The sequence below is a fragment of the Microbacterium sp. UCD-TDU genome, from assembly GCF_000340625.1.
GTDB lineage: Bacteria > Actinomycetota > Actinomycetes > Actinomycetales > Microbacteriaceae > Microbacterium > Microbacterium maritypicum.
In genome coordinates, this window is the sequence record NZ_KB454447.1 from 287,961 (window position 1) to 401,621 (window position 113,661).

Here is a 113,661-nt window from a genome sequence, read left to right on the forward strand (position 1 = left end):
GCAGGCTCGACGGGGATCAGGTGTGTCGGGGCGGATGACACCGTTTGGGACCTGTGAGGAGAGTGTTGGATGTCGGATGTGCTGATCGACCGCCCGGAGCTTGACGGTCTGGGGGTGTACGAATTCGGCTGGCACGATGAGGATGCTGCGGGTGCCATCGCGAAACGCGGTATCTCCGAAGACGTCGTCCGCGGGATCTCGGGCCTCAAGAACGAACCCGAATGGATGCTGAAGACCCGCCTCAAGGGGTACCAGCTCTTCGGGCGCAAGCCGATGCCGACCTGGGGCGCAGACCTCAGCGAGATCGACTTCGACAACATCAAGTACTTCGTCCGCTCCACCGAGAAGCAGGCGCAGACGTGGGAAGACCTTCCCGCCGAGATCCGTGAGACCTACGAGCGCCTCGGCATCCCCGAGGCCGAGCGTCAGCGCCTCGTGGCCGGCGTCGCGGCGCAGTACGAGTCCGAGGTCGTCTACCACCAGATCCGTGAGGACCTGGAGCAGCAGGGTGTCATCTTCATGGACACCGACACCGCGCTGCGCGAGCACCCCGAGTTCTTCGAGGAGTACTTGGGCACCGTGATCCCCGCCGGCGACAACAAGTTCGCCGCGCTGAACACGGCCGTGTGGTCCGGCGGCTCGTTCGTCTACGTTCCCAAGGGCGTGCACGTCGAGATCCCGCTGCAGGCGTACTTCCGCATCAACACCGAGAACATGGGTCAGTTCGAGCGCACGCTGATCATCGCCGACGAGGACAGCTACGTCCACTACATCGAGGGCTGCACGGCTCCGATCTACAAGTCGGACTCCCTGCACTCGGCCGTCGTCGAGATCATCGTGAAGAAGAACGCCCGCGTTCGCTACACGACGATCCAGAACTGGTCGAACAACGTCTACAACCTGGTCACCAAGCGCGCCGTGGCGTACGAGGGCGCGACCATGGAGTGGGTGGACGGCAACATCGGCTCCAAGGTGACGATGAAGTACCCGTCGATCTACCTGATGGGCGAGCACGCCAAGGGCGAGACGCTGTCGGTCGCCTTCGCGGGTCCCGGTCAGCACCAGGACGCCGGCGCGAAGATGATCCACATGGCCCCGTACACGCAGTCGTCGATCGTCTCGAAGTCGATCGCCCGCGGTGGGGGACGTGCCGGTTACCGCGGCGAGGTGCGAGTGGATGCTGCGGCACACCACTCCGCGAACACCGTGCGCTGCGACGCCCTGCTGGTGGACACCAAGTCCCGCTCCGACACCTACCCGGCGATCGACATCCGTGTCGACGACGTGCAGCTCGGCCACGAGGCCACGGTCTCGAAGGTGAGCGAGGAGCAGCTGTTCTACCTGCAGTCCCGCGGCATGCCCGAGGACGAGGCGATGGCGATGATCGTGCGCGGCTTCATCGAGCCGATCGCACGTGAGCTGCCCATGGAGTACGCGATGGAACTGAACAAGCTCATCGAGATGGGCATGGAAGGATCGGTCGGCTAGTGACGGCCTCGACGACAGCGCCTGCCGAGGCGCAGCACACCAACGCGCCCGAAGGCGCGCACATCGACCCGGCGGCCCAGGTCGCCGCCGCGGGCTTCGTCCCGGTGCAGACCCGCTCGGAGCGGCCGCACTCCTTCGAGCCCGCCGACTTCGGTGCCCCGACCGGGCGCGAGGTCAACTGGAAGCACACCCCGGTCGCGCAGCTCACCTCGCTGTTCGAGGTCGCGTCGCCGAACGACGGTGTCAGCTACACGTACGGCGCGGGGGAGCAGTACATCGCTGCACCCCTCGCCATCGGTGCGGCTCCCCGTGGCGAGGTCTTCCTCGCGGAGGACGTGACGGCCGCCGTCGCCTGGCAGGGGAGCACCGAGGCACTCCACGTGCGCATCCCGCGCGAGGAAGAGGTCGCCGAGCCTGTCTTCATCTCCATCGCGGGTCTCGGAGCGCAGCGCCGTGCCGACGCGCACATCGTGATCGAGGCACTGGAGCACAGCTCTGCGACGGTCGTGCTCCAGCACACCGGGTCCGCGCAGTACGCGCAGAACGTGGAGATCATCGTCCGCGACGGCGCGAAGCTCACGGTCATCAGCCTGCAGCAGTGGGCGGACGACGCGGTTCACACGGCCGCGCACCAGGCTCGGGTCGGCGCCGATGCGACGCTCAAGCACTTCGTCGTGAGCTTCGGCGGCGGCATCGTGCGCGTCAACCCTAACGTCGAGCTGGCCGGCGCCGGTTCCGAGGGCTACCTCTACGGCCTCTCCTATGCAGACGCCGGGCAGCACCTCGAGAGCCAGGTCTACCTGCACCACAAGGGCCCGCACACCAGGGGCGACGTCCTCTACAAGGGGGCGTTGCAGGGTCAGGGCGCGCACAGCGTCTGGATCGGCGACGTCCTGATCGGTGCCGACGCGACGGGTACCGACTCGTACGAGGCGAACCGCAACCTCGTCCTCACCGAAGGCGCACGCGCCGACTCGATCCCGAACCTCGAGATCGAGACGGGCGACATCCTCGGTGCCGGTCACGCGAGCGCCACCGGTCGTTTCGACGACGAGCAGCTGTTCTACCTGCAGGCGCGCGGTATCACCGAGGAAGAGGCGCGACGCCTCGTCGTGCTCGGATTCCTCACCGACATCGTGCAGCGCCTGGGCATCCCCGCCCTCGAGGCCGAACTGCTCGCAGCCATCGAGACGGAGCTCGCCGAGGTGAGTGCATGACCGCCGAACGCGTCTGCGGCGTCGCCGACCTGGAACAGGACATGCCTCTGCGCGTGGACCCGGGTGGTGTGCCCATCACGGTGATCAAGGACGGCGAGGGTGTCATCCACGCCATCGGCGACACCTGCACCCACGGCGACATCTCGCTGTCCGAGGGCTTCGTCGAGGGCGACACGGTGGAGTGCTGGGCACACGGCTCCGCCTTCTCGTTGCTCACCGGCAAGCCCCAGAATCTCCCCGCTTATGAGCCCGTCCCGGTCTATGTCGTCCAGATCGACGGCGATGACGTGCTCATCGATCCGACTGTGATTAAGGAAGTCTGAAGAATGTCTGTTCTCGAGATCCGCGACCTGCACGTGACGGTCGAGACCGAGGCGGGGACCACCCCGATCCTCAACGGAATCAACCTCACCATGAACACCGGTGAGACCCACGCCATCATGGGCCCCAACGGCTCCGGCAAGTCGACCCTGGCCTACACGATCGCCGGTCACCCGAAGTACACGGTGACGTCGGGATCCATCACGTTCGACGGCCAGGACGTCCTGGAGATGAGCGTCGACGAGCGCGCCCGCGCCGGCCTGTTCCTCGCGATGCAGTACCCGGTCGAGATCCCCGGCGTCACGGTGACGAACTTCCTCCGCACGGCCAAGACGGCGCTCGACGGCGAAGCGCCGGCGATCCGCGGCTGGACCAAGGACGTCAAGGCGGCCATGTCGAACCTGCGCATGGACCCGAAGTTCGCGCAGCGCAACGTCAACGAGGGCTTCTCCGGTGGCGAGAAGAAGCGCCACGAGATCCTGCAGCTCGAGGTGCTGAAGCCCAAGTTCGCGATCCTCGACGAGACCGACTCCGGCCTCGACGTCGACGCGCTCAAGATCGTCTCCGAGGGTGTCAACCGTGCGAAGGAGTCCACCGGACTCGGCGTGCTGCTCATCACGCACTACACCCGCATCCTCCGCTACATCCGCCCCGACTTCGTCCACGTGGTCGTCGCGGGCAAGATCGTCGAAGAGGGCGGCCCCGAGCTGGCAGACCGGCTGGAGAACGAGGGATACGACCGTTTCCTCGACCCTGCAGCTCCGATCGAGGCGTAGGCTGATCGCATGACAGCGACCCTCACGGACGAGAAGTACGACGCGGTCACCGAGGCCCTCAAAGACGTGATGGATCCCGAGCTCGGGATCAACGTCGTCGACCTCGGACTCATCTACGATCTCGCTTGGGATGACGAGAACGACGCTCTCGTCATCCATATGACGCTGACCAGTGCCGGATGCCCGCTCACCGACGTCCTCGAGGACCAGACTGCGCAGGCCCTGGACAACGTCGTCGATCGCTTCCGGATCAACTGGGTGTGGATGCCGCCGTGGGGTCCGGAGAAGATCTCCGACGACGGGCGCGACATGATGCGCGCCCTCGGCTTCGCGATCTGACCCGCGCAGGAGCATTGCCGGAAGGCGTTGTCGGCGCGCGTCGGATCGGATGACACCGCGACGGCGCGTGTCGGAACCTCGGGAGAGAGAATGCTTCAGGTCAACGCCCTGCCTCTGGCGGAGCTGCGCGAGCGTAGCAGCGAGAAGTGGCGGGAGTACCCCGCAGACGTCCTGCCGTTGTTCGTCGCGGAGACCGACTTCCCGTTGGCTCCGGCGATCTCGACGGCGTTGCAGCGTGCCGTCGAGATCGGCGACACGGGATACATCGCGTCGCGGACCCCGCTCGCCGAGTCGTTCGCGTCCTTCGCGTCCCGGCGCTACGGGTGGGAGCCTGATCCCGCCCGGATGCGCAGCACGGCGGACGTGAGCATGGGGATCGTCGAGATCCTCCGTCGCGTGACCCAGCCGGGAGAGCGCATCGTCGTCACGCCGCCGGTGTACCCGCCGTTCTACGATCTGGTGGCCGAGGCCGGTGCGGAGGTGGAGCGCGTGCCGCTTCGCGATACCGGAACCGGGTGGGAGCTCGATCTCGACGGCATCCGCGCGGCGTTCGACGACGGCGCGACCGCGATCCTGCTCTGCAACCCGCACAACCCCACCGGCACCGTGCATGACCGCGACAGTCTCTCCGCTCTCGCGGAGCTTGCCGGCGAGTTCGGCGTCGCGGTGGTCTCGGACGAGATCCATGCCCCGCTCGCTCAGCCGGGCACGGGGTTCACCCCGTTCCTCGCCGTGAACGAGGCCGCGCAGCGGGTGGGCTACGCCGTGGTGAGCGCGAGCAAGGCGTTCAACCTCGCCGGGCTCAAGTGCGCTCTCATGGTCACGGCCGACGACGAGACGAGTGCCGTCGTGCGCGGGCTTCCGGTCGAGGTGGAGTGGCGTACCGGGCAGTTCGGTCTGCTCGCCGCTGTCGCCGCCTTCTCGGAGGAGAGCGATGCCTGGCTCGATGGACTGCTGCGCACTCTCGACGAGAACCGGGTGCTGCTCGAAGACCTTCTCGCTGCGCGCCTCCCCGGCGCGCGCTATCGCCTGCCCGATGCCGGCTACCTCGCGTGGATCGATCTCTCCGCGCTGGGCTGGGGAGGCAATCCCGCGCGGCGTATCCTGAAGGACGCCAAGGTCGCCCTGCACTTCGGGCCGGCCTTCGGTGCGGAGGGCGCGGGGCACGTGCGGCTGAACTTCGGCACCAGCCCGGAGATCCTCACCGAAGCCATCGAGCGCATCGCGGCGCTCGTCGGTCGATGACCGTCCCGGCGGACACCGCGACGATCTGGGACCGCCAACGCATCTGGGTGACCCTCGGCGCGGTCGCGCTGATCTTCCTCGCGGCGATCGAAGCCCTCGCGGTCACCACCGTGATGCCGATCGTGAGCGCAGCGCTGGACGGTGAGGCTCTCTTCGCCGTCGCCTTCGCCGGCACTCTGGCGACGAGTGTGATCGGCATGGTCGCGACCGGAGCATGGTCGGATGCCCGCGGACCGCGCGGTGCCCTGTACGTCGCCGTGACCCTCTTCATCATCGGCCTGCTGATCTCCGGCTTCGCCGTCACGATGCATCAGTTCCTGATCGGACGACTCGTCCAGGGCCTCGGGACCGGAGGGCAGACGGTCGCACTGTACGTCGTGGTCGCCCGGCTGTACCCGCCTCACCTGCACGGTCGGATCTTCGCCGCCTTCGCCGCGGCATGGGTCGTGCCGTCGATGGTCGGTCCTTTCCTCGCCGGCGCGGTCGCCGAGTATCTCGACTGGCGCTGGGCGTTCCTCGGCGTGGCGGTGCTGACGGCGGCGGCCTTCCTGATGATCGCCGTCCGTCTTCGCGGTGTGGACCTCGGCCGCGGCACCCCACAGGACAGCCGGACGCTGGTCGTCCGGCTGGTGCTGGCGGTGGTGGTCGCCATCCTGGCCGTCGTGGTCGGCTTCTCGGCGGATCTGCAGCCCTCGATGAGATGGCCGGTGGCGCTCGGCGCCGTGGTGGCGATCGGATTCGCCGTGATGCCGCTGTTGCCGCGGCGCACACTCCGCGCCGGAGCGGGGCTCCCCAGCGTGGTGCTGATGCGGGGAATCGTGGCCGGGGCCTTCTTCGCGGCTGAGGCGTACATCCCGTATCTGCTGATGAAGAAGTTCGACTTCACCGCGACATGGGCGGGCATCGCCCTGATGCTCGCGGCGCTGGCCTGGGCAGGCGCCTCGGCTCTGCAGGGGCGATTCGGGGAGCGGTTGGGGAATCACCGCATCACGACGATCAGCCTGAGCTCGCTGCTCATCGCCATGCTGTGCGTGCTCACGGCCGCGGTGTTCGATGTCTCGGCCGCCGTCGTCGTGGTGGGCTGGGCCTTCGCCGGGGGCGGGATGGGGCTGCTCTATCCGCGTCTCACGGTGCTGACGCTGGCCTACTCGGACGACACCGACCAGGGCTTCAACTCCTCGGCGCTGTCGATCTCGGATGCGTCCGGATCGGCCGTCGCCATCGCCCTCGCCGGGCTCGGCGTCGCGACCCTCGGCGGCGGGGCGGGGGCGTTCAGCGCGGTGTTCGCGTTCTGCATCGTCCTCGTCGTGCTGGCTCTGGTGCCCGGTCTCAGGCTCGGGCACGCGGCAGAGTCGGCGGCGCGCTGATCACCCCGGCGAGGGCGGTGACCCCGAGGTCGAAGACGCGATCGAGGCCGGCGGTGACATCGACGTCGTCGGTCTCCGGCAGGGCGCCGTGGCTGTCGGCGTGCATGCGCTGCTGCACGAGCGTGGCATGGCCGAGCACGAAGTGCAGGATCGCGGCGCTCCGATCCTCCACATCGGCGGCACCCTGCGCGCGCAGCGCATCGGCCAGCGCGGTCTGCGCCTGCGAGGAGCCGAGCTGGAGCGCGTAGGTGCTGAGGACCAGCTCCGCGCCGTCGCGGTAGGTGAAGAGCGCGTCACGGATGCCCCGCGCCGTCGCCACGACGTCGGTCGGCTCGCTCGGGATCGTCGCGGTGATCCGATCGGCCAGCTCCGCGAGCAGTTCCTGCTTGTTCGCGAAGTGCCAGTAGAGCGCGCTCGGCTGCACGTCGAGGCCTGCCGCGATACGCCGCATCGAGAGGTCTGCCAGCCCCACCTCGTCGAGCAGAGCGAGGGCACTCCTGGCGACGCTGTCGCGGTCATGACGTGCAGGATTGGGCTCAGGGCTCATGCTCCGATTATAGTGAACGACGTTCAGGTGAACAGTGTTCAGGTGAGACGCGTGGAGAGGCCAAAGGTGACGACATCCCCTCAGATCGGCATCGCGCCGATCCGCCTCGACCGGGTGTCGGTGCAGATCGACGGTCGTCGGGTGCTGCACGACGTCAGCGCCGACCTCACAGCTGCGACCATCGCCGTGATCGGGGCGAACGGGTCCGGCAAGTCGACCTTCGCGAGAGTGCTGAACGGCCTCATCGCGCCCCACAGCGGTTCGGTGTCGGTACACGGGCTCGACACGGTGCGCGAGCGTGCCGCGGTGCGCAGACTCGTGGGCTTCGTGTTCACCAACCCGGATGCGCAGATCCTCATGCCCACCCCTGCCGAAGACCTCGCGTTGTCGGTGCGCGGCCTCCCGAGGGAAGAGGTCGCCGAGCGCGTCAGGCAGACCCTCCGGGCGCACGGACTGGAGGCACATGCGGAAGTGCCCGCGTCGAGCCTGTCCGGTGGGCAGAAGCAGATGCTCGCGCTGGCCTCGGTGCTTATCGCGGCACCGAGGATCATCGTGGCGGACGAGCCGACGACGCTCCTCGATCTGCGCAACGCCCGCCGCATCGGCGACCTCCTGCTCTCCCAGCAGGCTCAGCTCGTGGTGGTCACGCACGACCTCGACCTCGCGGCCCGCTGCGACACCGCGCTGCTCTTCGAGGACGGACGGATCGTCGCCTCGGGTCCGCCACCTGCGGTGATCGCGGCATATCGTCAGGCCTGCGCGTGATCGCGCTGTACCGCCCGGGAACGGGGATCTTTCATCGACTCCCCGCTGGTGTCAAGCTCGCTGCTCTCGCGGTCGGGGCTCTCCTTCTCTCGCTGTATCCGCACGACCCGATCAGCATCGCCGTCTCGCTCCTGATCGTCGTCGGGCTCTACGGCGTGAGCGGGATGCCGCTCCGCGTGCTCCTGGTCGAGACATGGCGACTGCGGTGGATCGTCCTCGTCCTCGCCGTCGCCCTGGTGATCTTCGTGTCGCCGGTGGCCGCGTGGATCAGCACAGGAAGGGTCCTGTCGGTGCTGCTCCTGGCCGGCCTGCTCACGCTCACCACCCGGATGGCAGACCTTCTCGAGGTGTTGCATCGGCTCCTGCGGCCGCTGCGCAGGCTCGGGGCGGACCCGGAGGCGATGGCGCTGACGATATCGCTGACCCTCGCCACCATCCCGGTGATGGCCGGGTTCGCCGCACGCGTGCGGGAGGCCGAGCAGGCGCGTGATGTGCGCCTGGGCGTCCGCGCCGTGGTGCCTCTGCTCGTGCTCGCGCTCACGCATGCGGACGAGGTCGGAGACGCACTGGCGGCGAGGGGCATGGGCTGACTCAGGCCGGCACGAGCCGGGCGGCGGGGGATGCCGACTGAGACGCGCCCGGTGCGGAGGAAAGCGACGACAGCCGCAGGGAGACCGCGATCAGTGCGATCGCAATCAGCGCGGTCGCGACTGAGGTGCCGAGGGCCAGCAGCAGCACGATGCCGACGAGGCCGCTCAGGGTTCCCACGACGAGACGACGTCTCGAAGACGTCGCCGGGGGTGCGGGCTGCGATTCGAATCGCGTGAACGCGACGGCTACGAGGGCCGTCAGAGCGACCGCCGTCGCGAGCCAGAGCGGGCGCCCGGCCCACCAGCCCGCGCTGTCCAGCGCCGGCAGCGTCATCCCGGTCATGAGGGCGAACACGGCGGTGAAGCCGGCCATCAGCAGCAGCACCGGCATGTGCCACAGGTAGATCGTCATCGTGCGCACCGTGACGAACCCGGTGAACGCGGCGACCCGCGGGCGACGGCTGAACCGCTCGAGACGCTCACGGTGCAGCGACAGCAGGCTGGTGTGGGCGACGCCGACCAGCAGGAGCGCAGCCGTGGGCGGGTTGATGTTGGCGATCAGGTCGGGGGAGTAGATCCCGAAGGCGAACGTCACCACCAGCGTCAGGAGGGCGGCGCCGCCTGCAGCGGCACGGATACCTCTGCTGAGGCGGTCGATGCTGCCGTCGGCGAGGAAGAAGCCGAGCTGCTGGAGGGTCATCCACACGAAGGCGAGGTTCAGGAAGCCCAGGCCTTCGAGTCCGGAGGCCGCCCGCAGCACGTCGACAGCGATCGCGGCGACAGCCAGGGCGCCGATGGTCCGCAGGGGCGCGCGCTCGTGAGAGGCGGCGAGGAGGGGGAGCAACGCCTGGCAGAGGAGGAAGACACCCAGGAACCAGAGCGGCTGCCCGTAGCGGAAGCCGGCCGTCGCGATCAGGTCGGCAGGGACGCCCGAGACGGTGAGCAGGGCGAGCGCGAGTCCGATGACGGCGATCGTGAAGATCGCCGGACGCAGCAGGCGGTGCACGCGGCCGGCGACGAAGCCGATGGCCGTTCCTCCGCGCTGACGCATCCGCTGATAGGCCAGGAGTCCGGAGAAGCCTCCGATCACGAAGAACAGCGGCATCACCTGCAGGAACCAGCTGAGCGGTGCGATCCAAGCCGTTCCGTCGCTGGCGTTGTCGAAGACCGGGCCGGACTCGCCGACGGTGACGCCGACCATGATCGCGTGCAGGAGGACGACACCGAGGACGCAGAGGGCCCGGAGGAAGTCGATCCCGGTGTCACGGGATGCGCGCGGGGGAGCCGTGGTGCTGACGGCGCGCGGTGCCTGGACGATGGTCATGAGTCCTCCTCGGAAGCGGTGTTCCAGGAGACTATGGACGCGGTGCCGGCGGAGGCATCACCCTTGGGTGCTGTTGCGACCCCCTACGACGGGGTGAGTCAGGATGAGGGCTCGACGAGTCCGGTGTCGTAGGCGAGGATCACGGCGTGCACGCGATCGCGCAGGTTCAGCTTCGCGAGCACCTTGCCGACGTGCGTCTTTACGGTCTGCTCCGCGATGAAGAGCTCGGCGGCGATCTCGGTGTTGGAGCGCCCTCGACCGATGAGCACGAGCACCTCGCGCTCCCGATCGGTGAGGTCGGCCAGGGCCGTCGCCGAACGCGGTGCCCGGGGGCGACGACCGGCGAACTGCTCGATCATGCGACGGGTCACACTGGGGGCGAGCAGTGCGTCTCCACCCGCGACGACCCGCACCGCGTGCACGAGTTCCTCCGGCAGTGCGTCCTTCAGCAGAAAACCGCTGGCACCGGCCTCGAGGGCGTCGTACACGTAGTCATCGATGTCGAAAGTCGTCAGCATGAGGATCCGGGGCACGTGCGCCGCGGGGTAGGCGGGGCCGAGGATGCGCCGAGTCGCCTCGATCCCATCCAGCTCGGGCATGCGCACGTCCATGAGAATCACATCGGGATCGAGACGCGCCGCCAGGGTCACCGCCTCTGCACCGTTGGCGGCCTGCCCCGTGACGCGGATGCCGTCGTGGGCATCGAGGAGCGCAGCGAAGCCGGCTCGTACCATGGCCTGATCGTCGGCGATGAGCACGCTGATCGTCACGGGTTCTCCTTCTCGAGGGGGGTGGTCAGCGCCGGGCTCCCCAGCGACGGGGCCGCTGTCGTGTCGGCGGCGATGCCGGCGTCGAGAGGGAGCACGGCGTCGACATCCCACCCGCCGTCCGGTGCCGGTCCCGCGGAGAGGCTTCCACCGAGGATCTCCGCGCGCTCCCGCATTCCGCGGAGGCCGTAGCCGCCGCCATGACCGTCCGGGCTGCGCGGTGGTGCGGGGTTGTGCACCAGTATGCGGAGACTGCGGGCCTCTGCGCGCACACGCACGGAGATCCGCGCACCGGGGGCGTGACGGACGGCGTTGCTCAACGCCTCCTGGACGATGCGGAACGCGGCGATCTGCACGGCGGGGGCGGCCGAGGCGGCGGTCTCGCCGCCCTCCAGCACGAGTCCGACCTCGACGCCGGCGCGGCGGATGCTGTCGACCAGGGCAGGGATGTCGTCGACACCCTGCTGGGGCGCGAGCTCGGCGCTCTGGTCCTCGGTGCGGAGCACACCGAGCATGCGGCGCATCTCGGTGAGCGAGCCCCGGGCGGTCGCCGCGATGTCGTCGAACTCGGCGATCGCCGCATCGTCGAGCTCGGGGATCCGGTACTTCGCAGTCGAGGCCTGCACTTGGATCACGGACATGCTGTGCGCCACGACGTCGTGCAGCTCTCTGGCGATCTTCGTGCGCTCCTCTACCAGAGCACGTCTGGCCTCCTCGAGCGCGCTGTGCTCCTTCTCGCGTGTCAGCTCGGCGGCCACTCTGGCGCGCCCGGCGATGAGCGCCGCGATGAGGAACATGGCGGAGGCGACGGCCGTCGTCACGATGAGGTCGGCCGTCGCGCTGGCGGATGACTCCGGCAGCGCCACCATGTCGGGACGAAGCAGCGGCGCGAGAAGAGAAGCGATCGCCCCGAGGATCAGTGCGAAGGCGCCGAGCCGTGCGCCGTGCAGGAAGGTGAGGACACCGACGAACAGGACGAAGGTCAGCAGCGCGGGGACGGACCAGGGCCACGGGGAGCGGATCGCCAGTTCCGGCACGACCGTGAGCGGAAGGGCGAGTGCCCCGGCGGTGAAGAGCCCGATGGCCCAGCGGGGGTGCGAGATCGACAGCAGGGGAGAGACGCACAGGGCCGCGCCGAGGATGAACGACAGGGGCAGCGGAGTGCCGTACAGCACGCTCTGCAGCGACACCAGCACCGAGAACAGCGCCACGACCGCCGCACACAGCGCAACGTAGGCGGAGGTGCGGCGGCTGATCCGTGGTCGGCGAGGTGAGCGCTCGCGGCGGCGTGCCATGACAGTCATCCTGCCAGCTGCGGGGTCGGCACACGGCGCCGACGGGCTGCGGCGATCCTGTCGATCAGGAAGCCGACGACCAGCGCGATGGCGATGCCGAGCCCTGCGCTGAGCAGCGGTTGATCCTTGATCCAGGCGCCTGCGAGCAGACCGATGGCCAGGCTGAACACACTCCAGCTGACTCCGGCGATCAGGCTGAGCGGGAGGAAGCGCCGCCAGGGGAAATCGAGGGCCCCGGCCGTCATGTTGACGGCGACTCGTCCGACGGGGATGTACCGGGCGCCGAGGATTAGGGTGGCGCTGCGGCGATCGAGTGCGCGTTGGGCATGTGCGAACGCCGCAGCGACCCGTGGCCGTCGCATCCACGCGAAGCGGGTGGTGCCCAGCCCGCGGCCGATGAGGAAGGCGGTGTTGTCGCCGATGGCCGCGCCGATCGCGGCGACGGCGCCGAGCAGCAGCAGATTCCCCTCGCCGGTGGAGGCGGTGACGGCCGCCGCGGCCACGAGCACGGTCTCGCTGGGGATCGGGGGGAAGAAGCCGTCGATGATGGTGACGGCGAACAGCACCAGATACAGCCAGGGCGACGCGATCGCCTGCATGATGAGCTCGTTGAGGATATCCACTCCCGCACGTTATGCGGCAGGCGATGGCGCAGGCATCCCTCTGCGGTATCGGCACGCTCACTCTCCGGGCTGATCTTGCTGACCGCGACTCCCGGCGACGACGCTTATACTGGGAGGCTGGCCGATCGGCCGAACAACCTCCCCGAAAGAACGGACGTCCGCTGTGCTTGCCGTGCACGACCTCGAGATCCGCGTTGGCGCGCGCCTGCTGATGGAGAACGTCTCGTTCCGCGTCGCCGACGGAGACAAGATCGGACTCGTCGGCCGCAACGGGGCCGGAAAGACCACGCTCACCAAGGTGCTCGCGGGCGATGTGCTGCCCTCCGGCGGAAGCGTGACCCGCTCCGGTGAGCTCGGCTACCTGCCGCAGGACCCCCGTTCGGGCAACCCCGAAGACCTCGCGCGCACCCGCATCCTCGATGCTCGCGGGCTCGGTCAGCTCAACCTCGGCATGTCCGAGGCCGCGCTCGCGATGGGCTCCGACGATCCCGCGGTGGCCGACAAGGCGATGAAGCGCTATGCCCGCCTCACCGAGCAGTTCGAGGCACAGGGAGGCTATGCGGCTGAGGCCGAGGCGGCCTCCATCGCCAACAACCTGTCGCTTCCCGACCGCATCCTCGACCAGCCGCTGTCGACGCTCTCCGGTGGTCAGCGTCGCCGCATCGAGCTCGCCCGCATCCTGTTCTCCGACGCCGAGACGATGATCCTCGACGAGCCGACGAACCACCTCGACGCCGACAGCGTCGTGTGGCTGCGGGAGTTCCTCAAGGGGTACAAGGGTGGACTGATCGTGATCAGCCACGATGTCGAGCTGGTCGGCGAGACGGTGAACCGCGTGTTCTACCTCGACGCCAACCGCCAGATCATCGACACCTACAACATGAACTGGAAGAACTACCTGCGCCAGCGGGTGGCCGATGAGGAGCGCCGCAAGAAAGAGCGTGCGAACGCCGAGAAGAAGGCGACGACCCTGCAGCTGCAGGCCGCACGCTTCGGGGCGAAGGCCTCCAAGGCCGCTGCTGCGCATCAGATGATCGCGCGGGCCGAGAAGCTGCTCGCGGGGCTCGACGAGGTGCGCCAGGAAGACCGGGTCGCGAAGCTGCGCTTCCCGAAGCCGGCGCCCTGCGGCAAGACGCCCATGATGGCGTCAGGCCTGTCGAAGTCGTACGGGTCGCTCGAGATCTTCACCGACGTCGACCTGGCCATCGATCGCGGTTCCAAGGTGGTCGTGCTCGGTCTCAACGGTGCGGGCAAGACCACGCTGTTGCGCATGCTCGCCGGCGTCGACCAGCCCGACACGGGGCAGCTGGAGCCGGGGCACGGTCTCAAGGTCGGCTACTACGCGCAGGAGCACGAGAACCTCGATGTGAACCGCTCGGTGCTGGAGAACATGGTCTCGGCCGCGCCGCACATCACCGAGACCGAGGCCCGCAAGGTGCTGGGGTCGTTCCTGTTCACAGGCGACGATGTGCTCAAGCCCGCCGGAGTGCTCTCCGGCGGAGAGAAGACGCGTCTGTCGCTCGCGACGCTCGTCGTCTCGTCCGCGAACCTGCTGCTGCTCGACGAGCCGACCAACAACCTCGACCCCGCCTCCCGCGAGGAGATCCTCGGTGCGCTCGCGCACTACGAGGGCGCCGTCGTGCTCGTCTCGCATGATCCGGGTGCCGTGCAGTCGCTCAACCCCGAGCGCGTCCTGATCCTGCCCGACGGTGTCGAGGACATCTGGAGCCAGGAGTACCAGGACCTCATCGAGCTCGCCTGATCCCTCCGCGTGCTCGCGTGGGTCCGTAGGGGCTCCGTGAGGCGGCGGCGACCGGCTGCACCGATCAGCGCACGTCGAGCAGTTCGTCCTCGACGTCGGCGTCGTGGTCCTTGCGACGCGACTTCCTGACCGGGGCCGGTGTGCCCTCGACCTCTTCGCGGTGCTTCACGATCTCCGTGCGGATGATGTATCCGATGAAGATGAAGCCCATCAGGGCGAAGAGGATCCACTGGATCGCGTACGACAGATGGGGACCGGGGTCGTCGGTGGGAGAGTCGAATCCGCCCAGTGCGCCGTCTCCTGCCGGCTCCTCGCTGATCACTCGTCCGTAGGCGCTCGTGATCACATCGCCGTCGACGAGCGTCGCGATCGACGGCAGGTTGATGGTCGGCACCTGTCCTTCCGGTGCCCCGCGACCCGAGGCCGGAAGCTGCTCGCCGGGGCGAAGTCGCACCGTGACCTCGGCTTCCCCCGAGGGAGGGGCCGGCACCGAATCCGGGGCATCCCCGTCGCCGGGCGGCACCCAGCCGCGATCGACGATGAAGATGCGTCCGTCGGTGTCACGGAATGGCACCAGCACCTCGAAAGCACTGGTCCCACCGTGCGGGCGGTTCCTGACAAGCAGCTGCTGTTCCGCCAGGTATTCGCCTTTCAGGATCACCGGGCGCCACTCGTCGGCCGGATCGAGCGCGCCGTCGTCTCCGATGAGATCGGCCAGGGGGACGGGGTCGGCGTCGTAGTTCTGCTCGACGAGCTCGATCTGCGCGGCGCGGGATTCGTTCCGCTCGAACTGCCAGTGCGACAGGAACACGCACGCGACCCCGAATCCGATCGCGATGAGCACGTAGATGACCCACCGGGTCAGGCGTCGGCTCATGCCGGGACTCCGTCTCGAACGGTCACCGGGAAATCACGGGCTGCGAGGTAGTCGCGGAGGTACTCGACGTGCTCATCGCAGGCCAACCAGATCTTCTCCCGGTCGACGGCATGGATCCGAGGATTACGCCACACGACCTGTCTGGTCGCCGCGCTCCGGCACCCGGCGCGCGAGCATTCGAGCTGTGTCATCGGTCCTTCGGGCCTTCATGGATCGTGAACACCGGCGGGGTCGTCGCCTCGGGCTCGATCGGAACCGGTCCCGGCGCTTCCAGCTCCTGCAAGGGCGACTCCGCCGTGGCTTCGGTGCTGTCGCTGCCCGCGTTCGCGAACACCACGGCGATGTACGGAAGCACGGCCGCCGAGATCCCGAAGACCCAGGTGTACCACCCGTAGGGCTGGACGAGCACCATGAGAGCGAAGCACACGATGCGGATGCTCATCGTCAGGACATATCGGCGCACGCGATGGTCAGCCTCGTCCTGCGGAGACTGCGGCAGGGAGGTGACGGCCGGGACTTGACGCGCGTTCTTCACGATGCCTCAAGCCTACGCCGCTGCCGACCCGTCGGCGTGCCCCTTCTGCGGCAGATCAGCGGGAGAGGATGAAGGGCAGGCTGAACGCTCCGACGAACAGGAAGCTGATGATGATGCCGATGAGGGTGAATGCGGCGATCGCGATCATCGCGTAACCGAGGATCAGTCCGGCGATGGCCATGCCTCGACCGCCGATGCCGGGATCACGCCGGGTCTGCCCGAGCGCCATGTGACCGGTGATCACGGCCGCGATCGATGCCAGCACCGGGATGATGGCCCAGACGAGCACGACTCCGGCGATGCCGCAGATCAGCGAGGTGATCGCGAGTCCACTCGTGGGGCGCGGGGCCGGGACCGCGGGGTAGACCGGTGCGCCGTAGGGCGCATATGCAGGCGGGGTCGTCGGGGTGTACGACGGCGGGACGGGCTGGTTCTGCGCCGGCTGCGGGGCGGGCTGCACCGGATACGCGGGAAGGGTCGGTACGACGGGGAAGGCGGCCGGAGCGGGCGGCCGAGGCGGAGTGCGCGGTGGCTCGCCGGCAGGAGGGGGAGTGCGGTTGTCGCTCACGGTGAAGCCTTTCGTCTCGATCAGAGTTCCAGCACCGTCCGCGCCTGTCAAACGCCGGGAGGCGGTCGGGCGGGGCATCGTCGGTAGGATCGATGACGGCCCGGGAACTCGGGCCACCGGCCCAGAGCAGGAGTGTCCCCATGAGCGCTGAGCGCGTCGTCCTCGTCACCGGCGGAAACCGCGGTATCGGCCGCGCGATCGCGGAGCGCTTCGTGCGGGACGGGTACCGCGTCGCAGTCACCGCCCGCAGCGGCGAAGGGCCGGAGGGAACGCTCACCGTCCGCGCGGACGTCACGGATGCCGCTGCCCTCGACGCCGCGTTCACCGAGGTGGAGCAGCAGCTCGGTCCGGTCGAGATCGTCGTCGCCAACGCCGGCATCACGAAGGACACCCTCCTCATGCGCATGAGCGAGGACGACTTCGACAGCGTGGTCGCCACGAACCTGGGAGGAACGTTCCGCGTCGTCAAGCGTGCCTCGAAGGGCATGCTTCGCGCGCGGTTCGGCCGCATCATCCTGATCTCGAGTGTCGTGGGGCTCTACGGTTCCGCCGGGCAGGCGAACTACTCCGCATCGAAGAGCGCCCTGGTCGGCTTCGCCCGCTCGATCACGCGTGAGCTCGGGGCCCGCGGGATCACGGCCAACGTCGTCGCTCCGGGCTTCATCGAGACCGACATGACCGCGGAACTGCCCGAGGAGACCCAGAAGCAGTACAAAGCGAGCATCCCGGCGGCACGATTCGCGACCCCCGATGAGGTCGCGGGCGTGGTGACCTGGCTCGCGGGTGACGACGCCGGTTACATCTCGGGCGCGGTCATCCCCGTCGACGGCGGACTCGGGATGGGGCACTGATCCCGAGGTCGAATCTCAGCGTGCGATCGCCGCGTTGAGGAGTTCCGCGAGCCTCTCGGGAACCGAGAACTGCGGCCAGTGACCGGAGCCGATGCGCACGACCTCGGCGTCGTCGATCGCACGGTACTCGGCGGCGTAGGCGCCCCACTGGTCGATCATCCCCTCGAACGCGGCCTGATCCAGGCCACCCATCAGCAGCGTCACCGGCACTCGGTACCGCGCAGGGTTCACCAGCGCGATGGCGTCGGTGGGCACTCTGGCGGGAACACTGCGGGTGAGCGGCGCCGTACGCGCTCGCGTCGACTCATCGAGATCGCTGACGTCCTCTTCGGGGAAGAAGTCCCAGCCGGGGAAGGGCACCACACCGTCGACGACCTCGAACTCGCTGATCGCGCTCCCGGCCGGCGGCGGCACGGTGTCCACGAAGATGACACGGCTCACGCGGTCGGGGCGCGCATCGGCCACGCCCCACGCGACGTTCCCGCCGCCGCTGTGACCGACCACCACGACGTCTCCTGATAGAGCGTCCACGGCGGACACCGCTGCCGCGATCCAGTGCGCGATGCCGATCTCGGCAGAGGTCGACGCCGGGTCATCGAGTCCGGGCAGGGTGAGCGGATGCGCGCGATGCCCTGCCTCTTCGAGCGCGGGGAGCACCTCTTCCCAACTGGATGCGTCGAGCCAGAGGCCGGGGATGAGGAGGATGTCCTTGGACCGACGCTAGCGGTGGCGCCGGGCTTTCTCCAGGCTTCGGTCTACGGCAGCAGTGCGATGACCTCGGCGAGATCCTGCGGGCCGATCACGAGGCTGGCGGCCGCGCGCACGGCGGGCTTGGCGTTGAAGGCGATGCCGAGGCCTGCCACCGCCATCATCTGCAGGTCGTTCGCGCCGTCGCCGATCGCGATGGTCGCCCGGGGGTCGACGCCGAGCTCTGCGGCCCATTCCTGGAGCGAGGATGCCTTCGCGGCGCCGTCGACGATGTCGCCGTCGACCCGGCCGGAGAGCACGCCGTCTGCGACGTCGAGGCGGTTCGCTCGCCAGCGATCGACGCCGAGCTCGGGGGCGACGCTGTCGAGGATCTCGTGGAAGCCTCCCGAGACGACGCCGACGACACCTCCGCGGTCGTGGACGGCCGCGGTGAGTTCACGCACCCCGGGGGTGGGCTCGATCCGCGCGCGGACACGCTCGAACGCCGAGACGGGAACGCCCTCCAGCGCCGCGACCCGGGAGCGCAGGCTCGTCGCGAAATCGACCTCGCCGCGCATCGCCGCCTCCGTGGCGGCCTGCACTTCGGCGCGCCGGCCGGCTTCGTCGGCCAGCAACTCGATCACCTCATTGCGGATGAGGGTGGAATCGGCATCGAGGACGACGAGGAAACGCGCGGCAGTCACCCGTCGAGCCTAGCGATCACCGGACGGTCGGCGTGCTCCGTGACGCACTCAGCGTTCGATGAAGACGCCCTTGCCGACGACCGTGATGCCGGATTCGGTGACGGTGAAACCACGGGCCAGGTCGCGTTCGCGGTCGACGCCGACCGTGGCACCATCGGCCAGCACCACGTTCTTGTCGAGGATCGCCCGATGGATGCGCGCCCCCTGCCCGACGTGCACGTGGTCGAAGACGACCGAGTCGGTGATGGTCGATCCGCCCCCTGCCAGGGTCCACGGACCCACGACGCTGCGTTCCAGGTGTGTACCGGACAGCACGGATCCGAGCGAGACGATCGAGTCGATCGCGTTGCCGATGCGACCGACCGAGTCGCGGACGAACTTCGCCGGCGGGGAGTTGACCGCCTGCGAGTGGATCGGCCACTCCATGTTGTAGAGGTTGAAGATGGGCAGGGTGGAGATCAGATCGCGGTGCGCGTCGTAGAACGAGTCGATCGTCCCCACGTCTCGCCAGTACGAGCGGTCGCGCGGCGAGGAGCCGGGCACCTCGTTCTGCTTCATGTCGTAGTAGCCGGCCTCGCCGCGCTCGACGAAATAGGGGACGATGTCGCCACCCATGTCGTGCCCTGACACGGGGGACTCCCCGTCTGCCTCGACGGCGGCGATCAGCGCGTCGGCGTCGAAGATGTAGTTGCCCATCGAGGCGAGCACCTCGTGGGGGGAGTCCTCGAGACCTGCGATGTCGGTCGGCTTCTCCAGGAACTGCTTGATCCGTCCCGATTCCGCGTCGGCGTCGATCACACCGAACTGCGACGCGAGCGCGAGCGGCTGACGGATGCCGGCGACGGTCGCCTTCGCGCCGGACTCGATGTGGGCTTCGAGCATCTGACGGAAGTCCATGCGGTAGACGTGGTCGGCGCCGATCACCACGACGATGTCGGGCTTCTCGTCGTTGATGAGGTTCATGCTCTGCAGGATCGCGTCGGCAGAGCCGGAGAACCACCGCTTGCCCAGGCGCTGCTGCGCGGGCACGGACGTGACGTACGAGTCGAGCAGAGCCGACATCCGCCACGTCTGCGAGATGTGCCGGTCGAGGCTGTGGGACTTGTACTGCGTCAGCACCACGATCTGGCGCAGTCCTGAATTGATGAGGTTCGAGATGGCGAAGTCGATGAGCCTGTACTGTCCGCCGAACGGCACTGCGGGTTTCGCTCTGTCGGCCGTGAGGGGCATGAGGCGCTTGCCCTCGCCGCCGGCGAGGATGATCCCGAAGACCTTCTTTGGAGCGGACATGGCTCCACCATAGATGCCTTCGTCGTCGCTGTACTAGCGTTCAGACATGCGAGTTGAAATGATCACGAAGGAGTACCCGCCGGAGGTCTACGGCGGTGCCGGCGTGCACGTCGCCGAGCTCGTCGCGGCCCTCAGGGAGCACGTGGACGTGCAGGTGCGCGCGTTCGGCGCTCCCCGAGACGAGGCAGGTACCTTCGCGTACCGCACGCCCGTGGAGCTCGCGGGGGCGAATGCCGCGCTGCAGACGCTCGGCACCGATCTGGAGATCGTCTCGGCCATCGCCGACGCCGACCTGGTGCACAGCCACACCTGGTACGCGAACTTCGCCGGTCACCTCGCCTCCCAGCTGCACGGCATCCCGCATGTCCTCACAGCGCACAGCCTCGAGCCTCTGCGGCCGTGGAAGGCGGAGCAGCTCGGGGGCGGTTACGCCGTCTCGAGCGGGATCGAGCGACTGGCCTATGAGAACGCCGCAGCCGTGATCGCCGTGAGCGCAGGGATGCGCGCCGACATCCTGCGCAGCTACCCGCAGGTCGACCCGGCGAAGGTCCGGGTGATCCACAACGGAATCGACGTCGAACGCTGGCGCCCTGTGCAGGACGAGCCGTTCCTGCGCTCGATCGGGATGGATCCGGCCCGTCCTTCAGTGGTCTTCGTGGGACGCATCACGAGGCAGAAGGGGCTGCCCTATCTGCTGCAGGCTGCACGGCTGCTCCCTCCGGAGGTGCAGCTGGTGCTCTGCGCCGGCGCCCCGGACACGCCGGAGATCATGGCCGAGGTGCAGGAGGGGGTGCGCCTGCTCCAGCAGAATCGCGACGGCGTGATCTGGATCGAGCGGATGCTGCCGCGGGACGAGCTGTCCGCCATCTTGACGGCAGCGACCACATTCGTCTGCCCGTCGATCTACGAGCCGCTGGGCATCGTGAACCTCGAGGCCATGGCGTGTGGTGCTGCCGTGGTGGGAACGGCGACCGGCGGGATCCCCGAGGTCGTCGCCGACGGCGTCACCGGGCGTCTCGTCCCGATCGAGCAGGTGCAGGACGGCACGGGCACACCCGTCGATCCGCAGCGTTACGTCGCGGATCTCGCCGCCGTGCTCACCGAGGTGGCGATGGATCCGGAGAGGGCACGCGCCTACGGCGAGGCCGGACGCGAGCGGGCGCGCAACGAGTTCAGCTGGGCGGCGATCGCCGAGACGACGCGCGCGCTGTACGCGGAGCTGACCGCCTGAGCCGATAGGCTGGGGACATGCCGAGCGCTCTGGAATTCACTGACGTCGTCGTGCGCCGTGAGGGGCGCAACATCATCGATCACGTGACCTGGCAGGTAGACGATGATCAGCGATGGGTGATCCTCGGCCCGAACGGCGCGGGCAAGACGACGCTCCTGCAGCTGGCCGACACGCTCATGCACCCGACCGCCGGAACGGTGACGGTGCTGGGGGAGACCCTCGGCCGCACCGACGTGTTCGAGGTGCGTCCGCGGATCGGATTCGCCTCCTCGGCGATGGCCAAGCGGGTCCCTCGTGACGAGACGGTCCTCAACACCGTGCTCACTGCCGCCTACTCGGTGCTCGGCCGATGGAACGAGAGCTACGAGGACATCGATGAGCGTCGCGCGCTCCGTGTCCTCGCCGACTGGCGCCTCGACCACCTGGCCGACCGCACCTTCGGCACGCTCAGCGACGGCGAGCAGAAGCGCGTCCAGATCGCGCGTGCCGTGATGACCGACCCGGAGCTCCTGCTGCTCGACGAGCCCACGGCATCGCTCGATCTCGGCTCCAGGGAAGAGCTCCTCGCGCTCCTCAGCGGCTACGCCTCCTCTCCGACGACCCCGGCCATGCTCATGGTCACGCACCACGTGGAGGAGATCCCCGTAGGGTTCACCCACGTCATGCTGATCCGCGACGGTGCCGTCGTGGCCGCAGGACCGATCGCCGAGACGCTCACGGCTGAGGCGCTCACCGACACCTTCGGCATGCCGATCGTGCTCACCAGCGAAGACGGACGCTACGCGGCCCGCGCGGCATCCTGATGCGCGTCTGATAGAATCGACCCTTGGTGCTCTCTGCACCGCAGACTTCCCTCGTCCCTGGCACAATCCAGGGCAGCAACTAAGGAATCCCATGAAGACTGACATTCACCCCGAGTACAAGGCTGTCGTGTTCCGCGACCTCGGATCGGGCGAGACGTTCCTCACCCGTTCGACCGTGTCGAGCGACAAGACGATGGAGCTGGACGGCGTGGAGTACCCCGTCATCGACGTCGAGATCTCCTCGGCTTCGCACCCGTTCTACACGGGCAAGCAGCGCATCATGGACTCGGCCGGCCGCGTCGAGAAGTTCAACCAGCGCTTCAAGGGCTTCGGCGGCTCGTCCAAGTAACGACCGTCAAGAAGAAGGCCCCATGCTCCTCAGAGCGTGGGGCCTTCTTCGTTCTCGGATGTGGGCGTCGCATCCGACCGTGCTCCGAGGCGTCAGAGGTCGAGCCGGATCCGGCCGTCGTCGATCGTGTCGGGGGGATCGCCGGGCGCCGGTGCCGGAGCCGTCCTCTGTGTCTGACGGTCGCGTTCCATCCCCGCTTCATGCGCGGTCGGTGACCAGACGGCGTCGAACGCGCCGCCGAGGCCACCTCCACTGCTCTCGTACTTCTTCTCGATGGGTACCTTCGAGAAGCCGAAGGCGATCATGACGATCACGGCGGAGACCAGGAGCAGCAGCACTCCGACCGTGACGATCACCCCCACACCCTGTTCCATGCGCTCCAGACTAGGCGTCGGGTGGGACGAGGGGCATCCTCCTCGAGGAGGAGACGCTCAGCGCACGCGGCGGCCGTGGGCGAGGTCGATCAGGTGGGACAGCACCGGTCCGCTGCGCAGGCCGTTGTGCTCGTGCTCGCTCGTCTGCCAGAGCTGCACGCCCGGGATCAGCTTCGCGGTCTCGAGAGAGAACTCGTAGGGCACGTAGACGTCGTTGATGTAGACGGCGGCCGCACCGGTCGCACCCGATGCCGAGATGGCTGCGGCGTCGTAGATGCTCGGCCACTCGAACTCGGCGAGGTGGAGGGCGACATCGCGCCACGGCTGGAACGCGGGCACCGTCTCGGTCCACTCGCGGCGGATGTGCTCGCCGGTGAACAGCGTCGGGTCGTCGCGGAAGTCTGTCGGCTCCGTGCGCTCGGCCGACCACCGGGTGGCATGGCCATCGGCGTAGCTCGATTCGTGGAACGCGAAGTACAGCGGGTTGCGGCCGTCGTAGGGCATCGCGTGCATCAGGTCGTACCGGAAGGCGTTGGAGGACGGATCGCGCTCCAGGATCGACCACAGGGTCTGCCAGCCGTCGTTGGTGCCCAGCGCCGACCCCACCGACCGCAGGCGCGAGCGGGAGACCACCTCGCCGTCGGGAAGGATGATGTCACCGGCATCCGCCAGATCGACGAGTCGCCTCATGGCGTCGCGGTGCTCCGGGAATCGGCGATAGTAGCGCTCGGACGCATCGCGCATCTTGTCGTAGCAGAGCGCGTAGACATCGTCGGGGTGGCGCCCGACGGCGCTGAGGCCACCGGTGATGAAGACGTCTTCGAGCGAGGCGGCATCGGTGGAGAGATACGCCAGGGTGGTGAAGCCGCCGAAGGACTGCCCGAGTACGCTCCAGGTTGTGGCGCCCAGGTGCTCCCGCATCGCCTCGCAGTCGCGCACGATCGCGTCGGCGCGGAGGTGCGTGAGGTGCTCGGCCACGGCCTCAGCGCCGCGCACGAGGTCGTGATCCCCGATCGGGGTGGAGAGCCCGGTGCCGCGCTGGTCGAGAAGGACCAGGCGGTAGTGGGCGAGTGCTTCATCGAGCCAGGCCGGCGACGTCGACGAGTGGAACGGGCGCGGTGCCTCGTGCCCCGGCCCGCCCTGCAGGAAGACGAGGTAGGGGAGGGACTCTCCACCTTCGCGGGCGACGACGCGCGCGAAGATGTCGATCGTGCGGTGGTCGGTGGGATCGCCCCACACGAGGGGCACGGTGAGCGTGTGCTCTTCGACGGTGAGATCCTGCAGCGTGCGGACGACGGTGCTCATGTTCACATCACATTTCCGATATAGGAGTACTTGACGAAGACCTCCGAGGCGATGCCCGACTCCTCGAGCACACCCTGCACAGCGGTCATCATGTAGTTGGAATCCCAGCCCATGTAGAGGAAATGGCCCTCGTCGAGCTCGTCCCACTGGCCCTTCCAGGCCATGTCCTGGTAGATCGGGCCCCCGTGTGCGGCGCAGTACGCGAGCGCGGCGGTCCTCGTGTCCGTCCAGGCGCGACGGAAGACCCGGTTGAACAGGTACTTCACGTCGGGCACCTCCCAGCGCTCACCGCGGTACTCGACATAGTCGAACTCCCGCTCCCAGCCCGTCGGCCATCCGCGACGGCGGACGGCATCGAGGATCGGCGTCAGGCCGTCGTCGTCGATCTCCGGGAGTGCGGGACGCGCCCAGATGCGGATCAGGTCGGCGGTGAGCGCGATCGTGCGCCGAGTGATCGCCGCCGTGTTCCACGCGTCGACGGCGGCGAGGTCACGCGTGGCGGGCACGGAACTGCGGGCGTAGGCCTCCGTGCGCTTGACGGGGAACGAGGCGCCGAACACCCGCTCGGTGAGGGACTGTTCGAGCAGGGTCAGGTTTCCGAGGGTCGGGGCGAGGGCGCGGTGGCTGTTCTGCTCATCCTCGGAGTACTCGATCCAGGGCCGTTCGCCATCGCCGGACCACGTATCACCCGGCACGGCAGGCACGATGTGCTCGACATCGAAGGGTTCGAGGTCGTCGACCCCCTCCAGCCTGCCGAGGACGTAGGCAGGGTGGGGGAGTTCGCTGTACTTCAGGACGGCGCTCACGCGTTCGTCGGACGGGGTGATGCGCGCGAACGCACGTGCGAGTGCGTCCCGGCCGTCGCGCCGCGCGCGGCAGAGCCTCGCGACGAGTCGCTCGGTCGGGAGATTCACCAGTGCGCGTCGAAGGTAGAGGGTCTGCAGCCACTCCAATGTCTCGATGAGCTCGGAGCGGTCGATGATGCCCCGTGCGTGATCGCTGTAGACGCTCATCACGAGTGGATACGAGGAGCGGCCGAACGTGTTGACGTGGCGCAGCTGCTGCGCGATCTCGGGGTCCTGCTCCCGCGACGGATCGAGCAGGATGCCGTAGATCTCGGCGTGGTGCCGCCACTCGGACGCATCCGCCTGGAGATGGGAGAGATCGACGCGGGGGAACGACTGCCGGAATGCGCTGTACACGCCGTGCTCGCCGTTCGCCGCGACCTCACGTCCGGTGACGAGCACGAGGTAGTGCCTCCAGAAGGCGCCGATCGCCTCGCCGGTGTGCCGCTCGATGGGCACCCAGAAGCGGGATTCGACATCGACCTGCTCAGCGTGGCTCAGCCCCATGAGGATGTAGTTGTGGATGAGCTCGTGGTCGCGCAACGGCTCACCCGTCGAGTTCAGGCTCTCGAAGATCTGCTGGGCGTTCGCCTGCGCGCCGAGGGTGATCGACACGTGCTCGAGCTTCTGTAGCCCGCGCCAGATGAGCGGAACCTCGTCCGTGTGGATCTGGCTGCGGAAGAAGGCGTAGTTGTCGTCGAAGCGCGATTCGCGGTCGGTATCGTCGCGTCGGTCGAGCACCACGGATTCGTACAGGTCCGCCCAGGCGTCGTGCGGGCGCAGCTTCGTGCGGCCGGGGGCATCGGAGCGCACCAGCACGCGTTCGAGCGCCGCGGCCAGAGCCTGGTCGGTGTCGCGGACCGCGTGATGCAGGGCCGCCACCAGGAGCATGAGGGTGGTGATGCGTTGCTGCCCATCGATGAGGATCAGGTCCGACTCAGCCGAGGCGCCGTCTTCAGCCGACAGGATCGAACCGATGAAATGACGGTGGGCGTCGTCTTCACGGGCGACCGCGCGGATGTCGGACAGGAGACGTTCGCACCCGCCGATGTCCCACCGATACTGCCGCTGATACACGGGGACGACGATGGTGGTGGTGCCCGCTGCGAGCCACTCGATCGTGTTGACTGCTGTCGCCTCGACGTTGGTCGCGGTGCTCATGCTGGTGTCTCGTCCTCCCGTAGCGACGGGTGCCGAGGACTCGCCGGGCGCCCCGATCAGTCTATTCGTTTATGCACGGCGGACCTCCGAAGGGCTCGCGGGTGACGCTGTTAGGCTTGCCTTATCAGGGCCTGTTAAAACGTGCTGGCCCCCGATGAAAGGAACATGACTCGATCATGGGTTACATCAAGTCCGCTGCCCTCGAGGAAAAGGGATTCGTCGTCCTCGACAGCTACAACCAGGAGCTCGACCCCAAGGAATGGCTCGACATCGAGTACAACGACTGGAAGTCGTCGGGCGACACCCGCTTCGCCCCGCTCGCCAGTGCGTTCGGCGACATCGAGTGCAACGGGTTCTGGAACCACAAGCCGCCGCGCACCGACAAGGACGGCGTCTGGATCGAATCGCAGACCGAGAAGGCCCCGAACCTGACGCGTCGCGCGCAGGAGCCGGGCGCCAACGTCGGCCGTTGCCGCGTGATCGAGCTGCAGCCGACCCCGTACGGAGACTGCCTCTACAACCTCCACCAGGACGACAACAACCGTCTGAACCCGGACGGCACCGGCTGGGTGGTCCGCGGCTTCTTCAACCTCACCGATGACAAGGACAGCTACTTCGTCCTGCGCGAGAACCGCACCGACCCGAGCATCGAGTACCGCATCGCGCTCCCCGCCGGCGCTCAGCTCATCGTCGACACCCAGCGCCTGTGGCACGCCGCCACGCACAACGGCACCGAGCCGCGCTACTGCCTCATCACGTCGTGGACCTCGGGCCCCGAGCTCGACGCCTACATCGAGAAGTACCACGGCACCGACGACGTGCCCAACTACGAAGTCGACCAGGAGACGCTCGAGTTCGGCTACGCCGAGCAGGCGCGCAAGGACGCCGCGCGCGCGGCGTACTACGCCGCCAAGGGCCAGCAGGTCAAGCAGGCCATGAGCGAGGCCTGACCTCACCGACTCGACCGTTCGCGGTCCGAAGGCCCCGGTCGTCATGACCGGGGCCTTCGTCGTCGAATGACATGCTTGTGGTTTCCGCAGATCTCGGCGAGAATGGGCCCACAACCGCATATTCTCGCCACTTCGTGGTTCAGGTCGTTGGGGAAGACGCACCTGATGAAACGGAGAGATCATGGCGACGGCTTACGCACGCGGAGTGGTGTTCATCCACTCTGCGCCTCGCGCGCTCTGCCCGCACCTCGAATGGGCGGTGGGTCGCGCTATCGGGCGTGCGGTGAACTTCGACTGGACCGAGCAGCCCGTCCTCGACGGCGCCCGACGTGCGGAGTTCTACTGGGACGGTCCCGTCGGCACCGGTGCCGCTCTCGCGACGTCGATCCGCGGGTGGGAGCACCTCCGCTTCGAGGTGACCGAAGACCCCACGCCCCGCAGCGACGGTGGCCGTTGGCTGCACACTCCCGACCTGGGCATCCACTACGCCCAGACCGATGCCGCCGGCAACATCGTGATCGGTGAAGACCGCATCCGCTACGCGATGGAGATCGCTGCGGGCAGCGCGGTCGAGCTGCAGCGCGAACTCGACATCGCCCTCGGTTCCGCGTGGGACGAGGAACTCGAACCCTTCCGCCATGCCAGCGACGACGCCAGAGTCGTCTGGCTCCACAAGGTCGGCTAGCCCGACCCCGCAGACCGGAACGCGGGAGGCGTGAGTATCGGATGCCGGTGAGTCATCCCGGACGCTGAGAAGACGTTTCCCCGCTCCGCACGACGAGGACCCCGCCCCGGCGACGAGGCGGGGTCCTCGTCGTCGGTCAGATCACCGCGGCGTGCTGCAGCTCTGCGTGCGGGGACGCGCCGGCGCCGCGCACGTCCTCCCAGGCCAGCGAAAGGCGACGCATGGCTTCAGCCGTGCGCTCGGGCGGCAGGGTGATGGGGATGCGAAGGCGACGTTCGAGCACGCCGCCCGTCGTGAAGCGCGGTCCGGGAGGCAGGATCAGCTGCCGCTCGCGGGCGGCAAGGGAGAGCGAGGTGGACAGCGGGGTGCCGATGTCGAGCCAGGCGGACAGCCCTCCCGGCGTCGGTGGCATCCGGAATCCGGGGATGCCGGCCACACCGGCCTCCACGGCTGCGCGACCGTCGTGCAGACGCTGACCGACGTGCGAGGTGAGCGCAGGCATGTCGGCGAGAAGCTCGACGGCGATGCACTGCTCGAGCAGGGCGGTGCCCAGTTCGAAGGAGGGACGAACGGCGAGCAGCCGAGCGATGACCGTGCGCTCCGCACGGATCCACCCGATGCGCATCCCGCCCCACGCGATCTTCGACATCGATCCGACGGTGATCACGTTGGGTCCGCTCGCGGCCATCGGAGCCGGTGACCAGCCGCGATCGATATCGAGCTCGGTGGTCGTCTCATCGACGATGAGCTGAGTGCCCACGTTGCGCGCCGTCGTGACGATGCGTGGCCGCTCCTCGTCGGGCAGCGTGGCGCCGGTCGGGTTGTGGAAATCGGGGATGAGGTAGGCGACATGGGGGCGGGAGCCGAGCAGGGTCTCGTTCAGGTGGCGTGTATCCCATCCGTCGACGTCGACGGGGGTCGGCAGCAGACGGTATCCGTGCCGGTGCAGTGCCTCGAGCGCGTGCGGGAACGTGGGCTGCTCGACCAGAGCCCTCTCGCCGCGCCGTCCGATCGCCGCGAGGATCAGGTTCACCGCGTTGAGCGCCCCGGAGGTGATGATGATCTCGTCGGCCGAGGTCGGTGCTCCGCGATCGCGGAACCGCTGCGCCACGGCCTCTCGGAGCTCGGGAAGGCCACGGAGGGAGTATCCGCTGGTGCCGCGCAAGGCCGCAAGACGGGGGAGGGATCGGACCGTCGCGTCATACAGCCCCGGTGTGGAGTCCATCGAGGCGATGGACAGATCGATGGCGTCGTCGTCGGCCTCCGCGCCGGGCGCGGCGTGTCCGTTCGGCAGGGTGACGCGCGTGCTGCCTCCGTGCAGACGGGAGACGTACCCGTCGGCCTCGAGAAGCCCGTAGGCGCGGGTGATCGTGGAGCGCGAACGGCGAAGCTCCACCGCGAGGGCGCGCTCGCTCGGCAGACGTTCGCCGACCGTGAGCCGGCCGTCGAGGATCAGCGCTCTGATCCGGTCGGCGAGCGTCGTCGCCGCGGAGCCCGCCACGTTGTGCGCCCCGAGCTGTTCGACGAGTCGTGATCCCATGCGTCCAGCATGCCGCAAAGTGGCCTGATGAGTGCGGGCCACTTTGCGCTGAGTGGATTCGCCGATGGACGTGATCCAGGGGCCAGAGTGGAAGCATGCTCCTGCGCTCCGTCGTGCTCCCCGTGACCGCCACCAGTCGGCGTGACCTCCTCGAACGGCTCGTACAGCTGCTCGTGGGTCTCTTCCTCTACGGCGTGGCGCTCGGCTTCATGGTGCGCGGCGGCATCGGCGTCGCGCCGTGGGACGTGCTGGCGCTCGGTCTCGCCGAGCAGACCGGTCTCCGATACGGCGTCATGACCGTCGTCGTCTCCATCGTCGTGCTGCTGCTGTGGATCCCGCTGCGTCAGCGGGTGGGGCTCGGCACCGTCTTGAACGCGCTCCTCGTCGGGCCCAGCGCCGACCTCGCCCTCGCTCTGATCCCGCAGCCCGCTTCGGTGTGGATCGGCGCCCCCATGTTCGTCTTCGGACTCCTGCTGCTGTCCTTCGCGACCGGTCTGTACATCGCCGCCGACTTCGGTCCCGGACCCCGCGATGGATTGATGACGGGCCTCGTTCGACGCACCGGCTGGGCGGTGTGGCTGGTGCGGACACTGATCGAAGGCGGCGTGCTGCTGATCGGCTTCCTGCTCGGAGGACCCGTCGGTGTGGGTACCGTGCTCTTCGCGTTCGGTGTCGGGCCGCTGATCGGCTGGTTCCTCCCGCGTATCACGCGGATGCGCGAGTCCCGATCGCAGAAGCTCGGGAGCCTCCGCTCCGCCTGATGGATCACCGCGCACCTGCATGACCTGCGCACACGTGCATGACCGAGTGCCGGTGGATGCTCATGCATCCGTGTGATCCTCATGCAGATGACAAGAGCGGCCCTCGGAATCCCGAGGGCCGCTCTTCGTAATGGCGTGTCAGTCGGCGCTGGCGACCACGAGCACGGCGTTGTGACCGCCGAAGCCGAACGAGTTGCTGATCGCGAACTGCGGACCCTCGCCCAGCGGGGTGGCGTCGCCCGAAAGACGGAACGGGACAGCGGGATCGGGCTCGGTCATGTTGATCGTGGGCGGTGCGACACGGTCGCGCAGGGCGAGGAGCGCGAAGATCGCCTCGAGCGCGCCGGTGCCTCCGAGCAGGTGCCCGGTCGATGCCTTCGTCGCCGAGACGGGGATCTCGTCGATCCGGTCTCCGAAGACCTTCTTGAGCGCGACGTACTCGTTGGGGTCGCCGACGGGGGTCGACGTCGCGTGCGCGTTGATGTGGGTGACCTGGTCGGCGGTGATGCCGGCCTCTTCGAGCGCCTGCGTCACCGCACGTGCGGCACCGTTGCCCTCGGGGTCGTTGCCGGTGATGTGGTACGCATCGGCGGTGACGCCTCCGCCGAGCACATAGCCGTAGATCTTGGCGCCGCGAGCCTTCGCGTGCTCCTCTGTCTCGAGGATCAGGGCTGCGGCCCCCTCGCCCATGACGAATCCGTCACGGTCGATCGCGCCCGGTCGGGACGCGTGGGCCGGATCGTCGTTCCGACGCGAGAGCGCCTGCGCGGAGGCGAACGATGCCATCGTGATCGGGTGGATCGCGGACTCCGTGCCACCGGCGATCACGACGTCGGCGAGACCGTCCTGAAGGTGGTGGAAGGCGTGGATGATCGACTCGGTGCTGGAGGCGCACGCACTCACCACGGTCTGCGCGTAGGCGCGGGCGTGGAACTGCAGCGACAGGTTCCCTGCAGCGGCGTTCGGCATGAGCATCGGGACGGTGAGCGGCATCACCCGTCGCGGGCCCTTCTCGCGGAGGGTGTCCCAGGCGTCCAGGAGCGTCCAGAGCCCACCGATGCCGGTGGCGAAGTCGACACCGAGTCGCTCGGGGGCGACCTCGGGGGAACCGGCGTCCGCCCACGCCTCGCGCGCCGCGATCAACGCGAACTGCGACGAGGGGTCGAGACGCTTGGCCTCGTGGCGGGGGAGCACCTCTTCCGGGCGGACGATCGCCTCGGCGGCGAAGGTGACGGGCAGCTCGTACTGCTGTACCCAGTCGTGTTCGAGCGTGCGGGTGCCGGACATACCGGCCAGCAGGTTCGTCCAGTTCTCCGGGGCCGTTCCGCCGATGGCGGAGGTGGCGCCGATGCCGGTGACGACGATGCGCTTGGTCATGGGGTGTGGTTCCTTGTCGAAACGAAGTCGAACGGGTGGGAGGGCAGGTCGGAGGATGCCACTCCCCGCGAGGTGCGGGGGTGGCATCCTGCCGGGATTACTCCTGGCCCGCGACGATGAAGCTGACGGCGTCGCCGACGGTCTTCAGGTTCTTGACCTCGTCGTCGGGGATGGTGACGCCGAACTTCTCCTCGGCGTTGACGACGATCGTCATCATCGAGATGGAGTCGATGTCGAGGTCGTCCGTGAACGACTTCTCGAGGGCGACCTCGGAAGCGTTGATGCCGGTCTCGTCGGTGATGAGCTCTGCGAGGCCAGCGAGGACCTCATCGTTGGTGAAAGCCATGTGGTCTTCCTCTTTCTTACGGGTTGTTTTCGGAACCGTGGAACAGTCTAGGGAAAGTCAGCGCATTCTCAGGGAAGGACGACGACCTGTGCGGCGAACACGAGGCCGGCGCCGAAGCCGATCTGCAGTGCGAGACCGCCCGACAGCTCGGGGTGCTCGGCCATCAAACGGTGGCTGGCCAGCGGGATCGACGCCGCCGAGGTGTTGCCCGTGGTCTCGATGTCGCGGGCGATCACCGTGGTCTCCGGCAGCTTGAGCTGCTTGGCGAACTCGTCGATGATGCGCATGTTGGCCTGGTGGGGGATGAACGCGGCGATGTCGGTCGGCTCGACGCCCGCCTTGTCCAGCGCCTCACGGGCGACCTTGGCCATCTCCCAGACGGCCCAGCGGAAGACCGTCGGACCCTCCTGACGAAGGGTCGGCCACGGCACCACGCCGTCGCGGAAGTCGGTGAGGGTGCCGTTCATTCCCACGGCGTCGGCCTTCGAGCCATCCGAGCCCCACACCGCCGGTGCGATGCCGGGCGTCTCGCTCGGACCGATCAGGGCTGCGCCTGCGCCGTCGCCGAGCAGGAACGAGATGCTGCGATCGGTCGGGTCGACGACGTCGGACAGCTTCTCCGTGCCGATGACCAGTGCGTAACGGGCGGCGCCGGCCTTGATCAGCGCATCGGCCTGGGCGATCGCGTAGGCGTAACCTGCGCAGGCCGCATTGATGTCGTAGGCGGCAGCGGGGTTCGCCCCGACACGGTCGGCGACGATCGCCGAGACCGAGGGGGTCTGCTTGGGGTTGCTGATGGTCGCGACGATCACCAGGTCGACCTGGTCCGCTGCGACACCCGACTTCTCGATGGCCTCGGCGGCCGCCGCGGTCGCGAGGTCGATCGCATCGGTGCCCTTGTCGGCGCGAGCGCGGGTGACGATGCCGGTGCGCTGACGGATCCACTCGTCGCTGGAGTCGATGGGGCCGATCAGGTCCTCGTTCGGCACGGCATTCTCGCCACGGGCGGCGCCGTAGGAGTAGATGCGCGTGTACGCGGGACCGGTGAGCTGGGCGAGCGTGACGCTCATGCGGCTTCTCCGTTCAGCAGCGCGACGGCTGCATCAAGGTCTTCAGGGGTCTTCACGGCGACGGTCGGCACACCGCGGAGGCCGCGCTTGGCGAGTCCGACCAGGGCGCCGGCCGGAGCGAGTTCGATGACACCGGTGACGCCCGCGTCGGCGAAGGACTGCATGCAGAGGTCCCAACGCACCGGGGAGGACACCTGATCGACGAGGAAGCTCAGCGCCTCGGCTCCGTCGGTGACCGCGGAGCCGTCGCGGTTGGTCCACAGCGTGATGTCGGGGTTGGTGGGGGCGACGTCGGAGACCGCGTCGCGGAGCGCGGCGACGGCCGATGCCATGTACCCCGTGTGGAACGCGCCGGCGACCTGCAGCGGGATCACGCGGGTGCCCTTGAGGGGCTCCTCGGCGAGTGCCGCGAGAGCGGGGAGGGCACCTGCGACCACGATCTGTCCGCCGCCGTTGTAGTTGGCGGGGGAGAGGTCGAGCTCGGCGAGGCGTGCGAGAAGGGCTTCCTCGTCGCCGCCGAGGACGGCACTCATGCCGGTCTGCTCCTTCGCTGCCGCATCGGCCATCGCGCGGCCGCGGATGCCCACCAGCCGCATGCCGGTGTCGGCATCGATCACACCGCTGCCGACGAGCGCGGCGATCTCACCGACCGAGTGCCCGGCGATGCCGTCGGCACGTCGACCGGCGCGCTGCGTGAGGGCATCCCCGGCGATCAGCGACGCGGCCACGATCAGCGGCTGAGCGATGCGGGTGTCCCGGATCGTGTCGGCGTCCGATACCGTGCCATGTTCGCGAAGATCGACCTCCGCGGCGTCCGAGTAGGCGTCGAGGCGTTCTGCCACTCCGTCGAGCTCGAGCCAAGGAGCGAGGAATCCGGGGGTCTGCGAGCCCTGACCTGGGCATACGACGACAATCACCCACCCAGTCTGCCAACGTTTGCGGCAGAGCGGTGGATGATCCATCACAAGATTCCGAAAAACCCTTGTGTGTGGCGTACAGAGAAGGGTTCAGCGCTGGGCGCGTCGGAGCGGGGCACGCCGACGGACCTGATCCGCAGCACCGATCGAGCCGAGGATCAGAGCGGTCTGCAGGATGAGCGCTTCGCGGGGGCCGGTGGCATCCCAGCCGATGACTTCGCTCACGCGCTTGAGGCGGTAGCGCACGGTGTTGGGGTGCACGAACAGCTCGCGCGCCGTCGCCTCCAGAGAGCGCCCGTTGTCGAGGTAGCTCCAGAGGGTGGTGACCAAGTCGGTGGAGTGCGCCTGCAAGGGGCGGAAGATGCGCTCGATCAGCGTCTGCTTCGCCAACGGGTCTCCGGCGAGTGCGCGCTCTGGCAGCAGATCGTCGGCCTCGACCGGACGGGGTGCGCCGCGCCACGCGCGGGCGACCGCGAATCCTGCGAGGGCGGCACGGGCGCTCTGGCTCGCGTCCACGAGCGCCGCGACCTCGGGTCCGAGCACGACGTATCCGGGTCCGAACGACGGCTCCAGGCGGGAGGCGATCTCCTGGAAGCCGAGTTCTTCCTCTTCCAGCTCTTGACCCTCGACCCTGGCGCGGCCGAGCACCAGGACGAGGCGGGAGCCCTGCACACCGATGAGCACGTCGACGGCGAGCTTCCTGGCGGTGCGGCGGACCAGGTCGACGTCGAACTGCGGAGGTGTCGTCCCGACGAGGACGGCGACCTCCCCATGACCGTGCCACCCGAGTGCGGCGATCCGGCTCGGGAGCTCCTCATCGGCCTCGCCGGTGAGGATCGAGTCGACGACGAGTGCTTCCAGGCGCGCGTCCCACAGGCCGCGGGCCTCGGCGGCCCGCGCGTACACGTCGGCCGCCGCGAAGGCGACGTCGCGGGAGTAGAGCAGAATCGCCTCGCGCAGATCGTTCCCCCGCCCGGCGACCCGCTCCTCGGTGACCTCGACGGTCACGCGGATGAGCTGGAGGGTCTGCTGGAGGCTCACGCTTCGCAGCAGCTCGCGAGGAGCCGCCGCGAAGATGTCCGCCGCGATCCACGGGGTGGAGGTGGGGTCCTCGTACCACTGGATGAACGACGTGATACCCGCCTGGGCCACCAGCCCGACCGCAGAGCGGCGGGCCGGTGGCATGTCGGCGTACCACGGGAGGGTGTCCTCCAGGCGCTTGATCGTCACCGAGGCGATGTCACCGGAGATCCGGCGCAGCCAAGTGAGCGTCGCGGCCTTGTCCATGCCGGAAGGAGGAGAACCTGTCACCGAGGGCTCAGCTTTCGCCGCCCGCGTTGCCGCTGGTGCCGGCGTTCACATCGTGCAGGCTGTACTTCTGGATGGCCTGCGCGGCGAGCGAGCGGTCGACGACTCCGTCTTCGGCGAGCGACTGCAGGGTGCGCACGACGATCGACGGGCCGTCGATCTTGAAGAAGCGACGGGCAGCGGCACGGGTGTCCGAGAAGCCGAAGCCGTCGGCGCCGAGCGTGGCGAAGCGGTTCGGCACCCACGGGCGGATCTGGTCCTGCACGGCGTGCATGAAGTCGCTGACGGCGACCACGGGGCCTTCGGCGCCCTGCAGCTTCTGGGTGAGGTACGCGGTGTGAGGCTCTTCCTCCGGGTGCAGGAAGTTGTGCTCGTCGGCGGCGAGGCCGTCGCGGCGCAGTTCGGTCCACGAGGTGACCGACCAGACGTCGGCGATCACACCCCAGTCGTTCTTCAGCAGCTGCTGTGCCTCGAGGGCCCAGGGGAGTCCGACCCCCGAGGCGAAGAGCTGGGCACGGGGGCCTTCGCCCTCGCCGACCGAGACGCGGTGGATGCCGCGCACGATGCCGTCGACGTCCACGTTCTCCGGCTCCGCCGGCATCACCATCGGCTCGTTGTAGAGCGTGATGTAGTACATGACGTTCGGGTCTTCGTGGTTGCCGCCGTACATGCGCTCGAGACCGGAGCGCATGATGTGCGCGATCTCGTAGCCGTACGCCGGGTCGTACGAGACCGTCGCCGGGTTGGTGGCGGCGAGCAGGTGCGAGTGGCCGTCGGCGTGCTGCAGACCCTCACCCGTGAGGGTGGTGCGCCCTGCCGTCGCGCCCATGATGAACCCGCGGGCCATCTGGTCGCCCGCTGCCCACTGGGCGTCGCCCGTGCGCTGGAATCCGAACATCGAGTAGAAGAGGTAGATCGGGATCAGCGGCTCGCCGTGCGTGGCGTACGACGTGCCCGCCGCGGTGAACGCCGCGAGGGCGCCTGCCTCGTTGATGCCGACGTGGACGATCTGCCCCTGCGGGCTCTCCTTGTAGGCGAGGAGCAGCTCGCGGTCGACCGAGGTGTAATGCTGGCCGTTCGGGTTGTAGATCTTCGCCGAAGGGAAGTAGGCGTCCATTCCGAACGTACGTGCCTCATCCGGGATGATCGGGACGATGCGGTGACCGAAGTCCTTGGAACGCAGCAGGTCCTTCAGCAGACGGACGAACGCCATGGTCGTGGCGATCTCCTGCGTGCCAGAGCCCTTCTTGGGCAGGGCGTAGGCGGTGTCGTCCGGCAGCGAGAGCCCGACATGGGTCGAGCGGCGCTCCGGCAGGAAGCCGCCGAGCGCGTTTCGACGCTCGAGCATGTACTGGATCGTCTCGTCCTGGGGGCCCGGGTTGTAGTACGGGGGCAGGTACGGGTTCTCCTCGAGCTGCGAATCCGTGATCGGGATGTGCATCGCGTCGCGGAACGTCTTGAGGTTGTCCAGCGTCATCTTCTTCATCTGGTGGGTCGCGTTGCGGCCCTCGAAGTGCGGACCGAGGCCGTAGCCCTTGACGGTCTTCGCGAGGATGACGGTGGGCTTGCCCTTGTGCTCGGTCGCTGCCTTGAACGCGGCGTAGACCTTGCGGTAGTCGTGGCCACCGCGCTTGAGGTTCCAGATGTCGTCGTCGGAGTAGTCCTTGACGAGGGCTGCGGCGCGCTCGTCGCGGCCGAAGAAGTGCTCACGGACGTATGCGCCGGACTCGGCCTTGTACGTCTGGTAGTCGCCGTCGGGGGTGACGTTCATCAGGTTGAGCAGCGCGCCCTCGGTGTCGCGGGCGAGCAGGTCGTCCCATTCGCGACCCCAGACGACCTTGATGACGTTCCAGCCCGCACCGCGGAAGAACGACTCGAGCTCCTGGATGATCTTGCCGTTGCCTCGCACGGGCCCGTCGAGACGCTGCAGGTTGCAGTTCACGACGAATGTCAGGTTGTCGAGGCCCTCGTTGGCGGCGACCTGCAGCTGTCCGCGGCTCTCGACCTCGTCCATCTCGCCGTCGCCCAGGAAGGCCCAGACACGCGACTGGGACGTGTCCTTGATGCCGCGGTTCTCGAGGTACTTGTTCGACATCGCCTGGTAGATCGCGTTGATCGGGCCGAGACCCATCGACACGGTCGGGAACTGCCAGTACTCCGGCATCAGGCGCGGGTGCGGGTAGGACGGGATGCCGTAAGGGGCGTGCGACTTCTCCTGGCGGAATCCGTCGAGCTGGTCCTCGGTCAGGCGTCCTTCGAGGTACGACCGGGCATAGGTGCCGGGGGAGGCGTGACCCTGGATGAAGATCTGGTCTGCACCGCCGGGGTTGTCCGCACCCTTGAAGAAGTGGTTGAAGCCCACCTCGTACAGAGCCGCCGAGGAGGCGTAGGTCGAGATGTGGCCGCCGACGCCGATGCCGGGTCGCTGCGCGCGGTGCACCGTGATCGCCGCGTTCCAGCGGATCCAGGCGCGGTAGCGGCGCTCGACCTCCTCGTCACCGGGGAACTCGGGCTCGTTCTCCGAGGCGATGGTGTTGATGTAGTCCGTCGTCGGGACCATCGGCACGCCCAGGTGCAGCTCCTTCGAGCGCTTGAGCAGGCTGAGCATGATCTCGCGGCCGCGGCCGTGGCCCTTGGCATCCACCAGCTCATCGAGGGACTGCTGCCACTCGCCGGTCTCCTCCGGATCGCTGTCGAGGGGGCCCTGGGAGTACGGATCCTGGTCGTGCACGGTCACGGGGGAACCTTTCGTCAAGCTGGCAGGTCATGCCAAGGAAACGGGAAGCGACACGGGCAGCCTTGTCAGCTGTGCACAACGCGCGCCGGATTCAGCCTATCCCTCTTCTACGACACGGGTGCGCACCGGCCTGCCGATAGACTGACCACACCAGGGCCTTTAGCTCAGCTGGTAGAGCGCCACGTTTACACCGTGGATGTCGTCGGTTCGATCCCGGCAGGGCCCACCTAGAGAACTATAGGATCGCGCGCTTCCATTCGACGTCCGAGTATTCTCGGCGGCCCCCCTGCGGCCCCCGTGCCGCAGGACGCTATCGCTTCTGGCTCACCTCGTAACACGCGACGACCACCAGCGCCGACCTCAGCCTCTCGGTTCCGAAGCCAACGCCGGTACATCGACAGGTCGCACCATCCTGGCTTGAACCCACGAGACAAGGTCGTCGGGCCGTTGGTCGGGTCAAGAAGTTACGGCGGATGCGCTATCGATCCGATTCGTGGCGTGCGCCCGGGCTTGCATAATAATACCCCTGGGGGGTATGTTGATGAACATGAACGGGTACACCGACGGCAAGGCGGATCTGCGTAAGCGGCTGAGTCGCGTCGAGGGTCAGGTGCGGGGTATCGCACGGATGGTCGATGAGGACAAGTACTGCATCGACATCCTCACGCAGGTTTCTGCGGCGACGAGAGCGCTCGAAACGGTGGCGCTGTCTCTGCTGGGTGACCATCTGAGTCATTGCGTTGCCGAGGCCAGCGCTGAGGGTGGCGAGATTGCAGCAGAGAAGGTTCGCGAGGCTAACGAGGCCATTGCCCGCCTGGTCCGTTCATAGCTGCCACGTCTGTCGATTTGAAGGAGCACACGATGACTGATCGCATTGAACTCGGGCTGAAGGACACGAACGCTGGGTGCGCTTGCTGCGCTGTCCCAACGAACGCCGAGGAATTCGCGCCCGCGACGTCCTCGTCGTCCGATGAGGTTTTGGTCGAGGGGATGACGTGCTCGCATTGCGTGTCGAGCGTCAGTGAGAAACTGACGGCGGTGGAGGGTATCGAGTCCGTGGACGTCGCCTTGAACGCCGGAGGCGCTTCCCGTGTCACCATTCACAGCGCAGCTCCTGTCGACCCCGCCGCTGTGATGGCCGCGGTCGAAGAGGCCGGGTATACCCTCGCGACCAGCCAGGTCTGAGTCGCTACACGTCTGCACCCGGCTCGACCGGGCGCATCCGAGCAAGGAGTTCTGATGAGCCAGCATGACGAACACAGCCATCACGCCGCGCATGAGAATCACGGCGCGGCGCCGACGACGCAGCATCAGCACGCGGCGATGAGCCACGAACACGGTGCTTCTCCAGAACATGGCGGTCATGGTGGGCATGGCGGCCACGGTGATCATGTGGGGCAGTTCCGCCGGTTGTTCTGGATCATGCTGATCCTCGCGGTCCCGGTCGTCGTGTTCTCGATGATGTTCTCGATGCTGCTCGGATATGCACTGCCGGACGCCGCCTGGGTCGGGTGGATCTCCCCGGTTCTCGGAACGGTCATGTACGTGTGGGGTGGGGCGCCGTTCCTCACCGGCGCGGTGAGCGAACTCCGTGCCCGCAAGCCTGGGATGATGCTGCTGATCGCCCTGGCGATCACGGTCGCGTTCCTCGCGTCATGGGGTGCGAGCCTGGGCCTGCTGCACCACGAGCTGGACTTCTGGTGGGAGCTGGCGCTGCTGATCGTGATCATGCTGCTCGGTCACTGGATCGAGATGCGCTCCCTCGCGCAGACGACCTCGGCACTGGATTCCCTTGCCGCTTTGCTGCCCGACGAGGCAGAGAAGGTGGAGGGCGATACGACCGTTACTGTCGCGCCTGCTGATCTGCTGGTGGGGGATGTCGTGGTGGTGCGCCCGGGCGGGCGGGTCCCCGCGGACGGGCGAATCGTGCAGGGCTCCGCCAGCATGGACGAGTCGATGATCACCGGAGAATCCCGACCCGTGCGCCGCAGCGACGGCGACCAGGTCATCGCCGGCACGGTCGCAACCGACTCCGGTGTGCGGGTGGAGATCACCGCCATCGGCGAGGACACCGCTCTCGCGGGCATCCAGAAACTCGTCACCGAAGCGCAGACCTCGTCCTCTCGGGCGCAACGGCTCGCGGACAAAGCTGCCGGATGGTTGTTCTGGTTCGCGCTCGCCGCTGCCGCAGTCACCGCGATCGTCTGGACTATCGTCGGCCAACCCGACGCGGCGGTGATCCGCACGATCACCGTGCTCGTGATCGCGTGCCCGCACGCTCTCGGCCTGGCGATCCCGCTCGTTGTGTCGATCGCGACCGAAAGGGCGGCTCGTGGGGGCGTGCTGATCAAGGATCGTCTCGCGCTGGAGAGCATGCGCACCGTCGATACCGTCCTGTTCGACAAGACCGGCACGCTCACCAAGGGCACCCCCGCCGTGACCGCGATCGACCCTGTCTCCGGGATCGCGGCCGATCAGTTGCTGGCGTGGGCTGCGGCCGCAGAAGCCGATTCCGAGCATCCGCTCGCCAAGGCGATCGTGAACGCGGCGAAGGAGAAGACGCTCCCTGTTCCTTCCTCGTCTGACTTCGAGTCGTCCCCGGCTGTCGGGGTCCGTGCGCGTGTCGACGGACACGTCGTGCAGGTCGGCGGGCCGTACATGCTCGAGCAGGAAAACGCCGACGAGCTGCCGGTTGCCGACGAGTGGCGCGATGAGGGTGCGATCATTCTCCACGTACTCATCGACGGTCAGGTCGCGGGCGCACTGCGCCTCGCGGATGAGATCCGCTCGGAGTCGCGTCACGCGGTCGACGCTCTCCATGAGCGCGGTGTGCAAGTCGTCATGATCACCGGCGACGCTGACGCGGTCGCCGCCTCTGTGGCGGGTGAGCTGGGTATCGATCGGTACTTTGCAGGGGTGCGACCGGAGGACAAGGCCTCGAAGGTGAAGGAGCTGCAAGGCGAGGGCCGCAAGGTTGCGATGGTCGGAGACGGTGTGAATGACGCCCCCGCGCTTGCGCAGGCAGATGTCGGAATCGCTATCGGTGCGGGGACGGACGTCGCGATCGCCTCGGCCGGGGTCATCCTCGCCAGCGACGATCCCCGGTCGGTCCTGTCGGTGATCGAGTTGTCGCGGGCCAGCTACCGGAAGATGAAGCAGAATCTCTGGTGGGCCGCCGGCTACAACCTGCTCTCTGTCCCCCTCGCGGCCGGCGTGCTCGCCCCCATCGGTTTCGTGCTCCCGATGTCCGTGGGAGCCGTGCTGATGTCTCTGTCGACCATCGTCGTCGCGCTCAACGCGCAGCTGCTGCGCCGGCTGGACCTGCGTCCGGACGCCGTGACGGGTAAGTAGCAAGAAAAGTCAGGGCGTCGGACATAGGCTGGGTGGAACGGGAGGTGGGTATGTCGCTGATCAACGTCGCACAACGGGTGCGCGGACCGCGCACGCTCACCCATACCGTCTTGGCCGTTCTCGCGGTCGCCGTGGGGGTCATCGCCGGTCTGCTGGCGATGCACTCCTTCAACTCGCACGCGACAACTGCCGGCCACCACGACACCGTCGCTGTCAGCACGCAGGCCGATGTATCTGCCCATCACCACGACACGTCCGAAGCCGCCGCCGTGCCGGACTCACCGACAGCGGATGCGGGATGCGCGATGTGTGGGGGCGGGGACCCGATGACGTGGATGGCGTGCGTCCTCGCGCTCCTGGTCGGCACGATCCTGCTTGGGCGGATCGGGCTCGGCTGGCGGCACGCGACACTGATCGCAATACTTACGGCCGCGACCATACGCTGGCCCGCCCGTGCCCACGCCCTTCCGCCACCGCCTTCTCTCACGGTTCTCTGCATCAGTCGCACGTGATGGCGCGCTAGCCCGCTCTGCGGGCACGCACCCCTGGCACCGGCAATAGCCGGGCCTCATCACCGACCCTTGGAGAACACTCATGAAGATTCGACCCGCGGCCATCGCCGCACTCACCCTCACTGCCCTGCTCGCCCTCACGGGCTGCGTCGTCACGACCGGCTCCGATAACGGCATGGACGGCATGGACCACGGCAGCGGCTCCTCCGCATCCGCCGACGCGAACACCGACGACGTCATGTTCGCCCGCATGATGAAGGAGCACCACGAGCAGGCCATCGAGATGTCCGATCTCCTGCTCAGCAAGGACGGTGTCGATGAGCGCGTCGTCGCCCTCGCGGAAGAGATCAAGGCCGCTCAGGAGCCCGAGATCCAGAAGATGGATCAGTGGCTCGAAGACTGGGACGCGGACATGGGCAACATGGGTGGCATGGACCATGGCGACGGCATGATGTCCGAAGAAGACATGCAGGCCCTCGAAGATGCCACCGGTCCCGATGCAGGGCGTCTGTTCCTCGAGCAGATGATCCAGCACCACGAGGGCGCTGTCGACATGGCACAAGAAGAAGTCGACAACGGTCAAAACAGCGACGCCGTCGCACTGGCGGAGACGATCATCGACACGCAAAACGAAGAGATCGCCACCATGAAGGAGATCCTCGCAACTCTCTGATCCATGAGGTGGGGTGCGGCACTCCCGCACCCCACCTCGTGATCTGTTGCGCACACCATCATGCGAACCCTCAAGAACTCCACCCTGCCCACTTCCCGCATGCGACGTCGCGTGACGCTCACGATCGCGACCACGATCGCGGCCAGCATCGTGCTAGTCGGCTGCACAGCGCCAGCCGAGCCCACTACCGGACACGACCACGCCACCACCATCGAACACGTCCACGCGATCGTGCCTGACCCCTCAGGAGACGGCTACCTCATCGGCGCCCATGACGGGATCTACACGGCCACAATTGACGGCGAAATCGGCGACCGCGTCCAGAACACCGACTTCGACGCGATGGGCCTCACCGCCATCGGGGATACCCTCATCGCGTCTGGACACCCCGGGCAGGCTACGGCCCCCGAACTCGGTTCCCCCAACCTCGGAATCATTCGAAGCGACGACAGCGCCCGATCCTGGTCGCCGGTCTCGCTCACCGGCGAGAAGGACTTCCACGTCCTCGCCGCCGGGCCGGACGAGAGCCTCTATGGAATCGCGTCAGACTCCATCGAACTGCTCCGCAGCGACGACATTGGACAGACATGGTCGCCCGCCGGTGAAATCCTCGCTGTCAGCCTTGTCGTTGATGCCGCAGGTCAGTTGATCGCGGCAACTCCAGACGGCCTGAAAGTCAGCACGGATGCCGGTTCCTCGTTCTCTCCCGTGAGCAACGCGCCGTTGCTCTATCTACTTGCAGCATCGCCCGATGGTCAGCGCCTCGTCGGTGCCGGTAGCGGCGGAGAGATCTGGGCCAGGTCCGCTTCAGACGGTGAGTGGAGGACAGTAGGCACTTCGCACGGCTCCGCTCAGGCGATCACCATCACGAACGATGGTTACATGTTGGTCTTCGACCAAAGCGGGCTCACTGCGCTGCCCGGATAATCAAGGTCGACGCGCGGCTCTGGACCAGCTGCCGTGCGGCGGTCGTCAATCCCACGCCGAACGGCAGAGCGACTCCCAATAACGATGGCCGGGTGAGAGTGCTCTCAGAGCGTCGAATACGAGTAGATCACCCTCTCAAAACTATCTCGCATAACTTCTTGCTTTGAGAGTCGAGTATTGAGAGAATGGACCCATGGCAATCATCGGGTACACGCGAGTCAGCACCAAAGATCAGGACACCGCCTTGCAGGATGCGGCGATGGCCGAGGCGCAGGTGGATCGGCTCTACACTGACCACGGTGTGAGCGGCACGCTGGCATCGCGTCCGGAACTCGACAAGGCTCTCGACCGTCTCGACCGCGGCGACACCTTCGTCGTGTGGAAGCTTGACAGGCTCGGACGTAACACCAAGAACGTACTGGAGGTCATCGAGGATCTGATCGACCGTGGCGTGACGTTCAAGAGCCTCACCGAGCAGATCGACCTCAGCGCCGGTCCGATGGGTAAGGCGATGCTGACAATCCTCGCTGCCTTCGCGGAGCTGGAGCGCGCCACCATGATCGAGCGCACCCGCTCGGGACTCGACGCAGCGAAGGCGCAAGGCCGCGTGGGGGGTCGTCCCTCGAAGGTGGACGCGAAGAAACTCGCCACGATCAAGAAGCTCTTGGCCTCAGGGGAACACAGCCGCGCGGAGATAGCGACCATGACGGGGATCTCGCAGGCGACCCTCTACCGCGTTATCGCGGCGTTGTAGTAGATCGCGCCGGAATCGAGATGGCCTCTCCTGGTTCGCGCCCTAGTGTCGTGAGCAGTGTGTACGGGTCACGCTCTTCAACGTTGCTCGGGTGGAGCTTGATGCCGTACCGCTTCACGTTTCCGTCCCGGCTCCGGTAGAGCGCAGGCGCCAGGTTTCGCAGGTAAGCCGGCTCCACCAGACCCCAGGAGTCGGGCTCCACCGCTTTCGCAGTGGCCGAAGCAGCGATGTCTGCAAGGTTCAGCAGCGGCTCGTCAGCCTGCGGGAGCATGATTCCCGCGGGCTCCGTAAGGTGATCCCATTTGATCGAAGTCCGACTGTGACGGAGCGCCTGTTCGTAAGATGCCAACCCCTCCGGAGGGGCACTTCCGAGTGTGGCTGCGACGTAGGTGAGCTGAGTGTGTCTGCGTTCAGCGATCCAGGAGAGACGTTCCAGAAGGAATCGGAACGTGTAATTGTACTGAGCAGGCACATCCTCGATCAGCGCGTCCCCGGAAGGGAGGTGACGCTTGCAGACGACAACCGAGACAATCGTGATCCAGTCTCGTGTGCCGAGGGCGTGGGTCATGTACCGACGGGCGCCGTGGCTAGCGATGTCCTTGAAATGCAGCCCCGTGCGCGCTCGCTGACTTCCCGTGTTTTCGCACAGGTGCGTGTGCAGCGCCTCGGCTTTCGCACGGTCGGTCTCGTCGAAGACGACGGCGCTAAGCACGAAATGATCCTCGGCGCGCTCAGCGTGGACTGTTTTCCCGGACTCATCCACCATCGCAATCAGCACACCCTGAGTCTGCCGTCGCCTACATCTACGGTCCTGGATCTTTCGGCGTGTCGCGTCATAGGTGGTGGCGGGTGAGCCGTCAAGGAGAGATGGAGCGGTGTATGCGCTGAGCAATCGTCCCGAAACGATCTCCCCCACGCGCTCCCGTCCAATCGATCGGGCAGTTCTTCACACCCGGTAACCTGCGTGGGTGGATACCGAACGTGCAATCGAAGTACTGGAGTGGTGGGTTGGCAAGGCTCGCTCGGCTTCGCGCCAGGCGGGCGGCGTTGACCCACGTTCAGAAGCGTTCCTCGAGTTGCAGGCTCGGGAGGACCTAACTCGAAGAGTTCTGGCTGGTGTGCAGGGGGTGCAAGAGCTTCCCGAGATACTCACGATTTCGATGATGAATGATCTCTACTGGGAGGATTCTGGAATCAGGCAGGCTGAGTATGCGCTCGGCAAGCTTCGCACCGATGACGAAGCGAGGTCGATCCTCGGCAGCCAAGCGCCGTTTATGAAGGCGGATGCGCTTCACCCGGTCATCTGGGACGCTGCAGCCAAGCGCTGGGACGCGGGGCACTACTCGGATGCTGTGCAGCGCGCTGCAACCTTCTTCAACGCGAACGTTCAGGATGTGACTGGAAGACGCGATGTCTCAGACTCGGAGCTGATGCGAGAAGTCTTCTCGCTGAGCCCACCCGGCAAGAGCAAGCCTCGACTCTGGTGGCCGGGGTACGACCAGGATCTCGACGTGAAGACGATGCGTGTCGGGATTCTGAGCATGGCCCAGGGGGTTTTCTCCGCGATCCGCAACCCCGCGACCCACTCGACGCAGGACTTGGAACGTCAGGAAGCGCTGGAGCAACTGGCAACGCTGAGCATCCTTGCTCGATGGATCGATCGCTGCGAATTAGTCACCATCGAGGGGGCCGCGCAGTTGCCGTCCGCATCTCTTTAAAGCAGAAACTCTGGCGTGGTGTCATCGCGGATAAGGAATATCCTCTCGACGGGCTCACGGTCTACGGAGCGTATCGTTCCGACTTCTTGTTCAGAGCGGATCTACCAACGCAGGCGCGCCGCTGGGAACGACGGTGAACTGGCGTGACGTCACCGTGTTGCGGCGCTCCGTGTATAAATCTGCGTTGAGGTAGTTCGCCTGCGCACTTTACTGACGGAATCCTTGCGCACTTTACTGACGGAACCCTTGCGTTACTGGACAAGGGCGGTGAACGGCTTGGGTGCGCCGAGGTCGATGTGCGGGCGAGTGCCGCCGCGATTCCGACCCGCAGCGACATATGGGTAGCAGGGGACAAGACCGCTCCCACTGTGGGTGAGAGCGGTCTTGACTTAAATCGTGGTCGGATCTCCCAGGAGATCGTCCATCTCAGCATCCGAGATGCCCGCGAACGGGCTGCGAGGAAGACCCCCACGACCATCAGCGACCGTCACTGAGTGAGGGTCATGAGGGTCGGTCGTCTCCGATCGACCACCATCACCATCACCCCGCTCTGAAAGGGGTGATGGTGTGGTGGTCGGTACGGGCTCTTCGGCGGGGTAGTTCTCCCACAGCTCACGCTCCGCGTCAGCCTCCGGTGTCGGTGCCTTGTTCGAAGCGAGCGTGTAGCATTTCCCGCCGTTGCGGCCCTTCGTCTCGATCACAACCCCATCGGCGACCATCGCGAAGAGAGCGGTCTGTGCCCAGGATCCGTTCGGACCTACTTTCAGTAGCCGCCAAAGCTCGGCCTTAGACTCGACGGAACCGCCGTTGTCGAGGAGGGCTTCCCAGATGGCAAGCCGGTGGGACTCGACTTCGGCGGCGCTCTCGGCAAGATGCTCCGAAGCGTCCGGTGCTCGGAGCTCCCACGTCGCAACCGTGCCGCTGCTGTCGAGGTGGAACTCTGCGGCAAGGGCGCCGCGCTTCAGTCCGAGCCCTCCGCTGTTGCCCTTCGCGAGCTTTAGTCGAAGATGACCCTGCCCTCCCTCTACGAGACCACCGGACTTCGGCGCTTCGAGCAGGTACACGAGTCCCTTGTACCCGGCGCGTTTCGCCTGGGAACCAATGGGGTAAAGCGGATTCGCCGCATCCTTGGTGATGTGGTCGATGACGAGTACGCACGCACCGGAGCGGGCGAAGGGGCGTATGAGCGAGTGCCACCGCGTCACATCGTCAGAGTTGTTCGAGTCGCCCCCGGTCAGGGTGGAGATCGACTCGTTCACTGTATCGATGACGACGAGTGTGTATCGTTCACCTTCCAGCGCCGCGAGGTCAGCAGACGTCGGGGAGCCCTCGGGCTGCACGTAGTCGAGGCCGTGACGGATGGTCTCGATTGAAACGCCGTAGAGCCGGAGCCGGGAAACGATCACGCTCGGGCTCTCTTCATGGTCGACGTAAAGTACACGTCCACCGTCGATGAGCGTCTCGGCGACCGCTGCGAGGCCCACCATCGTCTTGCCATCGCCGTCCGTGCCGTGGATCTCGTTGACCTTCCCTGCGTAGAACAGGGCGCGCCCATCGGTGCGTCGGAAGATGCTCGGCATCGGCGGTGTGTACTCGGGATCGAGAACATCTGTGAGGTCGGCGGGCGCCCAGCTAGAACGTCCGGTCTGAGCAGCTTCTAGCGCCTTCTGAGCGCGCTCCTCCGCGTAACCGGATGGATCGCCCATCCAGGCGCGTTCGTACGCCGTATGCGAATCCTGATGGGCCACTTGCGGCGTGTGATTCCGATACCAGTTCGAACTGGCTGCCCCGACCTCGGCCTCCATCTCTGCCCACTCGTTCTCGTAATGCGCTGACTGCGTTGCGAGTGCGCTCGCCCATGCGCGATCCATACTCGCTTGACGCTCTTCCGGAGCGGTGGTTGCATCTGCTCGCATGACGTAGGCGTTGACGATCTGCGCTCGCAGCGTCTCAATGCCCTGGGCCTCGGGGAAGCGCACCGCGACCCGTGCGAGGGACATGAGCGCGCTGTTCGCCTCGGGGTAGTGAGACGTGTCTGGATGCCGCTCCGCAACTTCGATCACGCGCGATGATAGCTCGCCTCCCTCGAAGGTCGCGGGGCCTTCGTATGGCCGCGTAGCGCCTCGGAGCGGCGTCGTAGACGTCAGATGCGCGACCCATGCAACGGGGAGTTCGGCGACCATGTCAGCGAGGTCCTCGGCGGTCGGGAATCGCTCGAGTGGGGAGTCGTCAGGGGCATACCACTCCTCCATCGCACCGGTCTTCCGGTTTACGGTCGGGCAGACGAATGCGAACCGGTGACGAGAGTCGATGACTTCACCTCCGGTGTACTCCCCGACGAATCGAGAGCCGTCCGGAACGCGATACAGACTCTTTCGGCGTGACGCTCCAGCGCCGCGAGACGTGCCGTAGAGAGTAGCCGGGCGGGTTCCGAGTTCTGCTTCAAGGGCCGAAACCTGCTCCACGTCGTCGTCGTCGAGAATCACGAGCCCGTCTGGAAGCGTGATCGCCGTCTGGGCGTATGACCAGCGATAGTTCGCCACCCACTGCTCCGCCTTCATACGGCTCCACTTCAGGAACCCGGTCGGGGGCGTATCTTGCACGGGAACGGGGCAGAGCCCCGCGTCGGCATAGCGCCGCCACACTTCACCGAAGGGGAGACGGGGGCGGGGGTAGTTCAGTTCCTCGGGGAGGATGTCGCGCAGGTTCACCTCAACCACAGTCCGCACCTCCGCCAACAGGCTCGAAGTGCGCGGGGTCGTGCTCGATGAGGTCTAGCAGTCCGAGACATGCGTCAAGGTTCGCTTCGATCCGTTCGACGGCTTCGCAGATCGAAGCCCACTCGGATCGAAGATGGGTTGCTACCGGATGGGCCCCCGGTGCTGGGCTTGGTAGTCGTGGTGACGACATTGCGTTCTCAGGTTCCGACCTCAGATGCAGAAGCCCCCGTCAGGTTTGAGAACGCGCAAGCGAACCTGACGGGGGTGGAATCTGAAGTCTTTGGTGTGGGTGATATCCGCCTGCGTTTCGTTCTCGTGCCCAGGATATCAGAAATGCACGGAGCGTAGAATACGGGTTCTATAATGCTAAGTCAAGTCTTTTCTTCTCTACCTGAAATGGCCGGTCGAAGACGGGAGTCTTTTGCGCTGTGAAGTGGCGGTCCTTCGCGCCTCGGGAGTTCTGGAGCGGTGACCGATGCTCCTCGGAAAGACCATCGCAGTGCGATGAAAGTTGGCGCCGTACGGGGCAAAATTAAATACCATCTGAACAGGTGTTTAGTTGCATTCCACATTCGTATTTGCCAACGCTGGACAAGAGGAACGAGGTGTGTCAGTCTTGCCGACGAACAGAGAGAGACAGGTGATCGGTGAACTGATTGGAACGATTGATGACAAGCGCGGAAGTAGCCCGTGTGCTGAGTGTGTCTGAAGCAACTTTGAGCAGGTGGAGGTCGTCCGAAGGTGGCCCGCCGTTCGTCAACCTCCTGGGGGTGTTCCGCTACCAGATCGACGAACTCGCGGAATGGGTCGAGGGGAATCGGTCATGACTATTTCGAAAACGCCCTCCGGACGGTGGCGCGTCAGGGTGAAGTCGGGTCGTGCGAAGGTCGCAGATCGTACGTTTGATCTGAAGCGGGATGCCGAAGCATGGCAGGCGTCCCAGAAGCGAGCACTCGATCTCGGGGAGTATGTGGACCCGCGTGCAGGAAAAGAACTGCTGGGGGTCGCTCTGGACCGTTGGCACGCGGGGCGTGAGGGTGCAATCGCGTCCAGCACGTTCACCAACGAGGGTTATGCCCTGAAACATGCCCAGACGCTACGTAGCCGCCCGCTGAGCGCCGTGACCACCAACGACCTCAACTCGCTGTATACGACGATGCTGCGGACGCTGGGACGGGACACGGTGGTGCGCTTCCGGCAGACGCTCTCCGCCTTCTTTGGCTGGGCGGTGGACCACAAGCTGATCGCCAAGAATCCGGCGACCGCCTCCAAGGTCCCCTCCGGCACGGCTCAGCGCGAGCGGCGCGAGATCTTTCCGTTCACGCTGGCAGAGTTGCGCGCGGTCCACTCCCGACTCCTGAACACCACTTCGAAGGCCAGTGCGGACATCGCGCTGGTGCTGGGTCTAACGGGGCTGCGGTGGGGTGAGCTGGTGTCGCTCCGTGTGCGGGACGTTCAACAGCTCCCGTATCCGGCGCTGCGTATCTCTCGGTCGAAGCCTGACGGCGAGCCAGTGCGCAACATCACGAAGGGCGGGAAGCCGCGTACGGTGCCGCTAACGGACGATGCCGCCGCGATCATCCTTCCGCTGCTAGCCGCGCGGAAGCCGGAGGATCTGGTGTTCCCCTCCGCTACCGGCTCATTCCGCTCGGGCAACAACTGGAAGCGGGACGCGCACTGGACTCAGCACGGCATGGGGCGGCGCGTCCAGGACCTCCGGCACACGGCGGCAACGCTCTGGCTCCAGAGCGGCGTGGACCTGAAGACGGTCCAGGCCTGGCTGGGTCACAGCACCGCGAAGCTCACTGCTGACACGTACAGCCACTACATGGGTAGCGACGCCGACACGGCAGCAATCGCGCGGATGAATGCGGTCCTGAGCGCGGCCCCCAGGCGGCCCCCCAGGACGACAAAGCGGCAATCCGGGTAGGCTCCTGCAACGTATGTAACGTGAGAAATCAGGAGTGCCCTGCGTTCGGTGACCTTTACACCGTGGATGTCGTCGGTTCGATCCCGGCAGGGCCCACACCACACCCCCCTCTCGCCGCGGGCGACACTCGCTCGCGGAGCGCCCGCGCGATCACTGTGCGTGCTCAGGCGTCGCGAGAGAGCCACCCCTGGTAGACGTGAAGGTCGGGAGCAGACGCCGTCGCCTCTCGCCAGCGGGCGAGCCAGCGCTGGCGAACCGCGGTGGGCGGCCACGTCGTCTGGCGGAGTTCGAGGGGGATGAGGGGGTCATCCCGCAATGCCGCATCCAGTGATTCCGCGAGTATGAGCTGGCGCGCGACCGGTTCCTGGTCGCTGATGTCGACGCTGAGGGCCGCCTCCAGTGCTTCATACGCTATGACGGTGTCGCGGGCAGGCCAGAGTGTTTCGGCGATGTCTTCGTTTCTGTCGGTCCCCCGCACGGTCAGCGCGGTGACGCTCGCGGTGACCAGGTACGGGTCGAGCTCCGGGGCGAGGGCGGCGTCGATGGCGTGGGGGGTGAGGTAGAGACCCGTGGAGATCGACACGGCGCCCAGCGCGTGCATCTCCCGACGAAATGTGTCGCGAACCGCGCGCTCGCTCTCGGGGGCGCTGAGTGCGAGGAGATGCCAGTAGCCGTCCCACGGTGCCTGGTCGGCATCCTGGGCGAACGCGAGGCGGAGTCCGATCCGCTCGCGTTCGAGGCGTGCTCTTCCGGCTTCGGTGAGTTCGATGGTGCCGTTGCGTCCGCGGCCGTGCTGGGTGATGTCCCCGGTCGAGATGAGGCGTCGCAGTGCCAGGCGCACGGGCTGGTCGCCGACCTGCAGTCGATTCGCCGTGTCGTAGATGATGCCCAGGTTCGCAGCGCCATCGAAAGGGAGGAGCGCCTCGATGATGGTCCGGGGCGAGATCTGCGTGTTCAACGGGACACCTCCTTCTCCATCACGGTATATCGGTCGAACCCGTACACGTAGCCGAGCAGCCCGAGGGACCCGCCGTCGACCGTCGTGAATCCACGACGGCGATAGAGCGCCTCGGCGCGCGGGTTGCTGTCGACCACAGACAGCCGCACCGCGCGGAGTCCACGTTCGCGCGCATGCTGTTCGGCCGCGCCGAGGAGTGCCGTACCGATCCCGCCTCCGCGATGCGCCCGGTCGACGCAGATGCCGTCGAGTACCAGCCGGTCGCCTGCCTCGCTCCGAGCGAGCACGCTCGTCGCGAGAGCGGCACGCACGGCCTGATGAAGGGGAAGTGCCGACTTGAGAGCCACCCAGGAGAGACGCGTAGCCCCGATGCCCTGGTCCATGAACCCGCACACTCCGACCACGACGTCCTGCACGCGAGCGACGAACATCCGTTCTGCGCGCAGGGAAGCCCGAACGATTCGAAGACCTGTCTCCTCGTCGGCGAAGGCGGGCTGAAGCTTGCGGTGGAAAGCCTCCCAGTAGAGCGAACCGACACGGATGCGTTCCGAATCGTCGAATCCGATGGCAATATCTCTAGCACCCATAGGCTGAAACTATCACATATGCTACGAACGTGAACAGAATGAAAGTTAGTCGCGGCATCCGTAAGTGGGTCGGCTCCGCCGCGGTGCTGGCACTGGTTGCAGTGGGCGTGATCGTCGTGGGCAACGACTACAGGTTCGAGCAGACGGCGGTTCGCATCCCTACCGCCAACGGTGAACTCGATGGGGTTCTCACGATGCCGCCCGGTGTCGACGCCCGTGGCGTCGTGATCATGGTTCATGGGGATGCTGCCGTCGACGCGACGCAGGGCGGACTGTACTCGCCGTGGTTCGAGGGCGCGGCGGATGCCGGGTTCGCGACGCTGTCATGGAACAAGCCAGGTGTGGGTGGCTCCACGGGGGATTGGCTGGCTCAGACCATGGACGATCGCGCTGATGAGGTGTCCGCGGTTGTCGATTGGGCTCTCGCGCAGCCCGGGCTCCCGACCGACCGCATCGTCTTGTGGGGCGCCAGTCAGGCAGGGTGGGTGCTTCCGAAGGTGGTCGCCCAGCGGGAGGACATCGATGCCGTCGTCGCGGTGGGCACGGCGATCAACTGGCTCTCGCAAGGTCGATACAACCTGCTGGCGGAGCTTGATCACGACGGAGCAACCGATTCAGAGCGGTCGCACGCCCTTGTCGAAAGCGACGAGATACGCGGAATCCTGGAGAGCCGCGCGGGCTACGAGGACTACCTCGCCGTCACGACCGAGGAGTCGCCGATGACCAGGGCACGCTGGTTGTTCGTCGCGCAGAACTTCGACGCCGACGCCACCCTCGATCTACGTGACGCAGCGGACGCGAACATCCCCGTCCTCCTGATGGCCGGCGAACGCGATCGCAACGTCGACATGCGTGAGACAGAGACCGTCTACAAGCGGGTTTTCGGTGAGAACCTCACGGTCGAGCACTTCGACGCCGTTCACTCCCTTGCGCGGCCCGCCGTCGACGACAATGAGTTCATCGGTGCTTCGGTCGGCATCTTCTGGCCCCGAGCGCTTCTCGCCGCCGGCGTCGTCGATGCGTATGCCACGTTCTTGCGCCGCGTGGATTGTCGGTACTTCCGAGGCGACACGTGCAGGTCCCACCGCGCACGGGATCCGAGGCGCGTACGCTGGGGCGAAGTACTACTCGACGACGGAGAAGAGGACGCCTTCCGATGGCAAGACGCATCGTCATCAGCGGGGCATCGGGCCTCATCGGCTCCGCCCTCGCCTCAGCCCTGCGCGCCGACGGCATCGAGGTCACCTCCCTCGTCCGCCGCCCGCCGCGGTCGGAGGACGAGGCGCAGTGGGAGCCGGGGGAGAGCGCGCTCGATCCCGAGGTGCTGGCGGGAGCCGATGCGGTCGTCGCACTCGGCGGTGCCAGCGTCGGGCGACTCCCCTGGACGCGTGGCTACCGTCAGGAGCTCATCGACTCGCGCCTGGGAGCGACGCGCACGCTGACCACCGCGCTTCGTGCGCTGCGCTCCGACGCTCCGGCCCTCGTTTCGGCATCGGCCGTCGGCTACTACGGCTCTGCGCCCGGCGAGGTCCTCACCGAGGACTCCGCTGCGGGGCAGACCTTCTTGGCCGATCTGACCGTGCGTTGGGAGGCCGAGGCGCGTCAAGCCGAAGACCACACCCGGGTCGCGCTGCTGCGCACGGCTCCGGTCATCCATCGGCGCGGAGTTCTCAAGCCGCTCATCCAGCTGACCCGCTTCGGCGTCTCCGGGCCGCTCGGGCGCGGGACGCAGATCTGGCCCTGGATCTCGCTCGACGACGAGGTGCGGGCGATCCGCCACATCCTGGACAAGAAGATCGCGGGGCCGGTCAACCTCACGGGACCGACACCGGCGTCTGCGAACGACATCGGCCGAGCCCTGGCCGCTCGGATGCACAGGCCGTTCTGGGTGCCGGCGCCGGCGTGGGCGCTGCGATTCGCTCTCGGCGACGCGGCCGATTCGCTGCTGCTGCCCGATGCCGACGTGCGGCCGCTGGTGCTGGAGCGCTCGGGTTTCCGGTTCACGCATACGACCGCGACGGAGGCGGTCGCCGCCGCTCTGTGACCTTCTCCGCTGTGGAACATATTGATCCGGCGATATCGCTCGCTGATCGGGGTTCCCCACTGCGAGACTGAGCGCATGGAGATCATCGAGAACTCGAAGCTCACGGTCGTCGGCGCAGGAAGCGTCGGGTCGAGTGTCGCCTATGCGGCACTGATCCGGGGTTCCGCCCGTCATGTCGCGCTGTACGACATCGCCACCGAGAAGGTCGAGGCAGAGGTGCTCGACCTCGCCCACGGCACGCAGTTCACGGGCTCGAGCGACATCATCGGCGGCAGTGACATCTCGGTCGCCGCCGGCTCGCACGTCGTGGTGATCACCGCGGGCGCGAAGCAGAAGCCCGGTCAGACCCGCATCGAGCTCGCCGAGGTCAATGCGGGCATCATCCGCAGCATGATGCCCGATCTGCTCGAGGTCGCCCCGAACGCGATCTATGTGATCGTCACGAACCCGTGCGATGTGCTGACGGTCATCGCGCAGGAGGAGACCGGGCTTCCGCCCGAGCGGATCTTCGCCTCCGGAACAGTGCTCGACACCTCGCGGCTGCGGTGGAAGCTCGCCCAGCGAGCCGGTGTCTCCACCGCCAGCGTCCACGCGCACATCATCGGAGAGCACGGCGACACCGAGTTCCCCCTCTGGTCTCGCGCGACGATCGGCACCGTGCCGATCCTGGAGTGGGAGACGCCCGGCCACCCTCGCTTCACCCTTGACGAACTGCAGGAGATCGCCGTCGATGTGCGCGACGCCGCGTACAAGGTCATCCTCGGCAAGGGGGCGACCAACTACGCGATCGGACTGTCGAGTGCACGCATCGTCGAAGCGATCCTGAGCGACGAGCATGCCGTGATGCCCGTCAGCACCGTGCTGCGCGACTTCCACGGGCTGGACGGTGTGGCGCTCTCGGTGCCGTCGATCGTGAGCGCGAAGGGTGCCGTGCCGATCCGGAACACCTCGTTCTCGGAGGGTGAGCTGGCGCTGCTTCGGCAGTCCGCCGACGCGCTCACGGCCGCCGCCGCATCATTGCGGCCGTGAGCAGGAGGGTGACGCAGGGCCGCTGAGGCGCGTCTGCGTCAGGACTCCTCGTGAGTTCTCGGGTCGGCGTCGAACAGGCGTCCGTCCGGACGTCCGAGAGCGGTTATCGCCGCCACCTCGGCGTCGTCGAGAACGATCTGCGCAGCCGCGAGGTTCGCGACCTGATGATCGAGCGACGACGCCTTCGGGATCGACACCGTACCGCGGGCGACGTGCCAGGCCAGCACGGTCTGGGCGGTCGTGATCCCGCGGGCCGCAGCGATCTCGTGGATCACGGCCTCGTCGAAGAGCTCCCTCGCCCGCCCCAGCGGGCTCCACGCTTCGGTGAGGATGCCGTGTTCCCGGTGATACGCGAGCTGCTCCTCCTGCGGGAAGTACGGATGCACCTCGATCTGATTGACGACGGGTCGGATCCCGGTCTCCTGCTCGAGGCGCTCCATGTGCTCCGGAAGGAAGTTGGAGACGCCGATCTGTCGGACGACGCCGCGGGACTGGGCGTCCACGAGCGCGGTCCACGCCTGGACGTACTCGCCCTGGAGGGGATTCGGCCAGTGGATCAGGTGCAGATCCGTCACATCGAGCCCGAGGCGAGAACGGCTTTCCTCGATACTGGTGCGTGCCTTCGCCGACGGGTGGTGGCGGCCGGGGAGCTTCGTGGTGACGATGACCTCGGAGCGCGGCACATCGGCGGCCGCGACGCCACGGCCGACCGAACCCTCGTTCTCGTAGTTGAACGCCGTGTCGACGAGACGGTAACCCGCGCCGATGCCTCCCGCGACCGCGTCTGCTCCGGCATCTCCGAGGAGTCCGTAGGTGCCGAGGCCGATGGCCGGGAGGGCGAACCCGTTGTGGGCGGTGAACGAGGGGACGACGGGCTGAGTGGTCACGGTGCTCCTTCTTGGCCTTTTCCCCGAGCGTACGCTGAGGGGATGACGACGGAGGCGGAGATGGCGTCGGATGACGCCGTGATCGAGGACCAGGATCGCTGCCCGTGTGCTTCAGGAGACGTCTTCGGCGGCTGCTGCGGGCCGTTGCTCGAAGGTGCGCCCGCGCCGACGGCAGAGCGTCTGATGCGCTCGCGTTACACCGCGTTCGGCCTCCACGACGCCGGGCACCTCCTGCGCACCTGGCACCCGGCCACGAGGCCGGAGACGATCGATTTCGAGCCGGACCTCGAGTGGCGAAGGCTGCTGGTGATCGATCGCGCGGCTGGAGGCCCTTTCGACCGCGAGGGTGTGGTGGAGTTCGAGGCGTTCTGGCGGCAGGGCGCTGCGAGGGGCTCGCTCCATGAGCGCAGCCGCTTCGTGCGCGAGGACCGGCACTGGTACTACGTCGACGGTGACGTGCGTTGATGGGCGGATGTCGCGACAGCGACTAGATTTGGAAGCGTGAACGCCAGCCCCGAGAACCAGCGCACCCTGCTCGACATCGCCGACCTCGACCGGCGCATCGCGCAGGCCGAGCGTGCCCGAACGAAGCCGAGCCAGGCGGGGCGGATCACCGAGCTCGTCGCCATCCGTCAGGAGCAGCTGCGCGAGCTGACCGCTCTCGCCGGCACCCGCGACGACGTGCGCACCGAGCTGAAGCGTTTGGAGTCCGACGTCGCCGTCGTCGAGGCGCGTCGGAATCGCGATGCGGAGCGCCTCGCAGCGTCGACGAACTCGAAGGACGCGCAGGCGCTCGAGCACGAACTCGCGAGCCTTGCCCGGCGCCAGAGCGACCTCGAAGACGCCGAACTCGACGTCATGGGTCGACTGGAAGAGGCAGAAGCCGCCCTCGCCGCCCAGCAGGCGCTTCTGGACGCGACGACAGCCGAGGGCTCGGCGCTCACCGCACAGGCGAAGGCCGATGTCGCTGTCGCCACCGACCTGGGTGCGCAGCTCTCCCGCGATCGGGCAGCCGTCGCCGAGGGAGTGTCGCCCGAGCTCTTGGCGGAGTACGCCCGTCGCGCCGTGAACAGTGCGGGTGCCGCGCTGCTCACCCGTGGCAACTGCGAAGGCTGCCGCATCCTTCTTCCCAGCACCGATCTGAACGACATCCGCCGCGCGGCGGACGACCTCGTGGTCTCCTGCCCCGAGTGCGGGTGCATCCTCGTGCGTACCGAGGAGTCCGGGCTCGCATGAGCGGTGCCTCCGCTCGCCGGCGATGACAGCGCCGGCGTCGGGCGTCGAACGACGCATCGCGCTCATCTCCGTCGGCGCTCACGAGTACGTCGCCGTCGAGCTCGACGGGAACGACGAGGAGCAGGATCGCACGTCGCTGCGTACCGATGACCTCCCGGACTGGGTCCGCACCGCCGAGGCATCAGACGCCCCGCGATGGATCATGCGGACCGCCGCTGAAACCTACGCGCTTCTCCTCGGAACCGGAGTGCGGATCACTCGCAGTCACGACCTGGTGCTGTGTCATGCGATTCTGCGCGACACCTCCTCGGTGCCGACGCCGCTCCCGGCCTCTCAGGAGTGGGAGCGGCGGGAACCGACCGTGGCGGCACCGTCCCTCTTCGATGTGTTCGATGAGGTGGGCGGTGAAGATGCGATCGCCGCGACTCTGGATCAGTACCGGGCGCAGCGCCGCGTGATCGCCGCGGCGCCGGATGGGCGTCTCACGCTCCTGTGCGCAGCGGAATCAGCGGGCGGACTCATCGCGGAGGAGATGCGGGCCGCAGGATTGCCGTGGGACGAGGGCGTGCACGACGCGATCCTCACCGACACCCTGGGCACCCGCCCGGTCGCCGGCGGCGTGCCGAGTCGCATGCTCGAACTCGGAGATCGTGTGCGCGAGCTCCTCGGCGATGCCTCACTGCATCTCGACAGTCAGCAGAAGCTGCTCAGGGCGCTGCACCGCGTCGGGGTGCAGGTCGAGTCGACGAGCCGGTGGGAGCTCGCCGAGCACGACCACCCGGTCGTCGAACCGCTGCTGGCGTACAAGAAGCTCTCCCGGCTGCTCAGCGCCAACGGGTGGGCGTGGCTGGCGGAATGGGTGCATGAGGGCCGGTTCCGCCCCGTGTACATCCCTGGAGGCGTCGTCACCGGGCGATGGGCCTCTGCCGGCGGGGGAGCGCTCCAGCTTCCGCGGAGTCTGCGCCCTGCGGTGCGTGCCGACCCCGGGTGGACGCTGGTCGTGGCCGACGTCGCGCAGCTCGAGCCGCGGATGCTCGCCGCGATGGCGGCCGACGAGGCGATGGCTCGTGCGGCCAGGGGGAGCGACCTCTATGCGGGCGTCGTCGCTTCCGGGGCGGTCGCCACTCGCGATGAGGCGAAGTATGCGGTCCTCGGTGCGATGTACGGTGCCACGACGGGCGACAGCGGCCGGCTGGTTCCGCGGCTGCGGAAGGTATACCCGCGCGCCATGGCACTCGTCGACGCCGCGGCACGCACGGGGGAGGACGGCGGCATCGTGTCGACCTGGCTCGGCCGATCATCACCTCGCCCGTCGGTGGAGTGGATGCGACTGCAATCCGAGGCGACCGATGCCGATGCCGATCCCGCGGTGGTGGCCCTCGCTCGGCGCAGGGCACGTGACTGGGGGCGGTTCACACGGAACTTCGTCGTTCAGGGCACGGCTGCCGAGTGGTCGCTGATCTGGCTGGCCGAGATCCGTCACCGCCTGCAGCAGATCCCCGAGGTGTTCGCCGAGGCTGCGGCCCCCGGTCCGTTCGCACGCTCCCCGCACCTGGCATTCTTCCTGCACGACGAGGTGATCCTGCACGTTCCGCTCGAACATGCGGAGGCGGCGGCCGCGGCCGTGCGCGAGGCGGCGGCCACGGCGACGACGCGACTGTTCGGCTCGTTCCCGATCGACGTGCCACTCGATCTGCGCATCGCGGAGTCTGCGCAGAAGTAGCCGCAGGCCGCGGGTCTCGGAGAACGTAGACTGGAGACGCGAATGGGTCGACTGGACGGCCGCGTTGCGGGCAACCGCACCGAGGAACGTCCGGGCTCCTCAGGGCAGGACGGTGGGTAACGCCCACCCGGAGCAATCCGCGAGAAAGTGCCACAGAGAGTAGACCGCCCCGCAAGGGGTAAGGGTGAAAGGGTGGTGTAAGAGACCACCGGGGGCCATGGTGACATGGCCCGCCAGGTAAACCTCGTCCGGAGCAAGGTCAGACAGAGGATGTTGACGCGGCTCGCCGAGTCCTCGGGTAGACCGCTAGAGTGCCACGGCAACGTGTCGCCGAGAGAGATGGCCGTCGAAGGGGCGAAGAACCCCGGAACAGAACCCGGCGTACAGGTCGGCCCATTCGCATAAAGAAGATCTGATCAGGTCTCCTTCCGCCCGAGTCCCGGCAGCGCGCCCAGAGCGCCGTTCTCAGGGAGGGCGCGGCGGACCGGACCGCCTAGGCTCGGAGTAGCCACCCAGAAAGGCACGTCCATGAGGCCTACGTCATGAGAGATGTCACACGACGGGGTCTGGCCTTGTCCTTGGTGCTCAGCGGCGTCGCGGGCTATGTGGATGCGATCGGGTTCATCGACACCGGCGGCTTCTTCGTCTCTTTCATGAGCGGCAATTCGACCCAGGCCGGTGTAGACATCCTCGAGCAGGGATTGGCGTCGTCGCTTCTGCCCCTGACACTGGTGGTGGCTTTCGTGCTGGGCGTCGCCGTCGGCGCGATGGTCGGCGGGAACGGGCGACGGCGTGCCTGGGCGGTGGCGGCATCCGCGTCCACCGTCGCTCTGAGTGCCGTCCTCGCTGCGGTCGCACCGACGAGCCCTGCTCGGTTCTGGATGCTGGCCTTCGCCATGGGAGCGCTGAACACCCTGTACCTCTCGGACGGACGGGCGCGGGTCGCCATCACGTACGCGACCGGCACGCTGGTCAGCCTGGGGCTCGCGGTCGCGGCGCTTCTCACCGGGCGTTCCGGATCCGCCTGGCGCCGCCCTCTCCTGCTGTGGGGATCGCTCGCGGGCGGCGCCGTGGTCGGTGCTGCGGCGCACCGCCTCGGAAGCGGCCCCGCGTTGCTCCTCGCCGCCCTCGTGCTCGCCGCCGCCGGTGTGGGTCTGGCCATGAGGACCCGCGTCCGACGGGAACAGCCGAGCGATTGAGCGGCTGGGCGGAAGGCTCCGGCCCGCACCTGGGCGAACACGCGAAGACCCCGATGACGACGGCCGTCATCGGGGTCTTCGGCGTCAGAACGGTCGTGGATCAGTCGCCGGCGAGGGATGCGGCGCCGATGATGCCCGAGTTGTTGCGGTGGATCGCCGGGACGATCGGCGTCTTGAGGTCGAGAAGCGGCAGGAAGTCTCCGGCGTTCTTCGAGACCCCGCCGCCGACCACGAACAGGTCGGGGCTGAACAGGAACTCGATGTGCGAGTAGAACGCCTGCAGGCGCTCGGCCCACTCCGCCCAGCTGAGGTTCTCCCGCTCGCGTGCCGACGTCGCGGCGTACGTCTCGACCGACTCGAACTCGCGGAAGTTGAGGTGACCGAGCTCGGTGTTCGGCAGCAGCACCCCGTCGTAGAGGAATGCGGATCCGATGCCGGTGCCGAGGGTCGTGAGGAGCGTGAAGCCGCGCACATCCCTGGCCGCTCCGTGGCGGGCCTCGGCGACACCCGCGGCGTCGGCGTCGTTCACGAACACGATGTTGCGGCCGAGGCCGTCGCGGAAGAATCGTTCGGCGTCGAAGTCGATCCACTCCTTCGACACGTTCGCGGCCGAGAGCGTCTTGCCGCGCTTGACGATCGCCGGGAAGGCGACCCCGAGCGGCAGCGTCGACTCGTGCACGTCGAGCGTCTTCAGAACGGTCTTCACGGCGTTGAGCACGTCCTGCGGCGATGCGCCCTCGGGAGTGGGGACCCGCACCCGGTCGGATGCCATGACGCCGTGCTCGAGGTCGACGATTCCTGCTTTGATTCCCGTGCCGCCGATGTCGACGCCGATCGCTTTTGCCATGGGCGATAGCTTAGCGACCGCGGTGCGCGCCAGTAGGATCGATGACATCACGTGAAGAAGGGGCAGACATGTCTGACGGCGACCACAAGTACTGGTACAACTCTGCGACTGGCGAGATCGAGTTCGGCATGATCTCGCCCGCCATCGACCGCATCGGTCCGTTCGACACGGAGGCCGAGGCCCGCCGTGCTCCCGAGGTCGTCAAGGAGCGCGCGCGTTCCTGGGCCGAGGAAGAGGCCGTCGAGCAGGGCTGGGATGCCAAGGGCGACGCAAAGGGCCAGGGCGCAGAGTAGCCATGGACAAGCAGAGGGACTTCGTCCTCCGGACCATCGAGGAGCGCGGCGTCAAGTTCGTGCGCTTGTGGTTCACGGACGTGATCGGCACTCTCAAGTCGGTGGCCATCGCGCCCGCCGAGGTCGAGGGGGCTTTCGCAGAAGGCATCGGATTCGACGGGTCGGCGATCGAGGGGCTGACGCGCACCTACGAATCCGATCTGCTCGCCCAGCCCGATCCGACGACGTTCCAGACGCTGCCCTGGCGCGGTGAGATCGACCCGACCGCGCGCATGTTCTGCGACTTGACGACACCTGATGGCCAGCCGGCCGTCGCCGACCCGCGTCACGTGCTCAAGCGCACGCTCGCGAAGGCCGCGGACGCCGGGTTCACCTTCTACACGCACCCGGAGATCGAGTTCTATCTCCTGAAGTCGTCCTCGTTCGGACCCGACGGCCCCGTGCCCGTCGACTCCGCCGGCTACTTCGACAACGTGCCCGGCGGCACGGCGCACGACTTCCGCCGTCGCTCCGTGCGCATGCTGGAAGATCTCGGCATCTCCGTCGAGTTCAGCCACCACGAGGGCGGCCCCGGTCAGAACGAGATCGACCTGCGCTACGCCGATGCGCTGACCACGGCCGACAACGTCATGACGTTCCGCACGGTGATCAAGGAGGTGGCGATCGAGCAGGGCGTCTACGCGACGTTCATGCCGAAGCCGCTCAGCGGTCAGCCCGGCAGCGGCATGCACACGCACATGTCGCTCTTCGAAGGCGATCAGAACGCGTTCTACGAGGAGGGCGCGAAGTACCAGCTCTCCAAGACGGGGCGGCACTTCATCGCGGGCCTGCTCAAGCATGCGAACGAGATCTCCGCCGTCACGAACCAGTTCGTGAACTCCTACAAGCGCCTGTGGGGCGGCGACGAGGCGCCGAGCTTCATCACCTGGGGCCACAACAACCGTTCCGCGCTCGTGCGCGTGCCGATGTACAAGCCCAACAAGGGGCAGTCGTCGCGCGTGGAGTACCGTGCGTTGGATTCGGCCGCGAACCCCTACCTGGCGTACGCGCTCATGCTGGCGGCCGGGCTCAAGGGCATCGAAGAGGGATACGAGCTGCCGCCGGAGGCCGAGGACAACGTCTGGGCGCTCAGCGACGCGGAGCGACGGGCTCTGGGCTATTCGGCGCTGCCGGCGAGCCTCGACCACGCCCTCGAGTACATGGAGGCGTCCGAACTCGTCGCCGAGACGCTCGGGGAGCAGGTGTTCAACTACGTGCTGCTCAACAAGCGCAAGGAGTGGGAGGCCTACCGCGGTCAGGTCACCCCGCTCGAGCTGAAGAACAACCTCGAGCTTCTCTGAGGGGCGCGCATGGCCCGTCCGGACGATTCCGTCTCGCTCTCCGCGCTGGCCAGACTCGGCTTCGCCGAGCTGAGTGAGGCGGCAGCGTCCCTGTCGGAGCTGGCGACCATCCTCGACCAGCCGCGCACCGTGCTGCTCGAAGCTGCGGATGCGGCGGATCCCGATGCCGCCGTGCGCGGGCTGCTCAGAGTGGCGCGCCGGGACGAGGCGCCGCTGCGGAGACTCCTCGTCGACGAGGAGACGCGTCGACGGGTCTGGCGGGTGTTCGGTGCGTCCGAGGGGCTCGCCGACTTCTTCCTCCGTCATCCGGAGCAGCTGACCATCCTGGAAGGACCCCTCACCGGGCTGCCGTCGTCCGAGGAACTGCGCGAGCGTCTGCTGGCTTCGGTGGGTGCGCACGACGGTTTCGCGCAGTCGTCCGGAGACGATGCCGTCGTCGCGATCAGAGTCGCGTATCGGCGCAATCTCGCAGCGATCGCCGCCTACGACCTGTCGCATCCTGCACCGGAGACGATCATCGCACCGGTGTCGGCGGCGCTGGCGGACATCGCCGGTGCCGCACTCGAAGCATCGCTCGCGGTCGCCAGGACCCGGTTGCGGGACTCGATGGGTCCTGGCGAGGTGGCGGCGACGCGCCTCGCCGTCATCGGCATGGGAAAGGCCGGAGCGCGGGAGCTGAACTACGTCAGCGATGTCGACGTGATCTTCGTCGGCGGCAGCAGCGATGAAGAGGTCGTCACGGAGGCACGCGCCATCGACATCGCTACCCGTCTCGCGCGTGAGACGATGCGCAACCTCGATGCGATCGAGGTGGAGCCCCCGCTGTGGGAGGTGGATGCCGCGCTGCGTCCCGAGGGCAAGCAGGGCGCTCTGGTCCGCTCGCTCGCGTCGCACCTGGCCTACTACGACCGCTGGGCGAAGAGCTGGGAGTTCCAGGCCCTGCTCAAGGCGCGCCCGCTCGCCGGCGACGTCGAGCTCGGCGCCGACTACATCGCCGCGGTGCAGCCGAAGATCTGGTCCAGCGCCGCCCGACAGGACTTCGTCGAGAGCGTGCAGCGCATGCGCGAGCGCGTGATGGAGCACATCGATCCCGAGGACGCCCCGTACCAGCTCAAGCTCGGCGCCGGCGGCCTGCGCGACATCGAGTTCACCGTGCAACTGCTGCAGCTCGTGCACGGCCTCACCGATGAGTCGTTGCGCACCCGTGGCACGCTCGAGAGCCTCGACGCGCTGGTCGAGGGCGGCTACATCGGGCGGGTCGACGCCGCCGCGTTCGCCGACGACTATCGGCTGCTCCGCCTGATGGAGCATCGCCTCCAGCTGCGCGAGCTCAGCCGCACGCATCTCATGCCACGCACTCCCGCCGGTCTGCGGATCCTGGCGAGGGGCACCGGGCTCGCCGAGAGCGGTGAGCGGGTGTGGGCGCGCTGGGAGAGCGTGCGACGCGAGGTGCGTGAGATCCACACCCGCCTGTTCTACCGTCCGCTGCTGAGCGCTGTCGCCGGCCTGCCGGAGGAGGAGCGTACGCTCTCCGCCGCCCAGGCCCACGACCGTCTGGCGGCGATCGGTTTCCGCGATCCGGCGGGAGCCCTGCGACACATCGGCGCCCTCACGAGCGGACTCAGCCGCAAGGCGACGATCCAGCGCCACCTGATGCCCATCATGGTGCGGTGGTTCGCAGACGGCAGCGATCCGGATTATGCGCTGCTCGCTTTCCGCCGCATCAGCGAGCGTCTCGGGGACACCCCCTGGTTCCTGCGGATGCTGCGCGACTCCTCCGGTGCGGCTGAGAGCCTCACCCGGCTGCTGTCCTCCTCGCGCTACATCGGCGAGCTCCTGGAGTGGATCCCGGAATCTGTGGCCTGGTTGGACAGCACGGGACGCCTGCGGCCTCGTGGTGCCGCCGCGCTGGACGAGGAGGCGCGCGCGATACAGACGCGCCACGAGACGATCGGCGACNCCTCGCGCTACATCGGCGAGCTCCTGGAGTGGATCCCGGAATCTGTGGCCTGGTTGGACAGCACGGGACGCCTGCGGCCTCGTGGTGCCGCCGCGCTGGACGAGGAGGCGCGCGCGATACAGACGCGCCACGAGACGATCGGCGACGCTCTTCGCGCCGTCAGGGCGCTGCGGAGGCGAGAGCTCCTGCGCACGGCGATGGGTGCTGTTCTCGACGTGCTCACGATCGAAGAGGTCGCCACGGCGCTCACCGAGATCACCGAGGCGACCATCCAAGCGGCCCTGCGTGCGGTGATCCGCGAGGTCGTTCCGCCGGAGGACGAGGCGCTCGACTTCGCCGTCATCGCGATGGGACGGTTCGGCGGTGCCGAGCTCGGCTTCGGCTCCGACGCCGACATCCTCTACGTCTACGATGCGAACGGCGTCGATCCGCAGCGCGCGCAGAAACTCGCGACGCAGATCGTGGCGGGGCTGCGCGAGCATCTCACCGACCACCGCCTGCCGCTGGACCTCGATGCCGACCTGCGCCCCGAGGGGCGCAACGGCCCCGTCGTGCGGTCCATCGAGGCGTACACGGAGTACTACCGGCGCTGGTCGCTGTCGTGGGAGGCCCAGGCGCTGCTCCGGGCCCGCGGCGTGGCGGGGAGCGCCAAGTTGATCGCGCGGTTCACGGCACTGGCCGACACGATCCGCTACCCGGAGTCGGTCGACCTGCAGGGCACACGCGAGATCAAGCGCATCAAGGCGAGGGTCGAGGGGGAGCGGTTGCCGCAGGGCGCAGATCCCCGGCGTCACCTGAAGCTCGGGCCCGGTTCGCTCAGTGACGTGGAGTGGCTCGTCCAGCTGTTGCAACTGCAGCACGCGCACGCCGTTCCCGGACTGCGCACGACATCGACCCTCGGTGCGCTCGAGGCCGCGGTGGCAGCGGACTTCGTGACCGAGGAGGATGCCGCACGTCTTCGTGAGGCCTGGCTGCTCTCCAGCCGCCTCCGTTCGGCGATCACCCTGCTGACCGGTCAGACCAGCGATGTGCTGCCCGCGGACCGCAGGCAGCTCGACGCGATCGGGAGACTGCTCGGGTATCCCGACCGCTCGGCGACCGAGCTCGAAGAGGACTACCTCGGTGTGACGCGGCGTGCACGCAAGACGTTCGAGCAGCTCTTCTACGGCTGATCGGCAGTCCCAGTTTGCGGTATCGGACGCGGTGTCCCAAGCTGACGATATGACCCACGCGCGAATCGGCATCGTCTGGAACCCTTCGAAGGTCGAGCAGGATGTTCTGCAGACCGCGGTGAGCGGTGTATTCGATGATCAGTACGACATCCGCTGGTGGGAGACCACCCCGGAGGACCCGGGTCGCGGCATGGCTCGCGAGGCCCGCGAGGACGGCCGCGACATCGTGATCGCGGTCGGCGGCGACGGCACCGTGCGGGCCGTGGCCGAGTCGTTGGCGGGATCGGAGACCGCTCTCGGGATCGTGCCGCAGGGGACGGGCAACCTCCTCGCGCGCAACCTCGAGGTTCCGCTGAACAACGTGAAGGCCGCGCTGGAGCGTGTTCGCGACGCCGAGCCTCGACGCATCGACCTGGGCTGGGTCTCGTACGACGGCACCGAGCACGCGTTCGCCGTGATGGTCGGCTTCGGCGTCGATGCGCAGATGCTGGTGGAGACCGACGACGACCTCAAGTCCAAGGCCGGCTGGCTGGCCTACGTCGAGGCGATGGGCCGTGCACTGGCCGGCACCGAGATGACCGACATCACCCTGGGGATCGACGGCGAGAAGGCCGTCGCCGTGCGAGGGCACACCATGCTCATCGGCAACTGCGGCATGGTGCAGGGCGGCATCCGCCTGCTCCCGGACGCGGTTCTCGACGACGGCAAGCTCGACGTGCTCATGATCAGCGCCGATGGCGCGCTGCAGTGGCTCGACACGCTGCGCTCTTTCGTGTGGGACAACGGTATCCGCCGACTCTTCGGCGCCACGGATGAGGCCGTCAGCACCGAGTCCGCCCGTCATCTGCCGGTCGAGACCATCTCGGTCGAGCTGAAGACGCCGCTCGTGTTCGAGATCGACGGCGAGGAGATGGGCGAGGTCACCGCGTTCGACGTGCGCGTCGAACCTGGTGCGCTGCTGGTCCGCTGAGGATCATCGAGCTCGCCGTCCCGGTGCCGGCCTCTCAGCGGGTGACGGGCGGCGGGACGATCTTCCGATCCTGCGCGGGGAAGGTCACCTTCTGAATGATGATGATGATGCTCGCGGCGACGGGGATCGCCACGAGTGCGCCCAGGATGCCGCCCAGCGCAGCACCGGCGACCGCGGCGATCACCACGAGGGCGCCGGGGACGGCGACAGCCTTGCTCATGATGCGCGGCGAGAGCACGTACGCCTCGATCTGCATGTAGATGAGGTAGTAGATGATCGCGATCAGCGCCGTCAGCGGTGAGACGAAGAGGCAGATCAGCGAGTTGATGATCGACGCGGTCAGCGTTCCGACCAGCGGGATCATCGAGCCGATGAACGCGATGAGCGCGAGCAGGGCCGGCACCGGGGCGCCGATGATGCTGAGGAAGATGAGACTCAGGATTCCGTTGACGAGCGCGAGGCTCACCTGACCGATGACGTAGCGACCGACGGCGCCGGAGACGTCTTCGAGGAGGCTGCTGAAGGTGTCGCGCTGGTAGGCCGGGACGAAGCGGGCGGCGACGTGCTTCATGCTGCGAAGCGACGCCATGAAGTAGAGCGTCAGGATCAGGACGATCGTGATCCCGGTGAAGCCGCCGGCGATGCCCGCACCCACCGCGAACACGCCGCCGCCGATGTCGAGGAAGTTGTTCGGGTCCTGTACGAAGCCGAGGATGCCCTGAACCGCGTCGTCGATCGTGGAGCCGAATTGTCCGCTGACGTCCTTGAACCAGTCGCTGGCCATGAAGTCCTTGATCATCTGCGGTCCGTCTTTGATCAGGTTGCTGATCTGCTCGACGAGCAGCGGAACGATCGCGAGGATGACGCCCGCGAATGCCAGGACGACCGCGGCGACCACGATCGTGACGGCGGCAGGGCGGGGGAGCTTCTTCTCGATGAAGGTGACGATCGGATCGAGGCCGAGGGCGAGGAACACTGCGACGCCGATGTAGACGAGCACGGTCGCGAGCTGACCGACGACGCTTCCGATACCCAGCGCCACCAGCACGCCGAGGGCACCGAGAAGCCCGAACATGAACGGGTTGGTTCTGGCGTATGCGGCGACCGCATTCGAGGGCTGAGAGGGCCGGGGGTCGGCCGGGGTGCGCAGCTCGGTGTTCGCGGTCACTCTTCTACGGCGCATGATTCCCCCGGTCGATGGTCAGACTCACCAGTTGACCACCCTGGATGCCGCGCGGTCAAGCCGGTGGCGCGGCGTGGTGACGTCCGGTGTCCGCGACGTCACTCGAGCGTCGATCCGACATCGTGCGACAACGCGGAAGAGCCCGCCCAGCGGAAGCTGAGGCGGGCTCTTCGCGATGTTCTGGACGTCAGACGCCGAAGTACAGCTCGTACTCGAACGGGTGCGGACGCTGCGCCATCGGCAGGATCTCGTTCTCGTACTTGTAGGAGATCCAGGTCTCGATGAGCTCCTTGGTGAACACGCCGCCCTCGAGGAGGAACTGGTGGTCGGCCGCCAGAGCGTCGAGCGAGTCGAGCAGGGAGTTCGGGACCTGCGGGATGTCCTTGGCCTCCTCGGGGGGAAGCTCGTAGAGGTCCTTGTCGACCGGCTCGTGCGGCTCGATGCGGTTCTTGATGCCGTCGAGGCCGGCCATGAGCTGCGCGGCGAAGGCGAGGTACGGGTTGCCGGAGGCATCAGGCGCACGGAACTCGATGCGCTTGGCCTTCGGGTTCGAGCCGGTGATCGGGATGCGGATCGCGGCGGAGCGGTTTCCGGCCGAGTAGACCAGGTTGACCGGAGCCTCGAAGCCCTTGACCAGACGGTGGTAGCTGTTCAGCGTCGGGTTGGTGAAGGCGAGCAGCGCGGGCGCGTGCGCCAGGATGCCGCCGATGTACCAGCGCGCGATGTCGCTGAGCTGACCGTAGCCGGCCTCATCGTAGAACAGCGGCTTGCCGTCGCTCCACAGCGACTGGTGGGTGTGCATGCCCGAGCCGTTGTCACCGTAGAGGGGCTTGGGCATGAAGGTCGCGACCTTGCCCCACTCCTCGGCGGTGTTCTTGACGATGTACTTGAACTTGAGGATGTCGTCCGCCGCGTGGACCATGGTGTCGAAGCGGTAGTTGATCTCCTGCTGGCCGCCGGTGCCGACCTCGTGGTGCGAGCGCTCGAGGATGAACCCGGCGTCGATCAGCTTGAGGGTGATGTCGTCGCGCAGGTCGGCGGTCTTGTCGACCGGGCTGACCGGGAAGTAGCCGCCCTTGTACGGCGTCTTGTTGGCGAGGTTTCCGCCCTCTTCCTCGCGGCCGGTGTTCCAGGCGCCCTCTTCCGAGTCGACGCTGTAGAAGCTCGAGTTCGAGGTGACGTTGTAGCGGACGTCGTCGAAGATGTAGAACTCCGCCTCGGGGGCGAAGAACGCGGTGTCGGCGATCCCGGTCGAGGTCAGGTACTTCTCGGCCTTCTTGGCGACCTGACGCGGGTCCTTCGAGTAGATCTCGCCCGTGCGCGGGTTGTAGATGTCGAACAGCATGACGAGCGTGCTCGCCTCGCGGAACGGGTCGACGTACGCCGTCGTGACGTCGGGGATGAGCTGCATGTCGGACTCGTGGATGCTGGCGAAACCACGGATCGAGGAGCCGTCGAACAGCTGGCCGTCGGTGAAGAAAGCCTCGTCGACCGTCGATGCAGGAATGTTGAAGTGCTGCTGAACACCCGGGAGATCGGTGAAACGGATGTCAAGGAACTTGACGTCGTTCTCCTTGATGTAGGTCAGTACCTCGGACGAATCTTTGAACATGTACGACTCCTGTAATGCGGATCGATGGCTTCACGGCCACTCTGCAGAGTACGGACGGGGGATTTCTCTACGGTATCCGCTTTGTTTCGGGCGTGTTACAGGCGCGACGGCGTCCGCGCGGCATATCGCGCTGGGTAGGCTGGGGGAGTGACGGATGCTGTGAACGCGTACCCCGGTGAACGACTCGGACTCCCCGAATCCGGCTCCGGGAGCATCGCCCGCCCCGGACGCCGCATCGGTGCGCTCCTGATCGACTACGCGGCGGCGACGATCATCGCCACCGGATTCCTCGGGTTCAACCAGTTCGCGCTGCCGACGGAAGCCGGCCTGAGCCAGTTCGCTCCGATGCTGGTGTTCGCGGTGCTGCAGATCGTCTTCATCCCGACCGCGGGCGGCAGCCCTGGGCACCGTATCCTCGGCATGCGTCTGGCGCGCATGGATGGCAGCTGGGTCGGACTGTGGCGTCCGATCGTGCGCACGCTCCTGCTCGTGGTGGTCGTGCCGGCGGTGATCTGGGACGCCGATCAGCGCGGTCTGCACGACAAGGCGGTCGGCACGGTTCTGATCCGCACCTGACCATTCGGTCGGACGGATTCAGGCGCGACCGCGGTTGCGCCGGCGTGCCTCGCGCGGCGCCCTTCCACCGAGGAACGAGCGCGCAGGATCGACGATGTACCCGCGGCGCAGAGCCTCACGTCCGATGAGCATCCGGAAGCCCATCTCGTCGCGATTGCTCAGAGTGACCTCGGCCAGCACCTCGCGGTCCACGAGACGGATGAGCAGCTCGACCACGAGTCGCTCCTGGGCGTGACCGGAAGAGCTCCGTACCGCGCGACGATCGTGGACCGGCAACTCGACGACGACCGCGTCCTCTTGGCTGTCCTGCCAGGGTTTGACCTTGAAACGGACCCAGGGCTGCTCGTCCTGTTCGAACTCGACGATGTCGAAAGCGTGCAGCGACGAGGTGCGCGCACCGGTGTCGATCTTGGCTTTGAGCCAGTCGACGCCGAGATCGGGCAGGCTCACCCACTCTCGCCACCCCGTAAGGGTGTTTGAATGGGTAGACCTACTCACCTGATACATCCTGGCAGGAAATCCCCGTGAAGATCGCAGTGCTCTCCCGCGCGCCGCAGGCGTACTCCACCCAGCGGCTGCGTGCAGCCGCGCTTCAACGCGGGCACAACGTCAAGGTGCTCAATACGTTGCGCTTCGCGATCGACCTCACCGCCGAGGAACCGGACCTGCACTATCGAGGTCGTCAGCTCAGCGACTACGACGCGATCCTGCCGCGCATCGGCAACTCGATCACGTACTTCGGCACGGCCGTCGTGCGACAGTTCGAGCAGATGGACGTCTACACGCCGAACACCGCGAACGGGATCTCGAGCGCCCGCGACAAGCTGCGCGCGAATCAGATCCTCTCCCGACACAACATCGCGATGCCGCCGACGGCATTCGTGCGCAACCGTGCGGACGTGCGCCCTGCGATCGAGCGTGTGGGGGGAGCGCCCGTGGTCATCAAGCTCCTGGAGGGCACGCAGGGGATCGGGGTCATCCTCGCACCGCAGGTGAAGGTCGCCGAGGCGATCATCGAGACCCTGCACTCCACCAAGCAGAACGTGCTCATCCAGAAGTTCATCTCCGAGAGCCGTGGCCGGGACATCAGAGCGCTGGTCGTCGGCGATCGCGTCGTCGCCGCCATGCGACGATCGGCGGCAGGAGACGAGTTCCGATCGAACGTGCACCGCGGTGGTTCGGTGGAGGCGATCGAGCTCGACCCCGTCTACGAGCGCGCAGCCGTGCGCTCGGCCCAGATCATGGGCTTGCGCGTGGCCGGCGTCGACATGCTCGAAGGTGATGACGGTCCACTGGTGATGGAGGTCAACTCCTCGCCAGGGCTGCAGGGCATCGAGACGGCGACGAAGCTCGACGTTGCGGGCGCCATCATCGACTACATCGCCGGTCAGGTGGCGTTCCCCGAGATCGACGTGCGCCAGCGCCTGACGGTCTCGACGGGCTACGGCGTCGCCGAACTCATGGTGCACGGCGCGGTCGACCTGGTCGGCAAGACCCTGGGCGAAGCAGGTCTGTGGGAACGGGACATCACGGTACTCACGCTGCATCGCGGTGTCAGCGTGATCCCCAACCCGCGCAAGCACGTCGTGCTGGAAGCGGATGACCGCCTGTTCTGCTTCGGCAAGCTCGACGAGATGCGCTCGATGGTCCCGGAGCGTCGTCGCCGTCGTGCGAAGGTCCGTCGTCTGCCACGGCAGCCGCTCTCCGAGTGAAACAGAGCGCGGCCGCCCTCACCGGAGGACGGCCGCGCTCGAGGCTGGTGTGCGAGAGCTCAACGAGGACGCTGGGAGCGCACCTTGGTCGGGTCGATGCCCTTCGGGATCGGCAGCGACGACAGCGACTGGGACACGGAATCCACGCGCCGGATGACGGCGGCCATCGTGGCCTTGTCGATCACCTTCGGGAGCTTCTTGATCGTCTTCGACAGATCGGCGATCGCCACCTCGTCATCGCCGTGACCGACGTAGAGAACCGTGACGGGAACGCCGTGCGCGACGCGCTGGGCCTTGCTGCGCTCTTCGTTGACGAGGCGGGTCAGCCGACCGCGTGCGCCTTCGCCGACGACCACGATGCCACCGCGGCCGATGGTGCGGTAGACGGCTTCCTGCGTCTTCGGGTTGATGCCGACGGGTGTCTCGGACGCCTGCCAGCTGCGACCCAGGCTGGTGCTGAGCACATGACCGGTGGCGCCGGGCATGCCGTCGATCTTGCTGTACATGGCGGAGGTCGACAGGCGCGTCATCAGGAACAGGGCGCCGAGGATGCCGAGCATGAGACCGGTGATGCCCCAGAGGATCAGCGTCCAGACCTGGAAGGGCGGGATGAGATAGCCGGCGACGAGGCCGAGCAGCACGCCGCCGATGAGGATCGCGGCCTGCGCCCACGGAAGCCACGAGTAGGCCTCACGTGTGAACCGGAAGAGGGACTTGATCTGGGAGAAGAACCCAGGACGCTTTTCGGGTTCAGGAGCACTCTTTGCCATGAGGACCAGCCTACCGAGTCCGACGGCCTCGTGATGTCGACGTTCGCGCGAAGCGGAGCGGGCTCCTCTCACTCTTCCTGCACATCGGGGACTCCGCCGGAATCCGTCCTGGTCGCCTCCGAACCCGGTGACGGAAGCGCCTCCTGCGCTGTGATGGGGAGATGAACGACATCGCGAGCGACGACGGCCGTGGGGCGCCACTCGTACCGGGGGCCCATCGCGTGGTGAGGACGCTCGATCCGACCGAAGGGCCGTTCGCGGGCACGCTCGTGACCCAGGGGGAAGGCGTCGCCGTGCGGATGGACGCAGCGATCCTGCGTGGCTGGGACGGATGGCGCTTCGCGGGCGCCGAACACATCGCGGCGCCCACCGACGTCAGCCGTCGCAGGGGAGGGCACGATGCGCTGCTTCCGTGGTGCACGGAGCGGGTGCAGGGGTTCCTGGGCCGGCGATCCGCGGCGGGAGGGAACATCACCCCCGGTGAATCCAGCACTCTCGTCGTCAGTCTTCTGCGGGGGCTCGACGAGTTGGGAGAGGGTGCCGGCGGCGCGCGCACCGGCACGTGGTGGCTGACCGATGGAGGGCGTCCTGTGCTCGTGCTCGGAGATGGTCTTGACGCCAGAGCAGGAGTCCTGGAGATCCTCGAGAGCCTGAGGGAGCAGACTCCCGACAAAGCACTCACGCGCGTGCTGGGCGCTGTCGGTGACGGATTGGAGAAGACTCTCACCCATCCGCGTCTTCCTCGCACGCTCATCGATTCATGGGAGCAGTCGATGCTCGACATCGCGGCTCCGCAGCCGCTCGAGCGCGAGCTCCACGCTCCCGAGCGCGCACGAGACCTCGCTCGCGCGGTCGCGCCAGGCGCTCCCCAGGACCGTCAGGGCGCGCTCCGTCTGCGTGCGGATCGCGTCCGCACCGGTGAACCGCATCGGGGGAGCCGCAGACGGGACGCGATCCGCGATGCGCTCCGCGCGTTCGCCGAGGCGATCCACGCGCGACTGGAGGACAGACGACGAACCCGTCCCGCTCGCACACGACCTCGGAACAGCGGGGCAGGGCGGTCAGAGGCGAAAGCCGACCGGCGGAAGAGATCGGTGTCGGTGGCTGGGGTGGCCGCGGCTCTGGTGCTCGCCGGAGGGCTTCTCTGGCCTGACGGCGAGGATGCGGGGAAGGCCGAGGGGGCAGCAGATGGCAGCTCTCAGACGCCGGCGCCGGGGGGAGATGCGGCGTCGGTGAGTGCGCCGCGCCCGAGGGCAGCTCCCGCGGACGGAGAGGCCTCGAAGTCGGAGTCCTCCGCCGCCGGGGAGGATCCCCTCGGCGCCGTGCCATCTCTCCTGCGCGCGATCGCGGACTGCCGCGCCCAGGGTGATACCTCCTGCGCGGATGCCGTGGCTGGGGACTCCGCGAAGGTCATGGAGGCTCTCGGCAGGGTGGATCCGGTGCAGTCGAGTCCCGAACTCGTGGACGAGTACGGAGACGTCGCGGTGGTACGTCTCGGGGCGAGCGAGATAGATGAGGGGGAGGGAGACGCGGAGGGTCAGGGGTCCGATCAGAGGATCGTCGTTCTCATCCGCACAGACGAGAAATGGCTGGTCCGCGACGTCTATGACGTCGCGGACCAGCCAGGATGACTCGTGCGGTCAGGCTCCGAGCTGAGCGGCGAACTGCGCCGACTCGAGGCGGGCCTTCACCGCGCCCAGGAATCGGGCTGCGTCTGCGCCGTCGATGATCCGGTGGTCGTAGGAGAGCGCAAGGTACACGTACGACCGGACGGCGATCGCATCAGCACCTCCGACCTTCACGAGCCCCGGACGCTTGACGACCGTGCCGGTACCCAGGATCGCCGACTGGGGCAGGAACACGACAGGAGTGTCGAACAGGGCGCCACGCGACCCGGTGTTGGTCAGCGTGAACGTGCCGCCGGCAAGCTCATCGGGCTTCAGCTTGTTGTCGCGGGTACGCGCGGCGAGATCGGCGATCTCGTGTGCGATCTGCGCGATGTTCTTCGAAGCGGCGTCGCGCAGCACCGGCGTGAGCAGACCGCGCTCGGTGTCGACGGCGATCGACACGTTCTCGCTGGCGGGGTAGACGATGTTCTCGCCATCGACGGTCGCGTTGACGATCGGGAACGCCTGCAGCGCCTCAGCAGTGGCGAGAGCGAAGAACGGCAGGAAGGAGAGCTTGTCGCCCGTCTTCTCCAGGAACGACGCCTTCACGCTGTCGCGGTAGTCGGCGAGGGCAGTGACATCGACCTCGACGACCGTGGTCAGCTGCGCCGTCTGCTGCATCGACTCGACAGCACGCTTGGCGAGCACCTTGCGCAGACGCGACATCGGCTGCGTCGTGCCGCGCAGGGGCGAGACCTCGAGCGGAGCGGGAGCCGGGGCTGCAGCAGCAGGTGCCGCCGTCGCGGTCTCCGCGGCCTTCAGCACGTCTTCCTTGCGGATACGACCACCCACACCGGTGCCGGTGACCGAAGCCAGGTCCACGCCCTGCTGCGACGCCAGACGGCGCACGAGCGGGGTCACGTAGAGGTTGTCGTTCTCTGTCGGGAGTGCGAGCTTCGTCGCGGCGGGAGCCGGGGCTGCAGCAGCAGGTGCCGGAGCAGCAGCGGGAGCAGCAGCAGGTGCCGGGGCTGCGGCGGGTGCCGGAGCAGCGGCAGGTGCCGGAGCTGCGGCGGGTGCCGGAGCAGCGGCAGGTGCCTGAGCTGCGGCGGGAGCCGGAGCAGCAGCAGGTGCCGGAGCAGCAGGCGCTTCGGCGGCGGGTGCTGCACCCGAGCCGACACGTGCCAGCACGGCGCCGACAGCGACGGTCTCGTCTTCGCCGGCGACGATCTCCTGCAGCACGCCGGCGACCGGCGAGGGGATCTCGGTGTCGACCTTGTCGGTGGAGATCTCCAGAAGAGCCTCGTCGACGGCGATGCTGTCACCCACCTGCTTGAGCCAGCGGGTGACGGTGCCCTCGGTGACGCTCTCACCCAGCTCGGGAAGAACGATGTCGGTCGCATCGCCCGCGGGTGCCGCGGGTGCAGCCTCTGCGGCCGGTGCTTCGGCAGCGGGTGCCGGTGCTTCAGCGGCCGGAGCCTCGGCGGTGGGCGCCGGTGCCTCTTCTGCGGCGGGGGCCGCGGCCGCGGGGGCATCTGCAGCCGGGGCCGCGGCGCTGCCATCACCGATGCGCGCGAGGAGAGCGCCGACCTCGACGGTCTCGTCCTCGGCCACGAGGATCTCCTCGATCACGCCGCTGACGGGGGAGGGGATCTCGGTGTCGACCTTGTCGGTCGAGATCTCGAGCAGGCCCTCGTCCGCCTGCACGGTGTCTCCCACCTGCTTGAGCCAGCGGGTGACCGTACCCTCTGTGACGCTCTCGCCGAGAGCGGGGAGGACGACGGATGTGCTCATGACTGAGTCTCCTTCAGGAAGTTGTATGACGCTTGTCTAGCTTAGTGACTCGGACACCGGTTGGTGCTCAGAGGGCGTGCAGGGGCTTGCCGGCCAGAGCCAGGAAGGCCTCGCCGAGTGCCTCGCTCTGGGTCGGGTGCGCGTGGATCAGAGGAGCGATGTCCTCCGGGTGCGCCTCCCAGGCGACGGCGAGCTGCCCCTCGGTGATGAGCTCGCCGACACGATCGCCGAGCAGGTGCACACCGATGACGGGCCCGTCCTTCAGGCGGACGACCTTCACGAGACCACCGGTTCCGATGATCTCGCTCTTGCCGTTGCCGGCGAGGTTGTACTCGTAGGCGACGATCGCATCTGCGCCGTGCTCGGCGGCGGCGGCGGCCTCGGTCACACCGACCGAGGCGACCTCGGGGCTCGAATACGTGACCTTGGGGATCTGGGCGTCCGGGATGGTGGCAGGCGAGAGTCCGGCGATCCGTTCGGCGACCGCGATGCCCTGCTGGAATCCGCGGTGCGCGAGTTGGAGGCCGGGCACGATGTCGCCGACGGCCCAGAGACCAGGCACACCGGTGCGCAGATCTTCGTCGACGATCACGAACCCACGATCGAGGGTCACGCCTGCCTCTTCGAAACCGAGATCGGCCGTGACGGGACCGCGACCGACGGCGACGAGGAGGTAGTCGGCCGTGAACTGCGTGCCGTCTTCGAGCGTCAGCGTGACGGAGGACTCGTCCTGCACGACGCTCTGGAAGCGGGTGCCGAGGGAGTACTTGATGCCGCGACGACGGAATGCTCGCTCCAGTCCCTTGCTGAGGGCGATGTCCTCGTTCGGGACGAGGTGCGGGAGCGCCTCGATGATGGTGACCTCGGATCCGAAGGAGCGCCAGACGCTCGCGAACTCGACGCCGATCACACCACCTCCCAGGATGAGCACGTGGTCGGGCACGACGTCCAGGGCGAGAGCCTGCTCGCTGGTGAGGATCCGGCCGCCGATCTCGAGGCCGGGGAGGGAGCGGCTGTACGAGCCGGTGGCGAGCACCACATCCGTCCCCACGTAGACGTCGTCGCCGACGTTGACGCTGCGATCCGCGTTCAGGCGGCCGAGTCCGGCGACGGTGGTGATCCCGCGGGCCTTGACGAGTCCCTCGAGGCCCTTGAACTTCTTGGCGACGATCCCTTCACGGTAGGCGCGGACCCCGGCCGTGTCGATGCCCTGCAGTGCTGCGGTCACGCCAACGGACGCGGCATCGCGCACATGGTCGGCGACCTCTGCGGCGTGCAGCAGCGCCTTGGTCGGGATGCATCCGCGGTGCAGGCAGGTCCCTCCGACCTTTTCCTTCTCGATCAGCGCGACGGACTTGCCGAGCTCACTCGCCCGCAGTGCCGCGGCATAACCGCCGCTGCCGCCGCCCAGGACGACGATGTCGAAGGTGTGGGTTGTCATATGTCATGCCTCCGTGTGGGATGCTGCGGCGAAGGCGACGATCGATCGGACCATCGCCCCGGTGGGGCCCTTCTCAGTGAAGCCGTACGGGGCACCGGCGTGTTCGCCGGATCCCGCGATGTCGAGGTGCACCCAGGGGATGCGCGGAGCGTCGTCGGCATCCGAGGTACGACCGACGAATCGGCGCAGGAACAGGCCGGCGTAGGAGGCGCCGCCCATCCGGTCGCCCATGTTCGCGTTCTGCAGGTCGGCGATGGGGGACTCGAGCGACTCCTCCATGTACTCCGGCAGCGGCATGTGCCATGCGGGCTCGTCGACCTGAGCGGTCGCGGAGATGAACGAGGACACGGTCTCGACGTCGCCGAAGACGCCGGTGTGCCGGTGGCCCAGTGCGGCGACGATGGCGCCCGTGAGGGTGGCCACGTCGATGATGACGTCCGGGTTCTCGCGACTCGCGGCCACGAGGCCGTCTGCGAGCACGAGTCGACCCTCGGCATCGGTGTTCTGGACCTCGACCGTGGTGCCGTCGAGGATGCGGATGACGTCGCCGGGGCGCAGCGCCCTGCCCGACGGCATGTTGTCGGTGATGCAGAGCCACGCCGTCACGTGGACCGGGAGGCCGAGCGAAGCGATCGCACGGATCGCGGCGAGCGACGTCGCGGCACCCGCCATGTCGAACTTCATGCCGACCATGGACGCAGCGGGCTTGAGCGACAGGCCGCCGGTGTCGAACGTGATGCCCTTGCCGACGAGGGCGATGTGTCGCGAAGCGTCGGCGGGGGAGTAGTCGAGGCGCACGAGACGCGGGGGACGATCCGAGCCCTGCCCCACGCCCAGGATGCCGCCGAAGCCCTGCTCTGCGAGAGCCTTCTCGTCGAGGATCTCGACGGTGACGTCGAGGTCGGCGACGCTGTCGGCCGCGCTCTGTGCGAGCTGTGCGGGGCTCTGCCACTCGGCGGGAACGTTCACGAGGTCCTTGATCAGGGCGACCGCGTCGCCGATGACCTGGGCGTACTCGGCGTCTTCGTCGTCGAGTTCGGCGTGCAGGGTGACCGCAGCGGCGCGCGCCTTGCCCTTCTCCGTGCGGTATCCGTCGAACTTGTGCCCGCCGAGTACCGCTCCCTCGGCCGCTGCCGCGGCGAAGGGTTCGAGGCCTTCGGCGAGGGTCAGCGCGACGTGCTCGAAGCCGGTGAGCGTGCGCAGCGCCGTACCGGCCGCGTTGCGCACCGCTGCGGCGTCGGGCTTGGCGCCGGCGCCGACGACGGCGAACGGCAAAGACGTCACATCAGGGGCGTACACGCGGACGAAGGATCCGGCGGAGCCGGTGAATCCGATGCCGGCCAATGTGTCGGCGAGGCCGGGGTAGCCGGCCAGGGAATCCGCCGAATCGGGGAGAGCGGCGACGACGAGCACTGCGGCATCTGCAGCGCTTCCGGGGAACTGAGCGGTGGTGTGCGAGAGCACGGGAAGCGTCATACCTCCATCCTAGGATCTCTGCCGCGGCATGGTCGCGCGCCGTCCGTGCGCGTGTTCGCTCTCAGCATGACGCTCCGCGCCCCGGCATCCGGACCTGCTCGTAGCATGGAGACATGCCCTTCTCCGGTGAGATCCACGAACGCGTCGCGAATGCGCCCGCAGTGCCGCACGGCCTGCCGTTGGTGCTGCTTCTCACCGGTTTCACGGATGCGGGCAGCGCGGTCTCCGGTCTGATCGATCACCTGCGCGAGACCGCATCGCCGCAGCCGGTCGTGGTGTTCGAGAACGACGCGCTACTGGACTATCGCGCGCGTCGTCCGGTGATCTCGTTCGACCAGGACCATCTCACGGAGTTCTCGCCGCCACGACTCGAACTGTCGCTGGCGACCGATGCGCTCGGTCGTCCGTTCCTGCTCCTCGCCGGATACGAGCCCGACTTCGCGTGGAACCTCTTCGCGAACACCGTTCTCGCGCTGGCGGCGGAGTTCGAGATCTCGGGCCTGCACTGGGTGCATTCGATCGCGATGCCGGTACCGCACACGCGCCCGATCGGCACGACGGTCAGCGGCAACCGCCGGGAGCTCACCGTGGCGCACTCCGTGTGGCGTCCGCGCACGCAGGTCCCGGCGACAGCGGGGCACCTGCTCGAATTCCGCTTCGTCGAGCGCGGCGATCGCGCCGTCGGCTTCGTTCTGCTGGTTCCCCACTACCTCGCCGAGACCGAGAATCCCGACGCAGTCATCGCGGCGGCGGAGCGGCTGATGGCCTCGACCGGACTCGTTCTCATGCTGGATGCCGTCCAGGAGCGCCGTGAGGACTATCTGACGCGGGTCGACGAGCAGGTCGCCGGGAACGACGAGCTGCAGCAGATGGTCCACAATCTCGAGCGCCGCTACGACGCGTACATGGCGGGACGAAACCCTGACGACGACTCCTACGACGAGGGCGGTTTCAGCGAGCGCGACCTTCCCAGTGCCGATGAACTGGCCGCGGAGCTGGAGCGCTATCTGGCCTCACGCCCGTCCGGTGACGAGGACAAGCCCGGTCGCGGTTGAGGCGGATCCGCGAGAACTTCGTCGGAATGCGTCCGCATCGCCACACGTGTGCGATACTAGGACTCTGACCCGTTGTCAATCAGTGTTTTCGAGCGCTGGACTTGACAAGGGTCTTACTAGTGTCCGAAATGTCCCGGGGCTACACAGCAGCTCCGTGAAAGGCGAAACGTGACTCCTGCCACGACGAAGAACACCCGGACGAAGAAGGCTGCCGAAGAGACGACCGCCGACGCTCCGGTCGAGGCCGATGCGCCCGAGAAGCCCGCGCCCCTGAGCGCGGCGAAGCGTGCGGCAGCGAAGCGCGCCCCCGTCAAGAAGAAGAAGTCCGAGGACGTCGTCGAAGAAGACGAGGCTCCCGCAGCTGCCGCTGTGGAGGATGACGAGGACGAGGACGCCAAGCCGAAGTTCACCGAGCCGCTGCCGACCGGCGCGATCGTCATCTCGTCGAACGACGACGAAGACGTCCCCGTCTACTCGACGCAGATCACCGGTGCGACGGCCGACCCGGTCAAGGACTACCTGAAGCAGATCGGAAAGGTCGCGCTCCTGAACGCGGCCGAAGAGGTCGAGCTCGCGATGCGCATCGAGGCGGGTCTGTTCGCCGAGGAGAAGCTGTCGGCGATGACCGCGGCCGAGAAGACGAGCCAGCTCGGTCTCGACCTGCAGTGGGTCGCCCGCGACGGTCAGCGCGCCAAGAGCCACCTGCTGGGTGCGAACCTGCGACTCGTCGTCTCGCTCGCCAAGCGCTACACCGGCCGCGGCATGCAGTTCCTGGATCTGATCCAGGAGGGCAACCTCGGTCTCATCCGCGCTGTCGAGAAGTTCGACTACACCAAGGGCTTCAAGTTCTCGACCTACGCCACCTGGTGGATCCGTCAGGCGATCACCCGCGCCATGGCCGACCAGGCCCGTACCATCCGCATCCCGGTGCACATGGTCGAGGTCATCAACAAGCTCGCGCGCGTGCAGCGTCAGATGCTGCAGGACCTCGGCCGCGAACCCACCCCGGAAGAGCTCAGCCGTGAGCTCGACATGACGCCCGAGAAGGTCGTCGAGGTGCAGAAGTACGGCCGTGAGCCGATCTCGCTGCACACTCCGCTGGGTGAAGACGGCGACAGCGAGTTCGGTGATCTCATCGAGGACACCGAGGCTGTGGTCCCCGCCGACGCTGTGGGCTTCACCATGCTGCAGCGTCAGCTGGAGCAGCTGCTCGACTCGCTGTCTGAGCGTGAGGCGGGTGTCATCCGCATGCGCTTCGGCCTGGGCGACGGTCAGCCGAAGACGCTCGACCAGATCGGCGACACGTTCGGTGTGACGCGTGAGCGCATCCGCCAGATCGAGTCCAAGACGATGGCGAAGCTGCGTCACCCGAGCCGCTCGCAGTCCCTGCGGGACTACCTCGAATGAGCCAGGCGAACGACGGCAAGGCGCTCGAGACCAGCGTCGACGGCAAGAGCTACGCGCGCATCCCGCTGCGCACCCGGGTGGTCATGCCCGAGGACGACCTCGACGCGATCATCACGGAGTACGCCAAGGACGCCGTGCAGCCGGGCGACCTGCTGTTCGTGACCGAGAAGATCGTGGCGATCACCCAGGGGCGGTCGTACCGTCTCGACGAGATCAAGCCGCGCAAGCTCGCGCTCTTCCTCTCGAAGTACGTCACCCGCACGCCGTACGGCATCGGGCTCGGCATGCCCGAGACGATGGAGATGGCGCTGCGGGAGTGCGGCACCCCGCGCATCCTGTTCGCCTCCGCCGTGGCGGCGGTGACCAAGGCTTTCGGCCGTCGTGGTGACTTCTACCGCATCGCCGGAGACAAGGCACGCGCGATCGACGGTCCGACCAAGCACACCATCCCTCCCTACAACGAGGCCGTCGTGCTCGGACCCAAGGATCCCGACGGCGTGGCCGCACGCGTGAAGGCGCTGATCGGCGGTCAGGCGGAGGTGGCGGTGGTCGACATCAACGATCTCGGCGGCAACATCCTCGGTTCGACGCTCGACAAGGACGCAGAGCGTCGCCTCGTCAAGATCCTGGGCGACAACCCGCTCGGACAGGGCCTCGAGTCGACGCCGCTCGGCATCGTCCGCGCGGTCTGATCCGCTCAGATCCACGAAGAAGGCCCCGGATGCTCAGCATCCGGGGCCTTCTTCGTGGGATTCAGAAGCCGATGACCTCGCGGTAGCGAGGCTTGTGCCCCGTGCGGATGCCGGTGACGCTGGGCTTGTTCTCGTACACGCCGGCACCCCAGTTGCCCTCGACGAGCACGGGCCCGTCCGGGGAGACCACGATGTCCCAGCCGACGTACTGCACCTGCGGCACGACGCGGGCGACCTCGTCGATGAACGCGCGCACCTCCTCCATGTAGGGAAGCTGGAAGTCGGCGATACGGAAGCCCGAGTCGGGATGCGTCTCGTGCACGTGGCCGTGAGAGTCATACCCTGCGCCGACGGCATGACCGTTCTCGTCGAGCATCGTGTAGAAGCCGCCGAACGTCATCTGGTCGCTCACGGCACCACGCCCGAACTTCTGGGCCATGGCGAGGATATGGGCCTTCTCGCCATCGAAGAACGCCGTGATCCGGGTGGTGTTCACCGTGCCGGGGCACACGGCTGCGAGGGCGTCGTGCTGACGGATGACTTCCTCGATCAGGAGTTCGCCGCGGGCCAGAAGCCCGCGGTGGAACTCGTCCCAGTCGTCGATGTCGGCGGCGTGATAGCGGTGCACTCCCGTGCCCGCCTGGCCCACCGGCTCCTTGGTGACGATCGTTCCGAGGCGCTGGGTGAGCTCGCGCACAGCCTCGGCGTTGCCCTCCTCGACGACCATCCACTCGCGGTGCAGGTGCTCGGAGAACTGCTTGTCGAACTCGACCTTGTCCTGGAAGATCCAGCGATAGTCCGGGTGGTCGTACCGCTGGGAGAGCTGGTTCGAGACCGGATGCGTCATGTACGTCGCGCGCTCGGCCTTCGTCAGCATCGCGAAGTCGTAGTCGATGTAGTCCTGGAACCCGACGTTGTGGCGCGCGGCCGACCAGAGCATGTCGACGACGATCGCGGGGACCGCCTTGTGGTGCTGCTCGGACGCCTCTTTGGCGCGTTCCACCACCGATCCGACGTCGATGCGGCGGGCACGTCCCATCAGATAGCGGATGCGGGGCGCGAGGGAAAGACGAGACATGAGGCTCCAGGGTCGGGGTCCCCACCAGTCTACGGGGGCCGGGGAGGCCGACCTGGGAGCCGGAAGCTAGGCTGGAAGACGTGTGTGACACGACTTCCAGCTCCCTGCCGCGTGCGATGATCTCCCGCTCCGCCTTGGCGGCAGGAGCGTCGGCAGCGGTGGCAGCCGGTGGTCGCGTGGCAGATCTCCGCCGCGACGCGTGGGGTCACGGCGTCCTCGCCGTCGCCCAGGTCGTGACCGCAGCCGGTGCCGAGCATGTGCTCGTCGATGCGCAGGGCGAGGTCGAGGCGCTGCAGCTCGAGGGAATCCACGGTGTCACCACCGGAGAGCCCGATATCGATGCGTCTCTTCTCTACGGCATCCCCGATTCGGACCGCGAGCTCGCGACGCGACCGGTCATGCGGTTGACCGGCCGGGTCCTGTCGACCAAGCGCCTTCGGCAGGGAGACGCCGTCTCCTACGGCTACACCTACCGCGCGTCCCGAGACACCGTGGTGGCGCTCGTGACCGGCGGCTACGCACAGGGCATCGTGCGGGCGCTCGGCAACCGCGCCGACGTGGAGATCGATGGTGTGAGCAGGCCCATCGTCGGGCGCGTCGCCATGGACGTCTGCGTCGTCGACCTCGATGGCGCCGATGTCGCGGCAGGCACGGAAGCCACCTACTTCGGCGGCGAGGGGCCGGCGTCGTCGGGGATCTCGCGATGGGCCGCCGTCACAGGGATGAGTGCGGCCGAGCTCATCACCGTCGCCGGCGCTCATGCCGTGCGGGGGTGGGAGGCATGAGTCGCCCCGAACTGCGTCTGAGCAGCAGCGTCTTCCGAGCGAACATCGATGCGGTGCGCGCCCGTGTCGCCCCGTCGACCTTGATGCTCGTGCTCAAGGACGACGCCTACGGTCACGGTCTCTCCTGGGCGGTGGATGCCGCGGTGCACGCGGGAATCGACTGGTTCGGCAGCTACGACATCCGCACCGGTCTCTCCGTCCGCAGGATCGCGGGTGGCGACGCCAGGATCTTCGCCTGGGTCACATCCACGGATGAAGAGATCGACCATGCGCTGATGCAGAGGATCGACCTCGGCGTCGGCACGCTCGACTATCTGCGGCGGATCATCGCGCGCGCCGAGGCACTCGGACGATCTGCACGCGTGCACCTGAAGATCGACACGGGTCTGCACCGCAACGGCATCCTCCCGGAGGACTGGGCGGTGGCGGTGGCCGAGGCGCGCGAAGCCGAGCACGCCGGGCTCCTGGAGTTCGCTGGCGTGTGGAGCCATATCGCGGAGGCGAGTGACGCCGACGATGACATCGCCCACGAGGCGTTCCTCGACGCGGTCCGCGTCGTCCGGGAGTCGGGCGCGAACCCCACGGCACTGCACTTGACCGCCTCGGCGGCTTCGTGGTGGCGTCCCGAGCTGCGGGGAACGGTCTCACGCATCGGAGCGTTCTGCTACGGCATCCGATCCGCGGAGGGACCGGAACTCGACGGCATCCGCCCGGCCGCGAGCCTCGTCGCGACGGTCGTCGACCTCGACGGGGACCGGGTATCGATCGGGATCGGCAGCTTCGACGGCCTCCCCTCCACACTCTCAGGAAGCCGCGTCGGAACCCCCGGCGGAGCGCGGACGCTCGTGTCGGTGGGCCACACCGCATCGGTCGTCGAGGGGTGGCCGGGAGCGCGCGTCGGTGACGAGATCGTCGTGTTCGGCGCTGGTGAGCGCGGAGACACGTCGGCGACGACTCTCGCCGAGCGCATCGACACCGTGGGAGAAGAGATCCTCACCCGGCTCACGCCGCGCGTGCGCAGAGTCGTCGCCGACTGATCTGCCTCGGCTGACCACGGTCAGCCGAGGGGAGTCAGGACGCGATCAGACCGTCTCGACGAGGCGGGCCGTCTCGTCGTGCCAGCTGGTGGCGATGGTGCGGAGCTTCTCTTCGTACTTGCGACCATGGTGGGCGCAGAACAGGAGCTCGGATCCGTTGACCTCAGCGGCGATGTACGCCTGAGCGCCGCAGGAATCACAACGATCCATGGCTGTCAGGCGGAACTCGACGGTGGAGGTGTCACGTTCGGTCGTTGCGTTCATCTCGGTGCCTCCTCGGGTGTCGGCTTCGCTGGGGGATTTGGTCAATACAACCACGCTCCACCTGTACGCATGCCCGGTTTGCGGCGTGTTTCGCTCAGCGCGTACGCGACCCCGCCGAGTGGCCTCCCGCGGGGAGTGTCTGCGGAGTCGGGGGAGCTCACGAGATTAGACTCGGAGATTGTGAATGCCGAGTACTCCGCCCATCATCTCCAGGTGCTTGAAGGCCTCGAGGCCGTCCGCAAGCGCCCAGGGATGTACATCGGGTCCAACGGCTCGCCCGGGCTCATGCACTGCCTCTGGGAGATCATCGACAACTCCGTCGACGAGGCGGTCGCCGGCAACGGCACCAAGATCGACATCATCCTGCATGCCGACGGCAGCGTCGAAGTGCACGACCGAGGTCGCGGCATCCCCGTCGATGTGGAACCGCGCACCGGGTTGACCGGTGTCGAGGTGGTCTACACGAAGCTGCACGCCGGCGGCAAGTTCGGTGGCGGATCCTATGCGGCATCCGGTGGTCTGCACGGTGTGGGCGCTTCCGTGGTGAACGCGCTCTCCGAGCGCCTCGACGTCGAGGTCGACCGCGGAGGCAAGACCTATGCGATGTCGTTCCATCGCGGCGAGCCCGGAATCTTCGCCGACTCCGGGGAGAAGCGCCCGGACGCTCCTTTCACACCGTTCCAGGAGAAGAGCGAACTGCGGGTGATCGGCAAGGCGCCCCGCGGCGTGACCGGCACCCGGGTGCGCTACTGGGCCGATCGGCAGATCTTCACCAAGGATGCGGCCTTCCAGCTGTCCGAGCTGGAGACGCGCGCCCGTCAGACCGCCTTCCTGGTCCCGGGGCTCGAGATCGAGGTCGCCGACAAGCGCACGAATCGTCCTGACGCCCCGGAGCTCGGTTCCGAGGACGCGGATTCCCCCGGGACCGTGACCTCCTACCTCTATGAAGGCGGTATCTCGGAGTTCGTCGACTACCTCGCGGTCGACCCGCCGATCACCGACAACTGGCGCATCCAGGGTGAGGGAACGTTCAAGGAGACGGTTCCGGTCCTGCAGGCCGACGGACACATGATCGCCACCGAGGTGGAGCGCGTGTGCGCCGTCGACATCGCACTGCGGTGGGGAACGGGCTACGACACCAAGGTGCGCTCGTTCGTCAACATCATCGCGACGCCCAAGGGCGGAACCCATCAGCAGGGCTTCGAGCAGGAGCTGCTCAAGGTGCTCCGCGCGCAGGTCGAGCAGAACGCCCGCCGTCTCAAGGTCGGCAACGACAAGCTCGAGAAGGACGACGTCCTCGCCGGGTTGACGGCCGTGCTCACGGTCAACGTGCCCGAACCGCAGTTCGAGGGGCAGACCAAGGAGATCCTCGGCACCCCTGCGGTCCGGCAGATCGTGGCCCAGGTGATCCGCAAGGACCTGGCGCAGCGCTTCAGCTCCACCAAGCGCGACGACAAGAACCAGGCGTCCCAGCTGCTGGACAAGGTCGTCTCCGAGATGAAGGCACGCGTCTCGGCGCGTGCGCACAAGGAGACCCAGCGTCGGAAGAACGCACTGGAGTCGTCGACTCTGCCGACGAAGCTCGTCGACTGCCGCACCAACGAGGTCGACCGCAGTGAGCTCTTCATCGTCGAGGGCGACTCGGCGCTCGGTACCGCCAAGAATGCGCGCAACAGCGAGTTCCAGGCGCTGCTGCCGATTCGAGGGAAGATCCTCAACGTGCAGAAGGCCTCGGTGGGCGACATGCTCTCGAACACCGAGTGCGCATCGATCATCCAGGTCATCGGGGCCGGCTCAGGGCGGACCTTCGATATCGACGCGGCGCGCTACGGCAAGATCATCCTGATGAGCGATGCCGACGTCGACGGTGCCCACATCCGTACCCTGCTGCTCACCCTGTTCTTCCGCTACATGCGACCGCTGATCGAGCACGGCCGCGTGTTCGCCGCCGTACCGCCGTTGCATCGAATCATCGTGATGAACCCCGGATCGAAGCCGAACGAGACGATCTACACCTACAGCGAGCAGGAGATGCACACGCTGCTGGCGAAGCTTCGCAAGGCGGGCAAGCGCTGGCACGAGCCGATCCAGCGCTACAAGGGTCTCGGCGAGATGGATGCCGAGCAGCTGGCGAACACCACCATGGACCGCTCCGGTCGTCTTCTGCGTCGTGTGCGCATGGAGGATGCGGAGGCCGCGGGGCGCGTGTTCGAGCTCCTGATGGGCAACGAGGTCGCTCCGCGTCGCGAGTTCATCATCGACTCTTCCGACCGGCTGTCGCGCGAGTCGATCGACGCGTGAGGAGATCCGGAGGCCGGCGGTGACCCGCAGCCTCCGGATCGCTCAGACGAGTGTGCGGCCGATGCTGCCGATGACGCCGTCGATGGGCTGACCTGAGGCGTCGCGGCGTGCTCCCGCTTCGGGGAGCTTGCGCACGGCACCGGTCGGATCGACCGCGTGCGGAGGGTTCGGCCCCACCCAGGCGACCGTCAACCGGTCCTCGCCCTTCAAGAAGGAATGCGCGCGGACGCCACCGGTCGCGCGGCCCTTGGCGGGGTACTCCGCGAACGACGACACCTTGGCCCGGCCGGGGTCGGTGCCGGGGAGGATGCTCTCCCCTCCCGACACCGTGGCGACGACGGCATCCGCAGACGGATCGACCACGCCGAAGAAGAGCACGGATGCCCCCGAGCCGAGCTTGACTCCCGCCATTCCGCCGGCCGGTGCTCCCTGCGGGCGCACCGCCGACGCCGGGAAGTGCAGCAGCTGGGCGTCGGTCGTCACGAACACCAGCTCGGCGTCGTCCGGTGCCTCAGCCGCTCCCACGACCGTGTCTCCCGGCTTCATGCCGATGACCTCGAGGTCGGGACGCACAGGCAGGCTGGAGGGAACGATGCGCTTGACCGTGCCCTGCGCCGTGCCGAGCGCGATCGGCGTCTCACTGTCGAAACGCACGAACCCGAGCACGCGCTCACCCTTGGTCGTGATGCCGAGGTAGTCGCGCAGCGGGGTGCCGGCGGCGAGCTGCACGGAAGTGGCGGGCACGGACGGGAGGTCGACGGGGGAGAAGCGCACGACGCGGCCGAGGCTGGTGAGTGCTCCGAGTTCGGCTCTGACCGTGGTCTCGACCGTCGTCAGGATCGCGTCGTGCTTGCTGCGCCTGGCGGGGACGGAGAGCTCCTGACCTTCGCCGAGGTCGACGCGGACCGTGCGACCTGTGGTGGAGAGCACGAGCACGGTCGGTGCATCCGCGATCTGCAGGTCGACCGCGCCCTTGGTGGCGCGGGGCTTGGGAGGAGCGGCGTTCATCAGGAGCGTGCGCCGGGGGGTGCCGTACGCCTCGGCTGCGGCGTCGAGCTCCTTGGCCACAGCGGCGCGCAGCAGCATGGGGCTGCCCAGGAGTTCGCGGAGGGCAGCGATCTCGGCCAGCAACGCATCGCGTTCGGTCTCGAGCTCGATCCGGGAGAACTTCGTCAGACGGCGCAGACGCAGCTCGAGGATGTACTCCGCCTGGAGCTCGCTCAGATCGAAGACCGATCGCAGCCGCGCGCGGGCCTGCTCCGAGTCGTCGGACGAGCGGATGACCTGGATGACCTCATCGATGTCGAGGATCGCGATGAGCAGACCCTCCACGAGGTGCAGACGCTCCTCGCGACGCTTCAGGCGGTAGCGGCTGCGACGGGTGATGACCTCGAGGCGGTGGCCGACGTAGACGCTCAGCATCTCCTTGAGGCCGAGCGTGCGCGGCTGGCCCTCGACCAGGGCGACGTTGTTGATGCTGAAGGAGTCTTCCAACGGGGTCAGGCGGTAGAGCTGTTCGAGCACCGCGTTCGGGTCGAAGCCGGTCTTGATGCCGATCGCGACGCGCAGCCCGTGATTGCGGTCGGTGAGGTCGGTGACGTCGCTGATGCCCTGCAGCTTCTTCGCCTGCACCGCGTCGCGGATTTTCTCGAGCAGTCGTTCCGGACCGACCATGTACGGCAGCTCCGACACGATGATGCCGGTGCGCCGGGGGCCGAGAGGCTCGATCGACGTCTTGCCCCGGACTTTCAGAGCCCCGCGTCCGTTGGTGTAGGCGTCTTTGACGCCGTCGAGTCCCATCAGGATTCCACCGGAGGGGAAGTCGGGCCCGGGAACGAACTCCATCAACTCCTCAGTGGTCGCATCCGGGTGCTCGAGCAGGTGCGTGGCCGCCGCGACCACCTCGATGAGGTTGTGCGGCGCCATGTTGGTGGCCATTCCCACGGCGATACCGCTCGCACCGTTGACCAGGAGATTGGGGAAGGCCGCCGGCAGCACGGCGGGCTGCTGGAACTGACCGTCGTAGTTCGGGATGAAGTCGACGACATCCTCGTCGAGGTTCTCAGTGAGCGCCAGGGCAGCGGCCGCGAGCCGGGCCTCGGTGTAGCGGGCCGCGGCGGGCCCGTCGTCGAGGGAGCCGAAGTTTCCGTGCCCGTCGACCAGGGGAACGCGCAGGGCCCACTCCTGGGCGAGGCGCACCAGGGCGTCGTAGATCGCGGAGTCGCCGTGGGGGTGCAGCTTTCCCATCACCTCGCCGACGACGCGCGCGCTCTTGACGTGCCCGCGGTCGGGGCGAAGGCCCATCTCCGCCATCTGGTAGAGGATGCGGCGTTGCACGGGCTTGAGACCATCGCGCGCGTCGGGCAGAGCGCGCGAGTAGATCACCGAATATGCGTACTCGAGGAACGAGCCCTGCATCTCGGTGGAGAGGTCGATGTCCTGGATGCGCTCCTCGACAGGCTCGGGCGGCGGGGTTTTCGGCATGGACTTCCTGAGGGCATACGGGAGCCTGTGTCAGACTGGCTCGGATGTCCTTCATGCTACCGTCCGCGCCGCCGAGTTCCCGGAGTGTCGTCGGGGTGGCGGACGACCTGTTCGCCGCTCTGCGCGGCGAGTCCGAGCTGCTGCCGCGCGCGGATTCGGTGGTCCTCGTCGTGATCGACGGCCTCGGCGCGATCAGTCTGCGCGGGCATGCCGGGCACGCACGGGCTCTGACGTCGGGGATGGCGAGGAAAGACGTCGCGCAGTCGGTGTTCCCGTCCACCACGGCGGCGTCGCTCACCAGCATCGTCACGGGCGTGTGGCCGGGGGAGCACGGTCTCGTGGGCTATCGCGTGCTCGATCCGAGCCGCGATGTGCTCGTGAACCAGCTCAGCGGCTGGGAGACGGACGGGATCGATCCCCTCACGTGGCAAGCGGCGCCCACGATCTTCGAACGAGCGATCCGCGACGGTCACGCGAGTTTCGCCGTCGGATTCGCCGGGTACGCCCACAGCGGTTTCACCAAGGCCACGCTCCGCGGGGCCGAGTTCGTCGCGGCGACCACAGCGCGCGCTCGCATCGAAGCGGCGTACGAGCTCGCTCAGACTCATCCGGGCTCTCTCGTGTACTGCTATCTTCCCGAGGTCGACAAGGCCGGACACAAGCACGGCATCGCCTCAGCGGAATGGGTCGCTGCATTGGAGGACGTCGACGCCGCCGTGTCTGCGCGCGTGCCCCCCGGCGTCGGCGTGGTGGTCACATCGGATCACGGGATGGTCGACGTGGCGCCGAATCGACAGGTGGTTCTGGAGGAGACGCACCTCGAGGGGATCCGTCACATCGGGGGAGAGCCGCGCATGCTGCACGCCTACCTGCAGCCCGAGGCGGACGCGGCCGCGGTGACCGCACGATGGCGCGCCGACCTCGAAGGGGTGGCCGACGTCGTGACCCGTGACGAGGCTGTGCACGCGGGGCTCTTCGGCCCGACGGTCACCGAGGCGGCCTCGTCGCGGATCGGCGATGTGCTCGCGATCGCCCGCGGAACCTGGGCCGTCTACGACGGCACGGCTGCCGACCAGCGTGGACGAGGGATGATCGGTCAGCACGGCGCGCTCACACCCGAGGAGCGGCAGGTGCCGGTGATCAGGCTCGGCGCGTTCTCGCGCTGACGTCGATCGGGGAAGCCGCGATCAGGCCGGCGTCACTCGTCGGTGCGTGCGCCGAAGACGATCTCGTCCCAGGAGGGCATCGCGTTCCGGCGGCGTCGTCGGCCGTTGGAGTCACTGGAGTCCGAACCTGACGGACGCGGTGCGGGCTGCTGCGGCTCCGGCTCGTCATCCGGCTGCTCGAGAGCCTCGAAGAGGGAGATCGGGCTCGGCTCGGGGCGCTCTGCGTCCTCGACATCGTCGAGCAGCGGCGCCGTCTCCCGCTGGCCGCGTCGTCGGCGAAGCGCCTCCAGGAGATCGGCGGTCTCCGGACTCGTCGTCTGCGCTGCGGGCGCGCGCTTGATCGCCGCATCCTGCGCGGCGGCGTCGGAGCGCTCAGGGAACGACGGGTCCTCGATCTCCGCATCGGGCGCCGGCAGCAGGCGTGGCCCGAAGGCGCCGGAGTCGAAGCGGCTCTCGTCCTTGTACGGCGAGGTGATCCGGTCGGCGTCCACGGCCCGCAGGCGGGGGATGAGGCCCTCAGGAAGCGAACCCTGCCGCGACAGCTGCGTGGCGTCGGCGTTGAGCGGCGAGAGAGCACTGCGGCGAGGGTCGAAACTCCAGCGCGCATCGTGATCGACGTCGTTGGCCGTGAACTCGAGCTTGATGATCCAGCCGGAGTCATCCTTCCAGCTCGCCCAACGCTCGGACGTGGCCTCGATCTCGGCGAGCTTGGCCCGCACGGCGACGCCGAAGGTCGGCTGCGCATCGGGTTCGACCTCGCTGCCGATGAGCACGGGAACGGCGAGCGCCTGCCCGATCACATGCTCGCGCTCGGCGAGGACCGGGCCTTCGAACCGTGCGACGTCGTCGACGCCGATGCCGAGCAGTTCTGCGACCTCTGTGGCCGTGAGGCCGGCACGGATCTGCGCCTGGATGTCGCGCGGGCTCGCGGCGAGCTTCTGGGCCGTCGGCTCGCTCTGACGCGTGGCGCGACGGATCTCGCGCTGCAGCATGTCGTCGATGGGCAGCGCGAACCGCTCGCCCGACTCGGTCGCGAGTACGAGGACTCCTGCTTCTGTGCCGACGATGGTGACGTTTTCCATGCGAATGCCCCTCTGATGGGTGTCCGTTCATGGTGTCACGTGCGGGGCGTCAGGCCCGGGAATACCCTGGGCGTGCCGTGAGTTTCCTCCGTCGCACGGACGAGCATTTGCGTTATGTCGTTTGGTCGTGCAAACTATGGCCGCCGAATACCCGACGGCGCACCACCCACTCGCACCATGAAAGTGGAGATCTACCGCATGGCAACCGATTACGACGCCCCCCGAAAGAGCGAAGACGACTCCGAGTCGATCGAAGCCCTGAAGGAGCGTGTGCCGGACAAGCTCTCCGGCTCAAGCGGGGACGAAGACTCCGACAACCCGTCGAGCTTCGACCTTCCGGGTGCCGACCTCTCCGACCTCGAGCTCGACGTCGTCGTGCTGCCCGCGCAGCAGGACGAGTTCACGTGCATGAGCTGCTTCCTCGTGAAGCACCGCTCACAGCTCGACCACGAGGGCGCATCCGGGCCCATCTGCAAGGAGTGCGCTGCGTAAGCAGTCCTCCGAGCGACGTATCACGCGCCCCCGACCACTCCGGTCAGGGGCGCGCTGTCGTCTGTGGGAAGCGTCTCAGTCGCGCGAAGCGCGGATCGCCGCGGCCAGGCGGTCGGGCGTGCGGGTCGAGATCGTCCAGGCGTCGACCGGGTCGTCCTGGTCGAGGTTCGGAACGACGACGATGCCGTCGATGCCGCCGCGGATCAGGTGCCACCCACGTGCCGGCAGCCCCGGGCCGCGGGCGTGACGAGCTTCTTCGCCGGTCAGGGCCACGGGGTCGCCGAGATGCCTGGTGTCGATGTGTGCGCGGCCTGCGTGCAAGACGGAGCCGACGACGGAGACGACCGGGGCGGCGGCGATGAAGCCCAGCACCAGCAGAGCCGACACGGCCGCGCCGAGCACGAGCGCGACGGTCGAGCCGATCGGCACGAAGACGAGCGAGACCATCGGGCCGGCGACCGCGACGGTCACGAGCAACCAGAGGCTCGGCGAGAGCCTTTCGCGGTAGCGGGGGCGTGTGTCTGTGGCGGGGTTCTGCATTAGCCTCATGGGGTGACCGATTCCGTTGATATCCCCATTATCGCTGCAGTGGTGCCCGGGTACGCGCATCCGGGCGATGCCGGTGCCGATCTGATCGCGGCGGAAGCCGTGCACCTCGAGCCGGGGGAGCGCGCACTCGTGCCGACGGGCGTGCGTATCGCCCTCCCCGAGGGGTACGCAGCGTTCGTGGTTCCGCGCAGCGGGCTGGCGGCGAAGCACGGGATCTCGATCGTGAACTCGCCCGGAACTGTCGACGCGGGCTATCGCGGCGAGATCAAGGTGAGCCTGATCAACACCGATACCCGGAGCGCGTACGATGTGGCCGTCGGCGATCGTATCGCGCAGCTGATCATCATGCCCGTCACGCGCGCCACGTTCATCCCCGTCGACGAGCTGCCGGACAGCGTCCGCGGTGCCGGAGGATTCGGATCCACCGGCTATCAGGCAGCGACCCACCAGAACGAAGCAGGACAGGCCAATGACTGACAACAACGAGACCCCTTCGAAGTCGGCACCGCTGAATCGTGCCACCGACGGTCCCTTCGATGACTCCGAGGCGAACCCCGTCCGCCCGTACATCGACCTCGGCGGGATCAAGATCCTTCCGCGAGAGGGCCTGAACCTCCGTCTCGAGGTCGAGGAGCAGTCCAAGCGCATCGTGGCGGTCGGTCTCGACTACGCGGACTCCTCGCTGCAGGTGCAGCCGTTCGCGGCCCCGCGCACCGGCGGGCTGTGGGACGAGACGCGTGTGCAGCTGCGCGACCAGGTCAAGGCGCAGGGCGGCCGTGTGGAGGAGAGGGAAGGCCCGCTGGGCAAGGAGCTCCTCGCCGAGGTGCCCGCCACCGCGGCGGAGGGATCCGGGCTGCGCCTCGCGCGCTTCATCGGCATCGACGGTCCTCGTTGGTTCCTCCGCGGTGTGATCGGTGGCGCCGGCGCCTCCGATCCGGATGCGGCTGCGAAGGTCGAAGACCTCTTCCGTTCGATCGTGGTGGTCCGTGGCGGATCGCCCATGCCTCCGCGTGACCTGATCCCGCTTAAGATGCCGGCGACCCCGGGTTCCGCGTGAGCGCTCCCGAGCCCGGACCCGAACGAGACAAGAGCACCTCCGAGATTCTCGGGCAGGCTCTCGGAGGCGCCGCGCGTCGCGCCGGCCTCGACCCCGCCGAGAGCTCGAGCACGCACAAGGTGGTCTGGTCCGCGATGGGCGGGTGGCGCGGCATCCTCGAGTCCGTGCTGCCCAGCCTCGCGTTCGTGGTCATCTTCACGATCCGCCCGGAGCCGCTGATCCTCTCGCTCGGGATCTCGGTCGGTCTCGCGGCGGTCTTCACGATCATCCGGCTCGCTCAGAAGTCACCGCCCTCGGCAGCTCTCGGCGGTCTCGTCGCCGCGGGTGCGGCAGCGGCGCTGGCGCTGTGGACCGGACGCGGCGCCGACAACTTCGTCCCCGGACTCATCACGAACGCGGTCTACGGATCGGTGATCCTGGTCTCCGCTCTGATCGGGTGGTCGCTGATCGGCCTCGCGGTCGGATTCCTGATGGGGGAGGGCACCACCTGGCGCAATGACCGCCGCAAACGTCGTGCCTACTTCTGGCTCGGGATCGCCTGGGCCGCGCTGTTCTTCGCGCGTCTGGCCGTGCAGCTGCCGCTCTATCTCGCCGGAGATGTCACGGCGCTCGGCACTCTCAAGCTCATCATGGGCCTGCCGCTCTTCGCGCCGCTGATCGCCGTCACCTGGCTCGTCGTTCGCGCTCTCCACCCGCGCGAGCCCGCGAGCGAGGACGCTCCGGAGGCGTGATAGATTTATCTTGACATCAAGATAAATCGCAGGCTTTCGCCGGTGAGCTGTGCGGAGCAGACTGGTTAGGGCCGCCTTGCTAGCCGCAGGGGCTTGCTGGCGAGCAAGATGGAGGCGCCTGTCGCTCCCATCCGAATAGAAGGAGACGGATCCGTGTCCACGGTGAACAGCTTCGGTGCCAAGAGCACCCTGACAGTCGGCAGCACCGACTACGAGATCTTCCGCATCGACACGGTGCCCGGTTTCGAGAAGCTCCCCTTCAGTCTCAAGGTTCTCCTCGAGAACCTGCTTCGCACCGAGGACGGCGCGAACGTGACGAAGGCGCAGATCGAAGCGCTCGGGTCGTGGGATGCCGCGGCCGAGCCGAACACCGAGATCCAGTTCACGCCGGCCCGTGTGGTCATGCAGGACTTCACCGGTGTGCCCTGCATCGTCGACCTCGCCACCATGCGCGAGGCCGTGACGGCGCTCGGCGGCGACGCGAACAAGATCAACCCGCTCTCGCCCGCAGAGATGGTCATCGACCACTCCGTGATCGCCGACCTGTTCGGCTCGGAGAACGCGCTCGAGCGCAACGTCGAGATCGAGTACGAGCGCAACGGCGAGCGTTACCAGTTCCTGCGCTGGGGCCAGACCGCGTTCAGCGACTTCAAGGTCGTCCCGCCGGGAACCGGCATCGTCCACCAGGTGAACATCGAGCACCTGGCCAAGGTCATCTACGACCGCAACGTCGACGGCGTGCTCCGCGCATACCCCGACACCTGCGTCGGCACCGACTCGCACACCACCATGGTCAACGGCCTCGGCGTGCTGGGCTGGGGCGTCGGCGGCATCGAGGCCGAGGCGGCCATGCTGGGCCAGCCCGTGTCGATGCTCATCCCGCGCGTCGTCGGCTTCAAGCTCTCCGGCGAGATCCCCGCCGGGGTCACGGCGACCGACGTCGTGCTCACGATCACCGACCTGCTGCGCAAGCACGGTGTGGTCGGCAAGTTCGTCGAGTTCTACGGTGAGGGCGTCGCCTCGGTGCCGCTCGCCAACCGCGCGACCATCGGCAACATGTCGCCGGAGTTCGGCTCCACCGCCGCGATCTTCCCGATCGACGACGTCACCCTCGAGTACCTGCGCCTCACCGGCCGCAGCGAAGAGGCCGTCGCGCTCGTCGAGGCGTACGCCAAGGAGCAGAAGCTCTGGCACGACGCCGCGCACGAGCCCACCTTCAGCGAGTACCTCGAGCTCGATCTCGGCACCGTCGTGCCCTCGATCGCCGGCCCGAAGCGCCCGCAGGACCGCATCCTCCTCTCCGAGGCGAAGTCGCAGTTCGAGCAGGACATCCTGAGCTACGCCTCGCCGTCCACCTCGGACTCGATCGTCGACCTCGAGTCGAAGCACTCGTTCCCGGCGTCCGACCCCGGTCAGGCCCCCGGCGACGAGGAGCCGACCACGCGTCCGGTGCACATCAACAGCGGCGCCCCGGCGAACGCCTCGAAGCCCGTGCCCGTCACGACGCCGTCGGGGGAGAAGTACATCCTCGACAACGGTGCCGTCACGCTCGCGGCCATCACCTCGTGCACCAACACGTCGAACCCGTCGGTGATGATCGCCGCCGGTCTCGTCGCACGCAAGGCGCTCGCGAAGGGCCTGAAGCAGAAGCCGTGGGTCAAGACCACGCTCGGCCCCGGCTCGAAGGTCGTCACCGACTACTACGAGAAGTCCGGACTCGACAAGGACCTCGAGGGCCTCGGGTTCTACACCGTCGGCTACGGCTGCACGATCTGCATCGGCAACTCGGGTCCGCTGATCGAAGAGGTGTCCGAGGCGATCAATTCGCACGATCTCGCCGTCACGGCCGTGCTCTCGGGCAACCGCAACTTCGAGGGGCGCATCAGCCCCGACGTGAAGATGAACTACCTCGCCAGCCCGCCGCTGGTCATCGCGTATGCGCTGGCCGGGTCGATGCACTTCGACTTCGAGAACGACGCGCTCGGCAAGGGCACCGATGGGGAAGACGTCTTCCTCAAGGACATCTGGCCGACGCCGGCAGAGGTGCAGGAGCTCGTCGACTCCTCGATCTCGCGTGAGCAGTTCATCAAGCAGTACGCGACGGTCTTCGACGGTGACGAGCGCTGGCGCAGCCTGCCCACTCCGGACGATGACATCTTCCAGTGGGACGAGAACTCGACGTACGTGCGCAAGGCGCCGTACTTCGAGGGCATGACGATGGAGCTCACCCCGGTGAAGGACATCGAGGGTGCACGCGTCATGGCGACGCTCGGCGACTCGGTGACCACCGACCACATCTCGCCCGCCGGCAACATCAAGGCCGGCACGCCTGCGGCCCAGTACCTCACGGAACACGGCGTCGACCGCAAGGACTTCAACTCCTTCGGCTCGCGTCGAGGCAACCACGAGGTCATGATCCGCGGAACCTTCGCCAACATCCGTCTGAAGAACGCGATGGTCGCGGCCGTCAACGACGGACAGGTGGTCGAGGGCGGCTACACGCGTGACTTCACCCTGCCGGGCGGCCCGCAGTCGTACATCTACGACGCGAGCATGAACTACCAGGCAGCCGGCACGCCCCTGGTCATCTTCGGCGGCAAGGAGTACGGCTCCGGGTCGTCGCGCGACTGGGCGGCCAAGGGCACGAGCCTGCTGGGCGTCAAGGCGGTCATCACCGAGAGCTTCGAGCGCATCCACCGCTCGAACCTGATCGGCATGGGCGTCGTCCCGCTGCAGTTCCCCGCCGGCGAGAGCTGGGAGTCGCTGGGCCTCGACGGCACCGAGATCGTCTCGATCTCGGGTCTGGAAGAGCTCAACAACGGCGTCACGCCCAAGACGGTCCAGGTCACGGCGATCCCGAGCGAGAACTCGCCCGAGGGCAAGCAGCCGGTCGAGTTCGACGCGGTCGTCCGCATCGACACCCCCGGCGAGGCCGACTACTACCGCAACGGCGGCATCCTGCAGTACGTGCTGCGTTCGCTGGTCTGATCGCACGGATGAGGGGGCTCGGATCTTCGGATCCGAGCCCCCTCATCGCGTCATCCCTTCCTGTCAAGGGGCCGGCGCCCTCCGGGTTTTCCCGGAGTCTCGGGGTAGGATCTAGAGACGTCCGCACCCTCGTCGGGCGCTTGTGACGGAGCCTGTGAGGAGGTGCAGATGCCCATTCTTCCGAGCATCTCAGGACCCCGTGATCTGGATGCGCTCTCGACAGAGCAGCTGGCGGAGCTCGCCACGGAGATCCGCGAGTTCCTGGTCGAGAACGTGTCCCGGACGGGCGGCCATCTGGGACCCAACCTCGGTGTCGTCGAGCTGACGATCGCTCTGCACCGCGTGTTCTCCTCGCCGGACGATCCCTTCATCTTCGACACCGGACACCAGTCCTACGTGCACAAGCTCCTCACCGGGCGCCAGGACTTCTCCGCACTGCGCGTCCGAGGCGGCCTCGCCGGCTATCCGCAGCGGGGGGAGAGCCCCCACGACGTCGTGGAGTCCTCGCACGCCTCCAGCTCGCTCAGCTGGGCCGACGGCATCTCGCGGGCGCTGACGGCGACCGGTCGCGCAGACCGGCACGTGGTCGCGGTCGTCGGCGACGGCGCACTCACCGGTGGCATGACCTGGGAGGCGTTGAACAACATCTCCGACGACAACGACCGCAACCTGGTCATCGTCGTCAACGACAATGGGCGCTCGTATGCACCGACGATCGGCGGCATGTCGCGATACCTCAACCGCGTGCGCACGGCGGCGGCCTACAAGGACCTCCACCAGCGCTCTGACCGCCTCTTCCGGGCTTTCGGTCCCGTGGGGCGTGCGGTGTTCCGCGGTGTCCGTGGAGGTACGCACGGCTTCCTCTCGCGCTTCACGAACAACGAGGCCCTCTACTCGAACCTCGACATCAAGTATCTCGGCCCGGTGGACGGACATGACCTGCCCGCACTCCTGGAGACGCTGGAGCTGGCGAAGTCCTACGGGGCCCCTGTCATCGTCCACACGATCACCGAGAAGGGGCGGGGTTACCAGCCTGCTCGCGACGACGAGGCCGATCAGTTCCACGCCGTCGGCAAGATCGATCCGACGACCGGCGAGACGCTCTCCTCCGGCGGACGAGGCTGGACGGATGTGTTCTCCGATGCGCTCGTGTCCATCGGCGAGCAGCGCAGCGACGTGATCGCGATGACGGCTGCGATGCTGCGCCCGACCGGGCTCGCGCCGTTCGCCGAGCGCTTCCCCGATCGGGTCTACGACGTGGGCATCGCCGAGCAGCACGCGGTCGCGTCCGCGGCCGGCCTGGCATATGGGGGCCTGCACCCCGTCGTTGCCCTCTACGCCACCTTCATGGGGCGCGCCTTCGATCAGGTGCTGATGGATGTCGCCCTGCACCGCGCCGGGGTGACCTTCGTCCTCGATCGGGCAGGGGTCACCGGCCCCGACGGTCCCAGCCATCACGGCATGTGGGATCTCGCGATGCTGCAGATCGTCCCGCACATCCGCATCGCCGCGCCTCGCGACGGTGCGCGCCTGACCGAAGCCCTCGGCGAGGCCGTCGATGTCGAGGACGCCCCCACCGTCATCCGGTTCCCGAAGGGAGAGGTCGCCGCCGATCTGCCGGCGATCGAACGCCTGAGCGACGGAGTCGACGTGCTCGCCCGCGGTGAGTCCGAAGACGTCCTCATCGTCGCCATCGGCCCGTTCGCCGAACTCGCTCTCGACGTCGCCGAGCGGCTCCGCGCGCAGGGGATCGGTGCGACGGTCATCGATCCGCGCTGGGCCATCCCGGTGCAGCCCTCGATCGTCGAGCTCGCGGCGCATCATCGCCTCGTGATCACGCTCGAAGACGGCATCCGCGTCGGGGGCGTCGGCACGCGTGTGCGCCAGGTTCTGCGGGAGGCCGGGATCGACACCGCGGTGGACGAGCTGGGGCTGCCCGACGAGTTCATCGACCACGCCTCGCGTGATCAGATTCTCTCCGACGCCGGTCTCACAGCGCCGAAGATCGCGCAGGACATCGTGTCGCAGGTGCTCGGGACCCGCATTCCGAAGGCACGTCACGCGGGGGAGGGCGGAACCATCGACATCCCTCTGCACGAGCGGCACTGACGCCCGAACGGATGTCGGCGCCGCCGCCGTCAGTTCAGCGCGTGCAGGGCCGCGACGGCCTGCGCGCCTCGGTCGACGTCACGGAGGGCCGTCGAGAGCAGGTAACCGTCCGTGAGGGCGTCGCCGGTGACCATGACGCGCACCAGCTCGACGCCGCAGGCACGGCGTACCTCCTCGGCGCTGGCTGCGATGACGCGGGTGTTGATCTCGTCGTTGTGCGGCAGCTCGGCCCCCTCGAGCCCGCGGATCACATCCCTCAGCGCCGCGCCGACGATGTTCGATGCGCGTTCCTTGACGTTGACCACATCGAGCTCGAAGACCCGCAGATCGCTTCCCGTCGGTATGGGGCGCCACTCGAAGGAGGCATGGACGCGATGCTGATGGCCGCTGGATCCGGTCATCTCGCGCGCGGGCAGATCCGTCGCGCGGCAGCGGACATCGACGAGCTTGTACCAGTAGAACAGCGGGAAGGCGCCGTGGGACCCCGGGTGCAGCACCACGACCTCGCCGACGGCGCCTGCGCGGGCCGACGGCCGTCGCTGTGGACGGTTGCGGATGATCGGCTTGCCGTTGCGGGTCCGGATCGCTGCCCAGCCCTCATCGACGGTGACGATGAAGAGCTTCAGGAGAGCGGGGAGGACCAGGAGCGTGGTGAGGATCGCCGTGCCGGTCTTCAGCAGCCCCGACATCCCCTTGCCGCCCAGCATCGTGAAGAGCATGTCCATGACACCACTGTGCAGGGTCGCGGCACGCGGGAGTGTCGTGGAGGCGCTCGGCCCGGGGGAGTTCATACGCTGTTCCCCGCGCGTTCTCCGCGATGCTGTGCGGTGGATACGCCCCGGTCCCGATCCGCCGTGGGACGGGCTCAGACGAGGTCGGCGACAGTGCGAGCGACGAGCGTCTCCACCGCCCCCCGGCAGCGTTCGCGATCCGCATCGACGAGACCGACGCGCGTACGGCGGTCGAGCACGTCGTCGACGGTCATCGCCCCCTCGACACGGACGGCGTACTCGACCTCACCGGCGGTCAGTCCCGTCGTCTCGTCCAGCAGCTCCGGTGAGGAGGGGATCACGCGATCGACGAGTCGCAACGACGCCGTTCGACTCGATGCCGCCTGCAGGCCCCGTGTCCGAGCTGCGAGATCGACCGCATCCTCGGCCATCCGCCGATACGTCGTCAGCTTTCCCCCGAGAACAGTGACGAACCCGGCCTCTGACATCGCCACCAGGTGCCTGCGTGAGACGTCGGAGCTCGAGTCCGTACCGCTGTCGACCAGCGGCCGCAAGCCCGCGAAGGCCCCTCGCACCTGATCGCGACCGATCGGTGCGGCGGTCACGCGGTTGAGGCTCCGCAGGAGGAAGTCGATCTCCGGCTCCGTCGGCTGCGCCACCCGCGGCACGGCACCGGGAGAGTCCTCGTCGGTGAGCCCGACGATCACGCGACCGTATGCCTGCGGCAGCGCGAACACATAGCGGCTGATCGAGCCCTCGTGGGGGATCGTGAGGGCCGTCGAAGGAGTTCCGAGGTCGGCGGCATCGAGCACGATGTGGGTGCCTCGGCTCGGTCGCACCCCGATCGCCTGATCGAGCGTGCCCGCCCACACCCCGGTCGCGTTGATGACGGCACGTGCGCGGATGTCGAATCGTTCACCCGTCGTCGTCTCCTCGACGGTGGCACCGTCCGCGCGCAGCACCACCGCACGGACCCGGGTGAGTATGCGGGCGCCGAGGCCCGCTGCGGTCCGCGCCACTGTCGCGACGAGACGCGCATCGTCGACGAGCTGGCCGTCGTAGGACAGCACGCCCCCGCGCAGACCGTGCGGATCGAGAGCGGGCGCCAGCCGAGCAGCGGTGCGTGCCGACACGAGCACCGGGGCCGGCAGCACGCTGCGAGGCGTGTGTGCGCGCATCCGCAGCAGATCACCCAGCGCCATCCCGACCGCGCCTGCCGCGCGCTGGCGGAGGGTGACGCCGTGTGAGAACGGCAGCAGCTGCCCGAGCGGGCGGATCAGGTGCGGCGCGATCGTCGTCATGAGGAGATGACGCTCGTGTGCGCTCTCTTTCGCGGTCGCGATGTCGCCCGTCGCGAGGTAGCGTAGGCCGCCGTGCACCAGCTTCGAACTGAACCGGCTGGTTCCGAAAGCGAGGTCATCCGCTTCGATCAGCGTCACGCGGAGGCCCCGCGATGCTGCGTCGAGCGCGACTCCCGCACCGGTGATGCCGCCTCCCACGACGAGAACGTCGGCGTGCTCATCGGCCGCGAGTGCGAGATCGATCCTCCGTCGCGCGACGTTGAGCGCGGATGATGCCCCGTTCATGGGCGCAGCAGCCCGTCGAGTGCGGCGCGCAGTTCGCGTTCCCACGCGGCTTCGGAGATGAGGTCGGCCACCGTGCCGTGCGAGAGGACAGCGGATTGCGCGATGAGCAGCAGCATGACCGCGATCTCCTGCGGCTCGCCGGGCCTGACCGATCCGTCACCCTGTGCGGAACTGATGGCCCTGGCGAGCCAGCGCAGGATCATGCGCTGACTCGATCCCACGCGCTGCAGTGTGTACCGCGTGAAGGCCTCGGGCTCGTCGGCGAGCAGCCGCCCGTAGACAGGGTCGCTCCGGAACAGTGTCGTGAAGCGCAGCACGTCGTCCACGAGAGCGGTCCTCGTGCGCGCGTCCGCCGAGAAGGTGCTCAGGATGCCGTCCACGCGGCGCAGCAGCGCGGCGCGGACGACGTCGTCGGCATCGCTCCAGTTGCGGTAGATCGTCGGACGGCTGAGGTCGGCGCGGCGGGCGAGCTCGGCGATGGTGACCCCGTGTACGCCACGGCGCTCGATCAGCGCGTCGGCGGCATCGAGGATCCTCGTCTGCGTCGCATCCCACAGAGGTTGACGTTCTTCCATGATGTGTCAAACTGTAACGCATGAGCCCAGACAATGGCAGGGTCGATGCGGACCCGTCGATGAGGTGGAACGGCTGGGGCGACCCTGCCAAGGCGAAGGACCTGCCCCTGCCCGTGCGCGCGCTGCTCCCGATGCTGCTGGGGCGTGTGCGCAGGCCCGAGCCGGCAGCCACGCTGGCCGAGGTGCAGCTGGCGCCTTCACGGTTGTCCGACGAAGACCACGCAGCTCTCGCCGACGCTGTCGGCCGCGCGCACGTCGACGACACCGCTGAGGCGCGTATCCGCCATGCCGGAGGCCGTTCGACCCCCGACCTCCTGCGTCGTCGCGCGTCACGGCAGGACGCGCCGGACGCCGTCGTGAGTCCCGCCGACCACGACGAGGTGCGCGCCTGCCTCGACGTCGCCGTCGCGCGCGGAATCGCGGTCATCCCCTTCGGCGGCGGCACGAGTGTCGTCGGCGCACTCGACCCGCAGCGGGGCGCGCATCACGCGGTGGTGAGTCTCGACCTGCGGCGTCTCAGCGGTGTGGTCCGGCTGGATGTGATCAGCGGCGAGGCCGTGCTCGCCGCCGGCACCACTGGGCCCGAGGCGGAGGCACTGCTGTCCGCGCACGGGCTCGAGCTCGGCCACTACCCGCAGAGCTTCCGCTACGCGACGATCGGCGGCTTCGCCGCAGCGCGGTCGTCGGGACAGAACTCAGCGGGCAACGGGCGCTTCGACGCGATGGTGACGGGAATCCGCGTGGCGACGCCGACCGGCGACATCGACCTCGGACGGTCGCCCGGCTCGGCGGCGGGTCCCGACCTGATCAGGGTGTTCCTCGGGTCGGAGGGCATCTTCGGCGTCATCACCGAAGTGCGGGTGCGGGTGCATCCGATTCCCCGCGAGCGTGTCTTCGAGTCCTGGTCCTTTCCCGACTTCGCAAGCGGAGCCGAGGGTTTGCGTCGTGTCGCGCAGCAGGGCAACGGACCCACCGTCATCCGACTGTCCGACGAAGCGGAGACGGCGGTGAGCCTCGCGCAGGTCGGTAAGATCGGCAAGGCGCTTTCGAAGGGCGCGAGTGTGGTGACCGTGTACGAGGGCGACGGGATCGACGAGCGTCGAGCCCGTGCCAGCGTGCAGCTGGCTGCCGCCGGTGGCATCTCGGCAGGGGAGGGGGCGGCGGAGGACTGGCTGAAGGGCCGCTTCGACGGTCCTTACCTGAGGGATTCACTGCTCGACGCCGGAGTCTTCTGCGAGACGCTGGAGACCGCGACCACGTGGTCGAACCTGCAGAGGCTGCGCTCGGCCGTCGAAGGGGCTCTCAAGGGCGGCTTCGCGGATGCCGGGGCGAAGTCGTACGTCATGTGCCACGTGTCCCACATCTACCCGACCGGGGCGTCGCTGTACTTCACCGTCCTCGCGGGGATCCGCTCCGATCCGCTCGGGGTGTGGGAGCCCGTGAAGTCGCGCGTCAATGATGCGATCATCGCGTCGGGCGGAACCATCAGCCATCACCACGCGGTCGGCAGGGATCATGCGCCCTGGCTGCGTGAGGAGATCGGCGAGACCGGCATCCGGATCCTCGCCGCCATCAAGCGCGAGCTCGATCCTGCCGGCGTGCTCAACCCCGGCGCCGTGATCCCGATCGAGCGGTCGCGCTGACGTGGCCGAGCACATCGCGGTGCTCGCGAACCCGTTCTCCGGCAAGGGGCGGGGCGGAAGGGCAGCCGAAGCCGCCGTCCTGCACCTGAGGAGTCGTGGGGCCGAGGTGCGCGCCTACGCGGGCGGCTCCGCGGCCGACACGGCCCGGCTCGCGGTCGCAGCCCTGGCCGACGATCCGCGAGCGCTCGTGGTCGTCGGCGGAGACGGCACGCTGTCGGGAATCCTCGACACGGTGTGTGCGGCAGCCGCCCCGGTCGTCCTGGTGCCGGCCGGAACGGGGAACGACCTCGCGCGTGCCCTCGGCCTGCCCCGAGGTGACGCCGCGGCCGCTGCGGAGCTGGCACTCACCGGTGTGCCACGACCGGTCGATGTCGGTGAAGTGAGCACGGCGGCCGGGACACGGAAGTTCCTCACGATCGCGGCGTTCGGGTTCGACGCGAAGGTCAGCGACCGCACCAACCGGCTCCGCTGGCCGCACGGGGCACCGCGCTACTATCTGGCGCTGCTGATCGAACTCGTGCGTCTGCGCGCGATGGACTTCTCGCTCGCCATCGACGGCGAACCCGCGCGGAGGGCTCCGGGTACGTTGATCGCCGCCGGCAGCACATCGAGCTACGGCGGGGGGATGCCGATCTGTGCCGGGGCTGTTCCCGACGACGGACTGCTCGACATCGTTCATGTCGCACCTCTGGGCCGTCTGCGGCTGCTGCGTCTCTTCCCGCTGCTGCTGCGGGGATCGCACCTGCGCCGACCGGAGGTCTCTCACCGCCGAGCGCGGACCGTGACGGTCTCGGCCCCTGGCCTGGTGGTCTACGCCGACGGCGAGCGGATCGGCGAGAATGTGTGCACCGTCGCGGTGCTCCCCGCGGCGCTCACGATGATGGTGCCGGAGGCGACGATGCGGTCGGAGGGTGTGCGATGACGAGGTTCGATGAAGACGTCGTGATCGTCGGTTCCGGGTTCGGCGGGTCCGTGGCCGCGCTGCGACTGGCGGAGAAGGGCTACCGGGTCCGCGTCTACGAGGCCGGCCGTCGCTTCGAGGATGACGACTTCGCGAAGACGAGCTGGAATCTTCGCCGCTACCTCTGGGCGCCGATGCTCGGGTGCTACGGCGTGCAGCGCATCCATCGGCTTCCACACGTGATGATCCTGGCGGGCGCGGGAGTGGGCGGAGGCTCGCTCAACTACGCGAACACGCTCTATCAGCCGGGTCCCGCGTTCTTCCAGGACCCGCAGTGGCGAGGCATCGCCGAGTGGGAATCGGAGCTGTCGCCGCATTACGCCACCGCGAAGAGGATGCTCGGCGTGGTGGAGCACTATCCGCACACGGGGCCGGTCGAACGAATCATGGCCGGTGCGGCCGAGGACCTGGGCGTGGGGTCGACGTTTCGTCGCGCCCCCGTCGGCGTCTGGTTCGGGAAGCCGGGGGAGCGCACGACCGATCCCTTCTTCGGCGGTGAAGGACCGGACCGCACCGGCTGCACCCTCTGCGGCAACTGCATGGTGGGCTGTCGTGTGGGCGCGAAGAACACCCTCATGAAGAACTACCTCGCCCTCGCGGAACGTCGAGGTGTCTCGATCGAGGCGCTGCGCACGGTGAGCGAGGTGCGTGAACTGCCCGGCGGCGGATTCGCGGTGACCACGCAGCGCAGCGGTGCCTGGCTCCGGCACGGACGTCGCACGGTGACGGCAGAGCAGGTCGTGCTTGCCGGCGGCACCTGGGGCACTCAGCAGCTGCTGCACCGGATGAAGGCCTCCGGTGCGCTGCCTCGGGTCTCCGATGCCCTGGGGCGGCTCACCCGAACCAACTCCGAGGCCCTCGACGGCGCGGTGGCGACCGCGGTTCCGGAGTCTCTGGATCTGGCGCGGGGAATCGCGATCACCACCTCCTTCCACGTCGATGACCGCACTCATGTGGAGAACGTGCGCTACGGTCCCGGCTCGAACCTGATGGGTGCGCTCGCGACCGTCCTCGTGCCGGGCGACCGTGGTCTGGGCGCTCGACTGGGCAGCCTCATCAGACAGGTGCTCCGATCACCGGTGCGGCAGTTCCGTCTCGGGAACCTCCGCCGTTGGAGCGAGCGGGGAATCATCGCGCTCGTGATGCAGACGGCGGACAACTCGCTCACCCTGTCGCTGCGACGCCGCTTCGGCCGACTCGTGATGACCAGTGCACAGGGACACGGAGAACCGAATCCGAGTCATCTCCCGCAGGCCCACACGGCCGCTGCGGCGATCGCGAGGCGCGTCGAGCAGGAAGGCGGAGTGTCCGCAGAAGCCCGCGGCTCGTGGCCCGAGGTCTTCGGGATCCCGTTGACCGCGCACTTCCTCGGTGGTGCGGTGATCTCGGCCTCGCCGGAAGACGGCGTGATCGATCATTATCACCGGGTCTGGGGGCATCCGGGGCTCCACGTGGTCGACGGTTCGGCCGTCCCCGCGAACCCCGGCGTCAACCCGTCTCTCACGATCACCGCGTTGGCCGAACGCGCGCTGTCGTACTGGCCGAAGACCGAACAGACGGATCAGCGACCCTCGCAGTAGACGACCGCGCAGGAGATGAGACGACGAAGGGGCCGCATCTGTCGATGCGACCCCTTCGGCGGTGATCAGCGGCTTTCGACGCCGCGGATCTGCGGAGTGTGGAACGAGCCGCCGAACGCCCGCTCGGACGCACCCTCGCGATCGAGGTACGGCGAAGCGCCGCCGTCGATGAAGGGCCAGCCGGCGCCGAGGATCAGGCACAGGTCGATGTCCTCGACCTCGGGCACCACACCTTCGTCGAGCATCAGCTTGATCTCCTGCGCGAGACCGTCCTGCACACGCTGGAGGATCGTCGCAGCCGTCGCCGGAGTCTTCCCGACAGCGGGCTTCAGGACCTTCTCGGCCTGCTTGCTCCAGCCGACGACGCGTCCGCCCTTGTCCTTCTCCACGACCGCGTCGAGCTCGGCGAGGGCGTGGAAGTTCTCGTTCGCGTAGAACCGCTCGGGGAAGGCGTGCACCATCGTGTCTTGCACGTGGGCTGCGACCTTCCAACCGACCAGGTCGATCAGCTGGAAGGGTCCCATCGGCAGGCCGAGCGGGCCGAAGGCCTTCTCGACGTCGGCGATCGGTGTGCCCTCGTAGACGGCGCGTGCGGCCTCGCCCATGACCTTCGCGAGCAGCCGGTTCACGACGAAGCCCGGGGCGTCGGCGGTGAGAACCGCGTTCTTTCCGAGGTTCTTCGCGACGACGAAGGCCGTCGACAGGGCCGCATCGGCGGTGGCGGGCGTCTTCACGATCTCGATCAGCGGCATCACCGCGACCGGATTGAAGAAGTGGAACCCGACCAGGCGCTCGGGGTGGGCGAGCTTCGCACCGATCTCTTCGACGGACAGCGAGGAGGTGTTGGTCGCGAGGATCGCGTCCTCGGCGATGATCTTCTCGATCTCTCCGAACACCTGCTGCTTGACGCCGACCTCTTCGAACACGGCCTCGATCACGAAGTCGCAGTCCGCGTAGAGGCTCTTGTCGGTGGTGCCGGTCACGAGCGCGCGCAGCTTGTTCGCGGAGTCGGCGTCCAGACGCCCCTTGGCCTCGAGCTTGCCGATCTCCTCGTGGATGTAGGCGACGCCCTTGTCGACGCGCGCCTGGTCGAGGTCCGTGATGAGCACGGGCACCTGGAGCTTGCGCACGAAGAGCAGCGCGAACTGGCTGGCCATGAGTCCGGCACCGATGATGCCCACCTTGGTGACCTTCTTCGCGAGCTGCTTGTCAGGAGCGCCGACAGGGCGCTTCGCGCGCTTCTGCACGAGATCGAAGGCATACATCGACGCGGCGAACTGGTCGCCGGTGACGAGGTCGGCGAGCGCCTCGTCCTCGCGGGCGAAGCCCTCGGCCTTGGTGCCGCTCTTCGCTTTGTCGAGAAGGTCGAGCGCCGCGTACGGAGACTTCGGTACCGTTCCGATCTTCGATTCGAGCATGCCGCGCGCCATCTTGATCGCGATCGGCCACTTGGTCAGCCGCTCGATCTTCCCTGGTTCGTTCTTGCGCTCGACCTTCTTGCCGCCGAGCACGGCATCCGCCCAGGAGAGCGAGTTCTCCAGATAGTTCGCGGCGGGGAAGATCGCGTCGAAGATGCCGAGATCGAACGCCTGCTGGGGCTTCAGCATCCGGTTCTGCTTGAGCGGGTTCGAGATGACGACCTCGAGGGCGTTCTCGATGCCGATCAGGTTCGGCAGCAGATAGGCGCCGCCCCAACCGGGGATGATGCCGAGGAAGACCTCGGGGAGTGCGACCGCTGCCGCCGACGCGTCGACCGTGCGGTAGCTGGAGTTCAGTGCGATCTCCAGGCCGCCGCCCAGGGCGAGGCCGTTCACGAAGGCGAACGACGGCACGCCGAGATCGCCGAGCTTGCCGAGCACCTTGTGGCCGAGCTGCGCGATCAGGCGTGCGTTGTCGCGCGAGCCGACCTTGCTGATGTCGGACAGGTCGGCACCCGCGGCGAGGATGTACTGCTTTCCCGTGATGCCCACGGCCTGGATCTCGCCGGCGGCGGCTCGCGCCTTGAGACCGTCGAGCGTCTCACCCAGCTGCGTGAGCGTCGCAGGGCCGAGCGTGTTCGGACGGGTGTGGTCACGACCGTTGTCGAGCGTGATCAGGGCCAGCACCTTGCCCGAGGCGAGACGGATGTCGCGCACCGGGGACTGGGTGATGACCTCGCCCTCGGTGAGCGCCTGGATGGGGGAGAAGTCGATCTCGTCGTAGTTCGTCACGGTGGCGCTCACTTCTTCTTCTTGCCGTCGTAGTGCGGGTTCTCCCAGATGACCGATCCGCCCTGGCCGAGGCCCACGCACATGGCGGTCAGGCCGTAGCGGACGTCGGGGCGCTCAGCGAACTGCGCCGCGAGCTGGATCATGAGACGCACGCCGGATGCCGCGAGCGGGTGACCCAACGCGATGGCGCCGCCCCACTGGTTCACTCGGGGATCGTCGTCGGCGATGCCGAAGTGGTCGAGCAGCGAGATCACCTGGATGGCGAACGCCTCGTTGAGCTCGAACAGGCCGATGTCGGCGATCGTGAGTCCGGCCTTCTTCAGGGCCTTCTCAGTCGACGGGATCGGCCCGATGCCCATGATCTCCGGCTGCACTCCGGCGAACGCGAACGAGACCATCCGCATCTTCGGCGCGAGCCCGAACTCCTTGACCGCACCGCCGCCGGCGAGCAGCGACATCGTCGCGCCGTCGGTGAGAGGCGAAGAGGTACCGGCCGTGACGCGGCCATGCGGGCGGAACGGCGTCTTGAGGGCCGCGAGGTCCTCCATAGTGGTCTGCGGGCGACGGCCCTCGTCTTCGGTAGCGAGACCCCAGGCGCCATCGGGCCCCTTGGTGGCCACGGGAACGAGATCGGGCTGGATCTTGCCGGCGTCGTACGCGGCCTGCACCTTGTGCTGGCTCAGCATGCCGAAGCGGTCCGAGCGCTCCTTGGTCAGGTGCGGGAAGCGATCGAAGATGCGCTCCGCCGTGACGCCCATGTTGAGCGCGCCGGGGTCGACCATCTTCTCGGCCACGAAGCGGGGGTTCGGGTCGGCGTTCGCCCCGATCGGGTGGTGGCCCATGTGCTCGACGCCGCCGGCGAGGGCGAAGTCGTACATGCCGACGCCGATCGAGGCGCCCATCGTCGTGACGCTCGTCATCGCGCCGGCGCACATGCGCTCGACGGCGAGGCCGGGGACTGTCTGGGGGAGACCTGCGAGGATCGCCACGGAGCGGCCGAGCGTGAGGCCCTGATCTCCCGTCTGCGACGTCGCGGCGATCGCGACGTCATCGATGCGGTCGGTGGGGACCGCCGCGTTCCGCTCTAGCAGGCCGATGGTCGCCTTGACGGCCAGGTCATCTGCGCGGGTGTTCCAGTACATGCCTTTTTCGCCGGCGCGCCCGAAGGGGGTGCGCACTCCATCGACGAAGAAGACGTCCGAGATCTCGGCCACTCTGCCTCCAAGTTAGTGCGTGGCCTCAGTCTATGAAGCCCGCGAAACGGGGAGGAATCGGTTGGGTCGAACCTACGAAGCGGGTGCGGGGGTCGTGTCGGGCGTTTGCGCCGCCTCTACAAAGGCGGTAGCGATCTTCTGTGCGGTCTGTGCAATCTGCCACGGTCGCGCGCCCAGCGCGGCCAGAGCAGCGCCGATCTCCTCCGCGGTCTCGCCGGGCAGATCCCAGGCCACGCGACGGAGGTACTCCGGAGTCAGGAGGTTCTCCGTCGGCATCCCCAGTTCCTCGGCCACGGCCTCGACGACGGGGCGGGCGGCTTTCAGACGCGCATCCGCCTCGGGGTTCCGATCAGCCCAGGCGCGCGGCGGAGGAAGAGTGTCGCTCGGGACGCGTTCGCGAGGGAGTTCCTCCGACGCCCGGCCATCGACGATCGCCTGCCACCAGCGATCCAGCTGCGTGCGACTCGCGCGCCCCTGGAACTCCTTGATGCCTGCCAGCGCCTGCTTCGACGTGGGATTCGCCATGACCGCCGCCACGAGGGAACGGTCGGGGACGAGACGTCCGGGGGAGACGTCCTGATCCTGCGCGTACGCCTCGCGAGCCTGCCAGAGCGAGCGGGCGACGGCGAGGTTGCGTGCCCCGCGTACCTGGTGCAGGCCGCTGAGCCGGCGCCAGGGGTCCTCGCGTGGTGGTTTGGGGGCGCGAGAGAGCGTGGCGGCGAACTCCTGCGCGGCGAACTCCGTCTTCCCCTGCTCTTCGAGCTCGAGCACCAGGACGTCACGCACGTCGATCAGGTGCAGGACGTCGAGAGCGGCGTACTCGAGCCAGGAGTCCGGCAGCGGCCGCGTCGACCAGTCGGCCGCGGAGTGCTCCTTCTTGAGCGTGATGCCCAGGGTGTCCTCGACGACGGCACCGAGTCCGACGCGTTCATGTCCCAGGAGGCGCGATGCCAGCTCGGTGTCGAAGATCACCGGCGGCTCGAGGTGAAGCTCCCGGAGTGAAGGCAGATCCTGGCTCGCGGCGTGCAGCACCCATTCCACGTCTCCGATCGCATCCTGCAGAGGTGCGAAGTCGCCGATGGCCGGCGGGTCGAACAGGAAGACTCCTGCGTCGCGGCGGAACACCTGCACCAGATAGGCGCGCTGCGAGTACCGGAAACCGGATGCCCGCTCCACGTCCACGGCCACGGGGCCGGTTCCTGCGGCGAGCACGGCGCAGGCCGCGCGGAACTCCTCAGCATCCGAGATCACGGAGTATTCAGTCACGTACAGCCTTTCGCGCGCCGATCACGGCGATGCCCTCGGAGCCGGGCGGAAGCCCCGCCAGCATTCCGACCAGCTCGGCCCATGCTTCGACATGAGGTCGGAACGGGCCCTCCGGAGTCCAGGACGCCCGCAATTCTATCTGGGCGCCGTCTCCTTCGACGGCGAGCCCGCCGAATCCCTTCGACAGCGTCTTGGTCGAGGTGCCCGACTCCGAGTGATAGATCGCATCGCGGGAGTCGAGCGCATCGACCAGCCACGACCAGGTCACGTCGGCGAGAAGCGGGTCGGTGCCGATCTCCGTCTCCAACGGCGCCTGGGCGAACAGCACTATGCGCCACGAGCCTCCCCACGCGCCGGGCTCTTCCGGATCGTGCAGCAGGACGAACCTCCCGGTGCCGTACACCGACTCGCCGTCACCCTCCGGGCGCACGTCTGCTGCGAGGGCGATGGCGAAGGGCGCGAGGCCCTGCGGGGTGGCGATCTCGCGCACCGTGATGTCATCACGGAACTCGGTCTCGCGCAGTTCGGCCACGGCGCTCTCGAAAGGCGTCCCGGCCTCGGGGTGTGCGGTCACGGCAACAGGCTAGAGTCAGGAAGCGATGAAGAGTCTCAGGCACGCCGTTACGCTCCTTGTCCCTGCCCTGTTCGCCTTCGGGGCGGCGCTCGCTCTCGTCGTGTTCGCCGTCGCCCGTCGGGTCGTCACGCCCATGCGTCGTGCCACCGACACCGAGATACTCGCCGTCGACACCGGTGCGCAGACCATCGAGTTGCAGCGCACCCTCGACACCGAGCTCCCCGGACGGTACGGCCTCTTCACGACCGGGACCTACGGCTATGTGAAGCTCGGAGCCGTGCTCAGCGCGGACGGCTCGACTGTGCGACGCAAGCTCCTCACGCAGATCGAGCCCGGAGCCCGCGTCGATCGTGCCGCGGCCTTCAGCGGTTACTACTACTCATCCCCGAGCGAGCTCCACCTGCGCTGGGAGAACCTGCTGATCGGCACTCCGGCCGGTCCGTGCCCTGCCTGGTACTTCCCGGCGTCGTCCTCGACCTGGGTGATCCAGGTCCACGGACGCGGGGCGACGCGCGCGGAGTGCCTGCGGGCTGTTCCGGTGCTCTCTGCCGCGGGCCTGCCCAACCTCGTCGTCTCCTACCGCAACGACGGCGAGGCCCCCCGCACCAGGGCGGGCGCCTACGCGCTCGGAGCGTCGGAATGGCGTGACGTGGACGCCGCCATCGCCTACGCGCTCCGACACGGCGCCGAACAGGTCATCCTGATGGGGTGGTCGATGGGGGGAGCGATCTCGCTGCAGGCTGCGGTGACGTCGGATCACAGCGATCGCATCGCCGGGATCATCCTCGAGTCTCCCGTCGTCGACTGGCGCACCGTGCTGCGATTCCAGGCGAAGATGGCCGGAGTGCGGGCACCGCTGCCCGCACTCGCCATGGGCGCGCTCCAGATGCCCCTCACCGCGCGCCTCAGCGGAGCCGACGAGCCGATCGCGTTCGATCGCCTGGACATGGTCGCCCGTGCCGACGAGCTGACGGCGCCCATCCTGATCCTGCACAGCGACGACGACGGCTTCGTCCCTGCCGACTCGTCGCACGCATTGCAGGAGGCGCGTCCGGATCTCGTGACGATGCCCCGATTCACCGTCGCGCGCCACACCAAGCTGTGGAACTACGACCAGACGGGTTGGACCACCTCGATCACCGACTGGCTCGAAGGCCAGGGATTCAGCGCTTCTGCGTGACCTGGTTCTTCGCCCGCATCAGCATCCCGGTCATGCCTCCGATACGCAGAGGCGACACCGCCTTGGTGAGCCCGATCGACTGCGGATAGTCGTTCGGGATCGCGAGCACCTCGTCGGCGGTCAGGCCGGTGAGGCCCTGCACCAGGATGCTCGCGAAACCGCGGGTGGT

The 113,661-nt window shown here is 67.6% G+C and carries 106 protein-coding genes, 1 tRNA gene, 1 other RNA gene and 1 pseudogene (1 of these 109 cut by a window edge); 60 read left to right on the forward strand and 49 right to left on the reverse strand.

The features are described 5' to 3' along the window. Nucleotides 1-69 precede the first annotated feature (69 nt). The 7 genes from sufB (at nucleotide 70) to D514_RS31745 (ending at nucleotide 6,753) form a co-directional block, all read left to right on the forward strand. On the forward strand, nucleotides 70-1,488 hold the full coding sequence (sufB, locus tag D514_RS31715; protein ID WP_017830401.1) for a Fe-S cluster assembly protein SufB: 1,419 nt from the start codon (nucleotides 70-72) through the stop codon (nucleotides 1,486-1,488). Then, entirely contained in the window at nucleotides 1,488-2,705 is a 1,218-nt protein-coding gene (sufD, locus tag D514_RS31720; RefSeq protein WP_017830402.1) for a Fe-S cluster assembly protein SufD, read from the forward strand. Before sufB ends, sufD begins: the two co-directional genes overlap by 1 nt. After that, nucleotides 2,702-3,028 (forward strand): non-heme iron oxygenase ferredoxin subunit, encoded by a 327-nt coding sequence (locus D514_RS31725; protein WP_017830403.1) that lies wholly within the window; start codon nucleotides 2,702-2,704, stop codon nucleotides 3,026-3,028. Before sufD ends, D514_RS31725 begins: the two co-directional genes overlap by 4 nt. Before the next feature lie 3 nt (nucleotides 3,029-3,031). Then, nucleotides 3,032-3,802 carry a Fe-S cluster assembly ATPase SufC gene (gene sufC, locus D514_RS31730; RefSeq protein WP_017830404.1) on the forward strand — a complete coding sequence of 257 codons (771 nt, stop codon included), beginning with the start codon at nucleotides 3,032-3,034 and terminating at the stop codon, nucleotides 3,800-3,802. Nucleotides 3,803-3,811: 9 nt separating this feature from the next. Then, entirely contained in the window at nucleotides 3,812-4,141 is a 330-nt protein-coding gene (locus D514_RS31735) for a metal-sulfur cluster assembly factor (protein ID WP_017830405.1), read from the forward strand. Nucleotides 4,142-4,231: 90 nt separating this feature from the next. Then, entirely contained in the window at nucleotides 4,232-5,386 is a 1,155-nt protein-coding gene (locus tag D514_RS31740) for a MalY/PatB family protein (RefSeq protein ID WP_031206056.1), read from the forward strand. Continuing rightward, a complete protein-coding gene (locus D514_RS31745; RefSeq protein ID WP_017830407.1) occupies nucleotides 5,383-6,753 on the forward strand; it encodes an MFS transporter in 1,371 nt (456 codons plus the stop codon). The genes D514_RS31740 and D514_RS31745 overlap by 4 nt, the downstream gene beginning before the upstream one ends. Here the strand turns inward: D514_RS31745 and D514_RS31750 are convergent. After that, nucleotides 6,716-7,300 carry a TetR family transcriptional regulator gene (locus D514_RS31750; protein ID WP_017830408.1) on the reverse strand — a complete coding sequence of 195 codons (585 nt, stop codon included), beginning with the start codon at nucleotides 7,298-7,300 and terminating at the stop codon, nucleotides 6,716-6,718. The genes D514_RS31745 and D514_RS31750 overlap by 38 nt on opposite strands. Nucleotides 7,301-7,366: 66 nt before the next feature. On the opposite strand from D514_RS31750, the gene D514_RS31755 reads away from it, so the two are divergent. After that, entirely contained in the window at nucleotides 7,367-8,065 is a 699-nt protein-coding gene (locus D514_RS31755; RefSeq protein ID WP_017830409.1) for an energy-coupling factor ABC transporter ATP-binding protein, read from the forward strand. Continuing rightward, nucleotides 8,062-8,655, forward strand: a complete 594-nt coding sequence (locus D514_RS31760; RefSeq protein WP_017830410.1) for a CbiQ family ECF transporter T component — start codon at nucleotides 8,062-8,064, stop codon at nucleotides 8,653-8,655. Before D514_RS31755 ends, D514_RS31760 begins: the two co-directional genes overlap by 4 nt. A gap of 1 nt (nucleotide 8,656) precedes the next feature. Here the strand turns inward: D514_RS31760 and D514_RS31765 are convergent, their stop codons facing one another. The 4 genes from D514_RS31765 to D514_RS31780 form a co-directional block, all read right to left on the reverse strand. Further along, nucleotides 8,657-9,979 carry an acyltransferase gene (locus D514_RS31765; RefSeq protein ID WP_017830411.1) on the reverse strand — a complete coding sequence of 441 codons (1,323 nt, stop codon included), beginning with the start codon at nucleotides 9,977-9,979 and terminating at the stop codon, nucleotides 8,657-8,659. A 98-nt stretch (nucleotides 9,980-10,077) separates the two neighbouring features. Further along, nucleotides 10,078-10,749 (reverse strand): response regulator transcription factor, encoded by a 672-nt coding sequence (locus tag D514_RS31770; RefSeq protein WP_017830412.1) that lies wholly within the window; start codon nucleotides 10,747-10,749, stop codon nucleotides 10,078-10,080. Then, nucleotides 10,746-12,041, reverse strand: a complete 1,296-nt coding sequence (locus tag D514_RS31775) for a sensor histidine kinase (protein ID WP_017830413.1) — start codon at nucleotides 12,039-12,041, stop codon at nucleotides 10,746-10,748. Before D514_RS31775 ends, D514_RS31770 begins: the two co-directional genes overlap by 4 nt. Before the next feature lie 5 nt (nucleotides 12,042-12,046). Beyond that, a complete protein-coding gene (locus tag D514_RS31780; RefSeq protein ID WP_017830414.1) occupies nucleotides 12,047-12,664 on the reverse strand; it encodes a DedA family protein in 618 nt (205 codons plus the stop codon). 163 nt (nucleotides 12,665-12,827) lie between these two features. On the opposite strand from D514_RS31780, the gene abc-f reads away from it, so the two are divergent. After that, the gene (gene abc-f / locus D514_RS31785; RefSeq protein WP_017830415.1) at nucleotides 12,828-14,426 is read left to right on the forward strand and encodes a ribosomal protection-like ABC-F family protein; all 1,599 of its coding nucleotides are present in this window, start codon (nucleotides 12,828-12,830) and stop codon (nucleotides 14,424-14,426) included. Nucleotides 14,427-14,490: 64 nt separating this feature from the next. On the opposite strand, the gene D514_RS31790 is transcribed toward abc-f, so the two are convergent. The 4 genes from D514_RS31790 to D514_RS38165 are packed head-to-tail and all read right to left on the reverse strand — an operon-like array spanning nucleotide 14,491 to nucleotide 16,406. Next, on the reverse strand, nucleotides 14,491-15,303 hold the full coding sequence (locus D514_RS31790) for an SURF1 family protein (RefSeq protein ID WP_017830416.1): 813 nt from the start codon (nucleotides 15,301-15,303) through the stop codon (nucleotides 14,491-14,493). After that, entirely contained in the window at nucleotides 15,300-15,494 is a 195-nt protein-coding gene (locus D514_RS39245; RefSeq protein WP_017830417.1) for a hypothetical protein, read from the reverse strand. Before D514_RS39245 ends, D514_RS31790 begins: the two co-directional genes overlap by 4 nt. Beyond that, nucleotides 15,491-15,838, reverse strand: a complete 348-nt coding sequence (locus tag D514_RS31800) for a DUF3099 domain-containing protein (RefSeq protein ID WP_017830418.1) — start codon at nucleotides 15,836-15,838, stop codon at nucleotides 15,491-15,493. The genes D514_RS39245 and D514_RS31800 overlap by 4 nt, the downstream gene beginning before the upstream one ends. Nucleotides 15,839-15,893: 55 nt before the next feature. Continuing rightward, nucleotides 15,894-16,406, reverse strand: a complete 513-nt coding sequence (locus D514_RS38165) for a DUF4190 domain-containing protein (protein WP_236610966.1) — start codon at nucleotides 16,404-16,406, stop codon at nucleotides 15,894-15,896. 140 nt (nucleotides 16,407-16,546) lie between these two features. Between D514_RS38165 and D514_RS31805 the strand changes: the two genes are divergently transcribed. Next, complete coding sequence (locus tag D514_RS31805; RefSeq protein WP_017830420.1) at nucleotides 16,547-17,257, forward strand: beta-ketoacyl-ACP reductase; 711 nt, start codon at nucleotides 16,547-16,549, stop codon at nucleotides 17,255-17,257. Nucleotides 17,258-17,272: 15 nt separating this feature from the next. Here D514_RS31805 and D514_RS31810 read toward each other — a convergent pair whose 3' ends face one another. Genes D514_RS31810 through glgC form a run of 3 tightly spaced genes read right to left on the reverse strand, consistent with a single transcriptional unit; the run spans nucleotide 17,273 to nucleotide 19,938 of the window. After that, nucleotides 17,273-17,962: an alpha/beta fold hydrolase gene (locus D514_RS31810; protein WP_031206062.1), complete on the reverse strand. Its 690-nt coding sequence runs from the start codon at nucleotides 17,960-17,962 to the stop codon at nucleotides 17,273-17,275. 50 nt (nucleotides 17,963-18,012) lie between these two features. Then, nucleotides 18,013-18,648 (reverse strand): phosphoserine phosphatase SerB, encoded by a 636-nt coding sequence (serB, locus tag D514_RS31815; RefSeq protein WP_017830422.1) that lies wholly within the window; start codon nucleotides 18,646-18,648, stop codon nucleotides 18,013-18,015. Between the two features lie 48 nt (nucleotides 18,649-18,696). After that, on the reverse strand, nucleotides 18,697-19,938 hold the full coding sequence (gene glgC / locus D514_RS31820; protein WP_017830423.1) for a glucose-1-phosphate adenylyltransferase: 1,242 nt from the start codon (nucleotides 19,936-19,938) through the stop codon (nucleotides 18,697-18,699). Between the two features lie 46 nt (nucleotides 19,939-19,984). Between glgC and glgA the strand changes: the two genes are divergently transcribed. The 3 genes from glgA to D514_RS31835 all read left to right on the forward strand — a co-directional run bounded on the left by glgA (nucleotide 19,985) and on the right by D514_RS31835 (nucleotide 22,321). Next, a complete protein-coding gene (gene glgA, locus D514_RS31825) occupies nucleotides 19,985-21,169 on the forward strand; it encodes a glycogen synthase (protein ID WP_031206065.1) in 1,185 nt (394 codons plus the stop codon). Between the two features lie 17 nt (nucleotides 21,170-21,186). Further along, entirely contained in the window at nucleotides 21,187-21,972 is a 786-nt protein-coding gene (locus tag D514_RS31830; protein WP_017830425.1) for an ABC transporter ATP-binding protein, read from the forward strand. 91 nt (nucleotides 21,973-22,063) lie between these two features. Beyond that, complete coding sequence (locus D514_RS31835) at nucleotides 22,064-22,321, forward strand: type B 50S ribosomal protein L31 (RefSeq protein WP_017830426.1); 258 nt, start codon at nucleotides 22,064-22,066, stop codon at nucleotides 22,319-22,321. Nucleotides 22,322-22,413: 92 nt separating this feature from the next. Here D514_RS31835 and D514_RS31840 read toward each other — a convergent pair whose 3' ends face one another. From D514_RS31840 to D514_RS31850, 3 genes are read right to left on the reverse strand one after another with little or no spacing between them, the layout of a single operon-like run. Continuing rightward, on the reverse strand, nucleotides 22,414-22,695 hold the full coding sequence (locus D514_RS31840; RefSeq protein WP_017830427.1) for a hypothetical protein: 282 nt from the start codon (nucleotides 22,693-22,695) through the stop codon (nucleotides 22,414-22,416). 57 nt (nucleotides 22,696-22,752) lie between these two features. Then, on the reverse strand, nucleotides 22,753-24,000 hold the full coding sequence (locus D514_RS31845) for an alpha/beta fold hydrolase (protein ID WP_031206067.1): 1,248 nt from the start codon (nucleotides 23,998-24,000) through the stop codon (nucleotides 22,753-22,755). Nucleotides 24,001-24,002: 2 nt separating this feature from the next. After that, the gene (locus tag D514_RS31850) at nucleotides 24,003-26,006 is read right to left on the reverse strand and encodes a DUF262 domain-containing protein (RefSeq protein WP_017830429.1); all 2,004 of its coding nucleotides are present in this window, start codon (nucleotides 26,004-26,006) and stop codon (nucleotides 24,003-24,005) included. A gap of 176 nt (nucleotides 26,007-26,182) precedes the next feature. Between D514_RS31850 and D514_RS31855 the strand changes: the two genes are divergently transcribed. Both D514_RS31855 and D514_RS31860 read left to right on the forward strand, forming a co-directional pair. Then, nucleotides 26,183-26,956, forward strand: a complete 774-nt coding sequence (locus D514_RS31855; RefSeq protein ID WP_017830430.1) for a hypothetical protein — start codon at nucleotides 26,183-26,185, stop codon at nucleotides 26,954-26,956. A gap of 181 nt (nucleotides 26,957-27,137) precedes the next feature. Next, entirely contained in the window at nucleotides 27,138-27,641 is a 504-nt protein-coding gene (locus D514_RS31860; protein ID WP_017830431.1) for a DUF3145 domain-containing protein, read from the forward strand. Nucleotides 27,642-27,777: 136 nt separating this feature from the next. Here D514_RS31860 and D514_RS31865 read toward each other — a convergent pair whose 3' ends face one another. After that, entirely contained in the window at nucleotides 27,778-29,181 is a 1,404-nt protein-coding gene (locus D514_RS31865) for a PLP-dependent aminotransferase family protein (protein ID WP_017830432.1), read from the reverse strand. Nucleotides 29,182-29,276: 95 nt separating this feature from the next. Here D514_RS31865 and D514_RS31870 point away from each other — a divergent pair, with 95 nt between their 5' ends. Then, nucleotides 29,277-29,942 (forward strand): YitT family protein, encoded by a 666-nt coding sequence (locus D514_RS31870; protein WP_017830433.1) that lies wholly within the window; start codon nucleotides 29,277-29,279, stop codon nucleotides 29,940-29,942. Between the two features lie 138 nt (nucleotides 29,943-30,080). On the opposite strand, the gene D514_RS31875 is transcribed toward D514_RS31870, so the two are convergent. From D514_RS31875 to aceE, 6 genes are all read right to left on the reverse strand, one after another. Continuing rightward, nucleotides 30,081-31,319 carry a beta-ketoacyl synthase gene (locus tag D514_RS31875; RefSeq protein WP_017830434.1) on the reverse strand — a complete coding sequence of 413 codons (1,239 nt, stop codon included), beginning with the start codon at nucleotides 31,317-31,319 and terminating at the stop codon, nucleotides 30,081-30,083. 97 nt (nucleotides 31,320-31,416) lie between these two features. Continuing rightward, nucleotides 31,417-31,665 (reverse strand): acyl carrier protein, encoded by a 249-nt coding sequence (locus tag D514_RS31880; RefSeq protein ID WP_017830435.1) that lies wholly within the window; start codon nucleotides 31,663-31,665, stop codon nucleotides 31,417-31,419. A 68-nt stretch (nucleotides 31,666-31,733) separates the two neighbouring features. After that, nucleotides 31,734-32,735, reverse strand: a complete 1,002-nt coding sequence (locus D514_RS31885; protein WP_017830436.1) for a beta-ketoacyl-ACP synthase III — start codon at nucleotides 32,733-32,735, stop codon at nucleotides 31,734-31,736. Beyond that, complete coding sequence (locus D514_RS31890) at nucleotides 32,732-33,652, reverse strand: ACP S-malonyltransferase (protein WP_031206068.1); 921 nt, start codon at nucleotides 33,650-33,652, stop codon at nucleotides 32,732-32,734. The genes D514_RS31885 and D514_RS31890 overlap by 4 nt, the downstream gene beginning before the upstream one ends. Nucleotides 33,653-33,742: 90 nt before the next feature. Next, the gene (locus D514_RS31895) at nucleotides 33,743-34,939 is read right to left on the reverse strand and encodes a CdaR family transcriptional regulator (RefSeq protein WP_017830438.1); all 1,197 of its coding nucleotides are present in this window, start codon (nucleotides 34,937-34,939) and stop codon (nucleotides 33,743-33,745) included. Between the two features lie 31 nt (nucleotides 34,940-34,970). Further along, nucleotides 34,971-37,697, reverse strand: coding sequence for a pyruvate dehydrogenase (acetyl-transferring), homodimeric type (gene aceE, locus D514_RS31900; RefSeq protein WP_017830439.1), 2,727 nt, complete (start codon nucleotides 37,695-37,697; stop codon nucleotides 34,971-34,973). A 153-nt stretch (nucleotides 37,698-37,850) separates the two neighbouring features. Between aceE and D514_RS31905 the strand changes: the two genes are divergently transcribed. The 8 genes from D514_RS31905 to D514_RS31935 all read left to right on the forward strand — a co-directional run bounded on the left by D514_RS31905 (nucleotide 37,851) and on the right by D514_RS31935 (nucleotide 43,914). Further along, a tRNA-Val gene (locus tag D514_RS31905) sits at nucleotides 37,851-37,923 on the forward strand. A 321-nt stretch (nucleotides 37,924-38,244) separates the two neighbouring features. Continuing rightward, nucleotides 38,245-38,526, forward strand: coding sequence for a metal-sensitive transcriptional regulator (locus D514_RS31910; protein WP_031206069.1), 282 nt, complete (start codon nucleotides 38,245-38,247; stop codon nucleotides 38,524-38,526). Nucleotides 38,527-38,558: 32 nt separating this feature from the next. Further along, nucleotides 38,559-38,882, forward strand: coding sequence for a cation transporter (locus tag D514_RS31915; RefSeq protein WP_017830441.1), 324 nt, complete (start codon nucleotides 38,559-38,561; stop codon nucleotides 38,880-38,882). Between the two features lie 138 nt (nucleotides 38,883-39,020). Then, on the forward strand, nucleotides 39,021-41,048 hold the full coding sequence (locus D514_RS31920; protein WP_236610987.1) for a heavy metal translocating P-type ATPase: 2,028 nt from the start codon (nucleotides 39,021-39,023) through the stop codon (nucleotides 41,046-41,048). Nucleotides 41,049-41,098: 50 nt separating this feature from the next. Continuing rightward, nucleotides 41,099-41,560 (forward strand): DUF6153 family protein, encoded by a 462-nt coding sequence (locus D514_RS0119540; RefSeq protein WP_017830443.1) that lies wholly within the window; start codon nucleotides 41,099-41,101, stop codon nucleotides 41,558-41,560. 82 nt (nucleotides 41,561-41,642) lie between these two features. Next, nucleotides 41,643-42,233 (forward strand): DUF305 domain-containing protein, encoded by a 591-nt coding sequence (locus D514_RS31925; protein WP_017830444.1) that lies wholly within the window; start codon nucleotides 41,643-41,645, stop codon nucleotides 42,231-42,233. Between the two features lie 111 nt (nucleotides 42,234-42,344). Next, nucleotides 42,345-43,160, forward strand: coding sequence for a hypothetical protein (locus D514_RS31930; RefSeq protein ID WP_017830445.1), 816 nt, complete (start codon nucleotides 42,345-42,347; stop codon nucleotides 43,158-43,160). A 193-nt stretch (nucleotides 43,161-43,353) separates the two neighbouring features. Beyond that, nucleotides 43,354-43,914 (forward strand): recombinase family protein, encoded by a 561-nt coding sequence (locus D514_RS31935; protein ID WP_017830446.1) that lies wholly within the window; start codon nucleotides 43,354-43,356, stop codon nucleotides 43,912-43,914. On the opposite strand, the gene D514_RS31940 is transcribed toward D514_RS31935, so the two are convergent. Next, nucleotides 43,898-44,692, reverse strand: a complete 795-nt coding sequence (locus D514_RS31940) for a DUF3800 domain-containing protein (RefSeq protein ID WP_017830447.1) — start codon at nucleotides 44,690-44,692, stop codon at nucleotides 43,898-43,900. The genes D514_RS31935 and D514_RS31940 overlap by 17 nt on opposite strands. A 190-nt stretch (nucleotides 44,693-44,882) precedes the next feature. Between D514_RS31940 and D514_RS31945 the strand changes: the two genes are divergently transcribed. Beyond that, nucleotides 44,883-45,632 carry a TIGR02391 family protein gene (locus tag D514_RS31945; RefSeq protein WP_081603917.1) on the forward strand — a complete coding sequence of 250 codons (750 nt, stop codon included), beginning with the start codon at nucleotides 44,883-44,885 and terminating at the stop codon, nucleotides 45,630-45,632. Nucleotides 45,633-46,021: 389 nt separating this feature from the next. Here the strand turns inward: D514_RS31945 and D514_RS31950 are convergent, their stop codons facing one another. Then, nucleotides 46,022-48,352, reverse strand: a complete 2,331-nt coding sequence (locus D514_RS31950; protein ID WP_144053049.1) for an AAA family ATPase — start codon at nucleotides 48,350-48,352, stop codon at nucleotides 46,022-46,024. 668 nt (nucleotides 48,353-49,020) lie between these two features. Between D514_RS31950 and D514_RS38515 the strand changes: the two genes are divergently transcribed. Then, nucleotides 49,021-49,179 carry a helix-turn-helix domain-containing protein gene (locus D514_RS38515; RefSeq protein WP_081603918.1) on the forward strand — a complete coding sequence of 53 codons (159 nt, stop codon included), beginning with the start codon at nucleotides 49,021-49,023 and terminating at the stop codon, nucleotides 49,177-49,179. Continuing rightward, on the forward strand, nucleotides 49,176-50,282 hold the full coding sequence (locus D514_RS31955; protein WP_017830450.1) for a site-specific integrase: 1,107 nt from the start codon (nucleotides 49,176-49,178) through the stop codon (nucleotides 50,280-50,282). Before D514_RS38515 ends, D514_RS31955 begins: the two co-directional genes overlap by 4 nt. Nucleotides 50,283-50,445: 163 nt before the next feature. Here the strand turns inward: D514_RS31955 and D514_RS31960 are convergent, their stop codons facing one another. Continuing rightward, on the reverse strand, nucleotides 50,446-51,240 hold the full coding sequence (locus D514_RS31960) for a hypothetical protein (protein ID WP_017830451.1): 795 nt from the start codon (nucleotides 51,238-51,240) through the stop codon (nucleotides 50,446-50,448). Further along, on the reverse strand, nucleotides 51,237-51,827 hold the full coding sequence (locus tag D514_RS31965; protein WP_017830452.1) for a GNAT family N-acetyltransferase: 591 nt from the start codon (nucleotides 51,825-51,827) through the stop codon (nucleotides 51,237-51,239). The genes D514_RS31960 and D514_RS31965 overlap by 4 nt, the downstream gene beginning before the upstream one ends. Nucleotides 51,828-52,057: 230 nt before the next feature. Here D514_RS31965 and D514_RS0119545 point away from each other — a divergent pair. Further along, nucleotides 52,058-52,681 (forward strand): annotated as a pseudogene (locus D514_RS0119545) (alpha/beta hydrolase family protein); the annotation flags it as partial. On the opposite strand, the gene D514_RS39250 reads toward D514_RS0119545, so the two are convergent. Then, nucleotides 52,607-52,912: a hypothetical protein gene (locus tag D514_RS39250; protein WP_236610994.1), complete on the reverse strand. Its 306-nt coding sequence runs from the start codon at nucleotides 52,910-52,912 to the stop codon at nucleotides 52,607-52,609. The pseudogene D514_RS0119545 and the gene D514_RS39250 overlap by 75 nt on opposite strands. Before the next feature lie 71 nt (nucleotides 52,913-52,983). On the opposite strand from D514_RS39250, the gene D514_RS31970 reads away from it, so the two are divergent. Together D514_RS31970 and D514_RS31975 are read left to right on the forward strand one after the other, a co-directional pair. Further along, nucleotides 52,984-53,871: a TIGR01777 family oxidoreductase gene (locus tag D514_RS31970; protein WP_031206084.1), complete on the forward strand. Its 888-nt coding sequence runs from the start codon at nucleotides 52,984-52,986 to the stop codon at nucleotides 53,869-53,871. Nucleotides 53,872-53,946: 75 nt separating this feature from the next. After that, nucleotides 53,947-54,900: an L-lactate dehydrogenase gene (locus D514_RS31975; RefSeq protein ID WP_017830455.1), complete on the forward strand. Its 954-nt coding sequence runs from the start codon at nucleotides 53,947-53,949 to the stop codon at nucleotides 54,898-54,900. Nucleotides 54,901-54,938: 38 nt separating this feature from the next. Here D514_RS31975 and D514_RS31980 read toward each other — a convergent pair whose 3' ends face one another. After that, on the reverse strand, nucleotides 54,939-55,787 hold the full coding sequence (locus tag D514_RS31980; protein ID WP_017830456.1) for an aldo/keto reductase: 849 nt from the start codon (nucleotides 55,785-55,787) through the stop codon (nucleotides 54,939-54,941). Between the two features lie 42 nt (nucleotides 55,788-55,829). On the opposite strand from D514_RS31980, the gene D514_RS31985 reads away from it, so the two are divergent. The 5 genes from D514_RS31985 (at nucleotide 55,830) to D514_RS32000 (ending at nucleotide 59,945) form a co-directional block, all read left to right on the forward strand. After that, nucleotides 55,830-56,252, forward strand: a complete 423-nt coding sequence (locus tag D514_RS31985; protein WP_017830457.1) for a YchJ family protein — start codon at nucleotides 55,830-55,832, stop codon at nucleotides 56,250-56,252. 36 nt (nucleotides 56,253-56,288) lie between these two features. Next, nucleotides 56,289-57,023: a zinc ribbon domain-containing protein gene (locus D514_RS31990; RefSeq protein ID WP_017830458.1), complete on the forward strand. Its 735-nt coding sequence runs from the start codon at nucleotides 56,289-56,291 to the stop codon at nucleotides 57,021-57,023. A gap of 22 nt (nucleotides 57,024-57,045) precedes the next feature. Further along, the gene (locus D514_RS31995) at nucleotides 57,046-58,746 is read left to right on the forward strand and encodes a bifunctional 3'-5' exonuclease/DNA polymerase (RefSeq protein WP_017830459.1); all 1,701 of its coding nucleotides are present in this window, start codon (nucleotides 57,046-57,048) and stop codon (nucleotides 58,744-58,746) included. Nucleotides 58,747-58,789: 43 nt separating this feature from the next. After that, nucleotides 58,790-59,146: RNase P RNA component class A (gene rnpB / locus D514_RS38200), an RNA gene on the forward strand. 142 nt (nucleotides 59,147-59,288) lie between these two features. Beyond that, on the forward strand, nucleotides 59,289-59,945 hold the full coding sequence (locus tag D514_RS32000; RefSeq protein WP_031206087.1) for a YoaK family protein: 657 nt from the start codon (nucleotides 59,289-59,291) through the stop codon (nucleotides 59,943-59,945). 100 nt (nucleotides 59,946-60,045) lie between these two features. Here the strand turns inward: D514_RS32000 and ppgK are convergent, their stop codons facing one another. After that, nucleotides 60,046-60,792, reverse strand: coding sequence for a polyphosphate--glucose phosphotransferase (gene ppgK / locus D514_RS32005; protein ID WP_017830461.1), 747 nt, complete (start codon nucleotides 60,790-60,792; stop codon nucleotides 60,046-60,048). 68 nt (nucleotides 60,793-60,860) lie between these two features. Between ppgK and D514_RS32010 the strand changes: the two genes are divergently transcribed. The 4 genes from D514_RS32010 (at nucleotide 60,861) to D514_RS32025 (ending at nucleotide 66,527) form a co-directional block, all read left to right on the forward strand. Further along, the gene (locus D514_RS32010) at nucleotides 60,861-61,085 is read left to right on the forward strand and encodes a hypothetical protein (protein ID WP_017830462.1); all 225 of its coding nucleotides are present in this window, start codon (nucleotides 60,861-60,863) and stop codon (nucleotides 61,083-61,085) included. A gap of 2 nt (nucleotides 61,086-61,087) precedes the next feature. Continuing rightward, entirely contained in the window at nucleotides 61,088-62,425 is a 1,338-nt protein-coding gene (gene glnA, locus D514_RS32015) for a type I glutamate--ammonia ligase (RefSeq protein ID WP_017830463.1), read from the forward strand. 9 nt (nucleotides 62,426-62,434) lie between these two features. Next, nucleotides 62,435-65,557, forward strand: coding sequence for a bifunctional [glutamine synthetase] adenylyltransferase/[glutamine synthetase]-adenylyl-L-tyrosine phosphorylase (locus D514_RS32020; RefSeq protein ID WP_017830464.1), 3,123 nt, complete (start codon nucleotides 62,435-62,437; stop codon nucleotides 65,555-65,557). Between the two features lie 49 nt (nucleotides 65,558-65,606). Next, the gene (locus D514_RS32025) at nucleotides 65,607-66,527 is read left to right on the forward strand and encodes a diacylglycerol kinase family protein (protein WP_017830465.1); all 921 of its coding nucleotides are present in this window, start codon (nucleotides 65,607-65,609) and stop codon (nucleotides 66,525-66,527) included. 34 nt (nucleotides 66,528-66,561) lie between these two features. Here D514_RS32025 and D514_RS32030 read toward each other — a convergent pair whose 3' ends face one another. Beyond that, on the reverse strand, nucleotides 66,562-67,695 hold the full coding sequence (locus D514_RS32030) for an AI-2E family transporter (protein WP_017830466.1): 1,134 nt from the start codon (nucleotides 67,693-67,695) through the stop codon (nucleotides 66,562-66,564). Between the two features lie 202 nt (nucleotides 67,696-67,897). After that, entirely contained in the window at nucleotides 67,898-69,322 is a 1,425-nt protein-coding gene (gene glnA, locus D514_RS32035; protein WP_017830467.1) for a type I glutamate--ammonia ligase, read from the reverse strand. Between the two features lie 147 nt (nucleotides 69,323-69,469). Between glnA (D514_RS32035) and D514_RS32040 the strand changes: the two genes are divergently transcribed. Then, nucleotides 69,470-69,898, forward strand: coding sequence for an RDD family protein (locus D514_RS32040; RefSeq protein WP_031206091.1), 429 nt, complete (start codon nucleotides 69,470-69,472; stop codon nucleotides 69,896-69,898). An 18-nt stretch (nucleotides 69,899-69,916) separates the two neighbouring features. Here D514_RS32040 and D514_RS32045 read toward each other — a convergent pair whose 3' ends face one another. Next, complete coding sequence (locus D514_RS32045; RefSeq protein WP_036323483.1) at nucleotides 69,917-70,405, reverse strand: ATP-dependent zinc protease; 489 nt, start codon at nucleotides 70,403-70,405, stop codon at nucleotides 69,917-69,919. Between the two features lie 17 nt (nucleotides 70,406-70,422). On the opposite strand from D514_RS32045, the gene D514_RS32050 reads away from it, so the two are divergent. Further along, the gene (locus D514_RS32050; RefSeq protein WP_017830470.1) at nucleotides 70,423-71,610 is read left to right on the forward strand and encodes a RimK family alpha-L-glutamate ligase; all 1,188 of its coding nucleotides are present in this window, start codon (nucleotides 70,423-70,425) and stop codon (nucleotides 71,608-71,610) included. A 59-nt stretch (nucleotides 71,611-71,669) separates the two neighbouring features. Here D514_RS32050 and D514_RS32055 read toward each other — a convergent pair whose 3' ends face one another. After that, nucleotides 71,670-72,380 carry a DUF4191 domain-containing protein gene (locus D514_RS32055; RefSeq protein ID WP_017830471.1) on the reverse strand — a complete coding sequence of 237 codons (711 nt, stop codon included), beginning with the start codon at nucleotides 72,378-72,380 and terminating at the stop codon, nucleotides 71,670-71,672. Nucleotides 72,381-72,541: 161 nt separating this feature from the next. Between D514_RS32055 and D514_RS39255 the strand changes: the two genes are divergently transcribed. Beyond that, on the forward strand, nucleotides 72,542-74,011 hold the full coding sequence (locus D514_RS39255; protein ID WP_017830472.1) for a hypothetical protein: 1,470 nt from the start codon (nucleotides 72,542-72,544) through the stop codon (nucleotides 74,009-74,011). A gap of 9 nt (nucleotides 74,012-74,020) precedes the next feature. Here D514_RS39255 and sucB read toward each other — a convergent pair whose 3' ends face one another. The 3 genes from sucB to D514_RS32075 all read right to left on the reverse strand — a co-directional run bounded on the left by sucB (nucleotide 74,021) and on the right by D514_RS32075 (nucleotide 78,695). Then, a complete protein-coding gene (gene sucB / locus D514_RS32065) occupies nucleotides 74,021-75,778 on the reverse strand; it encodes a 2-oxoglutarate dehydrogenase, E2 component, dihydrolipoamide succinyltransferase (RefSeq protein ID WP_017830473.1) in 1,758 nt (585 codons plus the stop codon). Between the two features lie 67 nt (nucleotides 75,779-75,845). Next, a complete protein-coding gene (gene lpdA / locus D514_RS32070) occupies nucleotides 75,846-77,219 on the reverse strand; it encodes a dihydrolipoyl dehydrogenase (RefSeq protein WP_017830474.1) in 1,374 nt (457 codons plus the stop codon). A gap of 3 nt (nucleotides 77,220-77,222) precedes the next feature. Next, complete coding sequence (locus D514_RS32075; protein WP_017830475.1) at nucleotides 77,223-78,695, reverse strand: leucyl aminopeptidase; 1,473 nt, start codon at nucleotides 78,693-78,695, stop codon at nucleotides 77,223-77,225. Nucleotides 78,696-78,808: 113 nt separating this feature from the next. Here D514_RS32075 and D514_RS32080 point away from each other — a divergent pair, with 113 nt between their 5' ends. The 3 genes from D514_RS32080 (at nucleotide 78,809) to D514_RS32090 (ending at nucleotide 81,849) form a co-directional block, all read left to right on the forward strand. After that, a complete protein-coding gene (locus tag D514_RS32080; RefSeq protein WP_017830476.1) occupies nucleotides 78,809-79,750 on the forward strand; it encodes a proteasome assembly chaperone family protein in 942 nt (313 codons plus the stop codon). Between the two features lie 168 nt (nucleotides 79,751-79,918). Then, complete coding sequence (locus D514_RS32085) at nucleotides 79,919-81,157, forward strand: RNA polymerase sigma factor (protein ID WP_017830477.1); 1,239 nt, start codon at nucleotides 79,919-79,921, stop codon at nucleotides 81,155-81,157. Then, nucleotides 81,154-81,849, forward strand: coding sequence for a coenzyme F420-0:L-glutamate ligase (locus D514_RS32090; RefSeq protein ID WP_017830478.1), 696 nt, complete (start codon nucleotides 81,154-81,156; stop codon nucleotides 81,847-81,849). Before D514_RS32085 ends, D514_RS32090 begins: the two co-directional genes overlap by 4 nt. 61 nt (nucleotides 81,850-81,910) lie before the next feature. Here D514_RS32090 and D514_RS32095 read toward each other — a convergent pair whose 3' ends face one another. Continuing rightward, nucleotides 81,911-82,927, reverse strand: coding sequence for a sugar-transfer associated ATP-grasp domain-containing protein (locus D514_RS32095; RefSeq protein WP_017830479.1), 1,017 nt, complete (start codon nucleotides 82,925-82,927; stop codon nucleotides 81,911-81,913). A gap of 80 nt (nucleotides 82,928-83,007) precedes the next feature. Here D514_RS32095 and D514_RS32100 point away from each other — a divergent pair, with 80 nt between their 5' ends. Both D514_RS32100 and D514_RS32105 read left to right on the forward strand, forming a co-directional pair. Beyond that, on the forward strand, nucleotides 83,008-83,712 hold the full coding sequence (locus D514_RS32100) for an alanine racemase (protein WP_236610967.1): 705 nt from the start codon (nucleotides 83,008-83,010) through the stop codon (nucleotides 83,710-83,712). After that, on the forward strand, nucleotides 83,709-84,749 hold the full coding sequence (locus tag D514_RS32105) for an alanine racemase (RefSeq protein ID WP_017830481.1): 1,041 nt from the start codon (nucleotides 83,709-83,711) through the stop codon (nucleotides 84,747-84,749). The genes D514_RS32100 and D514_RS32105 overlap by 4 nt, the downstream gene beginning before the upstream one ends. A 45-nt stretch (nucleotides 84,750-84,794) precedes the next feature. On the opposite strand, the gene D514_RS32110 is transcribed toward D514_RS32105, so the two are convergent. Then, nucleotides 84,795-85,013 carry a hypothetical protein gene (locus D514_RS32110; RefSeq protein ID WP_017830482.1) on the reverse strand — a complete coding sequence of 73 codons (219 nt, stop codon included), beginning with the start codon at nucleotides 85,011-85,013 and terminating at the stop codon, nucleotides 84,795-84,797. 177 nt (nucleotides 85,014-85,190) lie between these two features. Between D514_RS32110 and D514_RS32115 the strand changes: the two genes are divergently transcribed. Then, complete coding sequence (locus D514_RS32115) at nucleotides 85,191-87,314, forward strand: type IIA DNA topoisomerase subunit B (protein ID WP_036323631.1); 2,124 nt, start codon at nucleotides 85,191-85,193, stop codon at nucleotides 87,312-87,314. A 42-nt stretch (nucleotides 87,315-87,356) separates the two neighbouring features. Here the strand turns inward: D514_RS32115 and D514_RS32120 are convergent, their stop codons facing one another. Further along, complete coding sequence (locus D514_RS32120) at nucleotides 87,357-89,798, reverse strand: DNA topoisomerase (ATP-hydrolyzing) subunit A (protein ID WP_017830484.1); 2,442 nt, start codon at nucleotides 89,796-89,798, stop codon at nucleotides 87,357-87,359. 95 nt (nucleotides 89,799-89,893) lie between these two features. Between D514_RS32120 and D514_RS32125 the strand changes: the two genes are divergently transcribed. Then, nucleotides 89,894-90,964, forward strand: a complete 1,071-nt coding sequence (locus D514_RS32125; protein WP_017830485.1) for an alkaline phosphatase family protein — start codon at nucleotides 89,894-89,896, stop codon at nucleotides 90,962-90,964. A gap of 32 nt (nucleotides 90,965-90,996) precedes the next feature. Here the strand turns inward: D514_RS32125 and sepH are convergent, their stop codons facing one another. After that, entirely contained in the window at nucleotides 90,997-92,046 is a 1,050-nt protein-coding gene (gene sepH / locus D514_RS32130) for a septation protein SepH (protein WP_017830486.1), read from the reverse strand. Between the two features lie 198 nt (nucleotides 92,047-92,244). Here sepH and D514_RS32135 point away from each other — a divergent pair, with 198 nt between their 5' ends. Beyond that, nucleotides 92,245-92,538: a DUF4193 domain-containing protein gene (locus D514_RS32135; RefSeq protein ID WP_029259298.1), complete on the forward strand. Its 294-nt coding sequence runs from the start codon at nucleotides 92,245-92,247 to the stop codon at nucleotides 92,536-92,538. Between the two features lie 75 nt (nucleotides 92,539-92,613). Here D514_RS32135 and D514_RS32140 read toward each other — a convergent pair whose 3' ends face one another. Next, a complete protein-coding gene (locus tag D514_RS32140) occupies nucleotides 92,614-93,078 on the reverse strand; it encodes a DUF3093 domain-containing protein (RefSeq protein WP_017830488.1) in 465 nt (154 codons plus the stop codon). A gap of 12 nt (nucleotides 93,079-93,090) precedes the next feature. Here D514_RS32140 and dut point away from each other — a divergent pair, with 12 nt between their 5' ends. The 5 genes from dut (at nucleotide 93,091) to dxs (ending at nucleotide 99,972) form a co-directional block, all read left to right on the forward strand. Continuing rightward, nucleotides 93,091-93,564 carry a dUTP diphosphatase gene (gene dut, locus D514_RS32145; protein ID WP_051056601.1) on the forward strand — a complete coding sequence of 158 codons (474 nt, stop codon included), beginning with the start codon at nucleotides 93,091-93,093 and terminating at the stop codon, nucleotides 93,562-93,564. Beyond that, the gene (locus D514_RS32150) at nucleotides 93,557-94,144 is read left to right on the forward strand and encodes a DUF3710 domain-containing protein (RefSeq protein ID WP_017830490.1); all 588 of its coding nucleotides are present in this window, start codon (nucleotides 93,557-93,559) and stop codon (nucleotides 94,142-94,144) included. Before dut ends, D514_RS32150 begins: the two co-directional genes overlap by 8 nt. Then, complete coding sequence (locus D514_RS32155) at nucleotides 94,141-94,875, forward strand: DUF3159 domain-containing protein (RefSeq protein ID WP_017830491.1); 735 nt, start codon at nucleotides 94,141-94,143, stop codon at nucleotides 94,873-94,875. Before D514_RS32150 ends, D514_RS32155 begins: the two co-directional genes overlap by 4 nt. Before the next feature lie 153 nt (nucleotides 94,876-95,028). Continuing rightward, on the forward strand, nucleotides 95,029-97,863 hold the full coding sequence (locus tag D514_RS32160) for an aconitate hydratase (protein ID WP_017830492.1): 2,835 nt from the start codon (nucleotides 95,029-95,031) through the stop codon (nucleotides 97,861-97,863). 168 nt (nucleotides 97,864-98,031) lie between these two features. Beyond that, nucleotides 98,032-99,972, forward strand: coding sequence for a 1-deoxy-D-xylulose-5-phosphate synthase (dxs, locus tag D514_RS32165; protein ID WP_017830493.1), 1,941 nt, complete (start codon nucleotides 98,032-98,034; stop codon nucleotides 99,970-99,972). A gap of 29 nt (nucleotides 99,973-100,001) precedes the next feature. Here the strand turns inward: dxs and D514_RS32170 are convergent, their stop codons facing one another. From D514_RS32170 to D514_RS32180, 3 genes are all read right to left on the reverse strand, one after another. Then, on the reverse strand, nucleotides 100,002-100,697 hold the full coding sequence (locus D514_RS32170; RefSeq protein WP_036323634.1) for an SPFH domain-containing protein: 696 nt from the start codon (nucleotides 100,695-100,697) through the stop codon (nucleotides 100,002-100,004). A 140-nt stretch (nucleotides 100,698-100,837) separates the two neighbouring features. Next, a complete protein-coding gene (locus D514_RS32175; protein ID WP_017830495.1) occupies nucleotides 100,838-102,289 on the reverse strand; it encodes a glycerol-3-phosphate dehydrogenase/oxidase in 1,452 nt (483 codons plus the stop codon). After that, nucleotides 102,286-102,864 (reverse strand): TetR/AcrR family transcriptional regulator, encoded by a 579-nt coding sequence (locus tag D514_RS32180; protein ID WP_017830496.1) that lies wholly within the window; start codon nucleotides 102,862-102,864, stop codon nucleotides 102,286-102,288. The genes D514_RS32175 and D514_RS32180 overlap by 4 nt, the downstream gene beginning before the upstream one ends. 20 nt (nucleotides 102,865-102,884) lie before the next feature. On the opposite strand from D514_RS32180, the gene D514_RS32185 reads away from it, so the two are divergent. From D514_RS32185 to D514_RS32195, 3 genes are read left to right on the forward strand one after another with little or no spacing between them, the layout of a single operon-like run. Beyond that, nucleotides 102,885-104,507, forward strand: a complete 1,623-nt coding sequence (locus tag D514_RS32185) for an FAD-binding oxidoreductase (protein ID WP_201764755.1) — start codon at nucleotides 102,885-102,887, stop codon at nucleotides 104,505-104,507. Nucleotide 104,508: 1 nt separating this feature from the next. Then, on the forward strand, nucleotides 104,509-105,429 hold the full coding sequence (locus D514_RS32190) for a YegS/Rv2252/BmrU family lipid kinase (RefSeq protein ID WP_017830498.1): 921 nt from the start codon (nucleotides 104,509-104,511) through the stop codon (nucleotides 105,427-105,429). Then, nucleotides 105,426-107,048: an FAD-dependent oxidoreductase gene (locus tag D514_RS32195; protein WP_017830499.1), complete on the forward strand. Its 1,623-nt coding sequence runs from the start codon at nucleotides 105,426-105,428 to the stop codon at nucleotides 107,046-107,048. The genes D514_RS32190 and D514_RS32195 overlap by 4 nt, the downstream gene beginning before the upstream one ends. 65 nt (nucleotides 107,049-107,113) lie before the next feature. Here D514_RS32195 and D514_RS32200 read toward each other — a convergent pair whose 3' ends face one another. The 4 genes from D514_RS32200 to D514_RS32215 form a co-directional block, all read right to left on the reverse strand. After that, nucleotides 107,114-109,258 carry a 3-hydroxyacyl-CoA dehydrogenase NAD-binding domain-containing protein gene (locus D514_RS32200; protein ID WP_031206102.1) on the reverse strand — a complete coding sequence of 715 codons (2,145 nt, stop codon included), beginning with the start codon at nucleotides 109,256-109,258 and terminating at the stop codon, nucleotides 107,114-107,116. 8 nt (nucleotides 109,259-109,266) lie between these two features. Beyond that, entirely contained in the window at nucleotides 109,267-110,472 is a 1,206-nt protein-coding gene (locus tag D514_RS32205; RefSeq protein WP_017830501.1) for a thiolase family protein, read from the reverse strand. A gap of 72 nt (nucleotides 110,473-110,544) precedes the next feature. Beyond that, nucleotides 110,545-111,738 (reverse strand): HRDC domain-containing protein, encoded by a 1,194-nt coding sequence (locus tag D514_RS32210; RefSeq protein ID WP_031206104.1) that lies wholly within the window; start codon nucleotides 111,736-111,738, stop codon nucleotides 110,545-110,547. Continuing rightward, a complete protein-coding gene (locus tag D514_RS32215) occupies nucleotides 111,731-112,312 on the reverse strand; it encodes a DUF3000 domain-containing protein (protein WP_031206105.1) in 582 nt (193 codons plus the stop codon). The genes D514_RS32210 and D514_RS32215 overlap by 8 nt, the downstream gene beginning before the upstream one ends. Nucleotides 112,313-112,337: 25 nt before the next feature. Here D514_RS32215 and D514_RS32220 point away from each other — a divergent pair, with 25 nt between their 5' ends. Further along, nucleotides 112,338-113,492, forward strand: coding sequence for a S9 family peptidase (locus tag D514_RS32220; RefSeq protein WP_017830504.1), 1,155 nt, complete (start codon nucleotides 112,338-112,340; stop codon nucleotides 113,490-113,492). On the opposite strand, the gene D514_RS32225 is transcribed toward D514_RS32220, so the two are convergent. Next, nucleotides 113,476-113,661, reverse strand: partial view of a SufE family protein gene (locus D514_RS32225; protein WP_017830505.1) — the 3' portion only. 246 nt of this gene lie beyond the right edge of the window; 186 of the gene's 432 nt are visible here — the last part of the coding sequence; its start codon lies off the right edge, out of view; it ends in the stop codon at nucleotides 113,476-113,478. The genes D514_RS32220 and D514_RS32225 overlap by 17 nt on opposite strands.

What these genes read in the sequence shown, in the direction of transcription:
- D514_RS31850 (WP_017830429.1), bottom strand. Translation starts at nt 26,006, where the DNA reads ATGAGCACCGCGACCAACGTCGAGGCGACAGCAGTCAACACGATCGAG.
- D514_RS32110 (WP_017830482.1), bottom strand. Translation starts at nt 85,013, where the DNA reads ATGAACGCAACGACCGAACGTGACACCTCCACCGTCGAGTTCCGCCTG.
- D514_RS31895 (WP_017830438.1), bottom strand. Translation starts at nt 34,939, where the DNA reads ATGGACAAGGCCGCGACGCTCACTTGGCTGCGCCGGATCTCCGGTGAC.
- D514_RS31870 (WP_017830433.1), top strand. Translation starts at nt 29,277, where the DNA reads ATGCTCCTGCGCTCCGTCGTGCTCCCCGTGACCGCCACCAGTCGGCGT.
- D514_RS32025 (WP_017830465.1), top strand. Translation starts at nt 65,607, where the DNA reads ATGACCCACGCGCGAATCGGCATCGTCTGGAACCCTTCGAAGGTCGAG.
- D514_RS32055 (WP_017830471.1), bottom strand. Translation starts at nt 72,380, where the DNA reads ATGGCAAAGAGTGCTCCTGAACCCGAAAAGCGTCCTGGGTTCTTCTCC.
- D514_RS31995 (WP_017830459.1), top strand. Translation starts at nt 57,046, where the DNA reads ATGACAGCGCCGGCGTCGGGCGTCGAACGACGCATCGCGCTCATCTCC.
- D514_RS31745 (WP_017830407.1), top strand. Translation starts at nt 5,383, where the DNA reads ATGACCGTCCCGGCGGACACCGCGACGATCTGGGACCGCCAACGCATC.
- D514_RS31840 (WP_017830427.1), bottom strand. Translation starts at nt 22,695, where the DNA reads ATGGAACAGGGTGTGGGGGTGATCGTCACGGTCGGAGTGCTGCTGCTC.
- D514_RS32185 (WP_201764755.1), top strand. Translation starts at nt 102,885, where the DNA reads ATGAGCCCAGACAATGGCAGGGTCGATGCGGACCCGTCGATGAGGTGG.
- D514_RS31920 (WP_236610987.1), top strand. Translation starts at nt 39,021, where the DNA reads ATGAGCCACGAACACGGTGCTTCTCCAGAACATGGCGGTCATGGTGGG.
- D514_RS31835 (WP_017830426.1), top strand. Translation starts at nt 22,064, where the DNA reads ATGAAGACTGACATTCACCCCGAGTACAAGGCTGTCGTGTTCCGCGAC.
- D514_RS31955 (WP_017830450.1), top strand. Translation starts at nt 49,176, where the DNA reads ATGACTATTTCGAAAACGCCCTCCGGACGGTGGCGCGTCAGGGTGAAG.
- D514_RS32095 (WP_017830479.1), bottom strand. Translation starts at nt 82,927, where the DNA reads ATGTCTCGTCTTTCCCTCGCGCCCCGCATCCGCTATCTGATGGGACGT.
- D514_RS31860 (WP_017830431.1), top strand. Translation starts at nt 27,138, where the DNA reads ATGGCGACGGCTTACGCACGCGGAGTGGTGTTCATCCACTCTGCGCCT.
- D514_RS31845 (WP_031206067.1), bottom strand. Translation starts at nt 24,000, where the DNA reads ATGAGCACCGTCGTCCGCACGCTGCAGGATCTCACCGTCGAAGAGCAC.
- D514_RS31735 (WP_017830405.1), top strand. Translation starts at nt 3,812, where the DNA reads ATGACAGCGACCCTCACGGACGAGAAGTACGACGCGGTCACCGAGGCC.
- D514_RS32045 (WP_036323483.1), bottom strand. Translation starts at nt 70,405, where the DNA reads ATGTATCAGGTGAGTAGGTCTACCCATTCAAACACCCTTACGGGGTGG.
- D514_RS31985 (WP_017830457.1), top strand. Translation starts at nt 55,830, where the DNA reads ATGACGACGGAGGCGGAGATGGCGTCGGATGACGCCGTGATCGAGGAC.
- D514_RS31765 (WP_017830411.1), bottom strand. Translation starts at nt 9,979, where the DNA reads ATGACCATCGTCCAGGCACCGCGCGCCGTCAGCACCACGGCTCCCCCG.
- glnA (WP_017830463.1), top strand. Translation starts at nt 61,088, where the DNA reads ATGGACAAGCAGAGGGACTTCGTCCTCCGGACCATCGAGGAGCGCGGC.
- D514_RS32105 (WP_017830481.1), top strand. Translation starts at nt 83,709, where the DNA reads ATGAGTCGCCCCGAACTGCGTCTGAGCAGCAGCGTCTTCCGAGCGAAC.
- D514_RS0119540 (WP_017830443.1), top strand. Translation starts at nt 41,099, where the DNA reads ATGTCGCTGATCAACGTCGCACAACGGGTGCGCGGACCGCGCACGCTC.
- D514_RS31740 (WP_031206056.1), top strand. Translation starts at nt 4,232, where the DNA reads ATGCTTCAGGTCAACGCCCTGCCTCTGGCGGAGCTGCGCGAGCGTAGC.
- lpdA (WP_017830474.1), bottom strand. Translation starts at nt 77,219, where the DNA reads ATGACAACCCACACCTTCGACATCGTCGTCCTGGGCGGCGGCAGCGGC.
- D514_RS31790 (WP_017830416.1), bottom strand. Translation starts at nt 15,303, where the DNA reads ATGAGCCGACGCCTGACCCGGTGGGTCATCTACGTGCTCATCGCGATC.
- D514_RS31965 (WP_017830452.1), bottom strand. Translation starts at nt 51,827, where the DNA reads ATGGGTGCTAGAGATATTGCCATCGGATTCGACGATTCGGAACGCATC.
- D514_RS32140 (WP_017830488.1), bottom strand. Translation starts at nt 93,078, where the DNA reads ATGCAGAACCCCGCCACAGACACACGCCCCCGCTACCGCGAAAGGCTC.
- D514_RS31775 (WP_017830413.1), bottom strand. Translation starts at nt 12,041, where the DNA reads ATGGCACGCCGCCGCGAGCGCTCACCTCGCCGACCACGGATCAGCCGC.
- D514_RS32120 (WP_017830484.1), bottom strand. Translation starts at nt 89,798, where the DNA reads ATGCCGAAAACCCCGCCGCCCGAGCCTGTCGAGGAGCGCATCCAGGAC.
- D514_RS31935 (WP_017830446.1), top strand. Translation starts at nt 43,354, where the DNA reads ATGGCAATCATCGGGTACACGCGAGTCAGCACCAAAGATCAGGACACC.
- D514_RS38515 (WP_081603918.1), top strand. Translation starts at nt 49,021, where the DNA reads ATGACAAGCGCGGAAGTAGCCCGTGTGCTGAGTGTGTCTGAAGCAACT.
- D514_RS32075 (WP_017830475.1), bottom strand. Translation starts at nt 78,695, where the DNA reads ATGACGCTTCCCGTGCTCTCGCACACCACCGCTCAGTTCCCCGGAAGC.
- dxs (WP_017830493.1), top strand. Translation starts at nt 98,032, where the DNA reads ATGCCCATTCTTCCGAGCATCTCAGGACCCCGTGATCTGGATGCGCTC.
- D514_RS32150 (WP_017830490.1), top strand. Translation starts at nt 93,557, where the DNA reads ATGACTGACAACAACGAGACCCCTTCGAAGTCGGCACCGCTGAATCGT.
- D514_RS31970 (WP_031206084.1), top strand. Translation starts at nt 52,984, where the DNA reads ATGGCAAGACGCATCGTCATCAGCGGGGCATCGGGCCTCATCGGCTCC.
- D514_RS31725 (WP_017830403.1), top strand. Translation starts at nt 2,702, where the DNA reads ATGACCGCCGAACGCGTCTGCGGCGTCGCCGACCTGGAACAGGACATG.
- D514_RS31805 (WP_017830420.1), top strand. Translation starts at nt 16,547, where the DNA reads ATGAGCGCTGAGCGCGTCGTCCTCGTCACCGGCGGAAACCGCGGTATC.
- D514_RS32180 (WP_017830496.1), bottom strand. Translation starts at nt 102,864, where the DNA reads ATGGAAGAACGTCAACCTCTGTGGGATGCGACGCAGACGAGGATCCTC.
- D514_RS31915 (WP_017830441.1), top strand. Translation starts at nt 38,559, where the DNA reads ATGACTGATCGCATTGAACTCGGGCTGAAGGACACGAACGCTGGGTGC.
- D514_RS32135 (WP_029259298.1), top strand. Translation starts at nt 92,245, where the DNA reads ATGGCAACCGATTACGACGCCCCCCGAAAGAGCGAAGACGACTCCGAG.
- D514_RS32090 (WP_017830478.1), top strand. Translation starts at nt 81,154, where the DNA reads ATGAGCCAGGCGAACGACGGCAAGGCGCTCGAGACCAGCGTCGACGGC.
- D514_RS31885 (WP_017830436.1), bottom strand. Translation starts at nt 32,735, where the DNA reads ATGAGCGTCACGCTCGCCCAGCTCACCGGTCCCGCGTACACGCGCATC.
- D514_RS32000 (WP_031206087.1), top strand. Translation starts at nt 59,289, where the DNA reads ATGAGAGATGTCACACGACGGGGTCTGGCCTTGTCCTTGGTGCTCAGC.
- glnA (WP_017830467.1), bottom strand. Translation starts at nt 69,322, where the DNA reads ATGTTCAAAGATTCGTCCGAGGTACTGACCTACATCAAGGAGAACGAC.
- sepH (WP_017830486.1), bottom strand. Translation starts at nt 92,046, where the DNA reads ATGGAAAACGTCACCATCGTCGGCACAGAAGCAGGAGTCCTCGTACTC.
- D514_RS31925 (WP_017830444.1), top strand. Translation starts at nt 41,643, where the DNA reads ATGAAGATTCGACCCGCGGCCATCGCCGCACTCACCCTCACTGCCCTG.
- D514_RS31975 (WP_017830455.1), top strand. Translation starts at nt 53,947, where the DNA reads ATGGAGATCATCGAGAACTCGAAGCTCACGGTCGTCGGCGCAGGAAGC.
- glgC (WP_017830423.1), bottom strand. Translation starts at nt 19,938, where the DNA reads ATGTCCGCTCCAAAGAAGGTCTTCGGGATCATCCTCGCCGGCGGCGAG.
- sucB (WP_017830473.1), bottom strand. Translation starts at nt 75,778, where the DNA reads ATGAGCACATCCGTCGTCCTCCCCGCTCTCGGCGAGAGCGTCACAGAG.
- D514_RS39245 (WP_017830417.1), bottom strand. Translation starts at nt 15,494, where the DNA reads ATGACACAGCTCGAATGCTCGCGCGCCGGGTGCCGGAGCGCGGCGACC.
- D514_RS39255 (WP_017830472.1), top strand. Translation starts at nt 72,542, where the DNA reads ATGAACGACATCGCGAGCGACGACGGCCGTGGGGCGCCACTCGTACCG.
- D514_RS31750 (WP_017830408.1), bottom strand. Translation starts at nt 7,300, where the DNA reads ATGAGCCCTGAGCCCAATCCTGCACGTCATGACCGCGACAGCGTCGCC.
- D514_RS32080 (WP_017830476.1), top strand. Translation starts at nt 78,809, where the DNA reads ATGCCCTTCTCCGGTGAGATCCACGAACGCGTCGCGAATGCGCCCGCA.
- D514_RS32170 (WP_036323634.1), bottom strand. Translation starts at nt 100,697, where the DNA reads ATGGACATGCTCTTCACGATGCTGGGCGGCAAGGGGATGTCGGGGCTG.
- ppgK (WP_017830461.1), bottom strand. Translation starts at nt 60,792, where the DNA reads ATGGCAAAAGCGATCGGCGTCGACATCGGCGGCACGGGAATCAAAGCA.
- D514_RS31910 (WP_031206069.1), top strand. Translation starts at nt 38,245, where the DNA reads ATGAACGGGTACACCGACGGCAAGGCGGATCTGCGTAAGCGGCTGAGT.
- D514_RS32010 (WP_017830462.1), top strand. Translation starts at nt 60,861, where the DNA reads ATGTCTGACGGCGACCACAAGTACTGGTACAACTCTGCGACTGGCGAG.
- D514_RS32175 (WP_017830495.1), bottom strand. Translation starts at nt 102,289, where the DNA reads ATGAACGGGGCATCATCCGCGCTCAACGTCGCGCGACGGAGGATCGAT.
- sufB (WP_017830401.1), top strand. Translation starts at nt 70, where the DNA reads ATGTCGGATGTGCTGATCGACCGCCCGGAGCTTGACGGTCTGGGGGTG.
- glgA (WP_031206065.1), top strand. Translation starts at nt 19,985, where the DNA reads ATGCGAGTTGAAATGATCACGAAGGAGTACCCGCCGGAGGTCTACGGC.
- D514_RS31875 (WP_017830434.1), bottom strand. Translation starts at nt 31,319, where the DNA reads ATGACCAAGCGCATCGTCGTCACCGGCATCGGCGCCACCTCCGCCATC.
- D514_RS31855 (WP_017830430.1), top strand. Translation starts at nt 26,183, where the DNA reads ATGGGTTACATCAAGTCCGCTGCCCTCGAGGAAAAGGGATTCGTCGTC.
- sufC (WP_017830404.1), top strand. Translation starts at nt 3,032, where the DNA reads ATGTCTGTTCTCGAGATCCGCGACCTGCACGTGACGGTCGAGACCGAG.
- D514_RS31865 (WP_017830432.1), bottom strand. Translation starts at nt 29,181, where the DNA reads ATGGGATCACGACTCGTCGAACAGCTCGGGGCGCACAACGTGGCGGGC.
- D514_RS31880 (WP_017830435.1), bottom strand. Translation starts at nt 31,665, where the DNA reads ATGGCTTTCACCAACGATGAGGTCCTCGCTGGCCTCGCAGAGCTCATC.
- D514_RS32195 (WP_017830499.1), top strand. Translation starts at nt 105,426, where the DNA reads ATGACGAGGTTCGATGAAGACGTCGTGATCGTCGGTTCCGGGTTCGGC.
- D514_RS32220 (WP_017830504.1), top strand. Translation starts at nt 112,338, where the DNA reads ATGAAGAGTCTCAGGCACGCCGTTACGCTCCTTGTCCCTGCCCTGTTC.
- D514_RS31830 (WP_017830425.1), top strand. Translation starts at nt 21,187, where the DNA reads ATGCCGAGCGCTCTGGAATTCACTGACGTCGTCGTGCGCCGTGAGGGG.